At 69.4% G+C, this 114561-nt stretch carries 100 protein-coding genes, 1 tRNA gene and 2 pseudogenes; 75 read left to right on the top strand and 28 right to left on the bottom strand.

Features of this window, described 5'->3' with window-relative positions:
* Nucleotides 1–153: 153 nt before the first annotated feature.
* Nucleotides 154–1776, bottom strand: coding sequence for a sensor histidine kinase (locus tag ACW5EG_RS11160; protein WP_457021471.1), 1623 nt, complete (start codon nucleotides 1774–1776; stop codon nucleotides 154–156).
* A 176-nt stretch (nucleotides 1777–1952) separates the two neighbouring features.
* Between ACW5EG_RS11160 and sucC the strand changes: the two genes are divergently transcribed.
* The 6 genes from sucC to ACW5EG_RS11130 all read left to right on the top strand — a co-directional run bounded on the left by sucC (nucleotide 1953) and on the right by ACW5EG_RS11130 (nucleotide 7606).
* Complete coding sequence (sucC, locus tag ACW5EG_RS11155) at nucleotides 1953–3122, top strand: ADP-forming succinate--CoA ligase subunit beta (protein WP_457021469.1); 1170 nt, start codon at nucleotides 1953–1955, stop codon at nucleotides 3120–3122.
* A gap of 117 nt (nucleotides 3123–3239) precedes the next feature.
* Nucleotides 3240–4115 carry a succinate--CoA ligase subunit alpha gene (sucD, locus tag ACW5EG_RS11150; RefSeq protein WP_457019352.1) on the top strand — a complete coding sequence of 292 codons (876 nt, stop codon included), beginning with the start codon at nucleotides 3240–3242 and terminating at the stop codon, nucleotides 4113–4115.
* 134 nt (nucleotides 4116–4249) lie between these two features.
* On the top strand, nucleotides 4250–4498 hold the full coding sequence (locus ACW5EG_RS11145) for a type II toxin-antitoxin system CcdA family antitoxin (protein WP_457019353.1): 249 nt from the start codon (nucleotides 4250–4252) through the stop codon (nucleotides 4496–4498).
* On the top strand, nucleotides 4498–4815 hold the full coding sequence (locus ACW5EG_RS11140) for a CcdB family protein (protein ID WP_457021468.1): 318 nt from the start codon (nucleotides 4498–4500) through the stop codon (nucleotides 4813–4815). Before ACW5EG_RS11145 ends, ACW5EG_RS11140 begins: the two co-directional genes overlap by 1 nt.
* A 1-nt stretch (nucleotide 4816) precedes the next feature.
* Complete coding sequence (locus tag ACW5EG_RS11135) at nucleotides 4817–6454, top strand: NAD+ synthase (RefSeq protein ID WP_457021467.1); 1638 nt, start codon at nucleotides 4817–4819, stop codon at nucleotides 6452–6454.
* Between the two features lie 363 nt (nucleotides 6455–6817).
* A complete protein-coding gene (locus tag ACW5EG_RS11130) occupies nucleotides 6818–7606 on the top strand; it encodes a vitamin K epoxide reductase family protein (protein ID WP_457021465.1) in 789 nt (262 codons plus the stop codon).
* 261 nt (nucleotides 7607–7867) lie between these two features.
* Here ACW5EG_RS11130 and ACW5EG_RS11125 read toward each other — a convergent pair whose 3' ends face one another.
* Nucleotides 7868–8743 (bottom strand): outer membrane protein assembly factor BamD, encoded by an 876-nt coding sequence (locus ACW5EG_RS11125; protein WP_457021464.1) that lies wholly within the window; start codon nucleotides 8741–8743, stop codon nucleotides 7868–7870.
* Nucleotides 8744–8830: 87 nt separating this feature from the next.
* Here ACW5EG_RS11125 and rluD point away from each other — a divergent pair, with 87 nt between their 5' ends.
* From rluD to ACW5EG_RS11095, 6 genes are all read left to right on the top strand, one after another.
* On the top strand, nucleotides 8831–9829 hold the full coding sequence (gene rluD / locus ACW5EG_RS11120) for a 23S rRNA pseudouridine(1911/1915/1917) synthase RluD (RefSeq protein WP_457019361.1): 999 nt from the start codon (nucleotides 8831–8833) through the stop codon (nucleotides 9827–9829).
* On the top strand, nucleotides 9823–10587 hold the full coding sequence (gene pgeF / locus ACW5EG_RS11115; RefSeq protein WP_457021463.1) for a peptidoglycan editing factor PgeF: 765 nt from the start codon (nucleotides 9823–9825) through the stop codon (nucleotides 10585–10587). Before rluD ends, pgeF begins: the two co-directional genes overlap by 7 nt.
* A gap of 166 nt (nucleotides 10588–10753) precedes the next feature.
* On the top strand, nucleotides 10754–11284 hold the full coding sequence (locus tag ACW5EG_RS11110) for a DUF4166 domain-containing protein (RefSeq protein WP_457019364.1): 531 nt from the start codon (nucleotides 10754–10756) through the stop codon (nucleotides 11282–11284).
* A 50-nt stretch (nucleotides 11285–11334) separates the two neighbouring features.
* Nucleotides 11335–11751 (top strand): thiol-disulfide oxidoreductase DCC family protein, encoded by a 417-nt coding sequence (locus ACW5EG_RS11105; RefSeq protein ID WP_457019578.1) that lies wholly within the window; start codon nucleotides 11335–11337, stop codon nucleotides 11749–11751.
* Nucleotides 11752–11901: 150 nt separating this feature from the next.
* Complete coding sequence (gene clpB / locus ACW5EG_RS11100; RefSeq protein WP_457019365.1) at nucleotides 11902–14487, top strand: ATP-dependent chaperone ClpB; 2586 nt, start codon at nucleotides 11902–11904, stop codon at nucleotides 14485–14487.
* Between the two features lie 160 nt (nucleotides 14488–14647).
* Nucleotides 14648–15937, top strand: a complete 1290-nt coding sequence (locus ACW5EG_RS11095; protein WP_457019366.1) for an O-acetylhomoserine aminocarboxypropyltransferase/cysteine synthase family protein — start codon at nucleotides 14648–14650, stop codon at nucleotides 15935–15937.
* A gap of 192 nt (nucleotides 15938–16129) precedes the next feature.
* Here the strand turns inward: ACW5EG_RS11095 and ACW5EG_RS11090 are convergent, their stop codons facing one another.
* From ACW5EG_RS11090 to ACW5EG_RS11080, 3 genes are all read right to left on the bottom strand, one after another.
* Nucleotides 16130–16849: an SIR2 family NAD-dependent protein deacylase gene (locus tag ACW5EG_RS11090; protein ID WP_457019368.1), complete on the bottom strand. Its 720-nt coding sequence runs from the start codon at nucleotides 16847–16849 to the stop codon at nucleotides 16130–16132.
* An 89-nt stretch (nucleotides 16850–16938) separates the two neighbouring features.
* On the bottom strand, nucleotides 16939–18693 hold the full coding sequence (gene ybaL, locus ACW5EG_RS11085; RefSeq protein ID WP_457019370.1) for a YbaL family putative K(+) efflux transporter: 1755 nt from the start codon (nucleotides 18691–18693) through the stop codon (nucleotides 16939–16941).
* A gap of 147 nt (nucleotides 18694–18840) precedes the next feature.
* On the bottom strand, nucleotides 18841–21249 hold the full coding sequence (locus ACW5EG_RS11080; protein WP_457021462.1) for a TonB-dependent receptor plug domain-containing protein: 2409 nt from the start codon (nucleotides 21247–21249) through the stop codon (nucleotides 18841–18843).
* A 147-nt stretch (nucleotides 21250–21396) separates the two neighbouring features.
* Here ACW5EG_RS11080 and ACW5EG_RS11075 point away from each other — a divergent pair, with 147 nt between their 5' ends.
* The 3 genes from ACW5EG_RS11075 to ACW5EG_RS11065 all read left to right on the top strand — a co-directional run bounded on the left by ACW5EG_RS11075 (nucleotide 21397) and on the right by ACW5EG_RS11065 (nucleotide 24530).
* Nucleotides 21397–23265: an ABC-F family ATP-binding cassette domain-containing protein gene (locus ACW5EG_RS11075; RefSeq protein WP_457019373.1), complete on the top strand. Its 1869-nt coding sequence runs from the start codon at nucleotides 21397–21399 to the stop codon at nucleotides 23263–23265.
* A gap of 133 nt (nucleotides 23266–23398) precedes the next feature.
* Entirely contained in the window at nucleotides 23399–24109 is a 711-nt protein-coding gene (locus tag ACW5EG_RS11070) for a hypothetical protein (protein WP_457019374.1), read from the top strand.
* 82 nt (nucleotides 24110–24191) lie between these two features.
* Nucleotides 24192–24530 carry an FmdB family zinc ribbon protein gene (locus tag ACW5EG_RS11065; RefSeq protein WP_457019375.1) on the top strand — a complete coding sequence of 113 codons (339 nt, stop codon included), beginning with the start codon at nucleotides 24192–24194 and terminating at the stop codon, nucleotides 24528–24530.
* A gap of 69 nt (nucleotides 24531–24599) precedes the next feature.
* On the opposite strand, the gene ACW5EG_RS11060 is transcribed toward ACW5EG_RS11065, so the two are convergent.
* Nucleotides 24600–26711, bottom strand: a complete 2112-nt coding sequence (locus tag ACW5EG_RS11060) for a phosphoglycerol transferase I (protein ID WP_457021461.1) — start codon at nucleotides 26709–26711, stop codon at nucleotides 24600–24602.
* Between the two features lie 208 nt (nucleotides 26712–26919).
* Here ACW5EG_RS11060 and aspS point away from each other — a divergent pair, with 208 nt between their 5' ends.
* The 25 genes from aspS (at nucleotide 26920) to queC (ending at nucleotide 50291) form a co-directional block, all read left to right on the top strand.
* Nucleotides 26920–28680, top strand: a complete 1761-nt coding sequence (gene aspS / locus ACW5EG_RS11055; protein WP_457021460.1) for an aspartate--tRNA ligase — start codon at nucleotides 26920–26922, stop codon at nucleotides 28678–28680.
* A gap of 246 nt (nucleotides 28681–28926) precedes the next feature.
* On the top strand, nucleotides 28927–29460 hold the full coding sequence (locus tag ACW5EG_RS11050) for an N-acetyltransferase family protein (RefSeq protein ID WP_457019380.1): 534 nt from the start codon (nucleotides 28927–28929) through the stop codon (nucleotides 29458–29460).
* Between the two features lie 169 nt (nucleotides 29461–29629).
* Nucleotides 29630–30304, top strand: coding sequence for an esterase/lipase family protein (locus tag ACW5EG_RS11045; protein ID WP_457019381.1), 675 nt, complete (start codon nucleotides 29630–29632; stop codon nucleotides 30302–30304).
* Between the two features lie 32 nt (nucleotides 30305–30336).
* Nucleotides 30337–31068 carry a YebC/PmpR family DNA-binding transcriptional regulator gene (locus tag ACW5EG_RS11040; RefSeq protein ID WP_457019383.1) on the top strand — a complete coding sequence of 244 codons (732 nt, stop codon included), beginning with the start codon at nucleotides 30337–30339 and terminating at the stop codon, nucleotides 31066–31068.
* Nucleotides 31069–31176: 108 nt separating this feature from the next.
* Complete coding sequence (ruvC, locus tag ACW5EG_RS11035; protein ID WP_457019385.1) at nucleotides 31177–31698, top strand: crossover junction endodeoxyribonuclease RuvC; 522 nt, start codon at nucleotides 31177–31179, stop codon at nucleotides 31696–31698.
* Between the two features lie 108 nt (nucleotides 31699–31806).
* Nucleotides 31807–32397: a Holliday junction branch migration protein RuvA gene (ruvA, locus tag ACW5EG_RS11030; protein WP_457019387.1), complete on the top strand. Its 591-nt coding sequence runs from the start codon at nucleotides 31807–31809 to the stop codon at nucleotides 32395–32397.
* 26 nt (nucleotides 32398–32423) lie between these two features.
* Nucleotides 32424–34343 (top strand): potassium transporter Kup, encoded by a 1920-nt coding sequence (locus tag ACW5EG_RS11025; RefSeq protein WP_457019389.1) that lies wholly within the window; start codon nucleotides 32424–32426, stop codon nucleotides 34341–34343.
* 166 nt (nucleotides 34344–34509) lie between these two features.
* Complete coding sequence (locus ACW5EG_RS11020) at nucleotides 34510–35799, top strand: diguanylate cyclase (protein WP_457021458.1); 1290 nt, start codon at nucleotides 34510–34512, stop codon at nucleotides 35797–35799.
* 115 nt (nucleotides 35800–35914) lie between these two features.
* Complete coding sequence (locus ACW5EG_RS11015; protein ID WP_457021457.1) at nucleotides 35915–36925, top strand: LLM class flavin-dependent oxidoreductase; 1011 nt, start codon at nucleotides 35915–35917, stop codon at nucleotides 36923–36925.
* Between the two features lie 210 nt (nucleotides 36926–37135).
* Entirely contained in the window at nucleotides 37136–37303 is a 168-nt protein-coding gene (gene napE / locus ACW5EG_RS11010; RefSeq protein WP_457019394.1) for a periplasmic nitrate reductase, NapE protein, read from the top strand.
* Nucleotides 37304–37311: 8 nt separating this feature from the next.
* Entirely contained in the window at nucleotides 37312–37830 is a 519-nt protein-coding gene (gene napF, locus ACW5EG_RS11005; RefSeq protein ID WP_457019396.1) for a ferredoxin-type protein NapF, read from the top strand.
* The gene (locus ACW5EG_RS11000; RefSeq protein WP_457019397.1) at nucleotides 37823–38131 is read left to right on the top strand and encodes a chaperone NapD; all 309 of its coding nucleotides are present in this window, start codon (nucleotides 37823–37825) and stop codon (nucleotides 38129–38131) included. Before napF ends, ACW5EG_RS11000 begins: the two co-directional genes overlap by 8 nt.
* Nucleotides 38128–40629: a periplasmic nitrate reductase subunit alpha gene (gene napA / locus ACW5EG_RS10995; RefSeq protein ID WP_457019398.1), complete on the top strand. Its 2502-nt coding sequence runs from the start codon at nucleotides 38128–38130 to the stop codon at nucleotides 40627–40629. Before ACW5EG_RS11000 ends, napA begins: the two co-directional genes overlap by 4 nt.
* 1 nt (nucleotide 40630) lies before the next feature.
* A complete protein-coding gene (locus tag ACW5EG_RS10990; protein ID WP_457019400.1) occupies nucleotides 40631–41149 on the top strand; it encodes a nitrate reductase cytochrome c-type subunit in 519 nt (172 codons plus the stop codon).
* Nucleotides 41146–41784 carry a cytochrome c3 family protein gene (locus tag ACW5EG_RS10985; protein WP_457019402.1) on the top strand — a complete coding sequence of 213 codons (639 nt, stop codon included), beginning with the start codon at nucleotides 41146–41148 and terminating at the stop codon, nucleotides 41782–41784. Before ACW5EG_RS10990 ends, ACW5EG_RS10985 begins: the two co-directional genes overlap by 4 nt.
* Before the next feature lie 190 nt (nucleotides 41785–41974).
* Nucleotides 41975–43018 (top strand): Holliday junction branch migration DNA helicase RuvB, encoded by a 1044-nt coding sequence (ruvB, locus tag ACW5EG_RS10980; protein ID WP_457019403.1) that lies wholly within the window; start codon nucleotides 41975–41977, stop codon nucleotides 43016–43018.
* A 43-nt stretch (nucleotides 43019–43061) separates the two neighbouring features.
* Nucleotides 43062–43520, top strand: a complete 459-nt coding sequence (ybgC, locus tag ACW5EG_RS10975; protein ID WP_457019404.1) for a tol-pal system-associated acyl-CoA thioesterase — start codon at nucleotides 43062–43064, stop codon at nucleotides 43518–43520.
* Nucleotides 43517–44311 (top strand): protein TolQ, encoded by a 795-nt coding sequence (gene tolQ / locus ACW5EG_RS10970; protein ID WP_457021456.1) that lies wholly within the window; start codon nucleotides 43517–43519, stop codon nucleotides 44309–44311. The genes ybgC and tolQ overlap by 4 nt, the downstream gene beginning before the upstream one ends.
* A 12-nt stretch (nucleotides 44312–44323) precedes the next feature.
* Nucleotides 44324–44767, top strand: coding sequence for an ExbD/TolR family protein (locus tag ACW5EG_RS10965; protein ID WP_457019408.1), 444 nt, complete (start codon nucleotides 44324–44326; stop codon nucleotides 44765–44767).
* The gene (locus tag ACW5EG_RS10960; RefSeq protein ID WP_457019410.1) at nucleotides 44757–45746 is read left to right on the top strand and encodes a TonB C-terminal domain-containing protein; all 990 of its coding nucleotides are present in this window, start codon (nucleotides 44757–44759) and stop codon (nucleotides 45744–45746) included. The genes ACW5EG_RS10965 and ACW5EG_RS10960 overlap by 11 nt, the downstream gene beginning before the upstream one ends.
* Nucleotides 45747–45999: 253 nt before the next feature.
* Nucleotides 46000–47319 carry a Tol-Pal system beta propeller repeat protein TolB gene (gene tolB / locus ACW5EG_RS10955; protein ID WP_457019412.1) on the top strand — a complete coding sequence of 440 codons (1320 nt, stop codon included), beginning with the start codon at nucleotides 46000–46002 and terminating at the stop codon, nucleotides 47317–47319.
* Between the two features lie 111 nt (nucleotides 47320–47430).
* Entirely contained in the window at nucleotides 47431–47907 is a 477-nt protein-coding gene (gene pal, locus ACW5EG_RS10950; protein WP_457019580.1) for a peptidoglycan-associated lipoprotein Pal, read from the top strand.
* A 9-nt stretch (nucleotides 47908–47916) separates the two neighbouring features.
* A complete protein-coding gene (gene ybgF, locus ACW5EG_RS10945) occupies nucleotides 47917–48708 on the top strand; it encodes a tol-pal system protein YbgF (RefSeq protein WP_457019414.1) in 792 nt (263 codons plus the stop codon).
* Between the two features lie 3 nt (nucleotides 48709–48711).
* Nucleotides 48712–49392, top strand: a complete 681-nt coding sequence (gene queE, locus ACW5EG_RS10940; protein WP_457021455.1) for a 7-carboxy-7-deazaguanine synthase QueE — start codon at nucleotides 48712–48714, stop codon at nucleotides 49390–49392.
* Between the two features lie 230 nt (nucleotides 49393–49622).
* Nucleotides 49623–50291, top strand: a complete 669-nt coding sequence (queC, locus tag ACW5EG_RS10935) for a 7-cyano-7-deazaguanine synthase QueC (RefSeq protein ID WP_457019417.1) — start codon at nucleotides 49623–49625, stop codon at nucleotides 50289–50291.
* Here queC and ACW5EG_RS10930 read toward each other — a convergent pair.
* Complete coding sequence (locus ACW5EG_RS10930) at nucleotides 50279–50767, bottom strand: group III truncated hemoglobin (RefSeq protein WP_457019419.1); 489 nt, start codon at nucleotides 50765–50767, stop codon at nucleotides 50279–50281. The genes queC and ACW5EG_RS10930 overlap by 13 nt on opposite strands.
* 92 nt (nucleotides 50768–50859) lie before the next feature.
* Between ACW5EG_RS10930 and ACW5EG_RS10925 the strand changes: the two genes are divergently transcribed.
* Both ACW5EG_RS10925 and ACW5EG_RS10920 read left to right on the top strand, forming a co-directional pair.
* Nucleotides 50860–50935: transfer RNA gene (locus tag ACW5EG_RS10925), tRNA-Lys, on the top strand.
* Between the two features lie 80 nt (nucleotides 50936–51015).
* Nucleotides 51016–51729 (top strand): response regulator transcription factor, encoded by a 714-nt coding sequence (locus ACW5EG_RS10920; RefSeq protein ID WP_457019420.1) that lies wholly within the window; start codon nucleotides 51016–51018, stop codon nucleotides 51727–51729.
* Here ACW5EG_RS10920 and ACW5EG_RS10915 read toward each other — a convergent pair.
* The 3 genes from ACW5EG_RS10915 to ACW5EG_RS10905 form a co-directional block, all read right to left on the bottom strand.
* Nucleotides 51711–53105, bottom strand: a complete 1395-nt coding sequence (locus tag ACW5EG_RS10915) for a sensor histidine kinase (protein ID WP_457019422.1) — start codon at nucleotides 53103–53105, stop codon at nucleotides 51711–51713. The two genes, ACW5EG_RS10920 and ACW5EG_RS10915, sit on opposite strands and share 19 nt — an antisense overlap.
* 114 nt (nucleotides 53106–53219) lie before the next feature.
* Complete coding sequence (recQ, locus tag ACW5EG_RS10910; RefSeq protein ID WP_457021454.1) at nucleotides 53220–55028, bottom strand: DNA helicase RecQ; 1809 nt, start codon at nucleotides 55026–55028, stop codon at nucleotides 53220–53222.
* Between the two features lie 127 nt (nucleotides 55029–55155).
* Nucleotides 55156–55818: a Dps family protein gene (locus ACW5EG_RS10905; protein ID WP_457019425.1), complete on the bottom strand. Its 663-nt coding sequence runs from the start codon at nucleotides 55816–55818 to the stop codon at nucleotides 55156–55158.
* 86 nt (nucleotides 55819–55904) lie between these two features.
* Here ACW5EG_RS10905 and hrpA point away from each other — a divergent pair, with 86 nt between their 5' ends.
* Complete coding sequence (gene hrpA / locus ACW5EG_RS10900; RefSeq protein WP_457021800.1) at nucleotides 55905–60014, top strand: ATP-dependent RNA helicase HrpA; 4110 nt, start codon at nucleotides 55905–55907, stop codon at nucleotides 60012–60014.
* A 236-nt stretch (nucleotides 60015–60250) separates the two neighbouring features.
* Here hrpA and ACW5EG_RS10895 read toward each other — a convergent pair whose 3' ends face one another.
* Complete coding sequence (locus ACW5EG_RS10895) at nucleotides 60251–60760, bottom strand: hypothetical protein (RefSeq protein ID WP_457021453.1); 510 nt, start codon at nucleotides 60758–60760, stop codon at nucleotides 60251–60253.
* Nucleotides 60761–60804: 44 nt separating this feature from the next.
* Here ACW5EG_RS10895 and ACW5EG_RS10890 point away from each other — a divergent pair, with 44 nt between their 5' ends.
* Together ACW5EG_RS10890 and ACW5EG_RS10885 are read left to right on the top strand one after the other, a co-directional pair.
* The gene (locus ACW5EG_RS10890) at nucleotides 60805–62976 is read left to right on the top strand and encodes a RelA/SpoT family protein (protein ID WP_457021452.1); all 2172 of its coding nucleotides are present in this window, start codon (nucleotides 60805–60807) and stop codon (nucleotides 62974–62976) included.
* 48 nt (nucleotides 62977–63024) lie between these two features.
* On the top strand, nucleotides 63025–64614 hold the full coding sequence (locus tag ACW5EG_RS10885; protein ID WP_457019431.1) for a hypothetical protein: 1590 nt from the start codon (nucleotides 63025–63027) through the stop codon (nucleotides 64612–64614).
* Here ACW5EG_RS10885 and ACW5EG_RS10880 read toward each other — a convergent pair.
* Together ACW5EG_RS10880 and ACW5EG_RS10875 are read right to left on the bottom strand one after the other, a co-directional pair.
* Nucleotides 64603–65937 carry a glycosyltransferase gene (locus tag ACW5EG_RS10880; protein ID WP_457019432.1) on the bottom strand — a complete coding sequence of 445 codons (1335 nt, stop codon included), beginning with the start codon at nucleotides 65935–65937 and terminating at the stop codon, nucleotides 64603–64605. The two genes, ACW5EG_RS10885 and ACW5EG_RS10880, sit on opposite strands and share 12 nt — an antisense overlap.
* Entirely contained in the window at nucleotides 65937–67226 is a 1290-nt protein-coding gene (locus ACW5EG_RS10875) for a glycosyltransferase (RefSeq protein ID WP_457019434.1), read from the bottom strand. Before ACW5EG_RS10875 ends, ACW5EG_RS10880 begins: the two co-directional genes overlap by 1 nt.
* 135 nt (nucleotides 67227–67361) lie before the next feature.
* Between ACW5EG_RS10875 and mrcB the strand changes: the two genes are divergently transcribed.
* The 7 genes from mrcB (at nucleotide 67362) to lepB (ending at nucleotide 75560) form a co-directional block, all read left to right on the top strand.
* Complete coding sequence (gene mrcB, locus ACW5EG_RS10870; protein ID WP_457019435.1) at nucleotides 67362–69830, top strand: penicillin-binding protein 1B; 2469 nt, start codon at nucleotides 67362–67364, stop codon at nucleotides 69828–69830.
* Between the two features lie 5 nt (nucleotides 69831–69835).
* Nucleotides 69836–70354: a hypothetical protein gene (locus tag ACW5EG_RS10865; protein ID WP_457019436.1), complete on the top strand. Its 519-nt coding sequence runs from the start codon at nucleotides 69836–69838 to the stop codon at nucleotides 70352–70354.
* Between the two features lies 1 nt (nucleotide 70355).
* Complete coding sequence (locus ACW5EG_RS10860) at nucleotides 70356–72404, top strand: ATP-dependent DNA helicase (protein ID WP_457021451.1); 2049 nt, start codon at nucleotides 70356–70358, stop codon at nucleotides 72402–72404.
* 65 nt (nucleotides 72405–72469) lie between these two features.
* On the top strand, nucleotides 72470–73546 hold the full coding sequence (locus ACW5EG_RS10855; RefSeq protein WP_457019439.1) for an alpha/beta hydrolase: 1077 nt from the start codon (nucleotides 72470–72472) through the stop codon (nucleotides 73544–73546).
* A gap of 28 nt (nucleotides 73547–73574) precedes the next feature.
* Nucleotides 73575–74120 (top strand): hypothetical protein, encoded by a 546-nt coding sequence (locus tag ACW5EG_RS10850; protein ID WP_457019441.1) that lies wholly within the window; start codon nucleotides 73575–73577, stop codon nucleotides 74118–74120.
* 58 nt (nucleotides 74121–74178) lie between these two features.
* The gene (gene tsaB, locus ACW5EG_RS10845; protein WP_457019442.1) at nucleotides 74179–74874 is read left to right on the top strand and encodes a tRNA (adenosine(37)-N6)-threonylcarbamoyltransferase complex dimerization subunit type 1 TsaB; all 696 of its coding nucleotides are present in this window, start codon (nucleotides 74179–74181) and stop codon (nucleotides 74872–74874) included.
* Between the two features lie 56 nt (nucleotides 74875–74930).
* Entirely contained in the window at nucleotides 74931–75560 is a 630-nt protein-coding gene (gene lepB / locus ACW5EG_RS10840) for a signal peptidase I (protein ID WP_457021450.1), read from the top strand.
* Nucleotides 75561–75584: 24 nt separating this feature from the next.
* Here lepB and ACW5EG_RS10835 read toward each other — a convergent pair whose 3' ends face one another.
* Nucleotides 75585–76463, bottom strand: coding sequence for an energy transducer TonB (locus ACW5EG_RS10835; protein WP_457019444.1), 879 nt, complete (start codon nucleotides 76461–76463; stop codon nucleotides 75585–75587).
* A 33-nt stretch (nucleotides 76464–76496) separates the two neighbouring features.
* Nucleotides 76497–77438, bottom strand: a complete 942-nt coding sequence (gene gshB, locus ACW5EG_RS10830) for a glutathione synthase (protein ID WP_457019445.1) — start codon at nucleotides 77436–77438, stop codon at nucleotides 76497–76499.
* Between the two features lie 183 nt (nucleotides 77439–77621).
* On the opposite strand from gshB, the gene pilG reads away from it, so the two are divergent.
* From pilG to ACW5EG_RS10805, 5 genes and pseudogenes are all read left to right on the top strand, one after another.
* Nucleotides 77622–78023 (top strand): twitching motility response regulator PilG, encoded by a 402-nt coding sequence (pilG, locus tag ACW5EG_RS10825; protein ID WP_457019447.1) that lies wholly within the window; start codon nucleotides 77622–77624, stop codon nucleotides 78021–78023.
* Between the two features lie 14 nt (nucleotides 78024–78037).
* The gene (locus tag ACW5EG_RS10820) at nucleotides 78038–78409 is read left to right on the top strand and encodes a response regulator (RefSeq protein ID WP_457019448.1); all 372 of its coding nucleotides are present in this window, start codon (nucleotides 78038–78040) and stop codon (nucleotides 78407–78409) included.
* Nucleotides 78406–78945, top strand: coding sequence for a chemotaxis protein CheW (locus ACW5EG_RS10815; RefSeq protein WP_457019450.1), 540 nt, complete (start codon nucleotides 78406–78408; stop codon nucleotides 78943–78945). Before ACW5EG_RS10820 ends, ACW5EG_RS10815 begins: the two co-directional genes overlap by 4 nt.
* 43 nt (nucleotides 78946–78988) lie before the next feature.
* Nucleotides 78989–81010, top strand: a complete 2022-nt coding sequence (locus tag ACW5EG_RS10810; RefSeq protein WP_457019451.1) for a methyl-accepting chemotaxis protein — start codon at nucleotides 78989–78991, stop codon at nucleotides 81008–81010.
* Nucleotides 81011–81092: 82 nt separating this feature from the next.
* Nucleotides 81093–83273, top strand: a pseudogene (locus tag ACW5EG_RS10805) (Hpt domain-containing protein); the annotation flags it as partial.
* A gap of 745 nt (nucleotides 83274–84018) precedes the next feature.
* Here ACW5EG_RS10805 and ACW5EG_RS10800 read toward each other — a convergent pair.
* On the bottom strand, nucleotides 84019–85224 hold the full coding sequence (locus tag ACW5EG_RS10800) for a pentapeptide repeat-containing protein (RefSeq protein WP_457021798.1): 1206 nt from the start codon (nucleotides 85222–85224) through the stop codon (nucleotides 84019–84021).
* On the opposite strand from ACW5EG_RS10800, the gene ACW5EG_RS10795 reads away from it, so the two are divergent.
* From ACW5EG_RS10795 to ACW5EG_RS10785, 3 genes are read left to right on the top strand one after another with little or no spacing between them, the layout of a single operon-like run.
* Nucleotides 85185–87536, top strand: coding sequence for a response regulator (locus tag ACW5EG_RS10795; protein WP_457021796.1), 2352 nt, complete (start codon nucleotides 85185–85187; stop codon nucleotides 87534–87536). The two genes, ACW5EG_RS10800 and ACW5EG_RS10795, sit on opposite strands and share 40 nt — an antisense overlap.
* Complete coding sequence (locus tag ACW5EG_RS10790) at nucleotides 87523–89220, top strand: chemotaxis protein CheB (protein ID WP_457019452.1); 1698 nt, start codon at nucleotides 87523–87525, stop codon at nucleotides 89218–89220. Before ACW5EG_RS10795 ends, ACW5EG_RS10790 begins: the two co-directional genes overlap by 14 nt.
* A complete protein-coding gene (locus ACW5EG_RS10785) occupies nucleotides 89220–89684 on the top strand; it encodes a chemotaxis protein CheW (RefSeq protein ID WP_457019453.1) in 465 nt (154 codons plus the stop codon). The genes ACW5EG_RS10790 and ACW5EG_RS10785 overlap by 1 nt, the downstream gene beginning before the upstream one ends.
* Nucleotides 89685–89691: 7 nt before the next feature.
* On the opposite strand, the gene ACW5EG_RS10780 is transcribed toward ACW5EG_RS10785, so the two are convergent.
* Nucleotides 89692–90444: a 16S rRNA (uracil(1498)-N(3))-methyltransferase gene (locus ACW5EG_RS10780; protein ID WP_457019455.1), complete on the bottom strand. Its 753-nt coding sequence runs from the start codon at nucleotides 90442–90444 to the stop codon at nucleotides 89692–89694.
* A gap of 144 nt (nucleotides 90445–90588) precedes the next feature.
* On the bottom strand, nucleotides 90589–91980 hold the full coding sequence (gene bioA / locus ACW5EG_RS10775) for an adenosylmethionine--8-amino-7-oxononanoate transaminase (RefSeq protein ID WP_457021449.1): 1392 nt from the start codon (nucleotides 91978–91980) through the stop codon (nucleotides 90589–90591).
* A gap of 38 nt (nucleotides 91981–92018) precedes the next feature.
* Here bioA and nudE point away from each other — a divergent pair, with 38 nt between their 5' ends.
* From nudE to ACW5EG_RS10750, 5 genes are all read left to right on the top strand, one after another.
* Nucleotides 92019–92573: an ADP compounds hydrolase NudE gene (gene nudE, locus ACW5EG_RS10770; RefSeq protein WP_457019457.1), complete on the top strand. Its 555-nt coding sequence runs from the start codon at nucleotides 92019–92021 to the stop codon at nucleotides 92571–92573.
* 25 nt (nucleotides 92574–92598) lie between these two features.
* On the top strand, nucleotides 92599–93381 hold the full coding sequence (gene cysQ / locus ACW5EG_RS10765) for a 3'(2'),5'-bisphosphate nucleotidase CysQ (RefSeq protein WP_457019583.1): 783 nt from the start codon (nucleotides 92599–92601) through the stop codon (nucleotides 93379–93381).
* Between the two features lie 149 nt (nucleotides 93382–93530).
* Nucleotides 93531–94349 carry a nucleoside triphosphate pyrophosphohydrolase gene (gene mazG, locus ACW5EG_RS10760; RefSeq protein WP_457019458.1) on the top strand — a complete coding sequence of 273 codons (819 nt, stop codon included), beginning with the start codon at nucleotides 93531–93533 and terminating at the stop codon, nucleotides 94347–94349.
* A gap of 67 nt (nucleotides 94350–94416) precedes the next feature.
* Nucleotides 94417–94740 carry a YnfA family protein gene (locus ACW5EG_RS10755; protein ID WP_457019460.1) on the top strand — a complete coding sequence of 108 codons (324 nt, stop codon included), beginning with the start codon at nucleotides 94417–94419 and terminating at the stop codon, nucleotides 94738–94740.
* 11 nt (nucleotides 94741–94751) lie between these two features.
* Nucleotides 94752–95054: an Mpo1-like protein gene (locus tag ACW5EG_RS10750; protein WP_457019461.1), complete on the top strand. Its 303-nt coding sequence runs from the start codon at nucleotides 94752–94754 to the stop codon at nucleotides 95052–95054.
* Nucleotides 95055–95217: 163 nt separating this feature from the next.
* On the opposite strand, the gene ACW5EG_RS10745 is transcribed toward ACW5EG_RS10750, so the two are convergent.
* Nucleotides 95218–95601, bottom strand: coding sequence for a DMT family protein (locus tag ACW5EG_RS10745; RefSeq protein WP_457019462.1), 384 nt, complete (start codon nucleotides 95599–95601; stop codon nucleotides 95218–95220).
* Nucleotides 95602–95673: 72 nt separating this feature from the next.
* On the opposite strand from ACW5EG_RS10745, the gene ACW5EG_RS10740 reads away from it, so the two are divergent.
* The 10 genes from ACW5EG_RS10740 (at nucleotide 95674) to ACW5EG_RS10695 (ending at nucleotide 105254) form a co-directional block, all read left to right on the top strand.
* Entirely contained in the window at nucleotides 95674–96387 is a 714-nt protein-coding gene (locus tag ACW5EG_RS10740) for a response regulator transcription factor (protein ID WP_457019464.1), read from the top strand.
* A 28-nt stretch (nucleotides 96388–96415) separates the two neighbouring features.
* Nucleotides 96416–97693, top strand: coding sequence for a sensor histidine kinase (locus ACW5EG_RS10735; RefSeq protein WP_457021448.1), 1278 nt, complete (start codon nucleotides 96416–96418; stop codon nucleotides 97691–97693).
* 91 nt (nucleotides 97694–97784) lie between these two features.
* On the top strand, nucleotides 97785–99290 hold the full coding sequence (locus ACW5EG_RS10730; protein ID WP_457019468.1) for an efflux RND transporter periplasmic adaptor subunit: 1506 nt from the start codon (nucleotides 97785–97787) through the stop codon (nucleotides 99288–99290).
* Complete coding sequence (locus ACW5EG_RS10725) at nucleotides 99287–100060, top strand: ABC transporter ATP-binding protein (protein WP_457021447.1); 774 nt, start codon at nucleotides 99287–99289, stop codon at nucleotides 100058–100060. Before ACW5EG_RS10730 ends, ACW5EG_RS10725 begins: the two co-directional genes overlap by 4 nt.
* A gap of 52 nt (nucleotides 100061–100112) precedes the next feature.
* Nucleotides 100113–101342 carry an ABC transporter permease gene (locus tag ACW5EG_RS10720; protein WP_457019472.1) on the top strand — a complete coding sequence of 410 codons (1230 nt, stop codon included), beginning with the start codon at nucleotides 100113–100115 and terminating at the stop codon, nucleotides 101340–101342.
* 405 nt (nucleotides 101343–101747) lie between these two features.
* Nucleotides 101748–102128 (top strand): diacylglycerol kinase, encoded by a 381-nt coding sequence (locus ACW5EG_RS10715; protein WP_457019474.1) that lies wholly within the window; start codon nucleotides 101748–101750, stop codon nucleotides 102126–102128.
* 25 nt (nucleotides 102129–102153) lie between these two features.
* Entirely contained in the window at nucleotides 102154–102915 is a 762-nt protein-coding gene (locus ACW5EG_RS10710) for a TerC family protein (RefSeq protein ID WP_457019476.1), read from the top strand.
* A 79-nt stretch (nucleotides 102916–102994) separates the two neighbouring features.
* On the top strand, nucleotides 102995–103867 hold the full coding sequence (gene lgt / locus ACW5EG_RS10705; protein WP_457019477.1) for a prolipoprotein diacylglyceryl transferase: 873 nt from the start codon (nucleotides 102995–102997) through the stop codon (nucleotides 103865–103867).
* Entirely contained in the window at nucleotides 103864–104658 is a 795-nt protein-coding gene (locus ACW5EG_RS10700) for a thymidylate synthase (RefSeq protein ID WP_457021446.1), read from the top strand. The genes lgt and ACW5EG_RS10700 overlap by 4 nt, the downstream gene beginning before the upstream one ends.
* A gap of 71 nt (nucleotides 104659–104729) precedes the next feature.
* On the top strand, nucleotides 104730–105254 hold the full coding sequence (locus ACW5EG_RS10695; protein WP_457021794.1) for a dihydrofolate reductase: 525 nt from the start codon (nucleotides 104730–104732) through the stop codon (nucleotides 105252–105254).
* A 93-nt stretch (nucleotides 105255–105347) separates the two neighbouring features.
* Here the strand turns inward: ACW5EG_RS10695 and ACW5EG_RS10690 are convergent.
* The 9 genes and pseudogenes from ACW5EG_RS10690 to ACW5EG_RS10650 all read right to left on the bottom strand — a co-directional run.
* Nucleotides 105348–106169 (bottom strand): annotated as a pseudogene (locus tag ACW5EG_RS10690) (symmetrical bis(5'-nucleosyl)-tetraphosphatase); the annotation flags it as partial.
* A 7-nt stretch (nucleotides 106170–106176) separates the two neighbouring features.
* Entirely contained in the window at nucleotides 106177–106560 is a 384-nt protein-coding gene (gene apaG, locus ACW5EG_RS10685) for a Co2+/Mg2+ efflux protein ApaG (RefSeq protein ID WP_457019482.1), read from the bottom strand.
* Between the two features lie 95 nt (nucleotides 106561–106655).
* Entirely contained in the window at nucleotides 106656–107444 is a 789-nt protein-coding gene (rsmA, locus tag ACW5EG_RS10680; protein ID WP_457019483.1) for a 16S rRNA (adenine(1518)-N(6)/adenine(1519)-N(6))-dimethyltransferase RsmA, read from the bottom strand.
* Between the two features lie 211 nt (nucleotides 107445–107655).
* A complete protein-coding gene (gene pdxA / locus ACW5EG_RS10675) occupies nucleotides 107656–108627 on the bottom strand; it encodes a 4-hydroxythreonine-4-phosphate dehydrogenase PdxA (protein WP_457021445.1) in 972 nt (323 codons plus the stop codon).
* Between the two features lies 1 nt (nucleotide 108628).
* The gene (locus ACW5EG_RS10670) at nucleotides 108629–109945 is read right to left on the bottom strand and encodes a peptidylprolyl isomerase (RefSeq protein WP_457021444.1); all 1317 of its coding nucleotides are present in this window, start codon (nucleotides 109943–109945) and stop codon (nucleotides 108629–108631) included.
* Nucleotides 109942–112308: an LPS assembly protein LptD gene (lptD, locus tag ACW5EG_RS10665; protein WP_457021443.1), complete on the bottom strand. Its 2367-nt coding sequence runs from the start codon at nucleotides 112306–112308 to the stop codon at nucleotides 109942–109944. The genes ACW5EG_RS10670 and lptD overlap by 4 nt, the downstream gene beginning before the upstream one ends.
* Before the next feature lie 79 nt (nucleotides 112309–112387).
* Nucleotides 112388–113317 (bottom strand): histone deacetylase family protein, encoded by a 930-nt coding sequence (locus ACW5EG_RS10660; RefSeq protein WP_457019586.1) that lies wholly within the window; start codon nucleotides 113315–113317, stop codon nucleotides 112388–112390.
* Between the two features lie 19 nt (nucleotides 113318–113336).
* Entirely contained in the window at nucleotides 113337–113885 is a 549-nt protein-coding gene (locus tag ACW5EG_RS10655; RefSeq protein WP_457019491.1) for a cob(I)yrinic acid a,c-diamide adenosyltransferase, read from the bottom strand.
* Between the two features lie 15 nt (nucleotides 113886–113900).
* Nucleotides 113901–114497, bottom strand: a complete 597-nt coding sequence (locus ACW5EG_RS10650; protein ID WP_457019492.1) for a DUF6580 family putative transport protein — start codon at nucleotides 114495–114497, stop codon at nucleotides 113901–113903.
* Nucleotides 114498–114561: the final 64 nt, after the last annotated feature.

Below are 114561 nucleotides of genomic sequence, written 5' to 3'. Positions count from 1 at the left end.
GAGAAGAGCGGGAAGGCTGGAGCGGCCCCCACCCCGGCGCTCCCCCGCAAGCGGGGGAGGGAGATGAGCGGGGCGGCGGTTCGAGGCTTTTGAGCCCTTCCTCCGCTTGCGGGGGAAGGGTTGGGATGGGGGCGCCCGCAGGTCGCGACGCGCTCAGCTCTTCCGCAGCGCGTGCTGCGACGACAGGGCGACCCGGAAGCAGGCGCCGCCGCCCGGGACGGGCACGTATTCGAGCGTGGCCTCGTTGGCGCGGCACAGCTCGTGGGCAATGTAGAGGCCGAGGCCGGTGCCGTTTTCGGAGGTGGTGAAGAACGGCCGGAACAACTGGCTGAGGACGGTGTCGGGAATGCCCGGCCCCCGGTCGAGCACGCTGATCACGGGCGCGCGCTGGTCGCCTTCGATGTGGATGGCGATGCGCGGCATCTCGCCGGGCATGTGCCCGTAGCGCACCGAGTTGTTGACCAGCGAGGAGATGATCTGCTGCAGGTGGCGCGGGTCGAACATCACCGGCAGCCGGGGCGGGCCGTCGGTCAGGCGCAGCTGCGCGTTCTCCTCCGGCACGATCATGCGGTAGTCGTCGATGAAGCTGCGCATGAAGCCCACCAGCTCGATGTGCTCGGGTTTGGCGCGCTCGCGGCGGGCCAGGCCCAGCACGCTTTCGACGATGCCGTTGGTGCGCATGCACTGCTGGTGGATGATCTGCAGCAGGCGGCGGTCGCTGGTGGTGAGGTCGTGCGATTCCTCGAGCAGCTGGGTCGCGTAGCTGATCGCGGCCAGCGGGTTGCGGATTTCGTGGGCAAGGCTGGCCGAGAAACGGCCCATCGCCGCCAGGGTGATGGATTCGGCCCGGCGCGAAACCAGCGAGGTGTCGTCGAGGAAGATCAGGGTGGAATCGCTGGTGGCGAGCAGGCGGGCGAAGCGGGGCAGGACGTCGGGACGGTCCGGGCCGCAGGCCATGGGCGAGTCGTCCTGCTTGCCGTCCTGCAGCCAGTGCGCCAGGCGCATGGCCAGCTCCGGCGCCATCTTGGCGAGCACCTGGCCGTGCATGCCCGGGTGGTCGGCGTCGCTGTCGTCGCGCAGCAGCAGTTGCGCGGCCTCGTTGGCCATGCGCACGCGGCCGGGGCCGTCGACCAGGATCACGCCGGTGCGCATGCGCCGGATCACCAGCTCGTTGATTTCGGCGAGGTTGGCCGCCTCGGCGCCGCGCCGGTCTGCAAGCTGACGCACCTCGCGCATCTGCCGGCCGAGGTGGCGCATGAGCCCGGCCACGGCGAAATAGGCCACCGCGAACATCAGCACTTCGGCCAGCGGGCGGTAGGCGTGGACCTGTTCGATCCGGTCCCAGACGTACTCGGCCAGCAGCGCCAGGGTGGCCGCCGAGGCGAACGCCATGCTCCAGGCCAGCGACACGAACAGCGAGCCGGCGGCCAGGTTGAACGCCAGCATCAGGGCGATGCCAGGGCCGGCGCCGGGCATGGCATGGGTCGCCAGCAGGGCCACGGTGATGTCGATCGACAGGCCGGCCACGACGTGCGGCGTGAATCCGTCTTCGGTCCGGCGCGCATGCACCAGCAGCAGGACCGACATCGCCAGGTAGGTGACCGAAACGGTCCGTGCCAACTGCGGCAGGTGCATCTCGCCGATCAGCGACCCGGCGGGGCTGAACACCACCAGCGCCAGCAGCGCGGCGACCAGGACCCGATACAGCGCGAACAGGTACAGCTCGCGGGCGGGCGACAGGGTCTGGTCTGGAGGAGCTGCGTCGGGGGCGGGCAAGGGCGGCGTCGCGCGGGAGCAGCCCGGAGTATAGGGTCGGAGCGGCCCGGGGCGGGCCGGGGGACCCGGGGTTTTGCCCGCTGGCGGCGCATGGGCGAGAATAGGCGGCCGCGTGCAGCCTGCTGGCCTCCGGGTCCCGGGACGCGCGATGCGATCCTCCCCAGCACGGACCCCACATGAACTTCCACGAATACCAGGCCAAGCAGTTGTTCGCCGATTACGGCATCTCGGTGCCGGCCGGCCGCGTTGCGCGCTCTCCCGAAGAAGCGGTCGACGCCGCCAAGGCCATCCCTGGCGACCTCTGGGTGGTGAAGGCCCAGATCCACGCCGGTGGCCGCGGCAAGGCCGGCGGCGTCAAGCTCGCCCGCACCCTCGACGAGGTGCGCGAGTACGCCAAGGGCATGCTCGGCACGAAGATGGAGACCTACCAGTCGGCCGGCGTGGCGCTGCCGATCGACTCGGTGCTGATCTCCGAGGGCACCGACATCGACAAGGAGCTGTACCTGTCGGTGCTGGTCGACCGCAGCACGCAGTCGATCACCTTCATCGCCTCCAGCGAAGGCGGCGTGGACATCGAACAGGTGGCCGCCGAGACGCCCGAGAAGATCCAGACCCTCAACGTCAACTACGTGCAGGGCCTGCAGCCTTACCAGTGCCGCGACATGGGCTTCGGCCTGGGCCTGACGGCCAAGCAGGTCAACCAGCTGTCGAAGATCATGCTGGGCCTGTACAAGCTGTTCAACGAGAAGGACCTGGCGCTGGTTGAGCTCAACCCGCTGGCGATCCTCACCGACGGCAACCTCGCCGTGCTCGACGGCAAGGTCAACTCCGACGACAACGCCTCGTTCCGCCACGCCGACCTGGTCGCGATGCGCGACGTCCGCCAGGAGGACGAGACCGAGGTGGCCGCCAGCCAGCACGACCTCAACTACGTGACCATGGACGGCAACATCGGCTGCATGGTCAACGGCGCCGGGCTTGCGATGGCGACGATGGACGTGATCAAGCTCGAGGGCGGCGAACCGGCCAACTTCCTCGACGTGGGCGGCGGCGCCAACAAGGAGCGCGTGACCGAAGCGTTCAAGCTGATCCTGTCGGACGATGACGTGAAGGCGATCTTCGTCAACATCTTCGGCGGCATCGTGCGCTGCGACATGATCGCCGAGGGCATCATCGCCGCGGTCAAGGAAGTGGACGTCAAGGTGCCGGTGATCGTGCGCCTGGAAGGCACCAACGTCGAGGAAGGCAAGAAGCTGCTGCGCGAGAGCGGGCTGGCGATCACGCCTGCCGATGACATCAACGACGGCGCCCGGAAGGCCGTCGCGGCCGTGAAGCAGGCTGCCTGACACCCACACTTTCATCTTGTCGTCTCGAGTGCAGCGAGAGACCTGCTTTGCCCGGTAGCGGGCGTTTGGAAGCAGATTCCTCCCTCCGGTCGGAATGACAGACCACAGGAAAATTACATGAGCGTTTTGGTCAACAAGAACACCAAGGTGATCGTGCAGGGCTTCACCGGCCAGCAGGGCACCTTCCACGCCGAGCAGATGCTCGACTACGGCACCAAGGTCGTCGGCGGCGTGACCCCCGGCAAGGGCGGCAGCGAGCACCTGGGCCTGCCGGTCTTCAACACCGTGCGCCAGGCGGTCAACGAAACCGGCGCCAACGCGTCGGTGATCTACGTGCCGCCGCCGTTCGCGGCCGACGCGATCCTCGAAGCGGCCGATGCCGGCATCGAAGTGATCGTGTGCATCACCGAGGGCATCCCGGTGCTGGACATGCTGCGCGTCAAGAACACCCTCAAGGGCTATCCCGACGCGGTGCTGATCGGCCCCAACTGCCCCGGCGTGATCAGCCCCGGCGAGTGCAAGATCGGCATCATGCCGGGCCACATCCACAAGCAGGGCAAGGTGGGCATCGTCTCGCGCTCGGGCACGCTGACCTATGAAGCGGTCAAGCAGACCACGGATGCCGGCCTCGGCCAGTCGACCTGCATCGGCATCGGCGGCGACCCGATCAACGGCACCAGCTTCATCGACGCGCTGAAGCTGTTCCAGGACGATCCGCAGACCGAAGGCATCATCCTGGTCGGCGAGATCGGCGGCAGCGCGGAAGAAGAAGCGGCCGAGTACATCAGCCAGTACGTGACCAAGCCGGTGGTCGGCTTCATCGCCGGCGCTTCGGCCCCGAAGGGCAAGCGCATGGGCCATGCAGGCGCGATCGCGTCGGGTGGTTCGGGCACGGCCGAGGGCAAGTTCGCCGCGCTGGAGAAGGCGGGGGTGACCACGGTGAAGTCGCCTGGCGATCTGGGTGCGGCGATTGCGAAGCGGCTCAACGGCTGATTCGCGCGTTGACCTGATGTGTGTGGGAGGCCGCCTTCGGGCGGCCTTCTGCGTTTTGGGGCCTTGAATCCGTGATCTGTTGACATCGATCTGCAGGATGCGCATGATCAATGCGCATCGTATGGAGGGTGATCATGCGCATCCGTGAAGACTATGCCGGCTACGGCAAGCGGGCCACGAACGTCAGCGTCAACCAGGGCTTGCTGGAGGAAGCCAGGGTGCTCGGGATCAACCTGTCGGCGACGCTCGAGAAGGCGCTGGAATCGGAAGTGCGTGCGCGCAGGCGCGAGAAATGGTTGGCGGAGAACCGTGAAGCGATCGCTGCCTACAACGCGCATATCGAGGAGCACGGCGTCTTCGGCGATCACGTGCGGTCGTTCTGATGCGCCAGTTCTGCGTCTATCCGAATCCAAATGCCGCCACCAAGACCGCTTACCCCTATCTGCTGAACGTGCAGAGTGACCTGATTGAAGGAATCGGCTCGCGGATCATGGTGCCCTTGGCGCCCGCGGACGCGTTCAAGGGCAAGCGCCCCGGTAGCCTGATGCCGATGCTCCGGATCGAGGGTGCCGATTGCGTCATGCTGACGGCCCAGGCGTCTGGCATGTCGGTCAGGCGATTCGGAAGCGAAGTCGCTGATCTTTCGCACGAGCGTGCCGCCATCATGGCGGCACTCGACATGCTCATCTTTGGAATCTGACATGACCGACACGCTCCGCATCGCGATGGCCCAGTTCGACTTCCCGGTCGGGGACGTCGCCGGCAACACCGAGCGCATCGCGACGATGATCGCCGACGCGCGCGACGAGTACGGCGCCGACATCGTGCTGTTTCCCGAGCTGGCCATCAGCGGCTATCCGCCGGAAGACCTGCTGCTGCGGCCCTCGTTCCTGATCGACTGCGAGCAGGCGCTGCGCGAGGTGGCGAAGGCGGCCACCGGTATCGTCGCGGTGGTGGGCTGGCCCGAAAGCGTGGGCAGCATCCTCTACAACTCGGCCAGCGTGCTGCGCGGCGGCAAGATCGAGGCGACCTATCGCAAGCGCGAACTGCCCAACAACGACGTCTTCGACGAGCGCCGCTACTTCCACGTGGATCCGGATGGCGGTAGCTGCGTGGTCGAGGTCAAGGGCGTGCCGGTGGGCCTGCTGGTCTGCGAGGACGCGTGGTTCCCGGAACCGCTGGCTGACACCGCAAGGGCCGGGGCGGAGCTGGTACTGATCGCCAATGCCTCGCCGTTCGAGCGCGGCAAGCACGCCCGGCGCGACGCGATGCTGGCCGAGCGCACGCGCGAGAGCGGCGTGGCGCTGGCCTATCTCAACGTCGTGGGCGGGCAGGATTCGCTGGTGTTTGATGGATCGTCGCTGGTGGCCGATGCCGACGGCACCGTGCATCCGGCGGCCGCCGCCTTCACCGACCAGTGGCTGGTGGTGGACTACGACGTGGCCGCGCGCCGGTTCGCGCCGGTGGTGTGGATGGATGACGGCGACGAGAGCATGGACGCGCTGGCCTGGCGCGCGGTGGTGCGCGGGATCCGCGACTACTGCGGCAAGAACGGGTTCTCGAAGGTATGGCTGGGGCTGTCGGGCGGGATCGATTCGTCGATCGTGCTGGCGCTGGCGGTTGATGCACTGGGTGCGGGCAACGTCACCGCGGTGCGGATGCCCTCGCGCTACACCGCGCGTCTGTCGAACGACCTGGCGCAGGAGCAGTGCGATGCGCTGGGCGTGGAGCTGCTGACGATCCCCATCGAGCAGCCGTTCCAGGGTTTCATCGATGCGCTGTCGGAGAAGTTCGAAGGCCAGGCGCCCGACGTCACCGAAGAGAACCTGCAGTCGCGTGCACGCGGCGCGCTGCTGATGGCGCTGTCCAACAAGTTCGGCGGGCTGCTGCTGACCACCGGCAACAAGAGCGAGTACGCGGTCGGCTACGCCACGATCTACGGCGACATGTGCGGCGGTTACGCGCCGATCAAGGACCTGTACAAGACCGAGGTCTATGGCCTGTCCCGCTGGCGCAACACGGTGGGTGGCGCGCCGGTGATCCCGCCGGACGTGATCGCACGTGCGCCCTCGGCAGAGCTGCGCGACAACCAGCTTGACCAGGATTCGCTGCCGCCCTACGACGTGCTCGATGCGATCCTGCGGCGCTACGTCGATCTGGAGCAGTCGCGCGACGACATCGTCGGCGCGGGCTTCGACGCCGCCACGGTCGACCGGGTGCTGCGCCTGGTGCGCGGCAGCGAGTGGAAGCGCCACCAGGCCGCGCCCGGGCCGAAAGTGTCGCGACGGGCCTTCGGCCGCGAGCGACGGTATCCGATCAGCAACCGCTATCCGGCGTAGCGCGGAACAGATCGCATCGTCGGCAAGGCAGATCTCTCCCTGCGGTCGAGATGACAGGCTGATAGTCCCGCAGATGACTGATGCTCCCCCAGGATTTCAGGCTGACGCCTCTCTCCCGTTCGGTCGGGAGGCCTGCGAAGTGCGGACCGGTCCGCAGCACGCTGATTTCCCCACAAAACCCCGCCACTATCGCGCGCCGGCATAATGCCCGGTGGCCAGAGGCAGAGGACGACGCAACGCATGAGCAGGAAGTCCGGCGGCAAACGCCGCAGATCCGCGATAGCCAGGCGCGAAGCCGGAACGTCGCAGCCAGCTGTAACACCCTCCGCAGGTGCGCTGACACGCACGGACCTCGCGCTGCGCGTGCTGACCATCGTCGGCCTGCTGCTGACCGCTTATCTGACCTGGATTGCCTGGGGCAGCGGCAGCGCGGCCCTGTGCATCGAAGGTTCTGGCTGCGAACTGGTGCAGGGCAGCCGCTGGTCGCGCTTCCTCGGGTTGCCGATCGCGGCCTGGGGCCTGCTGCTGTATGCGGCCCTGGCATGGACGGCGTGGCGGCCGGCGCCGCGGCTGGTGCGCTGGCGGCGGTTGTGGCGGCTGGCCTTCATCGGGTTGGCGGTCAGCGTCTACCTCACGGTGGCCGGCCTGGTGGCGCTGCAGGCGGTGTGCGTCTGGTGCCTGGCCTCGCTGGCGATCATGGCGACGGTATTCGGGCTGGTCCACGCCGGGCGCCCGGACGCCGCCCCCGGCACGCCTTGGTCGACGTGGTGGCTGGGCAACGGCCTGCTTGCGCTGGGCCTGCTGGCCGCGCTGCAGCTGTCGGCGATGGGCTTGCTGGAACGGCGCGAAGACCCGCACCTGCGCGCGTTGGCCGAGCACCTGGCGCAGTCGCAGGTGAAGTTCTACGGCGCGTCCTGGTGTCCGGCTTGCAACGAGCAGAAGAACGCGTTTGGCGCGGCAGCCAGGCATCTGCCCTATGTCGAGTGTTCGCCCAACGGCCGTAACGGTGGCGTCGCGTTCGAGTGCATCAGCGCCGGGGTCGGCGGCTACCCGACCTGGGTGATCGATCGCCAGCACTACGGCGAGGTGCTGGCGCCGGAGCGCCTGGCGCGCCTCAGCGGATTCGACTGGGACGGAGCGGTGGGCGACTGATCGCCGGCGCCTGCCTCCTTCCCCCGCATGCGGGGGAGGGCTCCACGACGCGGTGCCTGCTTCCTTCCCCCGCATGCGGGGGAGGGTGCCGAAGGCGGATGGGGGCGCGCCGAAGGCGCGGGCGGTGGCGTCGCGACCGGTTTGCCCCCACCCCAACCCTCCCCCGCAAGCGGGGGAGGGAGCCGTTCGCAGGCGCAGCCGCGCGCCCCAAACGAAAGACGCCGCCCGGAGGCGGCGTCTGCACGTTCCACAACCCCGCGCTCAGTCCCGGTCGCGGCCGTCGTTGTCGAGCGCCGACTTCTCACCCGCGAACGGATTGAGCTTGCGGACGTTCCAGGGATAGTTGGGCCAGTCGCCAGCCAGGTACGGGTGACCGGGCTCGTTCTGCTGCAGCACGCGGCGTGCGTCGGCGGCCAGGGTTTCGTTGCCCAGTTCGGTGTAGGCGGCGGCGAGCACGGCCACGGCATCGTTCTGGAACTCGCTCTGCGGGTAGGTTTCCAGCAGGTAGGTGGCGCGTTCGGCGGCGGCGATCCAGGCGTCGCGGCGCATGTAGTACAGCGCGATCTCGATCTCGTGGCGGGCGAACATGTTGCGCAGCGCGACCATGCGCTGGCGCGCATCGGGGGCGTAGCGGCTGGAGGGATAACGGTCGACCAGGGTGTTGAAGTCGGCATAGGCCTGGCTGGGCGTGGCCAGGTCGCGACGGCTGGCGTCGAGCTTCCACACGCGCTGCAGGAACACCGTGTCGCGGTTGGAGTTCACCAGCCCGCGCAGGTAATACATGTACGGCGTGTTGGCGTGGGTGGGATAGGTGCGCAGGAAGCGGTCGATCGTGGAGATCGCCTCTTCGTTGTTGCCCATCTTGAAGTGGGCGTAGGCGCTTTCCATCAGCGCCTGCTCCGTGTAGGGCCCGTAGGGATACTGGGCGAGCAGGCGGCGGTAGGTGACGGCCGCGCCGGACCAGTTGCCGTTGTGCATCTGCGACAGGCCCTTGTCGTAGAGCTCCTCGACCGGGACCCCCTCGTGCTCGTCCTTGTCCTTGAAGACGCCCTTGAGGCGCGCGCAGCCGGAAGCGGTGATGGCGATCACGAGCAGCAGCAGCACGGTGCGGAGAAACGGGGACAGGCGGACGGTCATGGGCACCGGAGGCAGGCTAGGCACGAAGCGCGGATAATACCAGCCCGTCCCGGTCGCCCGGGTCCATCGCCTGAATCGCAGCCGTCCATGTCCGATCCCGGTCCCGACACCACCCCTCCGCGCGTGGCCCGCGTCCCCGCAACCGCCGCCGGGCGCCGCTTCGATGCGGTGCTGGCCGAGCTGTTCCCCGAGTTTTCGCGCTCGCGCCTGGCCGGATGGATCCGCTCCGGCGACGTCCGCCTGGACGACCGCGAGGTGCGGCCGCGCGATCCGGTGCGCGGCGGCGAGCAGGTCAGCCTGCATGTGCGCCTGGAGGCGGAAACCCGGGCCGAGCCCCAGGACATCCCGCTGCAGGTCCTGTACGAGGACGACGAGGTGCTGGTGATCGACAAGCCCGCCGGCCTGGTGGTGCATCCGGGCGCGGGCAATCCCGACGGCACCCTGGTCAACGCCCTGTTGTATCGCCATCCGGCGCTGGCTTCGGTGCCGCGTGCGGGCGTCGTCCACCGGCTGGACAAGGACACCTCCGGCGTCATGGTGGTCGCGCGCACCCTGCAGGCGCAGACCGCGCTGGTGGCGCAGCTGTCGGCGCGCGGCGTGCACCGGCAGTACCTGGCGGTGGCGACCGGCGCGCTGGTGGCCGGCGGCACGGTCAATGCGCCGATCGACCGCCATCCGCGCGACCGCGTGCGCATGGCCGTGCGCGAGGACGGCCGCGAGGCGTTGACCCATTACCGCCTGCGCGAACGTTTCCGGGCGCATACCGCGGTCGAGTGCCGGCTAGAGACCGGCCGCACCCACCAGATCCGCGTGCACATGACCCACGTGCGCCATCCCATCGTCGGCGATCCGCTGTACGGCGGGCCGCTCAAGCTGCCCAAGGGCGCGTCGGAGGAACTGGTGGCGGCGCTGCGCGGCTTCCGCCGACAGGCGCTGCATGCCGAGACGCTGGAGTTCGCGCATCCGGCCAGCGGCGAGCCGGTGCGCTTCAGCGCGCCGGTGCCCGAGGACATGCTGGCGCTGATGGCGGCCCTGCGCGCGGATGCGGCCGCGCATGCCGAAGCCGAGCGCGGGCGGCGGTGGTAGGCGACCGCATCGAAGCGGCCGGGCTGCCGGCGAACGTGCGTGCGTTCACCACGCTGCGGTCTGGCGCGGGGGGCTCCGCGGCGCCGTTCGATACGTTCAACCTCGGCAATTTCCGCGACGCGCAGGGGGATGATCCGGAGGTGGTCGCGCGCAACCGGGCGGAGCTGGTGGAGAGGTTCGGGCTGCCGTCGTGGCCGCACTGGCTGTGGCAGGTGCACGGGACGCAGGTGGTGGGGTTCGATGCGCCGGCCGGGGGCGAGCCCGAGCCGCAGGCCGATGCCGCCACCACCTCCACGCCCGGTGTCGTGCTGGCCATCCTCACCGCCGACTGTCTGCCGGTGGTCTTCGCGGCGAAGGACGGCAGCGAGATCGCCGCGGCGCATGCCGGCTGGCCGGGCCTGTCGCAGGGCATGCTCGAAGCCACGCTCGCGGCGATGTGTACGCCGCCCGCCGATGTTGTCGCCTGGATCGGTCCTTGTGCGGGCCCGTTGCGCTATGAAGTCGGGCGCAATGTGTTCGATGCCTTTGTCGGGCTGGACGCCGGCGCGGCGGGCGCGTTCGTGCCCACCCGCGAGGGACACTGGCTGGCAGACCTGCCCGCGCTGGCGCGCCGCCGCCTCGCGGCAGCGCGCATGGACGCGGGGGACATCCACGGCGGCAGCCTGTGCACCATGTCCGAACCCGATCGCTTCTTCTCGCACCGCCGCGATGGCCGCAGCGGACGCATCGCGACCCTGGCGTGGATCCAAGCCGGTTGAGCCCAGGGCGGCCGCCTCGCCCGTAGCGGACGAGCGTCATTGCAGGCCGGTCCCGCCCGCCCGCACCCGCGACCGCTCCCATCCGCGTCCGCAGCGTGGCTGCAACCCGGCGCGAGTCCGCGCATCGCAACCGCTATCCTTGCCACCCGTTCCGCCGATCCAGTGCATGCAGCCCACCGTGTTCCAGCTGGCGCTTGGCGCCGCGTTCTTCCGCTTGCCGGAGAGCCTGCGCCGGCTCCATGCGAGCCGCGGCCGCGTCCGCTACGCCGGCATGGCGACGATCGAACGCGGCAGGAACCCGCTGGCGCGGCTGTGCGCGTGGATCGCCGGCCTGCCGGCCGCCGGCGAGGAGGTGGCGACCGTGATCGAGTTCGACTGCGGGCCACGCCGCGAAACCTGGCGCCGCGAGTTCGGCGGCGCGCGCATGACCTCGACCCTGACCCTCCGCGACGGCCTGCTGCGCGAACGGCTCGGGCCGCTGCAGTTCCGCTTCGCCCTGTATGCGAACGCAGGCGTGATCTGGTGGACCGTGGCGGGCGCGCGCCTGTTCGGCATCCTGCCCCTGCCGGCGTCGATGTTCGACGGCGTGCGCTGCCGCGAGTACGAACAGGACGAACGCTACCGGTTCGAGGTCGACGCGGCGCTGCCGCTGGCCGGGCGCATCATCCGCTACGCGGGCTGGCTGGAACCGGCATGAGCGGCAAGGCCGACGGCCGCGGCCCTGGCGATCCGGCGCAGGCGGCCGCGATGGGCAAGTCCGAGGCCGGCGTCGGCATCATCGTCTTCGACGGCGTCTGCGCGCTGTGCAACGGCTGGGTGGACTTCCTGCTGGCGCGCGACCGGCGCCACCGCTACCGCTTCGCCGCGATGCAAAGCCCCGCCGGCCGGCGCCTGCTGGCCACGCACGGCCTGGATCCCGATGACCCGGCTTCGTTCCTGCTGCTGGACGGGCAGGGCGCGCATACCGATACCGACGCGATCGCGCGCGTGCTGTCCGGGCTGGGCGGGGCGTGGCGGCTCGCCGCGCTGGGCCGGCTGCTGCCGCTTGCGGTGCGCGACCGGCTGTACCGCGTCGTCGCGCGCAACCGCTATCGGCTGTTCGGACGCCGCGATGCGTGCCGGCTGCCGGACCCGGCGCACCGGCACCGGTTCATCGTCGACTGAGCATCCGGCGGCGTCGCGGACGCGCGTGGGTCAGCCGATCCAGGTGGGTGGAGTGGCCACTACAGCCACGCAGTCTTGTATCCGCCGCCACCCACCCGCATCTGGAAACCATTGCCGGCACGTCCGGCCACCCTTCCCGAGGCGATTCCCATGCGGATGGACAAGCTGACGTCGCGCTTCACCGCGGCCCTGCAGGACGCACAGTCGCTGGCCGTGGGCCGCGACCACAATTTCATCGAACCGGCCCACCTGCTGGTGGCACTGATCGACCAGCAGGGCGGCGGCACGCGGCCGCTGCTGTCGCAGGCCGGCGTCAACGTGCCGCTGCTGCGCGAGCGCCTGGGCGAGGCGCTCGAACGCCTGCCCAAGGTGACCGGCCAGGCCGGGCAGCTGTCGGTCGGCAACGACCTGATGCGCCTGCTCAACGTCACCGACAAGCTGGCGCAGCAGCGCGGAGATGCCTTCATCGCCAGCGAGCTGTTCCTGCTCGCGGCGATCGAGGACGGCGGTGAGGCCGGCAAGGCGCTCAAGGCCGCCGGTGCCACCAAACAGATGCTGGAAGCGGCGATCGACAAGGTGCGCGGCGGCGAAAGCGTGCGCGACGCGAACGCCGAGGAATCGCGGCAGGCGCTGGAGAAGTACACCATCGACCTGACCGCGCGCGCGGAGAGCGGCAAGCTCGACCCGGTCATCGGCCGCGACGAGGAGATCCGCCGCACCATCCAGGTGCTGCAGCGCCGCACCAAGAACAACCCGGTGCTGATCGGCGAGCCGGGCGTGGGCAAGACCGCGATCGCCGAAGGCCTGGCCCAGCGCATCGTCAACAACGAGGTGCCCGAAGGCCTGCGCGGCAAGCGCGTGCTCTCGCTCGACATGGGCGCGCTGATCGCCGGCGCCAAGTTCCGCGGCGAGTTCGAGGAGCGGCTGAAGGCCGTGCTCAACGACCTTGCCAAGAACGAGGGCCAGATCATCCTGTTCATCGACGAGCTGCACACCATGGTCGGCGCCGGCAAGGCCGAAGGCTCGATGGACGCGGGCAACATGCTCAAGCCGGCGCTGGCGCGCGGCGAGCTGCACTGCATCGGCGCGACCACGCTCGACGAGTACCGCAAGTACGTGGAGAAGGACGCGGCGCTGGAGCGGCGCTTCCAGAAGGTGTTCGTCGGCGAGCCCAGCGTCGAGGACACCATCGCGATCCTGCGCGGGCTCAAGGAGCGCTACGCGGTGCACCACGGCGTGGAGATCACCGACCCGGCGATCGTCGCCGCGGCCACGCTCTCGCACCGCTACATCGCCGACCGCAAGCTGCCCGACAAGGCCATCGACCTGATGGACGAGGCGGCTTCGCGCATCCGCATGGAGATCGACTCCAAGCCGGAGGAGCTCGACCGCAAGGAGCGCCGACTGATCCAGCTCAAGATCCAGCGCGAGGCGCTGAAGAAGGAGAAGGACGCCGAATCGAAGCAGCGCCTTGCCGACCTGCAGACCGAGATCGACGGCCTGGAGCGCGAGTACAACGACCTCGAGGAAATCTGGAAGGCCGAGAAGGCCATGGTGCAGGGTGCGACCAGGATCAAGGAGCAGATCGAGCAGGCGCGCCTGCAGCTCGAGGCCGCGCAGCGCCAGCAGGACTACGCGAAGATGAGCGAAATCCAGTACGGCACGCTGCCGGAACTGGAGAAGCAGCTCAAGGCCGCGCAGGAGGTCGAGACGACCGGATTCCAGCTGCTGCAGGATCGCGTGACCGCCGAGGAGATCGCGGAAGTCGTGGCGCGCTGGACCGGCATCCCGGTCAGCAAGATGCTCGAGGGCGAGCGCGAGAAGCTGTTGAACATGGAGCAGGCGCTGCACGGCCGCGTGGTCGGGCAGGACGAGGCGATCAAGGTCGTGTCCGATGCGGTGCGCCGTTCGCGCGCCGGGCTGTCCGATCCCGATCGTCCCAGCGGCTCGTTCCTGTTCCTGGGCCCGACCGGCGTGGGCAAGACCGAGCTGTGCAAGGCGCTGGCCGAGTTCCTGTTCGATTCGACCGACGCCATGGTGCGCATCGACATGAGCGAGTTCATGGAGAAGCACGCGGTCTCGCGCCTGGTCGGCGCGCCCCCGGGCTACGTCGGCTACGAGGAGGGCGGCTACCTCACCGAGGCGGTTCGGCGCCGGCCCTACAGCGTGATCCTGCTCGACGAGGTCGAGAAGGCGCATCCGGACGTGTTCAACATCCTGCTGCAGGTGCTCGACGACGGGCGCCTGACCGATGGCCAGGGGCGCACCGTGGACTTCCGCAACACGGTCATCGTGATGACCTCCAACCTGGGATCGCACCAGATCCAGGAGCTGTCGGCGGACGATTCGCCCGAGGCCTACGTGCAGATCAAGGCGGCGGTGATGGGCGTGGTGCAGGCCCACTTCCGGCCGGAGTTCATCAACCGGCTCGACGACATCGTGGTGTTCCATCCGCTGGACAAGGCGCAGATCCGCTCGATCGCGCGCATCCAGCTGCGCGGTCTGGAGCGGCGGCTGGGAGAGCGCGGCATCCGCATCGAGATTTCCGAGAAGGCGTTCGACCTGCTGGGCAACGTCGGCTTCGATCCGGTGTACGGCGCGCGGCCGCTGAAGCGCGCGATCCAGCAGCAGCTGGAGAACCCGCTGGCGCAGCAGATCCTGTCGGGCGCGTTCGGCAATGGCGATACGGTGCGCGTGGACGCCGAGGGCGGGAAGCTGGTGTTCGACAAGGAGTGATTGGTCCGCGGGGCCGCCGAAGCAACATCGCCTCGCCAGCCTCAAAGCCCCCGCAGCCCAACCCCCGCAGCCAACCCCATGGTTGCCCCTGCAACCTGACACCCCCGCGCGATCCCTTTGGCGTATGGTCGACAGCCCTTGTCCCAACCGCGCAGCGCCAATGTCCAACGCCAACTGGAAGCCCGAAACCATCGCCGTCCACGCCGGCTATTCGCCCGATCCCACCACGCGCGCGGTCGCGGTGCCGATCTACCAGACCGTGGCCTACGCCTTCGACAGCGCCCAGCACGCCGCCGACCTGTTCGACCTCAAGGTGCCGGGCAACATCTACACCCGCATCATGAACCCGACCACCGACGTGCTGGAGCAGCGCGTCGCGGCGCTGGAGGGCGGGATCGGCGCGCTGGCGCTGGCCTCGGGCCAGGCGGCGATCACCTACGCGATCCAGACGATTTCCGAGGCCGGCGACAACATCGTCTCCTCGGCCGCGCTGTACGGCGGCACCTACAACCTGTTCGCGCACACGCTGCCGCAGTTCGGCATCGAGACCCGCTTCGCCGATCATCGCGATCCGGAGTCGTTCGCCAAGCTGATCGACGAGCGCACCAAGGCCGTGTTCGTCGAATCGATCGGCAACCCGCTGGGCAACATCACCGACATCGAGGCGGTGGCGAAGGTCGCGCACGCCCACGGCGTGCCGCTGATCGTCGACAACACCGTGCCCAGCCCGTACCTGCTGCGGCCGATCGATTTCGGCGCCGACATCGTGGTGCATTCGCTGACCAAGTACCTGGGCGGCCACGGCAACAGCATCGGCGGTGCCATCGTCGACTCGGGCAAGTTCCCCTGGGCCGAGCACAAGGCGCGCTTCCGCCGCCTCAACGAGCCGGACGTGAGCTACCACGGCGTGGTCTACACCGAGGCGCTGGGCCCGGCCGCCTACATCGGCCGTGCGCGCGTGGTGCCGTTGCGCAATACCGGCGCGGCGCTGTCACCGTTCAACGCGTTCCTGATCCTGCAGGGCATCGAGACGCTGCCGCTGCGCATGGACCGGATCAATGCCAACACCCTGGCCGTCGCGCGGCACCTGCAGGCGCACCCCAAGGTCGAGTGGGTGAACTACGCCAGCCTCGAGGGCCACCCGGACCATGCACTCGCGCAGAAGTACCTGCGCGATGGCGGCGCGTCGGGCCTGTTCACCTTCGGACTGGCGGGTGGCCGCGAGGCGGGCGCGCGCTTCCTCGACGCACTGCAGCTGTTCACCAGGCTGGTGAACATCGGCGACACGCGTTCGCTGGCCACGCATCCGGCGTCGACCACCCATCGCCAGCTCTCGCCGGCGGAACTCGAGCAGGCCGGAGTGACCGAGGACACGGTGCGCCTGTGCGTCGGCATCGAACACGTCGACGACCTGCTTGCCGATCTGGAGCAGGCGCTGGCCCAGGCCTGATCCGGAAGCTGGCAGCCCCGGCCAGAGCTGCGCTGCGCCCCAGGCTTGGCTTGCCTGACGCGGCGCGGCTTCCCGCCTGTCATCCCGAGCGCAGCGAGGGATCTCCGGCACGACGCCTGACCCGGCATGATGCGACTTGCCCGCAGCCGCGATGTGCTCGCACGCCTTCCGACATGCGCCGCGTGTGCCCCATCAGCCCAGGCGTTCCAGCAACTTCTGCACACCCGCGCTCGCCGTCATCCGCAGCCGCTCGTCCGCGTAGGCCGACACCGCGCTCTCGACCGGATTGATCTCGACCACGCGCACGCCGCGGCGGCGCGCAAGCTGCGGCAGCGACGCTGCCGGATGCACCAGTCCCGAGGTGCCGACCACGACCAGCAGTTCGCACGCATCCAGTGCCGCGCAGGCTTGCTGCCAGGCCTCGTCCGGAAGCGCCTCACCGAACCAGACCACGCCCGGCCGGAACGGGCCGCCGCAGGCAGGGCAGGACGGCGGTGACTCGCGTGCGCCTTCGGTCAGCGCATCCAGGCCGTCGAGGATCGGATCAGGCGCGAGCGTGTGGCCACAGTCCAGGCAGCGCGAAGCGAACAGACTGCCGTGCAGGTGCACCACGTCGTCGGAGCCGGCACGTTCGTGCAGGTCATCGACGTTCTGCGTGATCACCGACACCGCATGTCCGCGCTGCGCAAACCCGGCGATGCCCAGGTGTCCGGCGTTGGGACGGGCGCGACGCACCATCGCCGCCCGCCACCGGTACCAGCCCCAGCACAGCGCCGGATCGCGGCGGAAGGCCTGCGGCGTCGCCAACTGTTCGGCGTCGTAGCGCGACCACAGTCCGGTCAAGGCGTCGCGGAAGGTGGGGATGCCGCTTTCGGCGGACATGCCCGCGCCGGTGAGGAAGGCGATGCGCATGGGTCAGCTCCTGCGGTCAGGGATCCCTCACTGCGTTCGGGATGACAGCCGTCGGGACCGGATCACGATTGCTAGCGGCCGACGTGGATTCACGCCGCCGCTGGCGCCGGATCGCTGGGCGGGGCGGCATCGTCGCCGGCCACCTTGCGCGCGGGTCGGTAGGGTGGGGTCGACATCACCATCTCGGCCAGCGAGAACGCCAGTTCGCGCTCGGCCAGCACCGCGCCGTCGGCGCCGTGCTGCAGCAGGTGGCGCACCTCTGCTTCGCTGTGCGCGCGGGCCAGCACGGTGAGCGCAGGGTTGACCTTCTTCATGCGCTCGATCGTCTCGCCGGCCTCGAGCGCGCGCGGAATCGCGAACACCGCAAGCTTGGCGCGCTTGGGCAGCGCCTCGTGCATCACCGGCTCGGACGCGACGTTGCCGCGTACGGTCAACATGCCTTCCTCGCGTGCGCGATGGGCGAGGTCGGCGTCCTCCTCGACGACCACCACCGGCACGCCGCGATCGCGCAGCAGCAGCGCAAGCTGCCGGCCCACACGGCCATAGCCCACCACGATGGTGTGGTCGTCGACGTCGAGCGCGGGGTGCTCCAGCGGATCCTCCTCGGGCTCGCCCGCCAGCGCGGCGGCTACCGCGGCTTCGGCCGCGGCCTTCTTCGCCAGGCGCCGGTCGAGCAGGCGGAAGATCATCGGGTTGAGCATGATCGAGATCAGCGCGCCAGCCAGCACCAGCGACTGCTCGTCCACCGACAGCATGCGCAGCGCCACGCCGAGGCCGGCGATGATGAAGGCGAACTCCCCAATCTGCGCCAGGCTCGCCGAGATGGTCAGGGCGGTGGAGGTCGGATGGCCGAAGGCGCGCACGATGAAGAAGGCGACCGCCGACTTGCCGAAGATGATGATGAAGGCCGTGGCCAGCACCTCGAGCGGGCGGTGCACCAGGATCATCGGGTCGAACAGCATGCCCACCGAGACGAAGAACAGCACCGCGAAGGCATCGCGTAGCGGCAGCGAATCACTGGCCGCCTTGTGGCTGAGCTCGGACTCGTTGAGCAGCATGCCGGCGAAGAACGCGCCCAGCGCGAACGACACGCCGAACAGCAACGCGGAGCCGAACGCGATGCCAAGCGCGATCGCCAGCACCGATAGGGTGAACAGCTCGCGCGAGCCGGTGCCGGCAACGCGCTCGAGCACCAACGGGATCAGGCGCCGACCGACCACCATCATCACCGCGACGAAGGCGGCGACCTTGAGCAGGGTCCACAGCACGGTCAGCGAGACCGCGCGGAACGTCGGCGGCGGCGCGCCATCGGTGCCGACGAAGATGTCGGCCATCACCGGCATCATCACCAGCGCGATCACGCAAGCCAGGTCTTCGACGATCAGCCAGCCCACCGCGATCCTGCCGCGCGTGGTGTCGAGCAGGCGCCGCTCCTCCATCGCCCGCAGCAGGACGACCGTACTCGCGGTGGCCAGGGCGAAGCCGAAGATGATGCCGTGCAGGGTGGGCCAGCCGAGGATCGCCGCAAGGCCCCAGCCGAGCAGGGTGGCCACGACAATCTGGGCGACCGCGCCCGGGATCGCGATCGCCTTGACCTCCATGAGGTCCTTGAGCGAGAAGTGCAGGCCGACGCCGAACATCAGCAGCATCACGCCGATCTCGGCGAGCTGGTTGGCCAGCTCCTGGTCGGCGACGAAGCCAGGTGTGAACGGCCCGACGATGATGCCGGCGACGAGATACCCGACCAGTGGAGACATGCGCAGCCGGTTGGCCAGCGCACCGAGCACGAACGCCACGGCAAGGCCGACTGCGATGATACTGATCAGGTCGGTGTCATGGGGCATCGAATATGCGGCGATCGTCGCTTCCGGGAACGCAGTTTCGCCGAATGCGCCCGTTCCGGGCAAATCGCGCGTTTGTACGCGCTTGCGTGCGCCCTGAAACGCGAAAGCCCGGCAATGCCGGGCCTTCGGATCAAGCGCGGGCGTCGCCTACCAGCGGTAGCCGACACGCCCGTACACATAGGCGCCGTTGAAGCCGAACGGCGACTGGCTGTTGTACGGGAACTGGCCGGTGGTCGAGTTGAGGTAAAGGTTCTCGTCCGGATACTCGTTGAGGATGTTGTCCGCGCCCAGGGTCAGGGTCCAGCGATCCGCCGGGCGGTAGCTGACGGATGCGTCGAGCAGCCATTTGGCATCGAAGGTCTGATCGCGCGCGGCCAGCGCCGCGCTGGACTGGCGCGTGGTGTAGTCGCCGTGCCGGGTCGCACCCAGGTTCAGGTCCCACTGCTGCAGGTTCCACGACGCGCCGATCATGGTCTTGGTGCGCGGATAGCCTTCCTCGATGCGGCCCTGCTCGTCGCGGCCGATGCGTTCGAGCTCGACGCCCAGCGTCTCGAGTTCCACCGGGTTCTCGGCGATGCGGGTGATCTCGGTCTTGTTGTAGTTGTGGCCGGCGGTGAGGTTGAGCGCGCCGCGTTGCAGCGGGATCGAGTAGCTGCCCACGATGTCGATGCCGCGCGTGCGCGTGTCAACCGCGTTGGTGAAGTAGCGCGCACTGGTGACGTTGGTGATCCCGAGGCCGGCCAGCAGATCGGTCACGGCCTGGTTGGCGATCAGGTTGGACGACAGCACGACGCGGTCGTCGATGTCGATGCTGTAGGCGTCGATGGTCACGTACAGGCGCTCGACCGGCTGCAGCACCAGGCCGAGGCCATACGACAGCGAGGTTTCGGCCTGCAGCGGTTCCGCGCCGAGGGCGAGCGCCGCCGCGCTGGTGGTGCGGAAGGTGCCGGATTCGTAGAACACGCCGCTGATGCTGTTGCTGGTGACCGCCTGGTAGTACTGCTGGCCCAGCGCCGGCGCGCGGAAGCCGCTGGCCACGGTGCCACGCAGGGCGACCGCATCGTTGAACGCGAAGCGTGCGGACAGCTTGCCAGACAGTTCGCTGCCGAAATCGTCGTAGTCCTCGTAGCGGGCGGCGACACCGGCCGAGAAGCGGTCGCTCACGTCCGCTTCCAGCCCGGCGTAGACCGAATAGCTGGAGCGGTCGAAGCTGCCCGCGTTGAGCGCGGTGAATCCGCCGAAGCCCTGTGCGCCCGAGCCGCTGTACGAGGCTGGCTCGCCGGCCGACTGGCTCCACTCTTCCTGGCGGTACTCGGCGCCGAGCGACAGCGTGGCCGGGTAGGGCAGGCCGAGTTCAAGCGCCCGGGTCACGTCGAGGTTCGCCACCTGCTGGTTGTATTCGAGGGTGCCGTCGTAGAAGCGGCGCGGGCTGTCGGCGCCGAGCGAATAGTTGATCGAGTTCTGGGTGTAGAACTCGAGATCGTTGCTGCCGTAGTTGTAGCTCAGGTCCCAGTTCCAGCCGCTGTCGGTCCACCCCTTGAGGCCCGCGGCCAGCGAGCGGTCGCGCGAAACCTGGTTGATCTCCGGCACGAAGCCGTCGGGATAGGCGAGGGCCAGCAGTGCGCCCTGGCCGCTGTGGTTGCGCGAGCGGTAGAAGGCGAAGGACACGATGTCGCGGTTGCTGGCGATGGTGCTGGCGTAGCCGGTGAGGTGTTCGCTGAAGCTGAACTCGGTGGTCGCCGAGACGCTGGCCGCCTGCACCGCGGGGTCGCCGTAGACAAAACCGACCTCGCCGACGCCCGGGTTGTTGCCGGTGTGCGGCGCCGGCGTCACGCCCTGGGACGGATCGGGGTGGTAGGGGCGCGCGCGGTTGGTGGAGTCCTGGTCGCTGAGCTGGGCTGCCACGTGCAGGTTGCCGCGGTCGCCGGCATAGGTGATCCCGGCATCGCCGGAGATCTGGCCGTTCTTGCCGTCGCCGGCCGAATACTGGCCAAGGTCGACCTGCAGGCTGCCGCCCCGTTCGGCACCCTTGAGCACGACGTTGACCACGCCGGCGATGGCATCGGAGCCGTACTGCGCGGACGCGCCGTCGCGCAGCACTTCCACCCGCGCGATGGCCGCGATCGGAATGGCGTTGAGGTCGACCGCCGAGGAGCCGCGGCCGATGCTGCCGTTGACGTTGACCAGGGCGGAGATGTGGCGGCGCTTGCCGTTCACCAGCACCAGCACCTGGTCCGGCGAGAGGCCGCGCAGCTGCGCCGGGCGCACGCCGCTGGTGCCGTCGGTGACGGCGGGGCGCGGGAAATTCAGCGAGGGCAGGGCGCGCGACAGCGCGGTCGCCAGCTCCACGGTGCCCGTGGCCTGCAGGGCTTCAGGGGTCAGGATGTCGATCGGCGACTGGGACTCGGCGACGGTGCGGTCGGCGACGCGGGTGCCGGTCACGATGACCGTATCCAGGGTCCTGCCGGCGTCGGCCGGAGCGTCCTGCGACTGCGCGTGGGCTGCGGAAGCAGTCAAGGTCAGCAACAGGGCGGCGGTGAGGGGGTGGCGGATCATGTCGGCTCCTAGGGGGGAGAGGGGTGGGTGTGAAATTAACCCCTACGTAACAAATCGCCAAAGGGGCAATCCCGATCGCCTTATTCCTTTCGGGCATGAGCGACTGCTTTGGCGGCGTCCCGGCCTACTCCTTTAGAATGGTCGGTCATGATCGCTTTCCGCAATTTCGCCCTCCGCCGCGGCGAACGCCTCCTGCTGTCCAACGTCGACCTCACCCTGCACGCCGGTTACCGGGCGGGCGTGGTCGGGCGCAACGGCACCGGCAAGTCCTCCCTGTTCGCCGCCGTGCGCGGCGAACTCGAACCCGACAAGGGCGACCTGGACGTGCCCAACCGGGTGCGCATCGCCAGCGTGGCGCAGGAAACCCCGTCGCTGCCCGACCCGGCGATCGAGTTCGTGCTTGGCGGCGACGACGTGGTCGCCGCGGTGATCCGCGCCGAGGCCGAAGCCGCCGCGCGCGAGGACTGGGAGTCCGTGGCCGTCGCGCACCAGCGCCTGGCGGAGCTGGACGGCTACGACGCCGAGGCCCGCGCCGGGCGCCTGCTGCACGGTCTGGGCTTCCCCGCCGAGACCCATCGCCGCGCGGTGAGTTCGTTCTCGGGCGGCTGGCGGGTGCGCCTGAACCTGGCGCGCGCGTTGATGATGCCCAGCGACCTGCTGCTGCTCGACGAGCCCACCAACCACCTCGACCTCGACGCGGTGCTGTGGCTGGAGCAGTGGCTGCTCAAGTACCCGGGCACGCTGCTGCTGATCAGCCACGATCGCGAATTCCTCGATGGCGTGAGCACCCATACGCTGCACCTCAACGACGGCAAGGCCAAGCTGTACGTCGGCGACTACACCGCCTTCGAGCGTCAGCGCGCCGAGCACCTGCGCCAGCAGCAGGTCGTGCACGAGAAGGAACAGGCCGAGCGCGCCCACCTGCAGAAGTTCATCGACCGCTTCAAGGCCCAGGCCAGCAAGGCGCGCCAGGCGCAGAGCCGGATGAAGCGACTGGCCAAGCTGGCCGGCACCGAGGCGGTGCGCGCCGAGCGCGAGTTCCGCATCGAGTTTCCTGCGCCTGCGAAGCTGCCGCATGCGCTGCTGCGGATCAACGATGGCGTGTGCGGTTACGTCCCAAAGCCCCTTGAAGGGAAGGGCGCAATACGCATTCTGGAAAACGTCGGTTTCGGCCTCGAGGCCGGCGACCGCATCGGTCTGCTCGGTCCCAACGGCGCCGGCAAGTCGACCCTGGTCAAGTCGCTGGTCGGGGAGCTGCCGCTGCTGGCCGGCGAGCGCTATGCCCATCCGGACCTGCGCATCGGCTACTTCGCCCAGCACACGGTGGAATCACTGGTTGCCGGCACTTCGGCGATCGACCACCTGCGCGAGCTGTCACCGGACACGTCGACGCAGGCCTTCCGCGATTTCCTGGGCAAGTGGTATTTCCCCGGCGAGCGCGCGTTCGAAAGCATCGATGGCTTCTCCGGCGGCGAGCGCGCGCGGCTGGCGCTGGCGTTGATCGCCTGGCGCCAGCCGAACGTGCTGCTGCTCGACGAACCGACCAACCATCTGGACCTCGACATGCGCGAGGCACTTGCCGAAGCGCTGAGCGATTTCGAGGGCGCGATCGTGCTGGTGTCGCACGACCGGCACCTGATCGGACTGGTGAGCGACACCTTCTGGCGCGTGTCCGATGGCGTGGTCAAGCCGTTCGACGGAGACCTGGACGAATACGCGGCGTGGCTGCGTTCGCGACCCTCCGGCGAACAGGCGCGTGCGCCCGCGATGCCCAAGGTTGCGGAGCCGCCGCCCGAGCCAGCCAGGCCGGCGGCGAAGGTCAACCCGCACAGGCTGGGCAAGGTCGAAGCGCGCGTGGCCGAACTCGAGCAGGCGCTGGCGGACCTGGAAGCCGAACTGGCCGAGCCCGCGATCTACGCCGATGGTGCCCGGGTGGTCGACATCGGCCAGAAGCAGGCGGCACTGCGCGCGCAGCTGGACGATGCGGAAGGCGAACTGCTGTCGCTGTACGGCTGAGTGCAATCGCGGCCTCGCCGCGAGGACAATGGATTTCGTGCGGCGCCTCCGTCGCAATCGAGTATCTGCAGAAGGGGCTTCGGCCGCTATCCGGCAACTTGCGATGCCACACCTGCGCGGTTACGGTGCAGCGATGAATAAAACACATCGCTACATCACGCACCGCATCCTTCCCCTCGCCGCGCTTGCACTCGCGCTGTCCGCCTGCAGCGGAACCAGCACCGATGCCGGCGACAACAATGCGGCAGCGCAGGCCGATGCCGCGGCCGAAGGCATCGACCCGTCGCAGGCGTCCGACGCGCAGGCACCCGCCGACCAGTTCCTGGCAGCGCTCGCGCGCCACTGCGGGCAGGCGTTCGAAGGGCGCGTCGTCGCCAACCAGCCTGCCTCGGCCGAGCCGGACGCGTTCGAGGGCAAGCGCCTGGTGATGCACGTGCGCGGCTGTGAGGCGCCCGCGCGCGAACTGCGCGTGCCGTTCCACGTGGGCGATGACCACTCGCGCACCTGGGTGCTGACCCGCACCGGCGACGGCCTGCGACTCAAGCACGACCACCGCCACGAGGACGGCAGCGACGACGCGGTCACCATGTACGGCGGCGATACCGCCAGCGCCGGCACCGCCGTGCGCCAGGAGTTCCCGGTCGATGCCGAATCGATCGCGGTGTTCGAGCGCGAGGGTCTCGACGTCTCGGTGACCAACACCTGGGCGATGGAAGTCGAGCCCGGGCAGCGCTTCCTCTACGAGCTCACCCGTCCGGGCGGCCGCGAGTTCAAGGTCGAGTTCGACCTGTCGCAGGCCGTGGACCTGCCGCCCGCACCGTGGGGCAGCGCGCCGCAGGAATAAGTGGCGGCGGCGCTGCCGGCTTGCTTTCCGCGGCGCCGCCCCCACACTGCGCGCTCGAGACGAACCACCAACCGATATCGCCATGCCCATCTATGCGTACCGCTGCGAGCAGTGCGGTCACAGCTTCGACCGCCTGCAGAAGCTTTCAGACCCGGACCCGGACGCTTGCCCGTCCTGCAGCGCCGCGTCGGTCAAGCGCACGCTGACCGCGCCTTCGTTCCGCCTGGCCGGTGGCGGCTGGTACGAGACCGACTTCAAGAAGGACGGCGACCGCAAGCGCAACATCGCCGATGGCGGCGATGGCGGGTCGAAAGAATCCAAGGGCGATTCGAAGGGCGACACCGGCGGCTCATCGCCCGATGCGGCCAAGCCCGCGGCCACGCCGGCCGCCGCGCCTGCGACCAAGGCTGCCGACGCCTGATCCCGTCGCGTGCCGCGCGGCAACTCGCGCGCGGCCCCGTTTACCCCAACCGATACTGCGGACCTCCCCTCAGGACCGCGAGCGTTCGGCCGTGCGCACCATCGCCAGGCTGGTGAGCTCCATGTACTCGGCCCAGTCCAGCCAGGCGCGGAATTCCAGGTCGTTGGTTGTGTCGTCCAGCCCGATCTGCAGCCGGATCGAACCGGTGGGATGGCGTGCGGGCTGGATCCACTCGCGCGCCACCACGCGTCCGTCCGAGGCGACCGCCTCCAGCCAGAACGGGTGGCTCGGCCACTCGCGCGTGCGCAGCCGCAGCTGATACTGGCCGGCGACCAGCTCGGTTTCGTGGCCCAGCCAGATCGAGCGCCGCGGCCTCGGTCGCGGGCCGGTCGCGGCTTCCAGCGGCGCATCCACGCGCACGCCGCGCTGCAGGTCGGCGTCGGCGAAAAGCTTGCGGTTGTCGTGTGCGTCGACCAGCAGCGCACACCATTCGCCGCTCAGCGCGTCGTCGTCGAAGGCCGTGCAGCGGTCGACGTAGGCGCGCACGTTGGCCGGATCGTCGATGCCGAACTGGCGTGGCGCATCCTCCATCGTGATCGCGCCCAGTGCCCAGTCCTCGTCGTACTCGATCATCACCGGCGGGCGTACGTGCTGCAGGCCGATCCGGATCTGGTCGCCGTCGATGCGCAGGGTGCGCGTGTCGCCGCCGGTCCACAGCGCGCGCGCATAGGCCAGGTAGGGCGCGTAGCCGGTGTCGGCCTCGTCCAGCGCGGCCAGACTTGCGCTCGACGCCGCACCGGGCACCAGCAGCGAGCGGCCGAAGCCGAGCGCATCGCGGGCCGGGTCGATCAGCGACAGCAGCGTCGCGCCGGAGTCGAGCGTGGTGCCGGGGACCGCCAGCTGCTGGCCTTCGAGCCCCGGCGCCAGGAACAGCAGCAGGTTCTCGCGGCGCATGCCGGCCAGGACGTCGCTGAGGTCGTTCGGCATCGCCAGATGGTCGGAGGCGAGCACGATCAGGGTGTCGTCGGCGTAGGGGCTGCTGCGGATGCGCTCGATCAACCCGGCAATCAGCATGTCGCTGCACTTGATCGCGTGCAGCAGGTCGATGTCGCCCAACTCGCTGCGGTAGCGCACGTCGCTGCAGGCGACCGGGAGATGGCCGGCCGGATGGTGGGTGTCCATGGTCAGCGCGTTGAGCATGAACGGCGTGCCGGCGGCCGAGAGCTGCATGAAGGTCTCGAACGCATCGTCCAGCAGCACGTCGTCGTGCAGGCCCCAGTTGGAGAAGTGGGCGCGGTCGATGCCGGCGTCTCGGTAATGGGCGAGGTCGCGCACCTCATCGAAACCGTGCTGGTGCAGGAAGCGTCCCTTGGCGGCGAACCCCGAATCGGCGCCACCCAGGAACAGGTTGCGATAGCCCTGGCCCTTGAGGAAATCGCCCAGGCAGTGCGCGCCGGGCAGGAACTCGCGCATCCGCCCCAGGCTGTTCTCGTCGCCGCGCGCGGCGGTGAGCGGGATGCCGCACTGCGAGGTGACCAGGCCGGCGATCGTCCAGCCGCCGCCTTCGGGCGAGGCGATGTCGCGGAAGTCCAGGCCCTGCTTCACCAGTCGCGAGAGCTGCGGCATCAGGCCCGGGAAGACCGACGGGTCGAGGTAGGTGCGCTCCAGGCTCTCGGCGTAGATCCAGACGATGTTGGGGCGCCGGGGCAGTTCGCCGCCCGGCACCTGATACTGCGCCGCCACGCCAGTGGCATCGACTGGCGCCAGATGGCGCTGCAGGCGTTGGGCATCCGCATACATCGGGCTGGCCAGGACGGCGGCGACGAAGGCGGTGGCAAAGCCCACGGACACGATCGGCGCCGGGTGCTGACGCCGGAAGCGCTGCAGGCGCCCGCGCAGCAGCGGGACCAGCGCCAGTGGCAGCGACGAAAGCAGCGCCAGCCCCAGGAAGCGGGCGATGTCGCCGCTGAAATCACCGATGCCGGCGCCCTGCATGCCGGCCTGCAGGTGATAGAGCGTGGCCGGGTCGATGCCGTTGCCGCTGAGGCGGTCGACCAGCCACCAGGCGCTGAGCGCCAGCAGCAGGGAAGACAGCAGGGCGGCCTTGAGCCAGGCACGCCGCTCGGCGGCCAGCAGCAGATAGGCGAGCAGGAACAGCGACAGCAGGAGGATCGTCGGCATGCAGCGAGGCTTCCTGTGGGACGGGGCCGGTGCCCGCGCGACGGGACCTGGCTGACACAATGCCGTCATATGGCTGAATCGCACTTCCATGTGGGCTGCTGGCGTCTCGCGGCGCCCGCCGCTGTGCACGCGCGGGGCGCGTCCCCGGGCAAAGCGCTTTAAACTTCGCGGTTTGCCGGCTCGGCCGGCACGAGCCGGAGTTCCGTTCATGCGTACCCACTTCTGCGGCCTGGTCGACGAGACGTTGATCGGGCAGAGCGTGACCCTGTGCGGCTGGGCCGACGTCGCGCGCAACCTCGGCGGGGTCTGCTTCATCGACCTGCGCGACCACGAGGGCATCGTCCAGGTGGTGGCCGAGCCGTCCGATGCGGCTGGCAACGCCGGCGTCGTCGCCGCAGCGGAGAAGGTGGGCTACGAGGACTGCCTGCGCATCACCGGCACGGTGCGCCGCCGGCATTCGGTCAATGCGAAGATTGTCACCGGCCAGGTGGAAGTGGTGGCCGAGGTCATCGAGGTGATGAACAAGGCCGAGCCGCTGCCGTTCCATCACCACGAGAACCCGGGCGAGGAGACGCGGCTCAGGTACCGCTACCTGGACCTGCGCCATCCGGAGATGCAGCGCCGCATGCGCACGCGCACGAAGCTGGTGAGCGCGCTGCGCCACTGGCTGGATGCGCGCAGCTTCCAGGACATCGAGACGCCGATCCTGACCAAGGCCACGCCCGAGGGCGCGCGCGACTTCCTGGTGCCCGCGCGCATGCATCCGGGCGAGTTCTATGCGCTGCCGCAGAGCCCGCAGCTGTTCAAGCAGATCCTGATGATGGCCGGCTTCGACCGCTACTACCAGATCGCGCGCTGCTTCCGCGACGAGGCCCTGCGCGCCGACCGCCAGCTGGAATTCACCCAGCTCGACATGGAGTTCGCCTGGGTGTCCGAGCGCGATGTGCAGGACACGGTCGAGGCCATGATCCGCGACGTGTTCCGCGAAGTGGTCGACGTCGAGTTGGCCGCCGAGTTCCCGCGCCTGACCTGGGCCGAAGCCATGCGCCGCTTCGGTTCGGACAAGCCCGACCTGCGCATCGCGCTCGAGTTGGTGGACGTGGCGGAACTGGTCAGGGACAGCGGCTTTGCCGTGTTCACCGGCCCGGCCAACGAGGCGGGCGGTCGCGTTGCGGCGCTGCGCATCCCGGGTGGCGCCTCGCTGAGCCGCAAGCAGATCGACGACTACGGCGCGCACGCGGCCAAGTACGGCGCCAAGGGCCTGGCCTACATCAAGATCGCCGAGTCGGGCGAGATCAGCTCGCCGATCCAGAAGTTCTTCGACGAGGCCGCGTTTGCCGCGCTGATCGCGCACGTGGGCGCGGGCAATGGCGACATCGTGTTCTTCGGTGCCGGCACGTATTCGACGGTCAGCGGCTTCATGGGCGCGGTGCGGCTCAAGGCAGGCAAGGACTTCGCCCTGGTCGAGGACGGCTGGCGTCCGCTGTGGGTCACCGACTTCCCGATGTTCGAATGGGACGAGGAGGCGCAGCGTTACGTGGCCCTGCACCATCCGTTCACCGCGCCGGCCGTGGACGACGAGGCCGACCTGCGCGCCAATGCCGCCACCGCAGTGTCGCGCGGCTACGACATGGTGCTCAACGGCAACGAGATCGGCGGCGGATCGATCCGCATCCATCGCGCCTCTTTGCAGAGCGCGGTGTTCGAGCTGCTGGGCATCGGCCGGGAAGAGGCGGAGCTGAAGTTCGGCTTCCTGCTCGACGCGCTCAAGTACGGCGCGCCGCCGCATGGCGGCATCGCCTTCGGCATCGACCGCATCGCCGCGCTGATGGCGGGCACCGAGTCGATCCGCGACGTGATTGCTTTCCCGAAGACCACCTCCGCGCAGTGCCTGATGACCGGCGCCCCGTCGCCGATCCCGGACGCACAGCTGGCCGAAGTGCACGTCCAGGTGCGGCCGAAAGCGTAAGGGCGATGGGCGCGCGGCGACCTGCAGGCCCCCACCCCAACCCTCCCCCGCAGGCGGGGGAGGGAGGAGATGCCGCCCGTCGCGGAAGGGCACGTCCGGAGCCCTCCCCCGCAAGCGGGGGAGGGAGCCAGGGCGCGAGGTCTTCTGCCCCTTCTGCCAAGCGCGTGGGCCGGGAAGGCGGACGTCGCGCGACATCTTTTGCTCCCTCCTCCGCCTGCGGGGGAGGGTTGGGGTGGGGGCCGCCGGATGCGCGTTGAGATCCGCCGCGCCAGCGTCGAAGACGCCACGACCCTGTCGGCGCTCGCTGCGCATACGTTCACCGAAACCTTCGGTCACCTCTATCCGCCGCAGGACCTCGCCGGCTTCATCGGCGAGGCCTATTGCGTCGAGCGCCAGCACACCATCCTGTCCCATCCGGATTACGCGGTCTGGCTGCTGGAGGAAGACGGCGTCGCGGTCGGCCATGCCGCCGCCGGCCCCTGCGGCCTGCCGCATCCGGATGTCGCGCCCGGCGACGGCGAGCTCAAGCGCCTGTACCTGTTGCACAGCCACCAAGCCGGCGGCCACGGCGGGCGGGTCATGGACGCCGTGATGGACTGGCTGCTGCGCGATGGCCCGCGCACGCTGTGGATCGGCGTCTGGTCCGGCAACGCCGGCGCGCAGCGCTTCTACGCACGACGCGGTTTCGACAAGGTTGGCGAGTACCTGTTCGCGGTCGGTGCCACCCAGGACCTCGAGTTCATCCTGCGGCGGCCCGCGGACGCGCTGCCGGCCGGCTGACCGCGCTATCGAGGGTAGACGGCTGCCGGCGCCTGGCGTCGGGGCACTTTGTCCGGTTCGGGTTTCCGCTTCCGGCAGCCCGGCGACGGCCCCCTTTTTCCCTGGTGCGATCGAGGGCATTCCCTCGGCTGGACTTGCAAGCGCCGTCGCGCCGTTGCCCAATCAGGCGATGTCCTCCTCGCCGTCCCCTCGCCTCCACGATGTGGCTGCCACGCGCCCGGTCCTGCTGATCCACGGCATCTGGAACACGCGCCTGTGGCTGCTGCCGCTCGCCCGGCGCCTGCGCGCGGAAGGATTCGATGCGCGGATCTGGGGCTACCCGAGCGTGCTGGGCGACCCCGCGCGGGCGTCGCAGGCCCTGGTCGACAGGCTGGCTGGCGGTCCGCCTGTCGATCTGGTGGGCTACAGCCTCGGCGGCCTGGTGGCGCTGGACGCACTGCGCATCGCGCCGGACCTGCCCGTGCAGCGGGTGGTCTGCCTGGGTTCGCCGCTGTGCGGCAGCTGCACCGCCCGCGCGCTGTGTGCGCGCCACTGGTCGTCGCTGGCGCTGGGCCGCAGCGCGAACCTGCTGCGACGCGGGCTCGACGGCTGGGCCGGAAAGGCCGAGGTCGGCGTGGTGGCGGGCTGCGTGCCGCGCGGCGTCGGCCGCCTGCTGTCGTCCGTGGATGCCGCGTCCGACGGCACGGTGGCCGTCGAGGAAACGCGGATGCCCGGCCTGCGCGACCATTGCCTGGTCCCGGCCAGCCATTCTGGCCTGCTGCTCTCGGCCGCCGCGGCGCGGCAGACGGCCGCATTCCTGCGCGAGGGCCGCTTCGAACATGGAGACAGGCCGCAAAACGTATAATCGGCGGGTCTTCCCGAACCGGTCATCGATCCATGGGGCGCGGTCCTTCCATCGAAGCACGCAAGAACGCCGTCGACGCGAGGCGCGGCAAGATTTTCACCAAGATCATCCGCGAGATCGGCGTGGCCGCACGCGCCGGCGGGGGTGATCCTGGTGGCAATCCGCGCCTGCGTGCCGCGATCGACAAGGGCCTGTCGCTGAACATGACCAAGGACGTGATCGAGCGCGCGATCAAGAAGGCCACCGGCGAGCTGGAAGGCATCGAGTACGAGGAGATCCGCTACGAGGGCTATGCGCCCGGCGGGGTGGCGGTGATCGTCGACTGCCTCACCGACAACCGCGTGCGCACCGTCGCCGACGTGCGCCACGCATTCGGCAAGTTCGGCGGCAACATGGGCACAGAAGGCTCGGTGGCCTTCATGTTCCGCAAACTGGGCGTGCTGTCGTACGGCGCCGGCGCGGACGAGGAAAAGGTCACCGATGCCGCGATCGAAGGCGGCGCCGACGACGTGGTCGTCTATCCGGAGGATGGTGCGATCGACGTGGTCACCACGCCCGAAACCTTCGTCGGGGTGAAGCACGCCATGGAAGCCGCCGGCCTGCCGCCGGACTTGGCCGAAGTGACCATGCGCGCCGACAACGACGTCGCCGTCGACGGCGACACCGCGCAGCAGGTCGTCAAGCTGCTGCGCTGGCTGGAGGACATGGACGACGTGCAGAGCGTCCATTCAAATGCCGAGCTGGGCGATGCCGTGTATGGCTGAGGGCCGGGAAGTGTGCGTGGGGAATCGGGAACAGCCGCGCGGCTGTTCGCGGATTGTCCACGCGTGCGCGATGGCGACGCCGTGTCGCCTGTTGCCGACGCCCGTTCGATGACCCGCATCCTCGGTATCGACCCGGGCTCGCAGCGCACCGGCATCGGCATCATCGACGTCGATGCGGCGGGGCGGACGACGCATGTTCACAACTGCGCGCTGGTGCTGCTGGGCGATGGCGACTTTTCGCTGCGCCTCAAGCGACTTCTGCTCGGGCTGGCCGAGGTGATCGAACAGTGGCAGCCGCAGGAGGTGGCGATCGAGCGCGTGTTCATGGCGCGCAACCCCGATTCGGCGCTCAAGCTCGGCCAGGCGCGCGGCGCGGCGATCAGCGCGGTGGTGCTGCGCGACCTGCCTGTGCATGAGTACGCGGCCACGGAAGTAAAGCTCGCCGTGGTCGGCAAGGGCGGTGCGGAGAAGACGCAGGTCCAGCACATGGTCGGGATCATGCTCAACCTGCATGGCAAGCTGCAGTCCGACGCTGCCGATGCCCTGGCCATCGCCATCACCCACGCGCATGTGCGTGCCACCGCGAAGCGGCTTGGCGTCAGCACGCAGCAGGCATGGAGCAGGAAGTGAATTCGAGTGCGTCTTCATTCCTGCTTTCGCAGGAATGACGGGCACGGGCAGTAACGAAGGGCACGGGGATGCAGGAATGACGGCAAGTCGTGCGACGAGGGACAGCGAATGATCGGACGATTGAAAGGCATCATCGTGCACAAGCAGCCGCCATGGCTGGTGGTCGACGTGCAAGGCGTCGGCTACGAGCTCGAAGCGCCGATGAGCACCTTCTACGACCTGCCAGAGGTCGGGCGCGAAGTGGTGCTGTGCACGCACTACGCGCAGAAGGAGGACAGCGTGTCGCTGTACGGCTTCCTCACCGAGGCCGAGCGGCGCCTGTTCCGCGACGTGCAGAAGGTGACCGGCATCGGCGCGAAGATCGCGCTGGCGATCCTGTCGGGGTCGTCGGTCAACCAGTTCGCTCTGCTGGTGCAGGCGGGCGATGTCACCGCGCTGACCCGGATTCCCGGCATCGGCAAGAAGACCGCCGAGCGGATCGTCGTCGAACTGCGTGATCGCGCCGCGAGCCTGGCCGTCGGCACCGTGCCCGGCGCGGGCGGTCCGCTGCCGACCGATCCGCTGTCGGAGGCGACCATCGCCCTGCAGCAGCTGGGCTACAAGCCGGTCGAGGCGCTGAGGATGGCCAAGGCTGCCGCCGCGGATGGCGATGCTGCTGAAACCATCATCCGCAAGGCGCTACAGTCCGCGCTTCGCTGACCCGCCACACCCGGCCCCCAACACACATGTCGCAGCCAGCCGCCCAACCTGCAGCGCCCGGGGCGCCGTCGCACGGCCATGGCCACATCGGCCTGGCCGGGCTGGTCGTCGGCGCCATCGGCGTGGTGTTCGGCGACATCGGCACCAGCCCGCTCTACACCATCCGCGAGGCCTTTTCACCGCACTACGGCCTGATCGCCGACCACGACACCGTGCTCGGCGTGCTGTCGATGATCTTCTGGGCGCTGAGCCTGGTGGTCACGACCAAGTACGTGACCATCATCATGCGCGCCGACAATGACGGCGAGGGCGGGATCATGGCGCTGATGGCGCTGGCCCAGCGCTGCTTTCCCAAGGGCTCGCGCTCGTCGTACACGGTGGGCATCCTCGGCGTCCTCGGTGCCTCGCTGTTTTTCGGCGACGGCGTGATCACGCCGGCCATCTCGGTGCTGTCGGCGGTGGAGGGCCTGGAAGTGGTCGCGCCGGGCATGCACGACTGGATCGTGCCGATCACCCTGGTGGTACTGGTCGCACTGTTCGCCACGCAGCGTTTCGGGACAGAGAAAGTGGGGCGGATCTTCGGCCCGATCACGGTGCTGTGGTTTCTCGCGCTCGCCGCGTTGGGCGTGATGAACATCCTGCACCAGCCCGAGGTGCTGCATGCGATCAATCCCTGGTGGGCGGCGCGCTTCTTCATCGACCACACCTGGGGCGGCATCTTCATCCTTGGCGCGGTGGTGCTGGCGGTCACCGGCGGCGAGGCGATCTACACCGACATGGGGCATTTCGGCCCGCGGCCGATCCGCCATGCCTGGTACTTCTTCGTGCTGCCGGCGCTGATGCTCAACTACCTGGGGCAGGGCGCCCTGGTGCTGGAGGATCCCGCCGCCGTGCGCAACCCGTTCTACATCGGCGTGCCGGGCTGGGCGCAGTGGCCGATGATCGTGCTGGCGACGATGGCCACGGTGATCGCCTCGCAGGCGGTGATCACCGGCGGCTATTCGATCGCGCGCCAGGCGATGCAGCTGGGCTACATGCCGCGCATGCGGATCAAGCACACCTCCAGCGAGACCATCGGCCAGATCTACATCCCGGCGATCAACTGGACGATGATGGTGATCGTGGTCGGGCTGGTGCTGGCGTTCGGCAACTCCTCGTCGCTGGCCGCCGCCTACGGCATCTCGGTGTCGGCGACGATGCTGATCGACACGCTCCTGCTGGCCCTGGTGGCGCACGTGCTGTGGCCGGAATGGCGGCGCTGGGTGCTGCCGCTGTGTGCGCTGTTCCTGGTCATCGACATCGCGTTCCTGGTGGCCAATGCCGCCAAGGTGCTGCAGGGTGCGTGGTTCCCGGTGGTGCTGGGCATCGTCCTGTTCACCCTGCTGCGCACCTGGCGCCGCGGCCGCGAGACCCTGCGCGAGGAGATGCAGAAGGAAGGCATCCGCCTCGACGCCTTCCTCCCCGGCCTGATGCTGGCCCCGCCGGTGCGGGTGGAGGGCACCGCGGTGTTCATGACCAGCGACAAGGGCGTGGTGCCGCACGCGCTGCTGCACAACCTCAAGCACAACAAGGTGCTGCACGAGATCAACGTGTTCCTCACCGTGGAGACGTTGACCGTGCCTTATGCCGCGTCCGGCAAGCGCCTGTCGATCGAGTCGATCGGCGATGGCTTCTACCGGGTGACCGTGCGCTTCGGTTTCATGGAAACCCCCGACGTACCGCAGGCGTTGATGCAGGCGGCCGACCACAGCACGCTCGGCTTCGACCCGATGGAGACGACCTATTTCGTCAGCCGCGAGACCATCGTCTCCAGCGCCAAGCGCGGCATGCCGGTCTGGCGCGACCGGCTGTTCGCGGTGATGCACCGCAATGCCGCGCCGGCCAACCAGTTCTTCCGGATACCCGGAAACCGCCTGGTGGAGCTGGGCGCGCAGGTCGAGATCTGACCGGCAGCGTCCGTTTGCTCCGCTGAAAATGCATTGAATTCCAGGCCGGGTCGGGCCGCCACGCGCCAGCGCGCGTGATGCGTTGAAACCTGTGGTGCGCGCGCCGCGCGCCTCAAGTCCGGTGCGCGGTGGCCGTTATTTCCCGCGACGCAACCGGAGGTACGGGATGACCGTGCTCCAGCCAATCGTGCCTAGTTCGCCACTGCCGCAGCGCGTGCTGCTGCTGGAGAACTCGCGTGCCTACATGCAGGCGGTCGCCGGTGCGATCGAGCAGCAGCTGAAGCTTCCGGTCATGGTCGCCTCCACGTTGGCCGAGGCGCGCGCGCTGCTCGACCAGTACGACGACTGGTTTCTCGCGCTGACCGGACTGGTTCTGGCGGACGGCGACCGCGACGAGGTGGTCGGTTGCCTGCAGGAGCGCGGCCTGTCGACCGTGGTGGTCACCGGCGTGTACGACGAGGAGCTGCGCAAGCGGTTGCTGCGGCGGCGTGTCATCGATTTCGTGCTCAAGAACACCCCCGGCAGCCTTGACTACATCGTCTGGCTGGTGAAGCGCCTGGAGCGCAACCGGCGCATCTCCGCGCTGGTGGTCGACGACTCGGCCTCCGCGCGGATGCATACCGCGAGCCTGCTGGAAACCTACGGCTACCGCGTGGTCCAGGCGGCAGATGGCGACGCGGCGCTGCACCTGCTCGAACGCGATCCGACCATCCGTCTGGCGATGGTCGACCAGGAGATGCCCGGGATGCAGGGTGTCGAACTCACCCGCCGCCTGCGCGCGCTGCGCGCCCGCGACCGCGTGGCGGTGATCGGCGTGTCCGCACGCAACGATCCCGACCTCGTCGCCCGGTTCCTCAAGAGCGGCGCCAACGACTTCCTGCGCAAGCCTTTTTCGCGCGAGGAATTCTTCTGCCGCGTCTCGCAGAACGTCGACCAGCTGGAGCTGATCGGCAGCCTGCAGGACCTGGCCACCCGCGACTTCCTCACCGGCCTGCCCAACCGGCGCCACTTCCTCGAGCAGGCCGAGCGCCTGGTGCCCGAGATGCGGACCGCGTGCCGGCCGCTGACCATGGCCATCCTGGACGTCGACCACTTCAAGCACATCAACGACGGCTGGGGCCACGAGGCCGGCGACCACGCGCTGCGCGCCCTGGCCGCGGTGCTGTCGCAGCATGCACGCCCCGGGGACCAGGTGGCGCGCTTCGGCGGCGAGGAGTTCTGCATGTTGGTCCCCGATCTCGACGCCAGCGCCCTCGAGGTCTACTTCGATGCACTGCGCCAGCGGGTCGAGGATCTCGACGTGCAGACCCCTGGCGGTGAGGTGCGCATGACCGTGAGCATCGGCGTGCGCACCGCCGTACCCGGCGACGACCTGCACGGGCTGCTGGCCGACGCCGACCGGCGTCTCTACCTGGCAAAGGCCGGCGGGCGCAACTGCGTGGTGGCGTCGGGGTAGGCGCGTTCCCAGCCGGTCCTTTGCTGGCCGGCCCCCAGGGACGCCGTGTCTGCGGAGCGTTGCCGCCAACCGGTGTCGATGTGGATAACGGCGGACCCGCCCCCATGTCTGGGCCATGTCGAAGAATCCCGCCCCCGCCATCCCGTATTCCCTCCTTGATCTGGCGCCGGTGTGCGAGGGCAGCACGCCCGCGCAGGCCTTTGCCAATTCGCTGGACCTGGCGCGCCATGCCGAGGCGCTGGGTTACAGCCGGTTCTGGCTGGCCGAGCACCACAACATGCCGGGGATCGCCAGTGCGGCGACGGCAGTGCTGATCGGACACATCGCCGGTGGCACCTCGACCATCCGCGTCGGCGCGGGCGGGGTGATGCTGCCCAACCACGCGCCGCTGCAGGTGGCCGAGCAGTTCGGCACGCTGGCTTCGCTGTATCCGGGCCGCATCGACCTGGGCCTGGGCCGTGCGCCGGGCACCGATCAGCCCACGACGAAGGCGCTGCGCCGCTACTACAGCGGCGCCGAGGCCTTCCCTTCGGACGTGATGGAACTGTTGCGCTACTTCGAGCCGGTCCAGCCCGGGCAGCCGGTGCAGGCTGTGCCGGGTGCGGGCGTCGAGGTGCCGGTGTGGATCCTGGGCTCGAGCCTGTTCGGCGCGCAGCTGGCGGCGGCACTGGGGCTTCCGTATTCGTTTGCTTCGCATTTCGCGCCAGCCGCGATGACCGAGGCGCTGGCGCTGTACCACCGCGATTTCAAGCCGTCCAAGCGGCTGCGCGCGCCGTACGCGATGCTCGCCCTCAACGTGGTCGCGGCCGATACGCGCGCCGAGGCGCAGCGGCTGTTCACCACCCAGCAGCAGAGCTTCGTGCGCCTGCGCCGCAGCGGGCCACCGGGGCTGATTCCGCCGCCGATCGACGACATCGAAGCGTTCTGGACGCCACAGGAAAAAGCGATGGTGCAGCAGGCGCTGGCCTGTTCGGTGGTGGGCGACGCTGCCGACGTGCGCGAAGGCATCGCCGAGTTCGCCGCGCGCCATCGGCCGGACGAACTGATCCTCACCGCCAACGTGTTTGATCACCAGGCGCGGCGCCACTCGTTCGCGCTCGCCGCTGAGGCGTTCCAGCAACGCTGAAGCGGCTGCCCGGAACTGACACGGCGGGCCATGCTTCCGGCGCGCGTGTAGCGCGCATTGATGACGCATCGCACCTCGCCGCCGTTGGCGTGCATGCCACGCGCCTGAGCGTTGCCCGTCACGGCAATGATGCGATGGCCCTTGGACTTGTCGCGCAGCGGCGGTAGGCTACGCACAGCAAGCCGATGGTGCCAGCAGGAGTGACGCGCGTTGGAGACGAGTCCCGGCCAGCCAAGGAAACGACGGGAAATCCTCCTGTTCCTGTTCATCACCGTGGTCCTGTTCCCGGTGCTGTCGGTGATGATCGTGGGCGGCTACGGCTTTGCGGTCTGGATCTACCAGATGATCGCCGGCCCGCCCGGACCGCCGGTCGGCTGAGACCGGACGTGCCTGTCACCGCATCCGGACAGACCGGTTCCAGACGCAGATCGCTGCTCCGCGGACGGCTGCGGGACGCGCCGGTGCTGCGTCCACCATGGGCCTTTGACGAATCGCGTTTCGCCGATGCCTGCACTGGTTGCGGCGACTGCATCAGTGCCTGCCCCGAGCAGGTCCTGGTCCGCGGTGCGGGCGGGCTGCCGGTCTTCGAGCCTTCGCGTGGCGAGTGCAGCTTCTGCGGCGACTGCGCGGCGGCCTGCCGCGTCGGGCTGTTCGCACAGTCGGACCAGGCCCCCTGGACGCTGCGTGCGCTGGTCGGCGACAGCTGCCTGGCTGCAAATGGCGTGGTGTGCTTCAGCTGCCGCGACGCCTGCGGCGCATCGGCAATCCGTTTCGCACCGGCGCGTACCGTGCCGGTCCCCGAGATACTGGCCGACCGCTGCACCGGCTGCGGCGCCTGCGTATCCGGCTGCCCGACGGCCGCCATCTCGCTCACTGCGAAACGCGAAGAGTCGATCGATGCCTGAGCGCGCTCCCGAATGGCACCTCGCCAGCCTGGTGGTGCGCCACCGTCCCGATGCGATCCCCGCGCTGGCCGCCGCCATCGAAGGCGCAGACGGCCTGGAGCTCGCCCTGCAGGACGACACCCGCAGCGTGCTGCTGCAGGAGAGCGACGGCACCGCCGGCCTGATGGACAACATCGGCCTGATCGAATCGGTGCCTGGCGTATACGCCGTCAACCTCGTCTACCACCACATCGAAGCGCAGGCGCCGGCCGATGCCGTGCCGTCCGCGCCTGGCAACGCACTCCAGGAGTCCTTGCGATGAGTACCAGCCGCCGCGATTTCATCCGCAACAGCGCCATCGCCAGCGCCGCCGCCGCGGCGGGGATGCCGTTGCCCGCCCAGGTCGCCGAGCCGGTGGTGGAAGGCGGCAACGAGCTGAAGTGGAGCAAGGCGCCGTGCCGCTACTGCGGCACCGGATGCGGCATCAACGTCGCGGTCCACAAGGGCCGCGTGGTCGCCACCCACGGTGACGTGCACGCCGAGGTCAACCGCGGGCTCAACTGCGTCAAGGGCTACTTCCTGTCCAAGGTGATGTACGGCGTCGACCGGCTCACCACGCCGCTGCTGCGCAAGACGGACGGCGTGTACGACAAGGAAGGCGACTTCACCCCGGTCAGCTGGGACGAGGCCTTCGACGTGATGGAGGAGAAGTTCCGAGCAGTGCTCAAGGCCAAGGGTGGCGACGGCATCGGCATGTTCGGCTCGGGCCAGTGGACGGTGTGGGAAGGCTACGCGGCCAACAAGCTGATGAAGGCCGGGTTCCGCAGCAACCACATCGACCCCAACGCACGCCACTGCATGGCGTCCGCGGTCACCGGTTTCATGCGCACCTTCGGCATGGACGAGCCGATGGGTTGCTACGACGACATCGAGGCGGCCGACGCGTTCGTGCTGTGGGGCTCGAACATGGCGGAGATGCATCCGATCCTGTGGACGCGGGTGACCGATCGCCGGCTCTCGAATCCGCACGTCAAGGTGGCGGTGCTGTCGACCTACGAGCACCGCAGCTTCGACCTCGCCGACATCCCGATGATCTTCAAGCCGCAGACGGACCTGGTGATCCTCAACTACATCGCCAATCACATCATCAAGACGGGCAAGGTCAACCGCGAGTTCGTCGACAAACACACGACCTTCAAGCGCGGCAACGACGACATCGGCTATGGCCTGCGCCCGGAGCATCCGCTGCAGGTCGCCGCGAAGAACGCCGATGACGCCAACGGCGGTTCTCCGATCGACTTCGAGGAGTTCGCGCGATTCGTGGCGCCCTACACCCTGGAGCACACGATCGAAATGACCGGCAGCGAGCGCGGCTGGCTGGAGCAGCTGGCCGAGCTCTACGCCAACCCCGACGTCAAGGTGATGTCGTTCTGGACCATGGGCTTCAACCAGCACACGCGCGGCACGTGGGCCAACAACATGGTCTACAACATCCACCTGCTCACCGGGAAGATCGCCACGCCGGGCAACAGCCCGTTCTCGCTGACCGGCCAGCCCTCGGCCTGCGGCACTGCGCGCGAAGTCGGCACCTTCAGCCACCGGCTGCCGGCGGACATGGTGGTGACCAATCCCGAGCACCGCGCGATGGCCGAGGACATCTGGAAGATCCCGCGCGGCATCATCAAGGAAAAGGTCGGCTACCACGCCGTCGAGCACAACCGCGCGCTCAAGGACGGCAAGCTCAACGCCTACTGGGTGCAGGTCAACAACAACATGCAAGCCGCGGCCAACATGCTGGAGGAGGGCTATCCGGGCTACCGCAACCCGGATAATTTCATCGTGGTCTCCGACGCCTATCCCACGGTGACCTGCCAGGCGGCCGACCTGGTCCTGCCTTCGGCGATGTGGGTGGAGAAGGAGGGCGCCTACGGCAACGCCGAACGCCGCACCCATTTCTGGCACCAGCTGGTCGATGCACCCGGCGAATCGCGCTCGGACCTGTGGCAGCTGATGGAGTTCTCCAAGCGCTTCACCACCGACGAATGCTGGCCGGCCGAACTCCTGGCCGCGAACCCGGAGTTCAAGGGCAAGACCCTGTTCGACGTGCTCTACCGCAACGGCAAGGTCGACGCCTTCGGCGTGGACCAGATCGAGGCGGGCTACGCGAACGACGAGTCGGATGCATTTGGCTTCTACGTGCAGAAGGGGCTGTTCGAGGAGTACGCCGAGTTCGGACGCGGGCATGCGCACGACCTGGCGCCTTTCGATGTCTACCACCAGGTGCGCGGCCTGCGCTGGCCGGTGGTGGACGGCAAGGAAACCCGCTGGCGTTATCGCGAGGGCGAGGATCCGTACGTCAAGGAGGGGACGGGCTTCGAGTTCTACGGCAACCCCGACGGCCGCGCAGTGATCTGGGCGCTGCCCTATGAGCCGCCGGCAGAATCGCCGGACACCGAATACGACCTGTGGCTGGTCACCGGGCGCGTGCTCGAGCACTGGCATTCGGGCTCGATGACCATGCGCATCCCCGAGCTGTACCGGGCATTCCCGTCGGCGGTGGTGTTCATGCATCCAGATGATGCGCATGAACGCGGCTTCAAGCGCGGCGACGAGGTGGCGGTGACCTCGCGCCGCGGCGCGATGCGCACCCGGGTCGAGACGCGCGGGCGCAATCGAATGCCGCGCGGCGTGATCTACGTGCCGTGGTTCGATGCGGCGCAGCTGATCAACAAGGTCACGCTGGATGCGACCGATCCGATCTCCAAGCAGACCGACTTCAAGAAGTGCGCGGCCAAGGTGGTCGCGGTGGGAGGGGCCTGACATGCGCGCGATCCTCGTGATGCCCCTGCTGGCGCTGGCCCTGCTCATGCTGGTCGCCTGCGGTCGCGACGAACCCCGTCCGCAGGTGGTCGCGCCGGCGCCCGAGGTGGGCGCGCGCGGCAACCCCGGGCAGGACATCGACGGCCTGCGCCGCAACGTTCCGATCACCACCGAAATCACGCCCCTGCCGATGGCCCAGGTGGAGAACTTCGACGTGCGTCGCGGTCGCGCCTATCCGATGCAGCCGCCGACCATCCCGCACAACATCGACGGCTACCAGGTCGACCTCAACTCCAACCGATGCATGCTCTGCCATGCGCGCAGCACGGCCGCGCAGTTCCAGGCGCCGGAAGTGAGCGTGACCCACTATATGGACCGCAACGACCAGTTCCTGGCAGAGATCTCCCCGAGGCGCTACTTCTGCGTGCAGTGCCATGTGGTGCAGACCGACGCGCGGCCACTGGTCGAGAACGGCTTCCAGGACATCGACACCCTGCTGCGATCGGAGCGCATGCAATGAGGCTGCTGCGCCGCGCGGGCCGCACGGCCCTCGCGTTCTGGCGGCAATTCACTTCGCCGGCGCGCTACCTGAGCCTGGGTTTCCTGACCCTGGGTGGCTTCCTGGCCGGGGTGCTGTTCTGGGGCGGATTCAATACCGCGATGGACGCCACCAACACCGAGGCGTTCTGCACCAGCTGCCACGAGATGCGCGACAACGTGTTCGAGGAGCTCAAGACCACCATCCACTACAGCAACCGCTCCGGCGTGCGCGCCACCTGTCCGGACTGCCACGTGCCGCACGACTGGACCGACAAGATCGCGCGCAAGATGCAGGCCTCCAAGGAGGTGTGGGGCAAGATCTTCGGCACCATCAACACCCGCGAGAAGTTCCTCGACCAGCGCCTGGTGCTGGCCACCCATGAGTGGGTCCGGCTCAAGGCCAACGACTCGCTGGAATGCCGCAACTGCCACGACTATGACTCGATGGACCTGACCCGCCAGGCCAGCCGCGCCGCCCGCACCCACCGCACCTACCTGGCCACCGGCGAGGCCACCTGCATCGATTGCCACAAGGGCATCGCCCACAAGCTGCCCAACATGGCCGGCGTGCAGCAGGGCGTGCAGGCGCTGCCAGCCACCGAAGCGCCACTGTAGGAGCGGCTTCAGCCGCAATCGATCCGGACGCACGAGGCAAGGTCGTTTCCGTTCGCGGCTGAAGCCGCTCCTACACGGGCGGCGGAGGGGATCGACCTGCAGGGGTGATTCAACCGCGACCCGTCGCAAGCTCCGGCACCAGGCTGACGCAGCCGATACACCCGCCAATGCGCCGTGCGACCATAGCGCGATGGAAGAACAACGCATCATCGCCGCGGATTCCACCCGCGAGGACGAGGCCATCGAGGCCAGCATCCGCCCGAAGCGGTTGGCCGAATACCTCGGCCAGCAGCCGGTGCGCGAGCAGATGGGCCTGTTCATCGAGGCGGCCAAGCATCGCGGCGAGGCGCTCGACCATGTCCTGATCTTCGGCCCGCCCGGGCTGGGCAAGACCACGCTCAGCCACGTGATCGCCAACGAACTGGGGGTGAGCCTGCGGGGCACTTCCGGCCCGGTGATCGAGAAGGCCGGCGACCTGGCCGCGCTGCTGACCAACCTGCAGCCGCACGACGTGCTGTTCATCGACGAGATCCACCGGCTTTCGCCGGTGGTCGAAGAGGTGCTGTACCCGGCGATGGAGGATTTCCAGCTCGACATCATGATCGGCGAGGGCCCGGCCGCGCGCTCGATCAAGATCGACCTGCCGCCCTTCACCCTGATCGGCGCCACCACCCGCGCCGGCCTGCTGACCGCGCCGCTGCGCGATCGGTTCGGCATCGTCCAGCGGCTGGAGTTCTACAGCGCCGCGGAACTCACCCGCATCGTGCGCCGCGCGGCGACGATCCTGGGCGTGGACTGCGGCGAAGAGGGCGCGACCGAGATCGCGCGACGCTCGCGCGGCACGCCGCGTATCGCCAACCGCCTGCTGCGCCGCGTGCGTGACTACGCCCAGGTGCGTGCCGGCGGCCGCATCGACCGCGAGGTCGCAGACGCTGCCATGAAGATGCTCAAGGTCGATCCGGAAGGTTTCGACGAGCTCGACCGGCGCCTGCTGCGCCTGATCATCGAGAATTTCGACGGCGGCCCGGTCGGCGTGGATTCGCTCGCCGCCGCCCTGAGCGAAGAGCGCGGCACCCTGGAGGACGTGATCGAGCCTTACCTGATCCAGCAGGGCTTCCTGGTCCGCACCGCGCGGGGGCGCATGGCGAGCGCGAAGGCGTGGCGCCACCTGGGCCTGCAGCCGCCGCCGCGCGAGTCCGGGACCGGCGTTCCGGAAACGGAGGAACTGTTCTGATGCCACCCATCGTTATCGAATCGTGCGTGCCGGAGAACCGCGCTTGAGTCCCGGGTCCAGGGCACTGGGTCCCGATTCCCCCGCGTTCAGCATCCCGACAAGGGTCTACTGGGAAGATACCGACGCTGGTGGTGTGGTGTACCACGCGCAGTACGTCGCGTACCTCGAGCGGGCGCGCACCGAATGGGTGCGGGCGCTGGGGTACGGACAGGACGCGCTGCGCCTGACCCACGGGCTGGTGTTCGCGGTGCGGGCGATGCGGATCGATTTCCGCAGGCCGGCGCGGCTGGATGATGCGCTGCAGGTCACGGTGTCGCTGCGCCGGTGCCGGCACGCGAGCGTCGTGTTCGCGCAGTCGATCCTGCGCGACGGCGAGCTGCTGCTGGATGCGGAGGTGCGGTGCGCGGCGCTGGAAGCGTCGACGTTCCGACCACGTGCGATCCCCGAAATGCTGTACCAGGAACTGACCCGACTCGTTGAACCCGGAGCCCAGGACGAATGATTCCCCTCGCAATGCTGCTGCAGGCCACCCAGATCGAGCCCTTGCCGGATGAGGCGGCCGCGACTGCGACCCAACTGGCCGATACCGCCACTGCCGCCGCAGCCGTCACCGCGTACGAGGGCATCAACTACGTTGACCTGATGCTCACGGCAAGCCTGCCGGTGCAGCTGATCGTGCTGCTGCTGCTGGTTGGCTCGGTGGTCAGCTGGGTCATCATTTTCCGCAAGGCGCGCATCTTCAAGCTCGCCAACCGCGACGCCGACGAGTTCGAGAGCCGGTTCTGGTCCGGCGCCGACCTGGGCAAGCTGTATTCCGCCGCGACCGAGCGCAACCGCCAGTTCGGCGGGCTGGAGGCGATCTTCGAGGCAGGCTTCCGCGAGTTCGCCCGCCTGCGCGACAAGCGCGGCTTCGATGCGCGCGCACAGCTCGAGGGTGCCCAGCGCGCGATGCGGGTCAGCTACACCCGCGAGGTCGACCAGCTCGACCGCAACCTGGAGCTGCTGGCCAACATCGGTTCCACCGCGCCCTACGTCGGCCTGGTCGGCACCGTGTTCGGGATCATGGTGACCATGCACGACATGCTCAACAGCGGCGAGCAGACCGGCATCGCCGCGGTCGCGCCGGGCATCTCCGAGGCGCTGTTCGCCACCGCGATCGGCCTGTTCGTGGCGATCCCCGCGGTGTGGGCCTACAACCGGTTCACCACGCGGGTCGAACGCCTGGCGGTGCGCTACGAGAACTTCGCCGAGGAGTTCAGCACCATCCTGCAGCGCCAGAGCACGATCGAGTAGGTGGGGCAGGCCATGGCCGGAAACATCATCCACCGCAAGCGGCGCAAGCTGAAGTCCGAGATCAACGTCGTGCCCTACATCGACGTGATGCTCGTGCTGCTGATCATCTTCATGGTGACCGCGCCCCTGCTGACGTTGAGCGTGGACGTCAAGCTGCCCTCGTCCGAGGCGCGGGCGACGCAGGAGCGCACCGACCCGGTGATCGTGATCGCCTATCCCGACGGCAGCCTGGGCCTGCAGTTGCCCGGCGACGGCGGCCCCCGCATCGTCGATTCCACGCAGATGGAGGCCATGCTCGCGCCGATCCGCGAGCAGCAGGGCAACGAGCTGCGGGTGATGGTGGCCGCGCAGGGCAGCGCCCCCTACCAGACCGTGCTCGATGCGATGGACGTGCTGCGCCGTGCCAAGGTCAGCAATGTCAGCCTGATGACCAACGCGGGCGGTGATGCACGCTGACGCTTTCCAGCGTCCCGGCGGGGCGCAGCAAGAGGAAGGCCTGGGCCGAGCGATCGCCTGGGCCATCGTCGTGCACGTGCTGGTGCTGGCGATCCTGCTGCTGTCGCCGCTGCTGAACTGGGACCCGGACCGCATCAGCGTGGCCGGCGCGCCGTCGATGGAGGCGGTGCTGGACGTGTCCAGCACCGACCAGCGCGCCGTGGAGCGTGCGCTGGCGATCGAGCCCGAGCCGCTGCCCGAACCTGTCGTGCAGCCGTTGCCCGATCCGGTGCTGGAGGAGGTGGTGCCGCCGCCTCCGCAGCCGCTGCCCGCGCCGTTGCCGGAGGAGGCGCCGGTCGAACCGCAGCCCACCCCGCAGGCGCGCGTGCCGGAGCCCGCGCCCGTCGACCAGGAAGAGGTGCGCCGCGACGGCGAGCTCGAACGGGCGCGCGTGCTGCGCGAGCAGGAGGAGAAGCGCCGCCAGGAACAGATCGACCTGACCGAGCGCAAGCGCCAGGAAGAGGCCGAGCAGAAGCGCCGCCTGGCGTTGCAGCGGCTGGAGAAGATCCGCGCCGAGCAGAAGAAGCTGGAGCAAGAGCAGCGCCAGACGCAACAGCGGCTGCAGCAGATCGCCGACCGCGAGGCGCGGCAGGCCTCGCAGCAGTCCCAGCAGTCCGCTTCGGCGCCGCCGCCTCCCGGCAACCAGGGCGTGGATACCGGGCTGTCGGCGCGTTACGCGGCCGCGCTGCAGGAAGCGATCCTGCGCAACTGGACCAGGCCGGACACGGTCGCGATCGGACAGCGCTGCCGCATCGTCATTCGCCAGATTCCCGGCGGCGAAGTGGTGGAAGCCAGGGTGGATCCATCCTGTCCCTACGACGAACTCGGCCGTCGCTCGGTCGAAGCGGCGGTGCTCAAGGCGCAGCCACTGCCTTATGTCGGCTTCGAGTCGGTGTTCCAGCGCACGATCACGCTGAATTTCCAGGCGCAGGATCGCTGAGCTTCGCATCGCGCCTTCACGACCGTGCAGATATCGTGCGCCGAGTGCCTGTCGCGTGCTGTAGGAGCGGCTTCAGCCGCGAAGGATGCCGGATGCTCTGCGAGGCTGTCAGGGCGATCGCGGCTGAAGCCGCTCCTACAGAGCTCGACGGCCCGCCTCGCGGCTGCCGGAATCCATCCCCCGTTCATCTTCATGCGACGATTCGCGGCCAAGCTGTCGTCCGCCTACTGAAACGCTGCAAGGGACCTCCCCGATGACCTTCGCCAAACGCTGCCTGTTCGCCATGCTCACACTGTTGCTGCCGTTCGCCGCGGCCGCACAGCAGCAGGGACTGGAGATCGACATCATCGGCGGCAACGCCTCGGCCCTGCCGATCGCGATCGTGCCGATGCCCTACCAGGGCGGTGGAACCGCGCCGGAGACCGACGTCGCCGCAGTGGTGCGCGCCGACCTCGAGCGTTCGGGCCAGTTCCGTTCCCTGCCCGAACGCGACATGGCCAGCCGGCCGACGCGCGGCTCGGAGGTCGACTATCCCGCCTGGCGCGCGCTGCGCCAGGACTTCCTGGTGGTCGGTCGCGTGGCCGACGCGGCCGAAGGCAGCTACCGTGTCGAGTACGAGCTGTTCGACGTCGCCAGGCAGGAACGCCTGCTCGGCCTTGCGCTGACTGCGCGCGGCAGCGCCATGCGCGACGTCGCCCACCAGATCTCGGACGCCATCTACGAGAAGATCCTCGGCGTGCGTGGCGCGTTCTGGACGCGCATCGCCTACGTCACCGCTACCGGCGTGGGGCAGGGCTCGCGCTACGCGCTGATGGTTGCCGATGCGGACGGCTACAACCCGCAGACCGTGGTGCGCTCCAACGAGCCGCTGCTGTCGCCCGCCTGGAGCCCGGATGGACGCAAGCTGGCCTATGTGAGCTTCGAGCGCGGCAACTCCTCGATCTACATCCAGGACATCACCACCGGCAGCCGCGAGCTCGTGTCGAGCTTCCGCGGCATCAACAGTGGCCCGGCGTTCTCGCCCGACGGCCGCAAGCTGGCGCTGACCCTCTCGCGCAGCGGCAACCCCGAGATCTACGTGATGGACCTGGGCAGCAAGGCGCTGACCCAGATCACCAACCAGTTCGGCATCGACACCTCGCCGGCGTGGAGCCCGGACGGCAACAGCATCTACTTCACCTCCGACCGCGGTGGCCGGCCCCAGATCTACCAGGCGCCGGCCTCGGGCGGCGGCGCCAGCCGGGTGACGTTCGAGGGCAACTACAACGCCGATCCAAGCATCTCCTGGGATGGCCAGAAGATCGCAGTGGCACAGGGCGCAGGCAACTCCTACCGCGTCGCGGTGATGGACCGCAGCATGGGTTCGCCACGCTGGTCGACCATCTCCCCGGGCTCGCTCGACGAGTCCCCCAGCTTTGCGCCCAACGCCAGCATGATCCTCTATGCGGCGCGTGAAGGGCGGCGGGGTGTCCTGTATGCTGTGTCAGCCGATGGCCGCGTGCGACAGCGCCTGGTCCTGGCCGACGGAGATGTACGCGAGCCCGCATGGGGACCTTACCGGACCCCGCGCTGACACGTTCTGCACAGCCATTCAATCAACCTGAACGTCCGTTTCAACGCCCGAGGATCGACGAGAATGAACACCCATAAGTCTGCCGTGTTTGGCAAGGCCCTGCTCATCGCAATGATGTGCGTGGCCATGGCCGCTTGCTCCAAGAAGGTCAAGGAAGCCCCCCCGGTCGACACGGCGACGCCGCCAGCCCAGACGGATGGAACCACCGCTCCGGGTGCATATGGCCCCTCGGACCTCGACACCGACGCCTGCCTGCGTCAGCGCGTTGTGTACTTCGACCTGGATCGTGACGCCCTGCGTCCGGAGTTCCAGGCCGCCATGTCGTGCCACGCCAAGTACCTGCGTGATCGTCCGTCCTCGCGCGCCACGCTGGAAGGCCATGCCGACGAGCGCGGCAGCCGCGAGTACAACCTCGGCCTGGGTGAGCGTCGCGGCAATGCGGTGTCGTCGGCCCTGCAGGCCAACGGTGGCTCCGGTGGCCAGCTGACCGTGGTCAGCTATGGCGAAGAGCGTCCGAGCTGCACCGACTCCAACGAGGACTGCTGGGCGAAGAACCGTCGCGTCGAGATCGTCTACACGGCGAAGTAAGACGCGAAGATGCGTGCTTTCCTTGTTCCAATCGCGTTCGCGGCGGCCTTCATGGCCGCCGCGCCCGCGTCCGCCCAACGGCCAAGCCTGGCCGATCGCGTCGCCGTGCTCGAGCAGCGGGCTGCCGACAACCGCGGCAACGTCGACCTGCTCAACCAGCTGACCGAGCTGCGCAGCGAGGTCCAGTCCCTGCGCTCGCAGGTGGAAGAGCTGCAGCATCAGAACGAGCAGCTCAAGTCGACCGGCCGTAGCCAGTACCTCGACCTCGACGGCCGCCTCAACCGGCTTGAGGGCGCGGGCCTGCCGCCGCCTGCACTGGGCGAGCAACCCGTCGGAGCGGCGCCTGCCGCCGCCCCACGCGACACCCCGCCGGCGGTGCACGGTGATGCCGGCCTGCTGGTGAACACGGCCGGCGAACGCGGTGCCTACGAGACTGCGTTCGACGCGCTCAAGGCCGGCAACTATGCCGAGTCCGCCCAGCTGTTCCAGGATTTCCTGCGCACGCACGCTGAAGGTGTGTATGCGCCCAACGCCCGCTACTGGCTGGGCGAAAGCTACTACGTCACCCAGAACTACGAACTGGCGCGGGAGCAGTTCCAGGCGCTGGTGGCGCGGCACCCGACCCACGACAAGACGCCGGGCGCGCTGCTCAAGATCGGCCTGTCGCAATACGGGCTGCGCGACCTGGACGGCGCCGAGGCGACCCTGTCGCAGGTGCTGGCCCAGTATCCCGGCACCGACGCGGCGCGCACTGCCGAAGATCGCCTGCACGCGATCCAGCTCGCGCGCGCCAGCCGCTGAGCCATGGATGCCGTCGTGCCCGATGCGGCCGCCGCATCGACGGCTGACCGGCTGAAGATCACCGAGGTCTTCCTGTCACTGCAGGGCGAAGCCCGCGACGCAGGCTGGCCCACCGTGTTCGTGCGCCTGACCGGCTGCCCGCTGCGCTGCGTGTACTGCGACACCGCCTATGCCTTCCACGGCGGCGAGTGGCGCGAGATCGACTCGATCCTGTCCGAGGTGGCCGGCTTCGGCGTGCGCCACGTCTGCGTGACCGGCGGCGAGCCGCTGGCGCAGAAGCGCTGCCTGCCGTTGCTCTCGCGCCTGTGCGACGCCGGTTACGTGGTATCGCTGGAAACCAGCGGCGCGATCGACATCGGAGGGGTCGACCCGCGGGTATCGCGGGTGCTGGACATCAAGACGCCGGCATCGGGCGAGGTGGCGCGCAACCGCTGGGAAAACGTCCCGCTACTCACGCCGCACGACCAGGTGAAGTTCGTCATCTGCAGCCGTGCCGACTACGAGTGGGCGCGCGAGGCGCTGCACGCGCGTGCACTGCATGCCCGCTGCGACGTGCTGTTCTCGCCGAGCAAGTCCGAGCTCTCGCCGACCGACCTGGCCGACTGGATCGTCGCCGACCGCCTGCCGGTGAAATTCCAGATGCAACTGCACAAGCTGCTGTGGAATGACGAACCCGGGCGCTGAGGCGGCGTTCGCGGACGGTTGTCGTGCGGGTGCGCGAGGCGTGCCTGGAAGCGTCGTCACGGACCCGAGCGTTCCCGTGAAAGTTCCAGACACCGGAATGTCATCCCGAGCGCAGCGAGGGATCCCGGCAGTGCCGGGGAATGCAGGTCCCTCACTGCGCTCGGGATTACAACCGCGGCTCGCCAGCACCGCTGACCCAGACTGAATCCACGATCCGAAGTCAGAATCCCATGAAAAAAGCAGTCGTCCTCGTCTCTGGCGGCATGGATTCCGCCGTCGTCCTGGCCATCGCGCGCGAGCAGGGCTTTGCCGTGCACGCCCTGAGCCTGAGCTATGGCCAGCGCCACACCTCCGAGCTCGAGGCCGCCGGCCGCGTGTCCGCGATGCTGGGCGCCGTCGAACACAAGACCGTCAAGGTCGACTTGCGCGCCTTCGGCGGATCCGCCCTGACCGACGACATCGAGGTGCCGGAAGCCGGCGGGCCCGGCATCCCGGTGACCTACGTGCCGGCGCGCAACACCATCATGCTGTCGCTGGCCCTGGGCTGGGCCGAAGTGCTGGGCGCCAGCGATCTGTTCTGTGGCGTCAACGCGGTCGACTATTCCGGTTATCCGGACTGCCGTCCCGAATTCATCGAAGCCTTCGAGCGGCTGGCCAACGTGGCGACGAAGGCCGGGGTCGAGGGTGCCGGGATCCGCGTGCATGCGCCGCTGCTGCACCTGGGCAAGGCGGAGATCGTGCAGGAGGGCGCGCGCCTGGGCGTGGACTTCGGCGCAACCGTCTCCTGCTACCGCGCCGATGATGCCGGCCGCGCCTGCGCGCATTGCGATGCTTGTCGCCTGCGCGCCGAAGGCTTCGAGACTGCGGGCGTTGCCGATCCGACCCGTTACGCGGGCTGATCGCGCCCGCTGGCGTGGGCATGCGCGTGGGCGCAACCCGGGCCGCCCGCATCGCGCCGGTCGCGCCGCAGCGGATCGATGTCCAGCCCGATGCGCAGCGACCGGGCGATGCGTTGTGCGGTCTCGAACACGTGCCGGGCCTGGACCGGGGTGAGTACGTCGCGCGCGGTTGCGTCCCACAGCGCCAGCCAGCGCGCGAAATGCTGATCGCCCACGTCAAGCGGCCGGTGCGCGGCCATGGGGTTGCCGCGGTAACTGCCCGCGCGCAGCAGCACCGAGCACCAGAAACGCACCAGCGTGTCGAGGTGTTCGGACCAGTCGTCCACCGCGGTCTCGAACACCGGACCCAGCAGCCAGTCCGCACGTGCGCGGGCATAGAACGCGTGCACCAGACGCGCGATGGCGGCTTCGTCGGGAACGTGGTCGCCATCGCCGGGCGGCTGGGGCGACGGGGAGCGGGTGCCTGGAGTGAGCATGCACCCAGTGTGCCCACGTGTCGCTGCACGGGCCTTGACCCAGGTCAGCCGCGGGTCCGCACGACGCATGACATATAATTCCGTGACTGCAGGGGCCGTTAGCTCAGTCGGTAGAGCATCGGACTTTTAATCCGCTGGTCGATGGTTCGAATCCATCACGGCCCACCAGTCGGGACACGCGGCCAAGGGGCGTCCCTGGCCCGGAACCGGGAGCGATCGCGACGTTGGGCAGAACGAGCATTGCAGTTGTGGAGGACGATCCCGAATACCGGGATGCGATCCTGGCGCCGACGCTGGAGCGCTCGGAATTCGAGGTCACTGCGATGGGCAGTGCGCTGGAACTGTACCGGGCCTTGGCCTCGCGTTCCTTCGACCTGGTGCTGCTTGACGTCGGCCTGCCCGATGACTGCGGCTATGCCATCGCCCGGCACCTGCGCGAGGTGGCGCCAACGATGGGAATCGTGATGTTGACCGGCCACGTTGCGCCGGCCGACCGCGTGCGCGGGCTGGAGGCTGGTGCGGATACATATCTGGGCAAGCCGGTGGGCATGCCCGAACTGGTCGCCGTGCTGCGCAACCTGGCCACCCGGGTCGCTGCCACCAGGACGCTGGGCGACGTGCCGGCAATGCCGGGCAGAGAGGCCAACGACGAGGCGACCGCGGAGGACACCTCCGGCCGCTGGCGGCTGGATGCCGATGGCTGGCGCATTCTGGCGGCGGGCAAGGGGGAAGTGGAACTCAACATGGCCGAACGGCAGGTGCTCCTCGCGCTGGCCGCGGCACCTGGCGTGCCGGTATCGCGCAAGGCGCTGATGGGGCAGCTGACCGTGGACGCGCACGATTTCGACTCGCACAGGCTGGAGACGCTGGTCTACCGGCTGCGCCGCAAATGCCTGCAGCAGGCCGGTGTGGAACTGCCGCTGAGGGCGGTCCGCGGGCTGGGTTACGCGCTGGTCTGGTAACTGGCCTCCACTTCGTCCGCGGGGTCTTCGGCCTCGTCTTCGACCGCGGCGAGCGGCAGCCGGATCGTGATGCAGGTCCCTGTGTCGGGTGTACTGCGAAGGTGCATGTCGCCGGCTGATTCCTGCACCAGGCGTTGCACCAGGAACAGTCCCAGACCGGTCCCCTGTCCCGCAGGCTTGGTGGTGAAGAACGGCTCCAGGACCCTCGCCTGCAGTTCCCCGGGAATGCCCGGCCCGTCGTCGCGCACGAGGATCTCGAGCGAATCCTGCGCCGGCCGTGGCCGCAGTTGCACCTCGAACGTGCCTGCACCTTCGATCGCCTGGGCCGAGTTGCTGGCGAGGTTGAGGAGCATCAGGCCGAACTGCGCCTCGTCGAAGATGATGGGGCAGGGCTGGGGCGGCAGGATGAGCGCGAGCTGGATCCGGCGCCCCAACGTCTGCCGCAACATCGGCTCGAGTTCGGCCATCGCGTCGCGGGCATCGAAACGGACCGCGCGCGTGGCGTCGTAGCGGCTGAAGTTGAGCAACTGGTGGGTGAGAGCGCCGGCGCGACGCGCGGCAAGTTCGATGCCGGTCACCGCCTCGGTCGCGCGCCCCGGGTCTCCGGCATGGCGGGCCTGGTCGACATGGCCCAGGATCAGCGCAAGCAGGTGGTTGAAGTCGTGTGCGAGGCCACTGGCCATGCGCCCGATCGCCTCGACCTTCTGCGCATGCAGCAGTTGCTCCTGGGTGCGCTCGCGGGCCGCGATCTCCGCCTGCAGCTGCAGGTTCGCGAGCGTGAGCTCGCGGCCGCGGCGGGTGGCAGCCTCCAGGCTGTCACGCAGCGCGCTGGTGCTGCGGTCGACCACCACGGCGATCACCAGGAAGATCACAGAGCGGATGGCGGCATCGACCAGCAGGGCGGCGGCTGGGTTGCCTGCCTGCGTCGCCTCGGTCCATGCGCCCAGGAACATGGCCAGCGCGAGGACCAGGTACATCGCCCACAGTGCGCGGCGGCCGATCGCCATCCCGGCCACGAACATCCACATCACCTGGATCGGCTGCTCGTACACCTGGGCGCTGAGGCCGCCGGCGGCGTAGGTGAACAGCATGCTCGCGGCGACCACGGCCAGCAGTTGGCGGATCGCCCACTGGAACCGGCCCAGCCGCACGAGGTAGAGGCTCGACAGCGCGACTGCGACGATCACCAGGCTCGCCGCCAGGCTCGCGCTTTCGCCTGGCCGCCACGGAATGTCGGTGCCGAAGATGCGGTACAGCCAGGCCAGGACCGGCGTCGTTCCCAGCACGATCAACACGATCTGCAGCATCGGCGCGTTGCGCCGGTCGACTGGATCCTCGATCGGCGGGCGGCGGAACCAGGCCTCGAGCTGCCTCATCCAACGCATTCGTACTGGCACACTGGCTCCATCGACTTTGGTCCGGCCGCCAGCAGACCAGTTGCACGCGGGCTTGTACAGCCGCCGGCCCGGGGACGGCCGCTCGTCTTCGGCTCAGGCCGCCTCGCTCTCCGCCACCGTATCCAGCACCTCGTCGCCATAGCGCTCGATCTTGCCGGCGCCGATGCCGCCGATCAGGGCCAGGTCGCCCGGCGTGTGCGGCCGCAGGCGCGCGATCTCGCGCAGGGTGGCGTCGTGGAAGATCACGTAGGGCGGCACGCCCTGTTCGCGCGCCAGCCGGGTGCGCAGCGCGCGCAGCGCTTCAAACAGTGGCTGGTCCTGGGCCGCAACTTCGACCGCCGGGCGGGCCGCGCGCGACTCGCTGCGCCCGCGCTTTCGCAGCGAGTCCTTGCGCAGCAGCACGGGCTGCTCGCCGCGCAGCACCGGGCGGCTGGCCTCGGCCAGGCGCAGGCCGCCGTGGCCTTCGGCATCGACCTCGAGCAGTCCCAGCGCGACCAGCTGGCGGAACACGCCGCGCCAGGCGCGTGCGTCGATATCGCCGCCGATGCCGTACACGGGCAGGCGGTCGTGGCCGAACTGGTGGATGCGCTCGGTGTCGCCGCCGCGCAGCACGTCGATCAGGTGCGCCGCGCCGAAGCGCTGGCCCGTGCGGTAGACGCAGCTCAGTGCCTTGCGCGCGGCCTCGGTGCCGTCCCAGGATTCGGGCGGCGCGATGCAGTTGTCGCAGTTGCCGCAGGCCTGCGGCAGCACCTCGCCGAAATTGTCCAGCAGCACCTGGCGGCGGCAGCGCATGGTCTCGCAGTAGCCGACCAGCGAGTCGAGCTTGCGGTGCTCCAGTCGCTTGCGTTCCGGGCCGGACTCGGACTGCTCGATCATCTGCCGCAGCAGCACCAGGTCGCCCAGGCCGTAGCACATCCACGCCTCGGCGGGCTCGCCATCGCGGCCGGCGCGGCCGGTTTCCTGGTAGTAGCCTTCGATCGACTTGGGCAGGTCGGTGTGGGCCACGAAGCGTACGTCCGGCTTGTCGATGCCCATGCCGAAGGCGATGGTCGCGACCACCACCACGCCCTCGCCGCGCAGGAAGCGGCGCTGGTTGGCGGAGCGCCGCGCCGAATCCATGCCGGCGTGGTAGGGCACCGCGTCGATGCCGTTGCCGGCGAGGAACTCGGCGGTCTCCTCGACCTTGCGCCGCGACAGGCAGTAGACGATGCCGGCCGCGCCGCGGTGGGGCTCGAGGAAATCCAGCAGCTGGCGCTTCGCGTTCTCCTTTTGCACCACCGTGTAGCGGATGTTGGGGCGGTCGAAGGAACTGACGAAGCGGCGCGCGTCCTGCAGCTGCAGGCGCTCGGCGATCTCGCGCTGGGTGGGCGGGTCGGCGGTGGCGGTCAGGGCGATGCGTGGCACGTCGGGCCAGCGCTCGTGCAGGATCGTCAGCTCGCGGTATTCGGGGCGGAAATCGTGGCCCCATTGCGACACGCAGTGGGCCTCGTCGATGGCAAACAGGGCCAGCGGCGCACGTTCGAGCAGGGACAGGAACCGCGGCGTGAGCAGGCGCTCGGGGGCGACGTAGAGCAGGTCGAGTTCGCCGGCCTGCAGCTGCCGCTCGACTGCCTGCGCGGCGGCGGCATCCAGGCTGGAATTGAGAAAGGCGGCGCGCACGCCAAGCTGTTGCAGCGCGTCCACCTGGTCCTGCATCAGCGCGATCAGCGGCGAGACCACGATCGCCACGCCATCGCGCAGCAGCGCCGGTAGCTGGTAACACAGTGATTTGCCGCCGCCGGTGGGCATCAGCACCAGGGCGTCGTTGCCTTCGGCGACATGGCGGACGATTTCGCCCTGCTCGCCGCGGAATTCGCGGTGGCCGAAGATCTTTTCAAGCAGGTGGTGCGCGTTCGAACTCATGCGCACAGGATAGCCAGCCCGGGGCAGCATGGCTTGTAGGAAAAGCGCCTGATCCGTGATACGACGACGGCGCGTTGCCGCGCCGTCGTCGGAGTGCCGCGCCCTGCGGGCGCGATGGGCCGGATGCCTACTGCAGCAGCGAGCGCAGCATCCAGGCGTACTTCTCGTGGGTCTGCAGGCGCTGCACCAGCAGGTCCTCGGTGGGCGCGTCGTCGGCGTCATCGGCGACGTCGAGCGCCTTGCGTGCGCTGCGGCAGACCGCTTCGTTGCCGACGACCAGCTGGCGCACCATCTCGCGCCAGTCCGGTGCCTCGGTGGCGCCCGGCTCTTCCCTGATCGAGGAAAGCTTGATGAACTCGGCGTACGAACCCGGCGCGTTGTAGCCGAGCGCGCGGATCCGCTCCGCGATGTCGTCCAGCGCGTTCCACTGTTCGGTGTACTGGGCTTCGAACATGTTGTGCAGGGCGTTGAACATCGGCCCGGTCACGTTCCAGTGGAAGTTGTGGGTCTTCAGGTACAGGGTGTAGGCGTCGGCCAGGAAGCGAGCCAGCTCGGTGGCGATGGCCTGGCGGTCCTCGGTGGAAATGCCGATGTCGATCGCGGGGCCGCTGCTGCCCGCCGCGGGCGAGGCGGACGGTACGAGGGTGGCTGCACGGCCGCCGGACTTGCCGTTGTCCGCCGCCGCCGCTTCTAAGGGCTTGGCGGGGCTGGATGATTTTTCGGACTTCCCGGGCTTGCCGGTCTTCCCGCCCTTGGCGGACTTGGACTTGGTCGACGTGCTCTTGGACATGGTGGAACTCCGGTCAGGTGGTTTTGGCGACAATACCGACATGCACAACGAATATGCGAACGGTTGCCGCGCTTGCAAGGTTGCCGATGGAGTCTAGGCGCGGACCCGCGACGGCGGCGTTGACGCAGGCGCGGCGCGCGGTTGACGGCGCGCTGTCGCGCGACCGTGGCCGCCTGCTGGGGCTGTGGTCGCGCTGGAACGCGAAGCCCGCCCATGCCGATGCGGAGGCGGCGTTCGCCACGGCGCTGCAGGCATCGGTTGCGGCGCGCGAGGCACGCGCAGCGCGGCTGCCGGCCGCGCCGGTGGCCGAGGGCCTGCCGATCGCGACCCAGGCCGAGCGGATCGTCGAGCTGGTGCGCGCCAACCAGGTGGTGGTGGTCGCCGGCGAGACCGGCTCGGGCAAGACCACCCAGTTGCCCAAGCTGTGCCTGCAGGCCGGGCGCGGCGGCGCCGGCATGATCGGCTGCACCCAGCCGCGGCGGATCGCCGCGCGCGCGGTGGCCCGGCGTGTGGCTGAGGAGCTGCAGGTGCCGATGGGCGGCCTGGTCGGCTATCAGGTCCGCTTCAACGACAACATTTCCGAGGACACCGTGGTCAAGTTCATGACCGACGGCATCCTGTTGGCCGAGATCGCGTCCGACCGCTGGCTCTCGCGCTACGACACGATCATCATCGACGAGGCGCACGAGCGCAGCCTCAACATCGACTTCCTGCTGGGCTATCTCAAGCAGCTGCTGCGCAAGCGCCGCGACCTCAAGCTGATCGTGACCTCGGCCACGATCGACACCGAGCGCTTCTCGCAGCATTTCGACGATGCGCCGGTGGTGGACGTGGAGGGGCGCGGCTATCCGGTGGAGCTGCGCTGGCGGCCGCTGGACGGGCCTTCGGGGCCGGAATCACTTCCGCCCCAGGCGAACATCGACACGAAAAAGCGCGCCGGGGAAAGTGACTCCGACCCCATCTCCGTGCTCGACGGCATCGTTGCCGCCTGCGACGAAATCATGCGCGAGCGCGGCACCGGCGACACCCTGGTGTTCCTGCCGGGCGAGCGTGAGATCCGCGACGCGCACCAGGCGCTGGAGCGGCGCAAGTACCGCCATACCGAGGTTGTGCCGTTGTACGCGCGGCTGTCGGCGCGCGACCAGGACCGCGTCTTCAACCCCGGCCCGCAGCGGCGAATCGTGCTGGCGACCAACGTCGCCGAAACCTCGCTGACCGTGCCGCGCATCCATTACGTGGTCGACCCGGGCCTGGCGCGGATCAAGCGTTACAGCCCGCGGCAGAAGCTCGACCGCCTGCACATCGAGCCGGTGTCGCAGGCCAGCGCCGACCAGCGCAAGGGCCGCTGCGGGCGCATCGCGCCGGGCACCTGCATCCGGCTGTACGCCGAGGCCGATTTCCTGTCGCGGCCGCAGTACACCGATCCGGAGATCCGCCGCGCGGCGCTGGCCGGCGTGATCCTGCGCATGCTGTCGCTGGGCCTGGGCGACATCGATGCTTTTCCCTTCGTCGAGCCGCCCGATCCGCGTGCGGTGGCCGATGGCTGGCAGCAGCTGGCCGAACTTGGCGCCGTCGACGGCGAGCGCAGGCTCACCGACATCGGCCGGCAGATGGCCCGCCTGCCGGTGGACGTGAAGCTGGCACGCATGCTGATCGCAGCAAAGCACCACGGCTGCCTGCACGAGATGCTGGCGATCGCATCGTTCCTGGGCAACCAGGATCCGCGCGAACGCCCCGCCGACCAGCGCGCCGCGGCCGACAATGCGCATGCGCTGTTCGCGGATCCCAAAAGCGAGTTCGTCGGCATCCTGAAGCTGTGGGAGGCTTATCGAGAAGCGCACGAGGAGCTGACCCAGTCGCAGCTGCGCAAGTGGTGCGAGAAGCATTTCCTGGGCTTCCTGCGCATGCGCGAATGGCGCGAGCTGCATCGCCAGCTCAAGCTGCAGACCGGGGAGCTGTGGGCGGAGGAGGCGGCAGCGCCGTCGGGCCGCCGGCGGGGCAGGGCTGCGCGTGCCGACGAAAAGCCGGGGTCAGAGTCGACTTCCCCCGGAGATCCAGTCGATGGCGCCGCAAACGGAGGAAAAGTCGACTCTGGCCCCGGGTTTTCCGCGCCGGGCGAAGTTGCCAGGCGCTACGCGCTGCTCCATCGCGCGCTGATCGCAGGCCTGCCCACCCAGATCGGGCATCTGGGCGAACGCACGGTCTACGAAGGCCCGCGCGGACGCCGCTTCCAGCTGTTTCCGGGCTCGGTGCTTGCGCGCAAGCCGCCGCCGTGGGTGCTTTCGGCAACCCTGCTCGACACCGAAAAGGTCTGGGCGATCACCAATGCCGCGATCGAGCCGGACTGGGTGATCGCCGAGCTGCCGCACCTGCTGGCGCGTCGCCACCATGATCCGCGCTGGTCGCGCTCGCAGGGGCGGGTGCTGGGCAGCGAGCAGGTCAGCCTGTTCGGCCTGGTGCTGGCACCGAAGAAGCCGGTCGACTATGGACGCCTGTACCCGGCCGAGGCGCGCGAACTGTTCCTGCGCGACGCGCTGGTCACGGGCGAGATCAACCTGCGCAGTCCCTTCATCGGGCGCAACCTGAAGGCCCTGGAGGCCGCGCACGAGGAGGAGGCCAAGCAGCGCCGCGCCGGGCTGGTGGTCGACGAGGACTGGATGCACCAGTGGTATGCCGACCGGATCCCGGCGGAGATCGTCGATACGCGCTCGCTCGATGCCTGGTACGGCAAGCAGCCGGCCGAGCGCAAGCGCGCGCTGGAGTGGTCGCGCGACGACCTGCTGATGGGCGAGGGCGCCGACGCGGTGCGCTTTCCCGCATTCCTGGCGTTGGGCGAAGCGAGGCTGGCGGTGCGCTACCGCTTCGAACCCGGCGCGCCGGACGACGGCATGACGGTGTCGGTGCCGCTGCACCTGCTCAATGCGCTGGATCCGGTGCGCCTGTCGTGGCTCGCACCGGGCTTCGTCGCCGACAGGGCCGCGGCCCTGATCCGCGGCCTGCCCAAGGCGCTGCGCCGCAACTTCGTGCCGGTGCCGGACTTCGCCCGCGCGTTCGCGCAGGCGCACGGGTCGGACGAGGCCGATGCGTTCACCGGCACGCTGGCGCGCTTCCTGGCGCGCATGACCGGCGTGCAGCTGCTGGGCAGCGATTTCGACGAGGCCGCACTGGAGCCGCACCTGCGCGCGAACCTGCGGCTGGTGGACGCACGCGGCCGTGGCGGCGGCGTGGTACTGGCCGAATCGCGCGACCTGGACGAGTTGCGCGAACGCTTCGGCGCGCGTGCGGCCGATGCGTTTTCCGCGCACGCGGCCGAAGGACTCGCGCGCACCGGGCTGCGCGAGTTCCCGGAGTCGCCGATTCCCGTCTCGGTGCCCGGGGCAGGCGGCGTGCCGGCCTGGCCGGCGCTCGAGGACGCGGGCGACAGCGTGACGCTGGCCGTGCACGCCGATCCGGCGCGCGCGAAACGCCTGCACGCGGGCGGCGTTCGCCGGCTGCTCGTCATCGCCCTGCAGGATCGGGTGAAGCAGGCACGCAAGCAGCTGCCCGTGCCTCCGAAAACGGCGTTGCTGTATGCCGCGATCGAGTCCGCCGGCGACCTTCGTCGAGATGCACGCGGCGGCGACCGCCTGCGCGAGGACCTGGTCGACGGGGCGCTGGCCGCGCTGCTGGCAGAGGGTCTGGGCGAGATCCGCGATCCGGCCGCGTTCGCCGCGCGCCGCGACGCCGCCGGCCGTGCCCTGTTTGGCGAGGCAGGTGAGCGGTTGCGCCAGGCCGAAGCGATCCTGGCGCTGGTGGCGGAAGTGCGCGCCCGGCTGGAATCGAAGCTCATCGGCTGGGCGCGCGCCAACCTCGACGACATGCAGGCGCAGCTGTCCGCGCTCGCGCATCCGGGCTTCCTGCGTGACGCGCCGGCCGCCGCGCTGGAGTCGTATCCGCGCTACCTCAAGGCGCTGTCGGTCCGCGCCGAACGCGCCCAGCGCGATCCGCTGCGCGACCAGCAGCGCATGCTCGACCTCAAACCGCTGGTCGACGCGCTGGACGAAGCCGGGTCGGCCAGCCGTGGCAGCGCCGAAGCGCGTGCCGCCCTGCGCTGGGAGCTGGAGGAAGTGCGCGTGGCCACCTACGCGCAGGAACTGGCGGCCCGCGGCGGCACGACCGCGAAAAAGCTGGCGGCGCGGATCGCGGCGCTGGACTGAGCCGGCCGCGAAGCGGCGGGGCAACACACGTCGTCATTTCGATTGCGGCGCTGCAGCCCGTTGTCATTGCGACCGCGGGGGCGCTACAGCTCCCGTCATTCCCGCCGCGAAACCTCTTGTCATTTCGACCGCAGGGAGAAATCTCGACCTCGCGCCGTCGCGGGATTTCCCGCTCAAACCGCTTGACAAACTTAAAAAAGATGCTGGCTTGGCGTGACTGTCCAGGCGCCCGCGACCTATTCGATCCGCTGCACCTTCGCCTGCGTGTTGTAGCCGTCGATCCGCAGCCACCACACGCCCATTACGCCCGGCTTGATGCGCACCTTGGGGTTGGTCTTGCGCACGCCCGACAGCGTGGTCGAATCGGTCTGTTCCCAGACCTGGCCGTTGTCGAGCGTGTAGCGCCTGCCGCTGCCGAAGCCTGCGAACTCGCCGGCGATGCTGGCCTCGATCGGCTCCTGCGAGCCGAAGTGGAAGAAGCCGCGGTTCTCCGTCACGACCTCCTTGCGGCCTTCCTCGCGCGCCTGTTCGACGGCGGCCGCCACCGCGGCAGAGGTCTGCTGCTCGACGCGGCGGTCGAGCCAGGCGTTGAGCCGGGCCAGTTCCTCCGCGCTGAGCTTGTCCAGGCCGGCGGCCTTGAACTCGGTGCTGCTCATCGCCTGCTCCAGCGGCGGCGCCTGCTGGGCAGCGGCCAAGGTGGGCAGGGCGAGCAGCGTGGCCAGCAGCAGGGCGCGGATCGGTCGCATGGCTGTTCCTCGTGGCGGGAGGCAGATAGTGTAGACGTCCCCACATGGACGATGCGGCGCCCCTCGTGACCTCCGGCCTCAAGACCTGGCTTGCCGCGCCCGCGGCGGCGGCAATCGCGCCGGCGCTGCGCGAAGCGCTGTGCGCGGCGGACGACGGGTTGGACGAGGTCCCGGCTTCGGACGCCGTGCTGCGCGACACGCTTGCATCGCTCGCCCTGCTGGGCGCGGATGGTGATTCGACCGCTGCGGCGATCCTGTTTGAACTGCCGCAGCTGGCGGCGCGGGTGGAGGCGGCGCTGCCCGCGCGGCACGCGCCGGTTGCCGCCCTGCTGGACGGCCAGCGCGCAGCCAACCAGGTCTGGACCCTGCATGCCGAAGCGCCGGGGCGCGGCAACACCGAAGGCCTGCGCCGGCTGCTGCTGGCGATCGTGCGCGACCTGCGCGTGGTCCCGATCCTGCTGGCGCGCCAGCTCGCGCGCATGCGCCATGCCGAAGCGTTGCCGGAAGATGACCGGCAGGCGCTGGCCCGGCTCACCCGCGACATCCTCGCGCCGCTGGCCAACCGCCTGGGCATCTGGCAGCTCAAGTGGGAGCTGGAGGACCTCGCGTTCCGCCACCTGGAGTCGGACACCTATCGCCGCATCGCCGCCCTGCTCGACGACAAGCGCGAAGGGCGCGAGCGCTATATCGCCCAGGTGGCCGCCGAACTCGACCAGGCCCTGCGGGCCCAGGGTGTCGCCGCCGACATCGCCGGCCGTGCCAAGCACATCTACAGCATCTGGAAGAAGATGCGGAAGAAGGACGTGCCGATCGGCGAGCTCTACGACCTGCGCGCGGTGCGCGTGCTGGTCGACGACATCCCCGCCTGCTATGCGGCGCTGGGCGTGGCGCACGCGCTGTGGGCGCCGGTGCCGGGCGAATTCGACGACTACATCGCGCGGCCCAAGCACAACGACTACCGCTCGCTGCATACCGCGGTGGTCGGCCCCGAGGGCAAGACGCTTGAAGTGCAGATCCGCACCCGCGAGATGCACGAACAGGCCGAACTCGGCGTGGCCGCCCACTGGCGCTACAAGGAGACCGGCGGTTCGCAGCGGTCGGCCGCCGGCAATGCCGCGCTGGAGCGCAAGATCGAGTGGATGCGGCGTCTGCTCGAATCGCATGCCGAGGGCGAGGAGGGTGCCGGGCTGGCGCGCGGCTTCGATACCGAGCTGGTCGAGGACCGCATCTACGTGCTCACCCCGGCCGGCGAGGTGATCGACCTGCCCAGCGGCGCCACGCCGCTCGACTTCGCCTACCACGTGCACACCATGGTCGGGCACCGCTGCCGCGGCGCCAAGGTCGACGGCCGCATCGTGCCGCTCGATCACCGGCTGCACAGCGGCGACCGGGTCGAGATCATGACCGCGAAGGAGCCCGAGCCGCGCCGCGACTGGCTGGTCGCCGCCAACGGATTCCTCGCCAGCCCGCGCGCGCGGGAGAAGGTGCGCACCTGGTTCCACCGGCTCGACCGCGAGCGCAACCTGCAGGCCGGCCGCGAGATGCTGGACCGCGAGTTGCGGCGCATGGGCCTGCTGCATGCCGACCTGCAGCCAGTGCTGGCGAAGTTCAACGTGGCCGCGGTCGACGAGCTGCTGGTGCTGGTGGCGCTGGGCGACGTCGGCCCGCACCAGGTCGGTCGCGCGCTGCAGGACCACGAGCGCGCGCAGTCGCGCAGCGATGGCGAGTCCGAACCCGAGCAGCCGCAGCCGCGCAGGCGCGTGCCCAAGGCGGCGACCTCGGGCTTCACCGTGGTCGGCGTGGGCAACCTGCTGGTGCAGGTGGCGCGCTGCTGCCATCCGCTGCCCGGCGACGCGATCGCCGGCTACCTGACCCGCGCGCGCGGCCTGACCGTGCACCGCGCCGACTGCGCCGCATTCCTGCGCCTGGCGTCCACGCAGCCGCAGCGCGTGCTGCCGGTCGAATGGGGTCGGCAGGGGGGGGTGCACGAATCGACCGCGCTGGTGGATGCGGTCGACCGCAGGTACCTGCTGAAGGACGTCAGCAACGTGATCGCGCAGGAGGACGCGCACGTGGTCTCGATCCGAAGCGAGGCCGGGCGCCATGGCCGCGTGCGCCTGCGACTGCGCCTGCGCGTGGACGGCTACGAGCAGCTGTCGCGCGTGCTGGCGAAACTCGATGGCCTGCCGGGCGTGGAGCAGGCGCGCCGCGAGTAGGGTGGCCGGGTCACGCACGCGTTCAGTCGCAGTGCGTACTCTGGCGGCGTGCGCAGGAAACACATCTCCGGGGAAACAGACGCTGGCGGACGTCGCGAGCCGGTCGTGGGCGACCTGCGCGGCCTGCGCCTGGACCCGTCAGCGCACGGCCATCGTCGGGCGCCTGTCGCAGGCCACGGCGCACGACGCTGGTGGATTGCCGGCGCCGCGGCAGCTGCGGCCCTGCTGCTGATGCTGACCCTGGCGCACGGTCCTCTGGGCGACCGCCTCTGGCCCCAGGCGCGCGTGCACGAGCTTGCTGTGCAGGGCGCGCAGGCGCTGGCGCGCGGCCACCTGAGCGACGCCGACGGCAGCGGAGCGCGCGAACTCTACGAAGCGGCGCTGGCGATGGACCCCGACCGCATCGAGCCGCGCGCCGGCCTGGCGCGGGTTGCCGCGGCGGCGCTGGCGCAGGCGCGGGAAGACTTGGCCGCGGACCGGATCGCACCGGCCCACGCGCATCTGCGGCTGGCGCGCGAACTGTCCGTCCCGCGCGTGCAGGCCGACCTCCTGGCCGCGCAGCTGCGCGAACGCGAGGCCGCGCTGGCGGGCATCGACGGACTGCTCGTGCGCGCCGCGGCAGCGCATGCCGAGGGTCGCCTGCAGGGCGACGACGGCGCCGCCCTGCCGCTGTATGCGCGCGTGCTGCAGCTGCGGCCCTCCGACCCGCAGGCCCTGCGCGGGCGTGACGACGCGCTTGGCGCGTTGCTTGACCAGGCACGCGACGACCTGCGCAGCGGCGAATTCACCGCCGCCGCAGCCGCCATCGCGACGGCGCGCCGCTACGACGCGGGGCACGTCGACCTCCCGGACACCGAAGCACGCTTGACGGAGGAACTCGACGCACTGCGCCGCCGTGCCGACACCGACCTGCAGCGTGGCCGCATCGACGCGGCCGTCGCTGCCTGGCGGCGGCTGCAGGCGCTGGCGCCGGATGATCCCGCTGCCAGCGAAGGTCTCAGCCACGCGGCCGAGGCCTACGCCGCGACGGCGCGGCGGTTGGCGGCGGACTTCCGTTTCGCCGAGGCCCGGCGCGAACTGGACAAGGCCCGCGCGCTGGCCGCCGACGCGCCGGGCCTCGCCGTGGCGCAGGCCGCGCTGGAACGCGCCCAGCGCAGCCACGTCCGGCTGCAGGCCTCTGCTCCCGCCGCCGAGCGGGCGCGCCTGCTTCCGCAACTGCTGCGCCAGGCCGCCGAGGCCCAGGCCCGCGGCGACCTGCTGACGCCGCCGGGCGAGAGCGCCTACGACCGCCTGCGCGCGGCGCAGGCCCTGGCTCCGCGCGATGCGGAGGTGCGGCGGGCGATCGCGCGCCTGCTGCCTTCCGCGCGCGCATGCTTCGAGCGGTCGCTCAGCGCCAACAGCCTGGGCGACGCCAGGCGATGCCTGGAGGCGCGCGACGCACTCGGCGAGGAGCCGCGCGAGCTTGCCGCGGCGCAGCGCCGGCTGGCGCTGCGCTGGCTGGCGATCGGGGATGAACGTCTTGGCGCGGGCCAGGTCGACGCCGCGTCCGCGGCGTTGGCGTCGGCACGTGCGATCGATCCGCACGCCCCCGGCCTTGACGAGTTCCAGCAGCGCCTGCGAGTGGCCTCACGCGAGTGAGGAGCCGCTCCGTCGTGCTGCCTTGCCCCGGGCGACGACACCCTGCAGCAGCGTCGCCAGCTCCACGGCAAGCGCCTGCCAGCTGTGCCCCCGAACCTGTGCAGTGTCCAGCGACAGCCCTTCATCCAGGCGCCCCTGCATCTTCGCTTCGCACAGATGCAGCAGGCGCCCGCAGATGGCCGCCTCATCGTTCGGGCAAGTCCAGCCGCGACGCAGCGCGGTGATCCGCTCCGCCACCAGGTCCGGTTGGTCGGCCAGGTGCAGGACCGGCCGCCCGGCGCCCAGGTATTCGTAGAACTTGCCGGGGATCTGCGCCGGATCGTCGTTGGCGATGTTGACCAGCACGTCGGCCTGGCGCTGCAGCGCCAGCGCCTGTCGATGCGGCAGGAACCCGAGCAGGCGCAGCTGTTCGGGTGCGGCCCGGGCGGCGGCAAGGATGCTTTCGGGCACCGTCACCGCGGCGATGCTGAGCCGGATCCGCGGATCGCAGCGCAGCGCCGCGAGCAGGACGTCGATCCGCCGGAACGCGTACAGGCTGCCGGTGTAGAGCAGCTCGAGCCGGTCAGGCTCGAACAACCCTGCACCGATGTCCATCGGCGCAGGCGAAAGGTCGAAGCCCTGTGTCACCACGCTCATCGGAGTGGCGTTGCCGTGCCGCCGGCGCATCTGCTCCAGCGCCCTGGGGTTGGTGACGATGACGTGCGCGGCGTTCCGGAACACGGCGCGCTCCAGGCGCTGCGAACGCGCCCGCCAGCGCCGCGGCGTGTAGGGCGCGAACACCGGGTCGCCGAGGTCGGCGACCCACGGAATTCCCGCGCGGTGCACCGCCAGCCCGAGTTCCAGCGTGGTGGCCGGCTCGTGCGAGCTGATCACCAGGTCGGGCTGCAGCTCCGCGAGCAGGCGGCGCAGCGCGCGGCGGCCGTGGCGTCGCCACTCGCCGCGGATGTCCGGGAAATGAAGCACGCCGGCCAGCGCCTGCACAGTCTCGGACACGCGCTGCTTCCAGTTGCGCGGTGGCCGCAGTGCGGTGATCGGCGCGGCGGACGGCTCTGTCCGGGCCGGCGCTGGCGCCGTCTTGCGCGGGTTGCGTTGGCGGTAATCGCGGTGCAGAGCGAGGGCGCCGCGCAACGGTCCGGGGAAGGTGCGGTGGACATGGACGCTGTCGGGCAGCTCCGGCAAGCCCGGCGTCTCACCGCCCAGGTCGACGGTCAACACGTGCACTTCGTGGCCCAGCAGCGCCAGCTCGCGCACCAGATAGGTCCAGCGCAACGACTGCGGCGACGGGCTGGGCGGGAATTCGTAGGCGATCAGCAGCAGGCGCATCAGCGCAGCATCTCGAGGGTGTCGGCGACGGCAAGCCGCGCGGTGTCGAAAGAGAAGTGGCGGTGGACGTTGCGCAAGCCGTTGCCGGCCAGGTGTTCCCACAAGCCACGGTCGCGGCAGGCGTCGACCACGGCAGCGGCAAGGCCCGCCGCATCGTCGGCAAGCAGCACGTCGCGGCCGTGTTCGAGGAAGGTGCCCTCCGCCGCGCTGGCGGTCGCCACCACCGGCAGGCCGTGCGCCATGTACATGTTGACCTTGCCCTTGACCCCGGCGCCGTAGCGCAGCGGCGCGAGCCCGACCAGGCATGTGTCCAGCAGCGGCGCGAGGTCGGGCACATGGTCGTGGACGATCACGCCGGCCCCGGCACTCCGTGCCGCCGCCAGTCCGGCCAGGCCATCGCCCACCAGGTGCAGCGTGATCCCGGGAAGCTGTGCCCGGATGCGCGGGAAGATGTCGTCGACCAGCCATTGAACCGCATCGACGTTGGGCGGATGGCGGGCGCCGCCCACGAACAGCAGCCCGCTGCGCGTTGCACGGCCATGCGGCTGGTCGAGCGGCTCGAGGATGTTCGGCAGCAGCGCCACGCGCGCGGCGGGCAGGGCCTCGCGCAGGATTGCGGCCTCGACCGGGCTCACCACCCAGGCCATGTCCGCGGCCTGGATTGCGGCCAGCTCGCGCACGCGGGTGGTCTGTGCCAGCCGCTTCAGCCGCCGGTCACCGCGCAGTCCGGCTTCGCGCTGCTCGCGCAGGTGGTGCAGGTCGACCGTGTCCAGCACCACGCGCAGCCCGGGCGCGACGTGGCGCGCCAGCGGAACCAGGAATTCGGCGAGATGGTAGCGGCTGATCACCAGCACGTCGTAGTCCGGGAGATGGCGCGCGAACCACTGCCGGAGCGATGCGCGGCCAGGCCCGGCGTGCACGGCCACGCCAAGGGCGCGCAGTGCGGTGGTGTAGCCGCCAGCGTCGGCGCCGTCATCGGGCAGGAAGTCGACCGCGTGCCCGTCGGCGCGCAGCAGCCGCATCAGGTTCCAGCTTCGCAGCGAACCGGAATCGCGGTCCGGGCGTGGCGTGGTCACGTCGACCAGCAGCCAGCGGCGTGGCATCCCCTGCTGCTGCCGCGATGGCAGCGCGCCGGGTAGTGCCGATGGCGGGTCCGCGGCCGGCGCGGCAACGCGGCGGTCGAACACACGGGCCAGCAGGCCGCTCCATCCGCGCACCGCCAAGGCGATCCGCATCCGGTGCAGGCGCGACCGCAGGCGGCGCAGGTGGTACGACACGGGGAGACGCACGTTGCGGGATCCGCTTTCCTGGCAGCCTGAACGAACGGTCACGTCGCGCGGCGGTCCGCTGCGGGCGCTACGCTAGACTCGAAAGACACTATTCTCGCATCCCCGGCCGCCCGCAGGGGCAGGCACGAGGAGCCCATGGCCCGTATCGAATACGACGAAGACGAACAAGGCGACGCACGCCCGCCAGCAGGCGATTGGCGCCGCCGGCTGGTCACCTGGATGCTGGCCGCGATCGGCCTGGGAATCGGCTTCCTGGTCCCGTACACGTTCTATCTCAACCACCAGATCAGCGAGCGCTTCGGCGAGTTGCGCTGGCAGGTGCCTACGCGCGTGTATGCGCGGCCGCTGCGGTTGGCGCCGGGCCTGGCGATGGACGCGCAGACGCTCAAGACCGAGCTCGATGCGGCGTCCTATCGGGAAGGCGATGGCGTGCGCGCGGGGACCTATGTGCGCGATGGCGGCCGCTGGACGATTGCCAGCCGCGGCTTTCGCGACGTCGTCGGCGAGGTCGGCCCGAGCCGCATCGAGGCGACGGTCTCGGGCGGGCGCGTGGGTGCGCTGAAGGACGTGGCCGGCAAGCGCGCGATCAAGTCGGCGCGGCTGGACGCGGCGCGCATCGCGACCCTCTACGGCCAGAAGCAGGAGGAGCGGCGGCTGGTGCGGGTCGAGGACGTGCCCGGGCTGCTCACCGACACCCTGCAGGCGGTCGAGGACCGCGATTTCGCCCACCACATCGGCATCGACTTCAGCGGCATGGCGCGCGCGGCCTGGGTCAACCTGCGCTCGGGCCAGAAGCGCCAGGGCGCGAGCACCTTGACCCAGCAGCTGGCGCGCAGCGGCCTGCTCGGCATCGGCCGCGAGCAGACCTGGAGCCGCAAGTTCAACGAGATCCTGTACGCGCTGCTGATGGAGGCGCGCTACGACAAGGGCACGATCCTGGAGGCCTACCTCAACCAGGTCTACCTCGGCCAGCGCGGCGCGCAGGCGATCCACGGTATGGCCGCGGGCGCCGAGTTCTGGTTCGGCCGCCGGCTGGAAGACCTGGAGACCGAGCAGATCGCGTTGCTGGTGGGCATGGTGCGCGGACCGTCGCACTACGATCCGCGGCGCAATCCAGAGCGGGCGAAGGAGCGCCGCGACTTCGTGCTGGCCAACATGCTCGAGACCGGGCTGATCGACCAGCAGGCGCACGACCGCGCCGTGGCCGCGCCGCTGGGCATCACCAGCTCGCCCGGCAGCGTCGCGGCCAACCGCTTCCCCGCCTACGTCGACCTGGTGCGCCGGCAACTGGCGCGCGACTACCCGGCCGATGCGCTGCAGGGCGCGGGCCTGAGCGTGATGACCGGCATGTCGCCTTCGGCGCAGGCGTATGCCGAGGCTTCGGTGACGCGCACGCTCAAGGCCCTGCAGACGGGCAAGCGCCCGCCGCTCGAGGCCGGGCTAGTCCTCACCGACGTGCACGATGGCGAGGTGGTGGCGGTGGTCGGCAGCGGCACGCCGACCGTGCACGGCTTCAACCGTGCGATCGAGGCGCGGCGCCCGGTGGGTTCGCTGCTCAAGCCCTTCGTCTACCTGCTGGCGCTGGCCAGCCCGCGCAACTGGTCGCTGGCGACCTGGGTGGACGATTCGCCGGTCACCGTCACCCTCGACAACGGCAAACGCTGGACGCCGGGCAACTCCGACGGGCGCAGCCACGGCACGGTGCGCACGATCGACGCGCTGGCGCGCTCCTACAACCAGGCCACCGTGCGTATCGGCATGCAGGTCGATCCGCGCCGACTGGCCGATCTGCTGGCGACGCTGGCCGGGATCCAGGCCGACCCCAACCCGGCGCTGATCCTGGGCTCGGTCGACCAGAGCCCGTACGCGATGGCGCAGCTCTACCAGTTCCTGGCCTCGGGTGGCGAGATCCAGCCGCTGCACGCGGTGCGCGGCGTGCTCGATCCCGAAGGCAACGTGGTCAAGCGCTACGACAAGGACCCCGCACCGGCCACCGAGGGCGACGCCATCGCCGCGCGCCTGGTGACCCTGGCGCTGCAGCACGCGGTGAGTTCGGGCACGGGCCGCCAGCTGGTCAACGACGGCCTCGGCAGGCTCAACGCCGCCGGTAAGACGGGTACCAGCAACGACGGCCGCGACAGCTGGTTCGCTGGCTGGACCGGCGATCACCTCGCCGTGGCCTGGGTGGGCAACGACCAGAACGAACAGACTGGCCTGTACGGCGCCACCGGTGCGATGCGGATCTGGTCGGGCCTGTTCAAGCACCTGCCAAGCGCCGCGCTGCGCGTGGGCGGCGAAGGACTGGACTGGCAGTGGGTGCTGCAGTCCAATGCCACCGATGCCGAATGCCCCGGCGCGCGCCGCTTCGCCTTCGTGTCCGGATTCGCCCCGCCGTTCGAACCCTGCGCTTCGTTCATGCCAACCGACCCGTTTGCCGATCCAGCGCAGGAAGGCGAGGACGGTCAGTCTGAGCGACGCGGCTGGCGTGAGTGGTTCGGGATTGGCCGCCGCGAGCCGCAGCCCGAGCCCGCGCCGCAGGCGCAGGCGCCGCCTGCGCCTGCGCAGCCGGCCCCGCCACAGCCGATTCCCCCGCCCAGCGAGTAGCACGCATGAAACCCATCCACGCCCTCGCGGCGCTTGCCGCCGTCCTGGTCGCCGGCTGCGCGAGCACGCCGCCCGAGCCTGGCCCGGTGTCCCTGACCGCGGCCACGCCCGAGGAGATGGTGGCCGCCATCGATGCCGCCGCCGGCAGCGGCGAGGGTGAGCTGGCGGTGCAGCCGCTGCGCGATGCGACGGTCGAGGACTTGCGCGAGCAGGCGCAGCGCGCGCGCGCGCAGGGCCGCTACGACGAGGCCGCGGCCGAGCTCGACCGTGCGCTGGCCATCATCGCCGACGATCCGGCCCTGCTGCAGGAGCGCGCCGAAGCCGCGCTGTTGCAGCGCGATTTCGAACGCGCCGGCCAGCTCGCCGAACGCGCCTTCGCCTTGGGCGCGCAGGTCGGGCCGCTGTGCCGGCGCCACTGGGCCACGATCGGGCAGGTGCGGCTGGTGGACGGCGATGCGGAAGGCGCCGCCTCGGCCCGCGCCCAGGTCGAGGGCTGCAGGGTCGAGGGGCCGAATCGTTTCTGAGATGTCCGCGACGCAGAGCACCACCCCGGCGAGCGCGCTGGCCAGGCGCAGTGTCGCGGCCTTGGCCGAAGGTGGGCTGCTGGCCGAGCGCATCCCGGCGTTTGTCGTGCGCGATGCGCAGCAGCGCCTGGCCGCAGTCGTGGCCGGCGCGCTCGACCAGCGCGGCACCCTGCTGGCCGAGGCCGGCACAGGCACTGGCAAGACCTTCGCCTACCTGGTGCCGCTGTTGCTGTCGGGGCAGAAGGCGATCGTGTCCACCGGCACGCGCGCGCTGCAGGACCAGCTTTATCACCGCGACCTGCCGCGCGTGCGCGATGCGCTCGGCACCGGCCTGAAGACCGCGCTGCTCAAGGGCCGCGCCAACTACCTGTGCCACTACCGGCTGGAGCACGCGAAGGGCGAACCACGCTTCAGCACCCGCGAACAGATCGGCCAGTTCCAGCGCATCGTGGCCTGGAGCGGGCGCACGCGGATGGGCGACCTGGCCGAACTCGAGGCGCTGCCCGAGGACTCGCCGCTGCTGCCGATGGTCACCTCGACCGCCGACAACTGCCTGGGCAGCGAATGCCCGATGTGGAACGAATGCTTCGTGGTGCAGGCGCGCCAGCGCGCGCAGTCGGCCGACCTGGTGGTGGTCAACCACCACCTGCTGCTGGCCGACCTGGCGCTCAAGCAGGAAGGATTCGGCGAGATCCTGCCAGGCGCGCAGGCCTTCGTCGTGGACGAGGCGCACCAGCTGCCGGAGCTGGCCGCGCAGTTCTTTGGCGAAAGCCTGTCGGCGCGACCGCTGGTGGAACTGGCGCGTGATGCATTGGGCGAGTGCAAGGACCAGCCCGGCGCGCTCGCCGTGCTGCAGCAGCCGGTGCGCGAACTCGAACACGCCACGCGTGCGCTGCGCGCCACGATGGAAGGCCTGCCCAACCGCGGCACCCGCGATCGAGCGCTGCACTGGCCCGCGTTCGATAGCGGCCTGGAGGCGGTGTCCGCCGCCGTTTCGACGCTGCGCGATGCGCTTGCGCCGCTGCGCGAATCCTCGCCCGGTTTCGACGCCTGCCATGCGCGCGCGCAGGAAAACGCCTCAAGGCTGGCGCGCTGGGTGGGAAAACCGGGGTCAGAGTCGGCTTTTCCTCCTGATTCGGCGGCAACTGCCGGCATTGAGGGAAAAGTCGATTCTGACCCCGGTTCTTCCGACGACGTGCGCTGGTACGAACTCTCGCCGCGCGGCTTCCGCCTGCAGCGCACGCCGCTGGACGTGTCCGGCCCGCTGCGCACGCATCGCGAGCAGTCGCACGCGGCCTGGGTGTTCACTTCGGCCACGCTGGCGGTCGACGGCAACTTCGGCCACCTGGCCACGCGACTGGGCCTGGACGATCCCGAGACCCTGCTCGTGCCCAGCCCCTTCAATTGGCCGCAGCAGGCGCTGTGCTACCTGCCCACGCGCATGCCGCAGCCGGCCGATCGCGACTACACCTGGGCGGTGATCGAGGCCATCCGCCCCGTGCTGCAGGCCTCGGGCGGCCGCGCTTTCGTCCTGTTCGCCTCGCACCGCGCGCTGCGCGAAGCGGCCGAACTGCTGCGCGAGGAGGGCGAGTGGCCGCTGTTCGTGCAGGGCGATGCGCCGCGCCACGTGCTGCTGCAGCGCTTCCGCGAGTCCGGCAACGGCGTGCTGCTGGGCGCGGCCAGCTTCCGCGAGGGCGTGGACGTGGCCGGCGAGGCGCTGAGCGTGGTGGTGATCGACAAGCTGCCGTTCGCCGCGCCGGACGACCCCGTGTTCGAGGCCCGGCTGCAGGCGATCCGCCGCGCCGGCGGCAACCCGTTCCGGGATGAGCAGCTGCCGCAGGCGGTGATCGCGCTCAAGCAGGGCGTCGGCCGCCTGATCCGCACCGAGAGCGATCGCGGCGTGCTGGTGCTGTGCGATCCGCGGCTGACGCAGAAGTCCTACGGCGAAACCTTCCTCGATTCGCTGCCGCCGTTCGCCACGACCCGCAGCGTCGACGACGTGCAGGGCTTCTTCGCACCCGCCGCGGTGCCGGCCAAGGGTACGCCCTAGCTGTTTCGCGACCGTCGCATCGCGCAGGCTTGGCGCAGTTTCCCCGTTGACGTCCGGAGCGCCGCATGAGCCCGACCATAGGCCCGGTATCCACCCAGCTCGACCTGCCGCCGCCCAACGCCTGCCCGGCCGGCCTCCCGCCCGCCGGCAGCGCGCGCGAAAACGCGCAATGGTGGGGCGATCTTTCGGCGCAGGAGCAGGCCAACTACCTGTCCACTCATGGCGCGCTGGTCGGCAACCTCGACGGACTGCCCTCCGAGGTGCGGCACGAAGCCAACCTCGCCGCGCTGCGCCAGGACGCCGCCGGCGGCACGGACCGCCAGGCTTCGCAGGCGCTGCTCGACCGGGTCGAGACCTCGCAGTCCGGCCCGGCCAGCGACCGCCTGCTGCTGCTGGGCTTCCAGCCGGCCGCCGACGGCGCCGACGCGCAGGCGATCGTGGCGATCAGCAATCCCGACACCGCCGACAACGTGGCGATCTTCGTGCCCGGCACCAGCTCCGACGTGGCCGGCATCGGCGGCAACCTAGACCGCATGGCCGACCTGCAGGCGCAGGCCGAGATCATCCCGGGCTCCGGCGAAACCTCCACCATCGTCTGGCTCGGCTACGACGCGCCCGATTCGATCTTTCCCGACGCGCTCGGCGCCGGCTACGCGAAGGACGGCGCGGGCGACCTGCGCGATTTCAGCTTCGGCCTGCGCGAATCCCACCAGGGCCCCGATGCGCGGGTCACCATGATCGGCCATTCCTACGGCTCGACCGTCGTCGGTACCGCCGATGCGCTGGCGGGCGAGGGCCTGGCGGTCGACGACATCATCGCCATGGGCAGCCCCGGCATGGGCTACGAGGCCTCCGAGCGGCAGGGCTGGTTCGACGGCCCGCTGGTCGACGACGTCAGCGACATGCACATCGATTCGGACCATTTCTGGGCCGGCGCAGCCAGCGACGACGTGGTCACCTACACCGAAGTGCACGGCAACAGCCCGGTCGACTGGAGCTTTGGCGGCCAGCGCATCACCACCGAGGGCGCGTCCGGCCACAGCGACTACTGGAACACCGGCACCGAGTCGCTGCGCAACCAGGCCTACATCCTGACCGGCAACTACGACCAGGTGGATACGGTCGGTCGGCGGGTCGGCTGATCACGCGCCCGGCGCTATGCTCGGGACCATGGAGACCGGATCCGCACCTGCAAGGCGTCGTCTCCCCATCGCGGGCGCGCTGGCGTGCCTGCTGCTTGCCGGCTGCGCCGGCGCCAAGGACACCGACCGCATGCAGCACAAGACGCCGCAACAGGCCGCCGCCGGATTCCTGCCCGATGTCGAGCAAGCCCTGGCCGGGCTGACGATCCAGCGCGAATCGATGGAGGTTCGCGCCAACCGCTGCGAGGGCCAGCAAGGCGAAACCGCCGACGACCTGTTCTACATCTGGGTCGGCCTGCGCGGCCTGGCCCCCGGCAACGACATCGCCAGGCAGATCGAGGCCGCGCACGCGCGCTGGCAGGCGCAGGGTTGGGAGATCACGCGCTTCCGCCGTCTCGACAGCGGCGGCGTCAACCTCACTGCCATCGATCCGGCCAGCGGCAACACCTACACCCTGGATTCGGGCTTCCAGCCCGCGCCGGAGGCGTATCTCGCCGCGTTCTTCAACACCCCCTGCCTGCAGTCGCCCGAGGGCAAGGTCGCCTTTGGCGAGATCCAGGTGCCCGCGCCCTGAGCGATCGTCGCGAGCGGTCCCGCCTGCCGCAAGCACGGCGGCCCGCTACCATGTCGCGATGAAACTGCTCGCCTTCGAGACCGCCACCGAAGCCTGCTCCGTTGCCGTCTACGTCGACGGCGAGGTGCTTGAACGATTCGAACTCGCGCCCCGGCGCCACGCCGAACTGGCGCTGCCTTGGGCTGAGGTGCTGCTGGGCGAAGCCGGCGTGGCGAAATCGCAGCTTGACGCCATCGCCGTCGGGCGCGGCCCGGGCGCGTTCACCGGCGTGCGCCTGGCCGTCGCGCTGGCGCAGGGGATCGCGCTGGCGCTGGACCGGCCGGTGCTGCCCGTATCGACCCTGGCGGCGCTGGCCGCAGGCGCCATCGGCGACCGGGTCGTGGCCGCGATCGACGCGCGCATGGGCGAGGTCTACCTGGGCGTGTTCGAGCGCCGCGACGGCGAAGTGCTGTCGCTGGCCGAAGAACTGGTGGTGCGCCCGGATCTTGCCGACCTGCCCGCGGGCGAAGGCTGGCAGGGGGTGGGCACCGGTTTCGACGCCGCGGGCGGTGCGCTGCGCGAGCGGCTGGGCGGCACGCTTGCCGGCGTGGACGCGTCCGCACTGCCGCGCGCCGGCGATGTCGCCCGGCTGGCTGCGCTGGCGCTCGCGCGCGGCGAGGGCATCGCGCCGGAGCGACTCGAACCCGCCTACCTGCGCGACAACGTCGCTTTGACCACGCGCGAACAGCAGGCGCTGCGCGACGCGCGCAGCTGAGGGGAACCTGCGGCCCCGCCGGCGGTCAGGCTTCCGGACCAGGAGGGAGACACGCCATGCGCACCAGCACCCGGACCAGCGACGACACCGGCAGCCTGCGGCACTGGCTGCGCAGGGAACTGCCGCCGCTGCTGCTGATGATCGCCCTGCTGGTGCTGGCCCGTTCGTCCTTCGCCAACCACTACCAGGTGCCCAGCGGCTCGATGATGCCGACGCTGGTGCCGGGCGACCGCGTCGTCGTGGACATGAGCGCCTATGGCCTGCGCGTGCCTTTCACCGCGATCGAGCTGCTGGGTCGCGGCCGTCCCGCACCGGGCGAGGTGGTGGTGTTCAAGTCGCCGGTCGACGGCACCCGCCTGATCAAGCGCGTGGTCGCCGTGGGCGGGCAGACGGTGGCATTGGCGGACGGGCGGCTGTACGTCGACGGGCGCCCGCTCTCGCACGCTGACGACGTGCCCGTCGAACGGATTGGCCGGCGCATGGTCCGGCTCGATCTTGCTGACGGCGGCGGCCCGGACATCGCCCCGGACAAGATTCCCGAGGGAATGGTGCTGGTACTGGGCGATCACCGCGGTGCCAGCGCCGACGGACGCTACTTCGGCCTCGTGCCGGAGCAAACGTTCTACGGCAAGGCGCTGGGGGTGTACTGGCGACGCGGGCAGGGGCCGGTGTGGAAGCCGTTGTAGGGCCTGCGAACCCCTGATTGCCCCTCAATCGTCCAGCAGTTCGCCGCCCGGCAGGAACTGCCAGGTACGCGTCACGTGCAGGACGTCCACCGCCTCCTCGGTCTGCGGCAGCGGCGGATACGGTTCGGCAAGCCGGGCGATCCGCAGCGCGGCATCGTCGAGCAGCCTGATGCCGCTGGAGCGCAGGATGTCGGCGCGCTCGACTGAGCCGTCGCGGCGGATCGCCACGCTGATCACCAGTTCGCCCGACAGCTGCCGCCGGCGCGCCTCGTCCGGGTAGTTGAGGTTGCCCACGCGCTGCACCCGGTCCACCCAGTCGCGCAGGTAGCCGGCATAGGCCCACTCCTGGGTGCTGGCCGAGACGAACTTGCGTTTGGGCCGCTTGGCGTAGCGCTCCGAGCGCAGGTGGATTTCCGCGGCCAGCCGCGCCATCGACAGATCGCGCTCGATCCTTTCGCGACCGCGCGGCAGCGCGCTGTCGTCGGCCTGCGGGCGCGCATCCGCGGTCGGCGACGGCGCCTCACCGCGCTGGCTGGCGACCACGCGTGCCTGCGGCGGCGGCTGTGCTGAAGGCGATTGCGCGCGCATTTCGACCGGCGTCACCCCCGACTCGGCCTGCGCGACCAGGCCGGCCTGGTCATCGCGTGGCCGCGTGCTGCGCTCGTGCTCGCCACCGCCCTGGTTGCTGGCCTGGGCCAGGAAGTCGGCCTGCGCCTGGGTCAGCGGGCTGGTGGTCTCGGTGATGATCACGTCCAGCGTGGGCGGCAGCGGCGCGACGTCGTCAAGCGCGAAGCCCACGCCCAGCACCAGCATGCCGTGCAGCAGCAGCGACAGCACCAGCGTCGCGCTCAGGCGTTCGCGTTCGCCGATGACGGGAGGTGGTGGAAGGGCGAGGCTGGACATGGGTGGACGGCGAGGCGGGGGATGGGCGTGACCCTAGCCACGCTCCAGCGCGTCGAACAGCATCCCTGCGATGTTCAGCCCGAACTCCTTGTCCAGCTCGCGGATGCAGGTCGGGCTGGTGACGTTGACTTCGGTCAGCCAGTCGCCGATCACGTCCAGGCCGACAAAGCGCATGCCGCGACGCTTCACCTCCGGCCCGACCTGGGCGGCGATCCAGCGGTCGCGTTCGCCCAGCGGGCGGCCCTCGCCGCGACCGCCGGCGGCGAGGTTGCCGCGGAACTCGTCGCCCTGCGGAATGCGCGCCAGGCAGTAGTCGACCGGCACGCCATCGATCAGCAGGATGCGCTTGTCGCCATCCACGATCTCGGGCAGGTAGCGCTGCGCCATCGCCAGGTGGCGTCCATCCTCGGTGAGGGTTTCCAGGATCACGTTGAGATTGGTGTCGCCAGCACTTGCGCGGAAAATCGAGCGCCCGCCCATGCCGTCCAGCGGCTTGAGCACCGCCTCGCCGTGTTCGGCGACGAAGGCCTTGAGCCTGGCGGCCTCGCGGCTGACCAAGGTCGGCGGGCAGCACTGCGGGAACTCCAGCGCGGCCAGCTTCTCGTTCATGTCGCGCAGTCCGCGCGGATCATTCACCACCTGCGCGCCCTGGCGCTGGGCCGTGCTCAGGATCAGGGTGTCGTGGATGAAGTCCGCGTCCACCGGCGGATCCTTGCGCATCAGCACCAGGTCGCCTTCGCCCAGCGCACGATGTGACGCACGTCCCAGTTCATACCAGCCGGACGGATCATCGCGCACCGTCAACGGCGCGAGATTCGCGTGCGCTTCACCATGAACCATGCCAAGGCTGCCCGGCTGCACGTACAGCAGCGCGTGGCCGCGGCGCTGTGCTTCCAGCAGCATGGCGAAGGTCGAGTCCTTTGCGGTGTTGATCGATCCGATCGGATCCATCACCACGACGACGTTCAGTTGCATATGAACCACCAGTGGCACTTTCTGACAAATGTTAGCAGTCGCCGCGCGCCGGTTTCGTTCGTGGCGGCGCCAACTTGCGCAATCTTCTTCAACAAGGCTTGACAGTATCGTAGGAGGCTGGAATATACGGCGATCGCGGCAATGCGGGCAGTGGCCCGATATTGCACGCCGGGGGAAGGACGCATGACGGGACACGAAAGCCGCACCGGCAGCCTCGATGGCCTGCGGGTGATGGTCATCGACGATTCGAAGACGATCCGCCGCACGGCCGAGACGCTGCTCAAGCGCGAGGGCGCCGACGTGGTCACGGCCGTCGACGGTTTCGAGGCGCTGGCCAAGATCGCCGACCAGAAGCCGCAGATCATCTTCGTCGACATCATGATGCCGCGCCTGGACGGCTACCAGACCTGCGCGCTGATCAAGAACAACCAGCTGTTCAAGAACACACCGGTGATCATGCTGTCCTCCAAGGACGGCCTGTTCGACAAGGCGCGCGGCCGCATCGTCGGCTCCGAGCAGTACGTCACCAAGCCATTCACGCGCGAGGAACTCCTCGACGCGATCCGTACCCATGTCAAGGCGTGAGAGGGGGAACCGCCGTGGCTCGAATCCTGTTGATTGAAGACTCACCGACCGATACGGCGGTGCTCACCCAGTTGCTTGAACGCAACGGGCACGAGGTGCTGGCCGCGTCCAGCGCCGAGGACGGCATCGAAACCTGCAAGCGCGAGCAGCCCGACCTGGTCCTGATGGACGTGGTGCTGCCGGGCATGAACGGCTTCCAGGCCACCCGCGCGCTCGGTCGCGACGGCGGCACCAGCGAGATCCCGGTGCTGATCGTGAGCACCAAGGGCATGGAAACCGACCAGGCCTGGGGCATGCGCCAGGGCGCAAAGGGCTACCTGGTCAAGCCGGTGAAGGAAGACGTGCTGATCGGCGAAGTCAACCGCCTGCTGGGCTCGGCGGGATGAATCCGCATCGCGACCCGTTCGCGATGCTGCTCGACTACGAGCAGCGCAGCCTGACGCACGTCGCCGGCCTGCCGGAGCAGTTCGACGCGCCCGGCCTGTGGCGCGGCGTGGGTTACCGGGTCGGCGATCGCAGGCTCGCCTCGTCCTTCGACGAGGTGGTCGAGATCCTGCCGCTGCCGCAGATCACGCCGGTGCCCGGTGCGCAGGCATGGCTGCTGGGCGTGGGCAACGTGCGCGGCAGCCTGCTGCCGATCGTCGACCTGCGCCAGTTCCTCGAAGGCGAGCGCACCGTGCTGCATGAAGCGCAGCGCGTGCTGATCGTGCGCCAGCCCGACGGCGACGTCGCGGTCACCATCGACGAGCTGTACGGGCAGCGCAGCTTCCACGACGAGCAACTGGTCGAGGCCGAACCGGTCGCGCAGGGCCGCTACGTGAACTTCATCGAGCGCGCATACCGGCACGCGGAGCAGGACTGGGGCGTGTTCAGCCTGAGCAGGCTGACCCGCACGCCGGAATTCAGACAAGCCGCGGCCTGACGGTCGCGTCCAGCAAGACAGAGCTAGGGGCAGGGGTAGGACGATGAGCACAGTAGTCGATACGGTCGCCGGCAAGGGACGCGGGCTGGGAAGCAACTTCTGGATCGCGGCGCTGGTCGCCACGCTCGTGATCTTCGGCGCCAACACGGGCTATGCGGGCTGGAAGGCAGCACGGCTGGGCGGTGCCAGTACCGCGGCATCGAGCCTGCAGGTGAACTCGCAGCGCCTCGCCAACCAGGGCCGGGAGGCGGTGGCCGGGGATGCCGCCTCGTTCGCGGCGTTCAAGGACACGAAGGAGCGGATCGACCGCGACATCGCGCAGCTCAATGCCAACTTCGGTGCGACCACCGGTGTCGCCGGGCCGATCCAGACGGTGACGGCGACGTGGACCCCGCTGGCGGCGAGCGCCCAGCAGGTGGCCTCGAGCGAGCAGGCGGTGAGCGGTTTCGCCGCCAACGCCGACCGCTTCAGCCAGGCGGTGCCGCAGCTGCAGGCCCAGCTCGACGAGTTGGTGCGCGCGATGTCCTCGAGCGGTTCGCCCGCCTCGCAGGTCTACATCGCGCTGCGCCAGAACGTGCTGGCCGGCAACATGGCGCGCCGCGTCGCGGAGATCCAGGCGGGTGGCAGCGGCGCATCGATCGCCGGCGACGCGCTGGCGCGCGACGTGGGCGTGTTCGAGCAGGTGCTCGAAGGCCTGCGCCAGGGCGACCAGGGCATGAACGTGCAGGCGCTCGGCAACGCCGGTGCCGTCGCCGCGCTGGGGCTGGCGTCCGAGCGTTGGACGGCAATGAAGCAGGACCTGGACGCGATCATCGCCAACGCGCCGGCCCTGTTCCAGGCGCAGGCCGCCTCCACCGCGCTGACCGGCGGTTCCGACAAGTTGTTGTCGGACAGCCAGGACCTGTTCTCGGCATTCACCGCGTTCGGCTCGCTCAACGACAAGAGCGTGCTGGGCAACGTCTGGATCAGCATCATCAGCGGCCTGCTCGCGCTGCTGTCGCTGGTCGGCCTGCTCTGGTCGCTGAACCGCGCCCAGCGCAAGCGCTACGAAGACACGATGGAGCTCAACAACCGCAACCAGGAGGCGATCATGCGCCTGCTGGATGAAATCGGTGCGCTCGCCGAGAACGACCTCACGGTCAAGGCCACGGTCACCGAGGACATGACCGGCGCCATCGCCGACTCGATCAACTTCGCGGTGGAAAACCTTCGCGACCTGGTCGGCACGATCAACGACACCTCGGCGCAGGTGGCCTCCAGCGCGCAGGAAACGCAGGCAACCGCCATGCACCTGGCCGAAGCCGCCGAGCACCAGGCGCAGGAGATCAACTCCGCCTCCAGCCGCATCACCGAGATCGCCTCGAGCATTGACCAGGTCTCGCGCAACTCGGCCGAATCGGCCGACGTCGCGCAGCGCTCGGTGCAGATCGCGACCAAGGGCGCGGGCGTGGTGCGCCAAACGATCGCCGGCATGGACTCGATCCGAGACCAGATCCAGGAAACCTCCAAGCGCATCAAGCGCCTGGGCGAAAGCTCGCAGGAAATCGGCTCGATCGTCGAACTGATCAATGACATCTCCGAACAGACCAACATCCTGGCGCTGAACGCGGCCATCCAGGCAGCCTCCGCCGGTGAGGCGGGCCGCGGGTTCGCGGTGGTGGCCGACGAAGTGCAGCGACTGGCGGAACGCGCATCGAACGCGACCAAGCGCATCGAGACGCTGGTGCAGACCATCCAGAGCGACACCAACGAGGCGGTCAGCTCGATGGAGCAGACGACCTCGGAAGTGGTCGCGGGTGCGCGCCTGGCCGAGGACGCCGGCACCGCGCTGGGCGAGATCGAAAACGTCTCGAGCAACCTGGCCAGCCTGATTCTCGGGATCTCGACGGCCGCCAAGCAGCAGTCGGCGGCGGCGAGCAACATCACCGAGACCATGAACACGATCCAGTCGATCACCGCGCAGACCTCGCAGGGTGCGAACCAGACGGCGCAGTCGATCGGAAACCTCGCGCAGCTGGCCGCCAACCTGCGTCGCTCGGTTGCCGACTTCAAGCTGCCGGTCTGAGTACGGAGCCAGGACACGGGATGAACGCGTCGACGACCGGTCGCAGGCCGATGCATGCCGGGACCACGTGCGAGGTGCAGCGATGACTGCGCTGCGCGAAGCCCTCGAACACACCGCGCTGGGGTGGATCAAGCCCGAGCTCGACGAGACGCTGCGCCTTGCCAAGGCGGAACTCGAGGACTACGTCGAGGATCCTGCCGACGTCGGCCGCATGCGGCTGTGCGCGGGCTACCTGCACCAGGTGCAGGGCACGCTGCGCATGGTCGAGCTCTACGCGCCGTCGATGGTCGCCGAGGAAATGGAGCTGGTCGCGCAGGCGCTGCACGCCGGCACCGTCGGCGACCGCGACGCCGCCTGCGCCGCGCTGCTGCGCGGCATCGTGCTGCTGCCCGACTATCTCGAGCGCCTGCAGGGCGGTCACCGCGATATCCCGATCGTGCTGCTGCCGCTGCTCAACGAGCTGCGCACCACGCGCGGCGAGAGCGTGCTCAGCGAGAGCGTGCTGTTCTCGCCGGACCTGGAGCGTCCGTTGCCCGCGCCCATTGCATCGGGGCTGGAGAAGGCTTCCAACGACGACATGCAGCCGCTGCTGGATGCGCTGCAGCGCGAGATCGCGCAGTGGCAGGAGCACACGTCGGCGAATGCGCTGTCGACACTGGCGCCCGCGCTGGACGCGGTGCTGGCGAACGTGCGGCAGGTGCCGGTGCGGCGCATGCTGTGGGTGGCTTCGAACGTCGCGCGCGCGCTGGCAGACGGCGCGCTGCCGATCTCGACCGGCCTGCGCAAGGTGTTTTCGGGCGTGGAGCGTGAAGCGCGCCGTGCCCTGATCGACAGCGACGGTTTTGCCGCAGCCCGCGGCGAGGTGACCCAGGAGCCGACGCGACAGCTGCTCTATCACGTCGCCCACCATCCCGACGGCGCCCATCCGGCGCTGCAGGAGCTGAGGCAGGTCTTCGAACTGGAAGCCGCGCTGCCCACGCAGTCCGAGCTCGAACACGCACAGGGCAGCATCAGCGGACGCAACCGCGCGCTGCTCGACACCGTATCGGCCGCGGTCAAGGACGACCTGCTGCACGTCAAGGACGCGCTCGACCTCCACCTGCGCACCGGGTCCGACGACCTGGCCGCGCTGCAGCCGCACACCGAAACGCTGGGCCGTGTCGCCGACACCCTCGGCATGCTCGGCCTCGGCGTCGCGCGCAAGGTGGTGCAGCAGCAGCGTGACGCGATGCTGGCGATCCTCGACGGCACGGTTGCCGCAAACGAGGACGCATTGCTGGACGTGGCCGGTGCGCTGCTTTATGTCGATGCCACCCTGGACGACCAGGTGGCGCGCCTGGGTGCGGCCGACGCCGTCGATGGCGGCGCGGGCAACGAACTGTTTGCCGGCGAAGCCCGCCAGGTGGTCGACACCATCGTGCGCGAGGCGATCGCCAACTTCGTGCAGGCACGGCAGGCGCTGGTCGCCTTCGTCGAAACCAGTTGGCAGCACGAGCAGCTGTCGGACGTGCCGCGCCTGCTGGACGAGGTCGCGGGTGCGCTGCGCATGATGGAACTCGTGCAGCCGGCCGACTACCTCATCGCGGTCAGCCGCTATACCGAACATGAACTGATCGCGCGCCAGCGCGTGCCCAACGGCCGCCAGCTCGACACGCTGGCCGACGCGCTGGCGAGCCTGGAGTACTACCTCGAAGCATTGCGCGAACAGCGCGGCAACCGCGACGAGATCCTCGACATCGCCCGCGGCAGCCTCGAGGCGCTGGGCTACTGGCCGCTGCCCGAACCGGTGAAGTCGGTGGTCGAAGCGCCCGTCGTCGCCGCGCCGCAGGATGGCGCGGAAGCCCGGTTCGATGCGGCATCGACCGCGGCTGCGGCCGTGCCAGCGCAGCTGCCTGCTGTCGAAGTGCCGCCGCAATCGTCTTCGCCCGTCGTGCAAGCGCCGGCGGAACCCGAAGCGCCGATCATCGGCGGCTTCGAGATCGTGGGCGAAGAGATCGACGAGGAAATCCGCGAGGTCTTCCTCGAGGAGTTCGCCGAAGAAATCGACAACCTCGATGCGATGCTGCCGCAATGGCGCGCCGCGCCCGAAAACATGGAGAAGCTGCGCCCGATCCGGCGCGTGTTCCATACCCTCAAGGGCAGCGGACGGCTGGTCGGCGCGCGCGTGCTGGGCGAGTTCAGCTGGAAGATCGAGAACATGCTCAACCGGGTGCTCGACCGGTCGCGCCCGCCGAGTGCCGCGGTGATCGCGATGGTCGATCGCGCCTTCTATACGTTGCCCGAGCTGCAGGCGGCGCTGCGCCGCGAGCGCAGCCTCACCACCGACCTGGCGCCACTGCAGGACGCGGCCGACAGGATCGCGGCGGGCGACGACGCCATGCCGCCCGAAGCGACGCAGGTCGTTGCGACCGAAGCTGCCGCTGTTGCGCCGGTGCAGGAGCCGGAATCGGTCGATGTCGGCGCGGCGCAGGAGCCGGCGGCCGACCTGGTGCCGGCAAGCATCGAGGCGCTGTTGCTGGAAATCCTCGATGCCGAAATGCAGGGCCACCTGCAGACGGTTGGAGGCTGGATCACCCGTGCGCGGGCAGGTGAAGCCTACGGCAGCGATCCGCTGCTGCACGCGTTGCACACGATGAACGGTGCGTTCGCGATGACCGAAATTCCGGTCATCAACAGCGTGCTGGGCCCGGCCGAGCACTATGCGCGGCGCCTGCTCGCTTCACGTGCGATCGCCGTGCCCGAGGGCATCGATGCGATCGCGGACCTGGCCGAAACGGTTCGGGAAACCGTCGAAATCCTGAAGCGGCCGGCGCCCGCGCTTGCACGACAGGACGCACTCGCCGCGCGGCTGGTCGTGCTGCGCGACAGCCTGCCCGAGGCCGCCAGTGGCCTGGCCGCGCTGGTCGACGCCCAGGGCCTGGAGGAGGCTGCCGACGCCGATGCGCGCGCGGCCGCCGAGGCCGAGCACCGACTGACCACCGAGGACCTCAGCGCTTACGGCGGTTTCATCACTGCCGGCCTGCAGATCGGTCCGGAGTCGACGCAGTGGGCGCCGGACGAGCGCTCCGCCGACGCGGCGCCGATGGACGGCGCAAGCCTCGAAGCCGAGCGTCTAGAAGTCGAACGCGTCGAGGCCGAACGCGCCGAGGCCGAACGTCTCGAAGCCAAACGCGTCGAAGCTGAGCGCGTCGAAGCCGAACGTCTTGAAGCCGAACGCGTCGAAGCCGAGCGCATCGACGCCGAGCGCATCGAAGCCGAGCGCATCGAAGTCGAACGCGTCGAAGTCGAACGCGTCGAAGCCGAACGCGTCGAAGCCGAACGCGCCGAGGTCGAGCGCGTCGAAGCCGAACGCGCCGAGGTCGAGCGCGTCGAAGCCGAACGCGTCGAAGCCGAACGCGTCGAAGCCGAGCGCATCGAGGTCGAACGCGTCGAGGTCGAACGCGTCGAAGCCGAACGCGTCGAAGCCGAACGCGTCGAGGTCGAGCGCGTCGAAGCCGAATACATTGAAGCCGCACGCCTCGAAGCCGAACGTGTCGCAGCGGAAGGCATCGCAGCCGACGGTGTCGAAGCAGACAGTCCCGAAGCCGATCGTCTCGACGCCGAACGTCTCGAAACCGAGCGCCTCGAAGCAGAACGCCTCGAAGCAGAACGCCTCGAAGCAGAACGCCTCGAAGCAGAACGTCTCGAAGCCGAACGCCTCGAAGCCGAACGCCTCGAAGCCGAACGCCTCGAAGCCGAACGCCTCGAAGCCGAACGCCTCGAAGCCGAACGCCTCGAAGCCGAGCGCCTCGAAGCCGAGCGCCTCGAAGCAGAACGCCTCGAAGCAGAACGCCTCGAAGCAGAACGTCTCGAAGCCGAAGGTCTCGAAGCCGAACGCCTCGAAGCCGAACGCCTCGAAGCCGAACGCCTCGAAGCAGAACGCCTCGAAGCAGAACGCCTCGAAGCCGAACGCCTCGAAGCAGAACGCCTCGAAGCCGAACGCCTCGAAGCAGAACGCCTCGAAGCTGCGGCCGGTCCTTCGCTGGAAGACGAGTCCACGGCGCCCGAACCCCAAGCCGACACTGCGGCAGGGCAGCAAGCAGTCCTCGCCGACCCGGTCGAAGAGGCAGGACAGGTCCCGCGTTCGGCGCTCGCGTCTGGCGTCGACCCGGCCGTCGCTGCGCTGTTGGCGCGCGTGCTGGCCACCACGGACCCGGACGAAGAATTTGACACATCCAGGCTCGACACCGAGCTGCTCGACATCTTCCTGGAAGAAGCCGGGGACCTGCTCGACCACTCCGATGGCCTGCTCGCCGAGCTGCGCGAGGCGCCCGATTCACGCGAGCCGCTGATCGGCCTGCAGCGTGACCTGCACACGCTCAAGGGCGGTGCGCGCATGGCCGGCGTGTTCACCATCGGCGAGCTCGGCCACGGCATGGAGTCCATGCTCGAAGCCGTGGTGGAGCAGCGCTGCGAGCTCGACCGTACCGGCATCGGCCTGCTGGAGGGTGGCTTCGACCGCCTGCATGCGATGGTGACGCGGGTCGCCGAGCGACGCGCGATCGCGATGCCCGATGCGCTGATCGACGCGTTCAATGCGCTGGCCCGCGGTCGTCCCCTGCTCGACTTGGAAGCCGACTCCGGCGAGGCCGCGCCCGCCGCTCCAAAGCGCGTGCTGGCGCCGCTGTCGACACCCTTTGCCGACGCCGCGCCCGACGACGATGCCGCGATCCGCGCGCCGCAGGAGCAGGTGCGCATCCGCGCCGACCTGCTGGACCGCCTGGTCAACAACGCGGGCGAGGTTGCGATCTACCGCGCCCGCCTGGAACAGCAGCTGGGTGCGTTCCGCTCGGCGATGAACGAAATGGAGCAGACCAACACGCGTCTGCGCGACCAGTTGCGCCGCCTGGACATCGAGACCGAAGCCCAGATCATTGCCCGCTACCAGCGCGAAAGCGACGTCGACGACCCGACCTTCGATCCGCTCGAGCTCGACCGCTTCTCGAACCTGCAGCAGCTTTCGCGCGCGCTCGGCGAGTCCGCGGCCGACATGACCAGCCTGCAGCAGACCCTGGACGACCTGACCAGTCAGTACGAGACGCTGCTGCTGCAGCAGTCGCGGGTCAGCTCCGACCTGCAGGAAGGCCTCATGCGCACGCGCATGGTGCCCTTCGACGCGCTGGTGCCGCGCCTGCGCCGCGTGCTGCGCCAGGCCGCCTCGGAAACCGGTAAGCAGGTCCAGCTCAAGCTCGACGGCTCGCAGGGCGAGCTCGACCGCAACGTGCTCGAGCGCATGACCGCGCCGCTGGAACACATGCTGCGCAATGCAGTCGCGCACGGCATCGAAACACCGGAGCAGCGTCGCGAGGCGGGCAAGCGTGAGGAAGGCACGGTCCGGATCGCGGTACGTCGCGAAGGTTCGGAAGTCGTGCTGGAGATCGGTGACGACGGGTCCGGACTCGACCGCGCGGCGATCCGCCGCCGCGCCGAGGATCGTGGCCTGGTTCGCGCCGGCATCGCCCTGGGCGACGGCGACCTGGACGCGCTGATCTTCGAGCCGGGCTTCTCGACCGTCGACGAGGTCAGCCGCCTGGCCGGACGCGGCGTGGGCATGGACGTGGTGGCCAGCGAGGTGCGCCAGTTGGGCGGCTCGCTCGACATCGCCACGCGCCGCGGCGAAGGCACCGCCTTCACCCTGCGCCTGCCGCAGACGCTTGCCGTCACCCAGGCGGTGTTCGTGCGCATCGGCGAGGTCCAGTTCGCGGTGCCGATCGCATCGGTGCGCGGCGTTGGCCGGATCGAGCGCGACCTGCTCGCGGCCGGCGACGTGGCCTATCCGTACGGCGGCGAGGACTATGTCCTGCACGACCTGGGGCAGCTCGTCGGCCACGCGCCGGCGCGCGCCGAGGGCCACCTGCAGATGCCGCTGCTGCTGGTGCGTTCGGGCGAGTTGCGTGCCGCGGTGGCGGTGGACGAGATCATCGGCAGCCGCGAGATCGTGGTGAAGCCGGTGGGTCCGCAGGTCGCCTCGATCCCGGGCATCTTCGGCGCCACCATCATGGGCGACGGCAGCGTGGTGGTGATCCTGGACGTCGCGCCGCTGGCGCGCCGCCAGGTAGTGCTCCCGCGCGAGGCGGAGCCCGAGCCCCGGATCGAGCACCGCCGCGTGCCGCTGGTGATGGTGGTCGACGACTCGGTGACGATGCGCAAGGTCACCGGGCGCGTGCTGGAACGCCACAACCTCGAGGTGCTCACCGCGAAGGACGGCCTCGATGCGCTGGAGCGGATGGACGAGCGCGTGCCCGATCTGATGCTGCTCGACATCGAGATGCCGCGCATGGACGGGTACGAGCTGGCCAAGCACATGAAGGCCGACCCGCGACTGCGCGACGTGCTGATCATGATGATCACCTCGCGTACCGGCGAGAAGCACCGCCAGCGCGCGTTCGACCTGGGCGTGGACCGCTACCTCGGCAAGCCGTACCAGGAGCCGGAGCTGATGCGCAACGTGCAAGAGCTGCTGAAGGTCTCGCATGGCCGCGAGTGAGGGCGCGCCCCGCGTCGCGCTGCTGGCCAGGGCCGGCGACGCCTGCGAACGCATCGCCACCGCGCTGCGCGAGGCCGGCGCCGAATTGGTGCTCGTGGCCGATCCGATGCAGGCCGAGCCCGCCCAGGTGCGCGAGGCGCAGCCGCAGGCGGTGCTGGTCGCGCTGGAGCCGGCCATCGAGGACGCGATCGAGCGCTTCGAGGATGTGTTGGCCGACCCGGGCTACATGGTCATCTTCGAGGAGGCCGAGCAGGCCGCCCTGCGCACCGGCTGGGACGCGGCACGCTGGCTGCGCCACCTGTCGGCCAAGCTGCACCGGCACAACGACGTGCTGCCGGCCGGCGCCGAGGTCGACGACGACCTGCAGCTGACCGGGGAGCCGATGCAGGCGCCCCCGGTCAACGCCGATTTCAACGACGCCATCGTCGCGCTCACCGACGAGGCCCAGCAGCGCGCCGACGAGGTGCCGCAGGACGCGCTGGAAGGCCTGCTGGCCGCACCGCGCGACCGCGAGACCGATCCCGAGTCCGGCCTGGGGCAGGACCCGCAGCTCGCCGTCGAGGCGGCGCGCGAGCCGAAACCCGCGGACGACGCAGGCTTCGACCTGGACTTTACCGGCGCGCCGGATCTGGACATCGAGGCGGACGATGCGTCGGCGTCTGCCCTGGAGTTCGCGTCGGGAAGCGACGCGCAGACCGTGGACCCTGCGCAGCAGGAAGATGCGGATGCCGGCCTTGATTTCAGCACGCTGACCCTGTCGCTCGACGACGGCGATGGCATGGAGCTGGACGGACTGTCGTATGACCCCGAGCGCTTCAGCCGTGTTGGCCAGGCCGAGGACGCGCCCGCCGGGATCGAGGAGTTCCTGGCCGCGCACGCGCGGACGGCGGCGGACGACGCTGATGAAACCGGCGCGACCGTGCCCGCACCGGACGAGCGCGCCACGGAGACGCCGGCTGCATCGCCGGAGCGCGTGGATTTCTCGAGCCTGAGCCTGGTCGAAGACGGCCACGCCCCGGTCGCCCCGGCCGCGCACCGGATGCCGACGGAATCCTTCGACGTGGATGCACTGGCCGGCGGCCTGTCGCTGGTGGATCCGGACAGCTACGGCCATGGCAGGCCGCGGCATGGGCTGGTGCTGATCGAGGCTGGCCTGGGCGGACCCGATGCGGTCCGCCAGCTGCTGTCGGCGTTGCCCGGCGAATTCGCCAGGCCGATCCTGATCCGGCTGCCGCTGGACGGTGGTCGCTACGACCGGCTGGTCAAGCAGATGACGCGCGCGACCTCGGCGCCGGTGAGCGTGGCCGAGGCGGGTCAGATGGCCTCTCCTGGAAGCATTTACTTCGTTCCGCCAGGCCTGGGTATCCGCGCTGCTGCGTCGGGCTGGATCTTCGATGCCGGCCAGGCGCTCGACCCTGCCGCGCTCCTGCCCGCAGGCGACAGCGCGGTGCTGTTCCTGAGCGGCGCCGATGCAGCGCTGGTGCCGGCGGTGGCGGACGGCAGCTGGGGCGGACTGGTCCTGGGCCAGACGCCCGACGAGGGCTGCTACGAGCCGGCCGCCGCGCGCGCCGCGATCGATGCAGGGGCCGGACACGGCAGCCCGACGCAACTGGCCAACATCCTGCTCGACCGCTGGTCGGCGCCGGGCGAGCGCCCCAACCCTGATCCGAACGGGATGCAGTGATGAATTCAGTCCCCTCCGACATCCGCGCCGTACTGATCCAGACCGGAGCCGCGCGGCTGCTGCTGCCCAACGCCACGATTTCCGAGGTGCTGTCCTACGCCGAGCCCGATCCGGTCGATGCGGCCCCGGACTGGCTGCTGGGCACCATCCGGTGGCGTGGCTGGCGGCTTCCGCTGGTGGCGTTCGCGCCGTTCACCGGACAGGGCCCAGAAGAGGGTGGCCTGGGCCACAAGGTGGTCGTGCTCAAGACCCTCGGCGGACAGCCGACGATGCCGTACTTCGCCCTGTTGACCAAGGGCTTCCCGCGACTGGTGACGGTTTCGCGCGAGCGCCTTGAGGACGCCGATGACAGCGCGCCGCTGGCGCCAGGCGTGCGTGCGCGCGTGCGTTTCAACGACGAGGCCGCGCTGGTCCCGGACATCGACGGGATCGAACTGGCGCTGCGCGGGGCGTTGGCCGCCTGAGCCTGTCTCAGCCGCGCAGGTCGCCGTACAGCGCCTGCAGCGCGGCGATCGCCGCCAGGCCCGCGGTTTCGGTACGCAGGATCCGCGGGCCCAGACGCAGCCCTTCGTAGCCTGCCGCGTGCAGGTGGCCGCGATCACGCGGCGCCCAGCCGCCTTCGGGCCCGATCGCGAGCGCGATCGCTGGGGTCATGCCGACGGTCACTGCTGCGGCCAGCGTCGACAGCGTCTGCGTGCCGGCCGGATCCAGGGTCAGCCTGAGCGTCGACTCCGGCGCCTCGCCGGCGATGCGCGCGATGTCGACCGGGTCGGCCACCTCCGGCACGCGCGCACGGCCGCATTGCCCGCAGGCCGAGGCCACCACGCCGCGCCAGTGCGCGATGCGTTTGGCCAGGCGCGCACCTTCCAGCCGCACCTCGGTGCGCTCGGCGTCCACGGGAACGATCCGCGCCACGCCCAGTTCGGTGGCCTTCTGCAGGATCAGGTCCATCTTCTCGCCGCGTGCAATGCCCTGGACCAGGGTGAGGCGCAGCGGCGACTCGCTGTCGACGACGCGCCGGCCGACCACCTCGACCTCGCCACCGCGCTTGCCGGTGGCGACGATGCGCGCGTCGTAGTCATGCCCATCGCCGTTGAACAGCACGCAGGCATCGCCCTCGCGCAGGCGCAGCACACGCAGCAGGTGGGTGGCGGCGTCCTCGGGCAGGCTGATGCGCGCGCCGGGCGTGAGGGGCAGGTCGACGTGGGCTCGGGTCAGGCGCATGTGTTTGGCCACGGATTGCGCGGATCAACGCGGATGAAAGCGGTCACTGGTGAGCCCGGCCGGCGGATGGTGGCGGCACGAACCACACGCCTTTGCTCCTGATCCGCGTCCATCCGCGCAATCCGTGGCAAAACCCCCCGTGCCTCACGTCGTCGCCGCCTCGATCGCGGAACGTGTGACGGCGGCCAACAGGTCGAGCTGGTCGTCGTCGATGCAGTAGGGCGGCATCCAGTACAGCACGTCGCCCAGTGGGCGCAGCAGCACGCCGTGTTCGAGCGCATGCCGGTAGGCATGCAGGCCGATGCGGCGCGCGGAATCGAACGGGGTGGCCTTGCGGCCGTCCCGGGCCAGCTCGATGGCGACGATCATCCCGGTCTGCCGCACCTCGGCCACGTGCGGATGGTCGGTCAGCGGCGCCGCCAGCTCCGCCATGCGCGCGGCCGTGCGCCGGTTGCGGGCCAGCACGCCGTCGGATTCGAAGATGTCCAGCGACGCCAGTGCGGCGGCGCAGGCCAGCGGGTTGCCGGTGTAGCTGTGCGAATGCAGGAAAGCGCGCTCACGCGAGTCGTCGAGGAAACCCTCGTAGATCACGCCGGTGGCAAGCACCGCGGCCAGCGGCAGGAAGCCCCCGGTCAGGCCCTTGGACAGGCACAGCAGGTCTGGCTGGATGCCCGCCTGCTCGCAGGCGAACATCGTGCCGGTGCGGCCGAAGCCGACCGCGATCTCGTCGGCGATCAGGAAGATGCCGTGCACGTCGCACAGCTCGCGCGCACGCCGCAGGTACGCCGGATGGTGCATGCGCATGCCGCCGGCGCACTGCACCAGCGGCTCGAGCACCAGCGCGCAGATCTCGCCGGCGTGCTCGTCGAGCAGATGCGCCAGCGCATCGGCGGCATCCTCGGCGCAGGCTTCCGGGCTCTGTCCTTCGCGCGCGAGATACGCGTCGGGCGAGGGCGCGAACACCGATGCCATCAGCAGCGGTGCATAGATGCGCCGGTACAGCGGAATGTCGCCAACCGACAGCGCGCCGATGGTCTCGCCGTGGTAGCCGTTGTGCAGCGCGATGAACTTCGTGCGCCGCGGTTCGTCGCCGCGATTGCGGAACCAGTGGAAGGCCATCTTCAGCGCGACTTCGATCCCGGCCGAACCGTTGTCGGCGTAGAACACCTTCGACAGTGGCGCGCGACCGACCTGGCGCGGGGCGATCGCCAGCAGGCGCTCGGCCAGTTCGACTGCAGGCGGGTGCGAGCAGCCGGCAAGGATCACCTGCTCCAACGTGCCGGCCTGGCGCGCGATGGCCGCGGCGATGCGCGGCTCCGCGTGCCCATGCAGGTTGACCCACCAGCTGCTCACCGCATCGAGCGTGCGGCTGCCGTCGTGGCCTACCAGCCAGGCGCCGTCGCCTCGCGCTACGGTCAGCAGCGGCAGCACGTCCGGATGCTCGCGCATCTGCGTGCACGGGTGCCACAGCACGGCCAGATCGCGCGAACGCCAGCGGTCGGCCTCGTCTAGAATGGAGCCATCGTGAGTCGACATGCCCCCATTATTGCCCGTGACCCGTCCGGGGTGGCGCCTTGAGCCGCCGCCTGCCGACGATCCACGGCATCACCGAGCATGACGCCGGCCCCTACCGCCTGGAACGGCTGGACCTGGAGTTCAGCAACGGCGAACGCCGCCAGTTCGAACGCCTGCGCGGGCGCGGCCACGGCGCGGTTGCGGTAGTGCCGATGCTCGACGAGAACACCGTGCTGCTGGTGCGCGAATACGCCGCGGGCCTGCACCGCTATGAGCTCGGGCTGGTCAAGGGCCGGGTTGACGCCGGCGAGACGCCGCTACAGGCCGCGGACCGCGAACTCAAGGAAGAGGCCGGCTACGGTGCGCGCCGCCTCGATGTGGTGCGCACGCTGACCCTCGCGCCGGTCTACATGAGCCATGAAACCACGGTGGTACTGGCGCGCGACCTGTATCCCGAGCGCCTGCCCGGAGACGAGCCGGAAGAGCTGGAAGTGGTGCCCTGGCGTTTCGACGCGCTGGACGAGCTGGCCCTGCGCGAGGACTTCTCCGAAGGCCGCTCCATCGCGGCGCTGTTCGCCGCCCGCCAGTACCTGCAGCGCGAAGCCCGTGCCTGATTCCGCAGGCCTCGTGACCCCGGCCATGCGCGAGGGCGTGATCGCCATCGCGCGCGAGGCGGCCGCCGCGATCATCCGCATCTACGAGGGCGGCTTCGACGTCACCCACAAGGCCGACGCCAGCCCGCTCACCGAGGCCGACCTGGCCGCCCACCATTGCATCGTCGACGGACTGGCGCTGCTCACGCCCGACATCCCTGTGCTGTCGGAGGAATCGGCGCACCTGGTCGATACCGCGACGCGCCGCGGCTGGAGCCGGCTGTGGCTGGTCGACCCGCTCGACGGCACGCGCGAGTTCGTCAAGCGCAACGGCGAGTTCACCGTCAACATCGCCCTGATCGACGAGGGCGTGGCCGTGTTCGGCGTGATCCAGGCGCCGGTCACCGGCGTGCTCTGGCACGGCACGCCGGGGCAGGGCGCATTCCGCTGCGACAACGATGGCGAGCGTCCGGCGCGCGTGCGTGCGCCCGCCGCCGCGCCCTTGCGCGTGGCCGCCAGTCGCTCGCATCGCAGCGCTCGCACCGAGGCGCTGATGGCGCGGATGGGCGAGGTCGAGCCCGTCGGTCTCGGCTCTTCGCTCAAGTTCTGCCGCCTCGCCGAGGGCACGATGGACGTCTACCCGCGCTTCGGCCCGACCAGCGAATGGGACACCGGCGCCGGCCAGGCCATCCTCGAAGCCGCCGGTGGCGCGCTGCTCGATCCGCGGGGTCGGCCGTTCCGCTACAACCAGCGCGACACCGTGCTCAATGGCGATTTCATCGCGATGGGTGATCCCTCGCTGCCTTGGCGGTCGTGGCTGGAAGAATGATTTTGCCGCGGATCACGCGGATCACGCGGATAAGCGCGGATCAAGGCAGAAATACTTGTGAGAGATGAGCGCTGGTCCATCCTCTTGCGCTTTTCCATCCGCGTTAATCCGCGTCATCCGTGGCCAATTCTTGTACGCAGGAGACCGCATTGAACCGGCCGCAGCGCGACATCCAGGAACTGCTCGCGATCATGGCCCGGCTGCGCGATCCCGACGGCGGCTGTCCCTGGGACCTGGAGCAGGACTTCTCGACCATCGCCCCGTACACCATCGAGGAGGCCTACGAGGTCGCCGATGCGATCGATCGGGGGGACATGCCCGCGCTGAAGGACGAGCTGGGCGACCTGCTGCTGCAGGTGGTGTTCCATGCGCGCATGGCCGAGGAACAGGGCACGTTCGCTTTTGGCGACGTGGTCGCGGCAATCTCCGACAAGATGCTGCGACGGCATCCGCATGTGTTCGGCGATGCGGAGATCGGCGATGCGCAGGCGCAGACCGCGAGCTGGGAGCAGATCAAGCGCGCCGAGCGCGAGGCCGCCGGCCATGCGGACGCATCGGCGCTGGCGGGAATTTCGCGCGGTCTGCCAGAGTGGCAGCGCGCGCTGAAACTGCAGGGGCGCGCCGCACGCGTGGGCTTCGACTGGCCCGGCCCCGCGCCGGTCATCGACAAGCTGCACGAAGAGATCGATGAGGTACGCGCCGAATTCGCCGCGGTGGCCGCGGCACCTGCCGATACCGCTGCGCAGGCGCGGCTGCAGGAAGAGATCGGTGACCTGCTGTTTGTCGCAGCGAATCTTGCCCGCCACGCCCGCGTGGACGTGGGATCGGCGCTGCGTGGCGCCAACCTCAAGTTCGAACGCCGGTTCCGGCAGATGGAAGTGCTGGCGGCGGCCGATGGCGTGCGGCTGGAGGACATGACGCTGCAACAGCAGGAGGGATACTGGCAGCGGGTGAAAGCGGGCGAGTAATCCAGCCCACACGCGAGGCATCGGCCACGGCCCGGACAGTCCGCGCCATCCACCGCACAATCGCGACATGAAAACCTTCCTGCTCTTCACCGCCACAGCCCTCGCCGAGATCCTCGGCTGCTATCTGCCGTACCTGTGGCTGCGCAAGAGCGGCAGCAGCTGGCTGCTGCTGCCGGCCGCGGCCAGCCTGGCGCTCTTCGTCTGGCTGTTGACCCTGCATCCCACTGCAGCGGGGCGCGTGTATGCCGCCTATGGCGGCGTCTATGTCAGCGTGGCCCTGGTCTGGCTGTGGGCGGTGGACGCGGTCAAGCCGACCCGCTGGGACCTGCTGGGCGCGGCGTTGTGCCTGCTCGGCATGGCGGTCATCATGTTCTCGCCAAGGCCCGCCTGACCGGAGAGCAGATGCGCCGCTTCGCCAGCTTCCGCGAGTTCTACCCGTTCTACCTGGGCGAACATTCAAACCGCAGCTCGCGCCGGCTGCACTTCATCGGCAGCTGCGGCGCGCTGGTCCTGGTCGCATTGGCCGTCGTCGGGCGCAACCCATGGTGGCTGCTGGCGGCGCTGGCCTGCGGCTACGCCTTCGCCTGGATCGGGCACTTCTTCTTCGAGAAGAACCGGCCGGCAACCTTCCACCACCCGTTCTATTCCTTCGCCGGCGACTGGGTGATGTTCAAGGACATCCTCATCGGGAAGATCCGGTTCTGAGGGCGGGCTCGACAGATCACGGTGCGGCGTTCGTGGCCTTGCCTCCACTGCCTGATGCCATTCGCACCGATGCCATTCGCACAACCTGATGTCATTTCCACCGCAGGGAGAAATCCCGGCCGCAGATCTCTCCCTGCGGTCGAGATGACAGGCGAGGGCGCGGCTAATCCAGGAAGATCAGCCACGCGGCCACCACGATCAGGCCGAAGCCCGCCCAGTGGTTCCACTTCAGCGGCTGGTCGAGATACCAGGCCGAGAACCCGGCGAAGACCAGCAGGGTGATGACCTCCTGCATGCCCTTGAGCTGCGGCGCCGAATAGAACGCCGAGCCGAGCCGATTGGCCGGCACCATCAGGCAGTACTCGAAAAACGCGATGCCCCAGCTGATCAGGATCACCGGGAACAGCGCCGAGGACTTGTACTTCAGGTGCCCGTACCAGGCGAAGGTCATGAAGATGTTGGAGCCGATCAGCAGCAGGATCGGGACCAGGCGGTCGAACGGGGGGCATGGGGCAATCCGGAGGTGGCGGGACGCGCAGAAGAGCATCGATCTTCACGGCGCTTGTACAGTGCGGCTGGCACCTTTCACAAAGCTGAAGACCCCTTCGAGGAATCAAACATGCGTGCAGGGCAGGAAACCGGCGGGCTGGTCCTGATCGTCGAGGACAACCGCAACATCTCGGAAATGGTGGGTGAATATCTGGAAGGGCGCGGTTTCGAGGTCGACTACGCCTCCGATGGCCTGGACGGCTACCGGCTGGCCGTGGAGAACAGCTACGACGTGATCGTGCTGGACCTGATGCTGCCACGCCTGGACGGGGTGGAAGTGTGCAAGCGGCTCCGTTCCGAAGCGCGCAAGTCGACTCCGGTGCTGATGCTGACCGCGCGCGACACGCTGGACGAAAAGCTCAGCGGCCTGTCTTCGGGCGCCGACGACTACCTGACCAAGCCCTTCGCCATCCAGGAGCTGGAAGCCCGGCTGCGTGCCCTGATCCGGCGCGAGCGCCGCCAGGTCGGCTCGGAAGTGCTCAAGGTCGCCGACCTCGTGCTCGATCCGGCCAGCATGCGCGCCACCCGCGGCGGCACCGAGCTGCAGCTGTCGCCGATCGGCATGAAGCTGCTGACCATCCTCATGCGCGAGTCGCCGCGCGTGGTGAACCGCCAGGAGATCGAGCGCGAGATCTGGGGCAACGGGCTGCCCGATTCGGACACCCTGCGCAGCCATCTCTACAACCTGCGCAAGATCATCGACAAGCCGTTCGACAAGCCGCTGCTGCACACCGTGCAGAGCGCGGGCTACCGGATCGCCGACATCGACCAGTCACCGACCTGACCCTGCGGACCACGCAATGCCGCAGGGGTTGCCCCGCAAGATCCGCTATGCGTTCGTCACCCAGGGGCTGCTGCTGATCCTCGCGGTGGTGTTTGGGGTGAGCATGCTCACCCTGCTCACCCGTGACGCGCTGATCCGACAGCGACTGACCGTGGAAGCACAGGCGTTCTGGGAGCGCCAGGCGGACGGCCGCCTGGCCACGCCCCTTCCTTCGACGCGCACGATCCAGGGTTATTTCACCTCGGACCGGGACCGGGAGGCGATCCCTCCCTACGTGGAATCGCTGCCCGAGGGCGTGAACTTCATTTACCGCTCGCACAAGGCCGTGCTTGTGGAGCGGCGGCCAGAGGGGGTGCTTTATCTGGTCCTGCGCACGCACGCGGTGGACGAGTTGATGTGGACCTCGGCCGGGGTGATGACCCTGCTGGGACTGCTCACCGCGCTGGTGATCACCTCGCTGACCTACCGCAAGTCGCGCAGCATCGTGCTTCCCGTCAACCGCCTCGCAGAGGAAGTCTCGTGCTGGGATCCGATGCAGGGCGACCTGACCACGCCGCTGGCGGTGTCGAGCTTTTCCGGGGAGCCCAGCCACGAGGTCCAGGCCCTTTCGAACGCCCTGCACGGGCTGGCTGGACGCGTGGCGGAGTTCGTGCAGCGTGAGCGCGACTTCACCCGCGATGCCAGCCATGAGCTGCGCACGCCGCTGACCGTGATCCGGGTCGCAAGCGACATGCTGTATGCCGACCCTTCGCTGCCGCCGCACGGGCGCCGCTCGCTCGAGCGTATCCAGCGCGCCGCGCGCGACATGGAGGCGGTGATCGATGCCTTCCTCGTGCTCGCGCGCGAGAGCGGCGTCGCACCGGTGAGCGAGGACATCGATGTCCGCGAGATGGTGCTGGAGGAAGTGGAGCGGGCGCGTCCGTTGCTTGCCGGCAAGCCGGTCGAGCTGCACGTCTCGGCCGATGTCGCGCCGCAGCTTTTCGCGCCGCCGAGCGTGTTGGGAATGGTGGTGCGCAACCTGCTGCAGAACGCCTGCAACTTCACCCAGGAGGGCAGCGTCGAAGTGCGGGTGGAGGCGGACGCCGTGATCGTGCGCGACAGCGGGATTGGTATGTCGGCCGACACCCTGCAGCATGTCTACGATCCGTTCTTCCGCGCCGATGCCTTCAGCCCGCTGGGCAAGGGCTTCGGCCTGACCATCGCCAACCGCCTGGTGCGCAGGTTCGGCTGGCAGCTCAGGCTCGACAGCGTGCAGGAGCAGGGAACCGTCGCGACCCTGCGCTTCACGCCGCCCGCGTCTTCCTGAGCCGCGGATGGATCGCGTGCCGGCGCTGTCAACCGGCGCCGAGGCCGCGCGTTAGCCTCCAACGACGCCAGACTGTCTCCGGACCCTACGCATGAAGCAACCCACGACCCGCCGCCGGCGATCGTTCCCCCGTTCACTCGTGGTCGTGATCGCAGTCGTCGCGCTTGCGATCGTCGCGTGGCTGTGGTGGTCGGGTTCGCGCGAAGGTGGCGACGAATCGCCCTGGCGCACGGTGCAGGTGGAGCGCGGCGACATCCGTGTGGCGATCTCCGCCACCGGCACGCTCAGCGCCATCTCGACGGTGACCGTGGGCAGCCAGATCTCCGGGCAGGTCACCGACGTGCTGGTCGACTTCAACAGCCAGGTCAAGCAGGGTGACGTGCTTGCGCGCATCGATCCGCGCACCTACGAGGCGCAGATCGAGCAGGGCGCCGCGCAGATCGCCAGTGCGCGCGCCTCGCTGGCCCAGGCGCAGGCGACGCTGCGCAACGCCGAACTGGACTATCGCCGCAAGGCCGACCTCGGCACGCAGAAGCTGGTCGCGCAGTCCGACGTCGACCAGGCGCGCGCAGCGCTGGACCAGGCGCGTGCGCAGATCGCCTCGACCCAGGCGCAGATCCGCCAGCAGACCGCGTCCACCGAGACCACCCGGGTCAACCTCGAGCGCACGGTGATCACTTCACCGGTCGATGGCGTGGTGCTGACCCGCACCATCGAGCCAGGCCAGACCGTGGCGGCCAGCCTGCAGTCGCCGGAGCTGTTCACCATCGCCGAAGACCTGTCCAAGATGAAGATCGAGCTGGCGGTCGACGAGGCTGACATCGGCCAGGTCAAGGCAGGGCAGGCGGTGTCGTTCACAGCCGATGCGTTCCCGGACCGCCAGTTCCGCGGCGTGGTCGACCAGGTGCGCCTCGCCGCGACCACCACCAACAACGTGGTGACCTACCCGGTGGTGGTGAGCGTGGACAATTCCGACAACACCTTGCTGCCCGGACTCACCGTCAACGCCGAGATCGAGGTCAGCAATCGCCAGGACGTGCTGAAGGTGTCCAATGCGGCACTGCGCTACAAGCCGGTGGGCGAGGCCGAGCCTGGACAGGGCGGCGCGGCACGCGGTGGCGCTGGCATGCTCGAGGAACTCGAGCGCGTGGCGGCGGAGCTGGAGCTTGACGACAGCCAGCGCGCCGCCTTCGATGCGGCGCTGGCGGCACAACGCGAGCGCGCCGAGGCGCAGCGCCAGGCCGCGCCCCCCCAGGGGCAATCGCGCCCAGGCGCCGGCGGCCCGCCGGGCATGGCGAGGCCCGGGGGCGCACCCGATCCGGCCATGCGCGCGCAGATGCGCCAGCGCATGCTCGAGCGCATGCAGGAAAGCTTCGCCGGTTTCACCCGTACGCTCGACGAGGCGCAGCGCGCGCGCTGGAATGCGGCGCTGGCCTCGTCCCTCGGTGCCACCCGCGCCACCCTGTACCGGCTGGCCGATGGCCGGCGCGAGGCGGTGCAGGTGCGCGTGGGCGCGAGCGACGGCACCAGCACCGAGGTCCGCGGCGGCGTCGAAGCCGGCGACGAGATCATCACCGGCGAGCGCGCGCGCAGATGAGTACGCCCGCCATCCCGGTGATCGAAACCCGCGGCCTGCGCAAGGTCTATGCCGAAGGCAGCCAGGCCGAGGTCGTCGCGCTGGCGGGCGTGGACCTGCGCATCGCGCGCGGCGAGTTCATCGCCATCATGGGACCGTCCGGTTCCGGCAAATCGACCCTGATGAACCTGGTCGGCTGCCTCGACACGCCGACCTCGGGCCAGTACCTGTGCGACGGCATCGACGTGGCGACGCTGGACCGCGAGCAGCTGGCCGCGCTGCGCCGCGACAAGATCGGATTCGTGTTCCAGGGCTTCAACCTGCTGCCGCGCATGTCGGCCGAGGACAACGTGGCCATGCCGCTGGGGTATGCCCAGGTGCCCCCGGCCGAGCGCAGGCGACTGGCGCAGGAGGCGCTCGCGGCGGTGGGCCTGTCGGGCCGCAGCCACCACCGCCCCAGCGAGCTGTCGGGCGGCCAGCAGCAGCGCGTCGCGATCGCGCGTGCGCTGATCAACCGCCCGCCGATCCTGCTCGCCGACGAGCCCACCGGTGCGCTCGACTCGAAGACCGGCGAGGAGATCCTCACCCTGTTCAAGCGGCTGCGCGACGAGGATCACACCGTGGTCCTGATCACCCATGATCCCGAAGTCGCCGCCCACGCCGACCGCACCTGCGTGATGCACGACGGCCAACTGCACGAGGGCGAGGAGCCGCGCTTGGCCGATGCCCTATCGGCATCGGCCGCGGCTGCGAGCGCCCGGCCTGGGATGGCCGGGCCAGGCGATCCGTGAGCGGTCTGGCTTGCGCCATGGATGGCCGCGGGAAACAACCGGAGCATTCCGCATGAAGTTCAGCGACGTCCTGCGCACCGCCCTGTTCGCGCTGCGCGGCAACTGGATGCGCAGCGCGCTGACCTCGCTGGGCGTGATCATCGGCATCGCCTCGGTGATCGTGATGGTGTCGGTCGGGCAGGGCACGCAGGCGGAAATCGACAAGATGGTCGCGGGCCTGGGCTCGCAGCGCCTGGACATCTCGCCCAACGTCGCGCGCAGCAGCGGCGGTGTGCGCATGAGCGCGAGCAGCTTCTACACTCTGAACCAGGGCGACGTCGATGCGATCCGCAGCGAGATGCCCGAAGTGCAGTACATCTCCGGCTCGCTGCGCGGCAGCAGCCAGGTGGTCTATGCCGAGCGCAACTGGAACAGCAGCTGGCAAGGCGTCGAGCCGGACTACCTGGTGATCAACGGCTGGGCCCTCAGCGATGGCCAGGGCTTCGACGAAGCCGGCGGCGACAAGTCGGTGCTGATCGGCGAGACCGTGCGCCGCGAGCTGTTCGGCGAAGAGAGCGGTATCGGCGAGACCATCCGCATCGGCCGCGTGCCGCTGACGGTAGCCGGCACGCTTGCGCCCAAGGGCCAGAGCAGCTGGGGGCGCGACCAGGACGAGATCGTGATGGTGCCGCTGGAAACCGCGCGCCGTCGGCTGATGGGTTCGATGGGCATGCCGCCGGGCGCGGTGATGGAAATCTCGTTGGCGGTCACCAACCCCGACGACCTGGCCTGGGTGCAGGGCGAGATCGAATCGCTGCTGCGCCAGCGCCATCGCATCACGCCGGGTGCGGACGACGACTTCCGCGTGCGCAACATGTCCGAGATCGTGGCCACGCGCACCGCCACCACGCGCCTGATGTCGTGGCTGCTGGGTGCGGTGGCGACGATCTCGCTGATCGTCGGCGGCATCGGCATCATGAACATCATGCTGGTGTCGGTGACCGAACGCATCCGCGAGATCGGGCTGCGGATGGCGGTCGGCGCCGGGCCGACCGATATCCGCCGCCAGTTCCTGGCCGAGGCCATGCTGCTGTCGCTGGGCGGCGGCCTGCTCGGCATCCTGATCGGAATCGCCGGCGCGTTGCTGGTCGGGCAGTTCAACAGCGAGCTGCCGGTCGAACTCAACGGCCAGGTCATCGCGCTGGCGGCGGGATTCTCGATCGCCACCGGGCTGTTCTTCGGCTACTACCCGGCGCGCAAGGCCAGTCAGCTCGATCCGATCGAGGCGCTGCGGCAGCAGTAGCACTAGCCAAAGGCGCGCTTTCACGGCGCACGCAGGGTTGAATCGACCGGTCCCGGGCGTCGCTTGAGACGCGCTGCAGCTGTCGCCGTAGCGCGGGGCGGTGCGGGGGTCGGCTTTCCGGACAAACTTCGCGCGCGCCCGCTGGCGGGGTCACCAGTCGCGCTGAAGGCCTTTCCCGGCCCGTGGAATGGTGGTCGCAGTCGTCAGCCGCTTGCCGCGTGCTTCCAACGCTTTCCCGCGCTGGAAGACGTGGGAATCACGCGCCGCTGTGGCAAAATTGCGGGGTTGCGGCAGTGGCCGCGCTGCTGAATCCCGCATGCTGTCGATCCCGTGGCAGTCCTGTTCCGATGTCGCCGGTCACCTGATCGAAGGCTACGGTCCCGGGCGCGAAGCCGGCGCCGCGTGATGGCCGACGAAACCGGACACCTGCCCCGCCGTCCCGCCCGCATCCTGATGGCAGCCGTGTGGTCGCTGCAGGGGCTCAAGGCGGCGTGGCTCCATGAGTCGTCGTTCCGGCTCGAGGTGTACCTGCTGGTCGTCCTCGCTCCGCTGGCGCTGTGGCTGGGCGCCGACGGCGTGGAACGCGCGCTGCTGCTGGGCAGCTGCCTGCTGGTGCTGGTGGTCGAACTGCTCAATTCCGCCATCGAGGCGGTGATCGAGCGCTACGGCCCCGAGCACCACGAGCTGGCCGGACGCGCCAAGGACATGGGTTCGGCCGCTGTGTTCGTGAGCATGCTCAACGTTTTGCTGGTGTGGGGCCTGGTCCTGCTCCCGCGCTGGCTGTAGAAACCGAAAAAGAGGAAGTGCTTCGATGCTGGAATTGGTGACTGATCCACAGGTCTGGATCCTGCTGTTGACCTTGAGCACGATCGAGATCGTGCTGGGCATCGACAACCTGGTGTTCATCTCGATCGCGGTCAGCAAGCTGCCGCCGGAGCGGCGCGAGTTCGCGCGCAAGTTCGGCATCGCGGTGGCCTGCATCACCCGCATCGGGCTGCTGCTGACGCTGGCCTGGCTGGCGGGCCTGACCTCGGACCTGTTCGTGGTCCTGGGCCAGGGCATTTCGGTGCGCGACCTGGTGCTGGTCCTGGGCGGCCTGTTCCTGCTGGTGAAGGGCGCGATGGAAATCCGCGACCTCATCGTCGGCGAGCCTGAGTCGGAGGACGTGGATGCGAAACCCAAGGTGTCGTTCGCGGGCGTGATCGCGCAGATCGCCGTCATCGACATCGTGTTCTCGCTGGACTCGGTGATCGCGGCCGTCGGCATGGCCGGCGACTACATCCCGGTGATGGTCGCGGCGATCCTGATCGCGGTGGCGGTGATGCTGCTCGCGGCGCGTCCGCTGGGCCACTTCATCGACAACAACCCGACCATCAAGATGCTGGCGCTGGCCTTCATCCTGCTGATCGGCGCCTATCTGATCGCCGAAGGCCTGGAAGTGCATATCCCGCGCGGCTACATCTACGGCGCCATGGGCTTCTCGGCGCTGGTGGAATGCCTCAACCTCTGGGTCAAGCGCAATGCACGCGGGCGCGGCGAGCGGGCCACGACCGGCGTGGACGTGCGGCTCTGAGCAGTGCAGGCGCAGGTGGTGCCCGGCGCTTGGGCGTCGGGCACAATGACGGCAACCGGCCCGGAGTGACGCGCATCCCATGATCCATCTCCACCAGATCGATCCGGTTGCGTTCGCGCTCGGCCCGGTGCGCGTGCACTGGTACGGGCTGATGTACCTGCTGGCCTTCGCGAGCGCCTGGTGGCTGGGCAACCGGCGGATCCGCGACGGGCGCCTGCCGGTGGACGCCAACGCCTTCGGCGACCTGCTGTTCTACGGCATGATCGGCGTGGTGCTGGGCGGCCGGCTGGGCTCGATCCTGTTCTACGATCTCGGCGGCTACCTGGCCGATCCGGTGCGGATGCTCAAGATCTGGGAAGGCGGGATGAGCTTCCACGGTGGGCTGTTGGGCGTGCTCGTGGCCGCCTGGTACTGGGCACGGCGCCAGGGGCTGCACTTGGTCGATGTGCTCGACTTCATCGTCCCGTGGGTGCCACCGGGCCTGGGCCTGGGCCGCATCGGCAACTACATCGGCGCCGAGCTCTGGGGTAAGTACACGCAGGCCGGTTGGGGCGTGGTATTCCCGACCGATCCGCGCTTCGCCGGCTGGAGCGCCGAGCAGATGCAGGCGCAGTTCGCGTCCGGTGCGCTGGACGCATTCGCGCGTCACCCTTCGCAGCTTTACCAGGCCTTCCTGGAGGGGCTGGTGATGTTCGTGGTGCTGTGGTGGTATTCGTCGAAGCCGCGTCCGCGCTATGCGCTCACCGGACTGTTCGCACTGCTGTACGGGGTGTTTCGCTTCGTGGTCGAGTTCGTGCGCGTGCCCGATGCCGACATCGGCTATCTGGCCCTCGGCTGGCTGACGATGGGACAGCTGCTGTCGCTTCCGCTCATCGCGCTGGGCCTGTTCCTGTTGTGGAAGTCTCACAGCGCGCCGACCCTGCAGCCGTCGCCGGCAGGCGGCACGCCATGAAGCAATACCTCGATCTGCTGCGGCACGTGCTGGAGCACGGCGCGGAGAAGTCCGACCGCACCGGCACCGGCACGCGCAGCGTGTTCGGCTGGCAGATGCGCTTCGACCTGGGCGAAGGCTTCCCGCTGGTCACCACCAAGAAGCTGCACCTGCGCTCGATCATCCACGAGCTGCTGTGGTTCCTGAAGGGCGACACCAACATCGCCTACCTCAAGGACAACGGCGTCGGCATCTGGGACGAGTGGGCGGACGACCAGGGCGAACTCGGCCCGGTCTATGGCCGGCAGTGGCGCGCATGGCCCGACGGGAAGGGTGGCCACATCGACCAGATGCAGTGGCTGGTCGACGAGATCAGCCGCAATCCCGACTCGCGCCGGCTGGTGATCAGTGCATGGAACGTGGCCGAGCTGCCGCAGATGGCGCTGATGCCCTGCCACTCGCTGTTCCAGTTCTACGTGGTGGACGGGAAGCTGAGCTGCCAGCTCTACCAGCGCAGCGGCGACATCTTCCTCGGCGTCCCGTTCAACATCGCCAGCTACGCGCTGCTCACCCACATGGTGGCGCAGGCGACCGGGCTGGGCGTGGGCGATTTCGTGCACACGCTGGGTGATGCGCACCTGTATTCGAATCATTACGACCAGGCGCGCGAGCAACTGGCGCGCGCGCCGCGGCCGTTGCCGCGGCTGCGGCTCAATCCGGACGTCGGCGACCTGTTTGCGTTCGGCTTTGACGACATCGCGATCGAGGGCTACGACCCGCATCCGGCGATCAAGGCCCCGGTGGCGGTGTGAGCGTGGGCCGGCCGGTCGTGGTGGATGGCGGGCCGGCGGACAGTTCCGGATCCGGCATCGCCAGGCAGCCGCTGCGCGTGGTCCTGATCGTCGCGCTGGACCGCAACCGCGCGATCGGCAAAGGCAATGCGCTGCCCTGGCACCTGCCCGACGACCTGCGTCGCTTCAAGGCGCTCACGTTCGGCAAGCCGGTGCTGATGGGGCGCAGGACCGCCGACTCACTGGGGCGCGCGCTGCCGGGTCGACTGAACCTGGTGATGACGCGCAGTGGCCGGGTGCCGTTCGAGGGCATGCGTGCGGTGTCGTCGCTGGACGAGGCGCTGCGGATCGTGGCGGAGCAGGGCGCGCGGGAACTGTGCGTGATCGGCGGCGCGGAAATCTATGCGCAGGCGCTGCCGCGGGCAACGGATCTGCGGCTGACCCGCGTCGATACCGCGGTTGAAGACGCGGACACGTTCTTCCCCGCGTACGATGAAAACGCCTGGCAAGCGATCGCACGCGAACGTCATGGTGCCGACGCGAAGCACGCGTTCGATTTCGAGTTTGTCGATTACGTACGTTGCGAAGAGCGGACGAGCGAGGGTCGCGACGTGTAGGAGCGCCTTCAGGCGCGAACGGGTGGAAGTCCTCCCGCATGACCATCCTGCGGTGCTCGAGAGAACGATACGACCCCACGCCGCCTGTCAGGGCGAGGCGTCGCGGCCCGGCACCTGCACGATGTTCAGCCCTTCGGCGTCGAGTTGGAGCGCGGTGAGCGTGCCGCCCCAGACGGCGCCGGTATCGATCGCATGCACACCGTGGCCGATGAACAGCCCGAGCGACGACCAGTGCCCGCAGACGATCTTCAGGTCGCGCTCGACCCGCCCCGGCACTTCGTACCAGGGATACAGGCCCGGCTGCTGCGTTCCCGGCGCCCCTTTTTCCTCGAACGCGATGCGTCCGCGCGGCGAGCAGTAGCGCATGCGGGTGAACACGTTGATGATCGCGCGGTCGCGGTCGGAGCCACGCAGGTTCGGCGACCAGATGGGCTGGTCGCCATACATGTTCCTGAGCAGCTTGCGCGCTTCCTCGCCGCGCAGCTTGTGCTCGATCTCGCGCGCGTGCTGTTCGGCGATGGCGGTGGTCCACTTGGGTGCCAGGCCGGCGTGCACCATCATCCATCCCAGCCCGCGATCGACATGCACCAGCGGCTGCATGCGCAGCCAGTCGAGCAGTATGTCGCGGTCCTGCGCGAACAGCACCGACTGCAGGTCGGGCTTGACCTTGCGCTGCTCGGGAACGCTGCGCTCGGCGATCGAGAGCAGCGACAGATCGTGGTTGCCAAGCACGCTGACGACGTTGTCGCGCAGTGAATGCACCAGGCGCAGGGTTTCCAGCGACTCGCCGCCACGATTGACCAGGTCGCCACAGAACCACAGCCGGTCGCTGGTCGGATCGAAGCGGATCTTCTCCAGCAGCCGCTGCGTGGGGCCGTAGCAGCCCTGCAGGTCTCCGATCGCCCAGACGGCCATGCGCGCGTCAGTGCAGCGTGCGCGGCACGGCGAGCGTGAACGGCGGGATCGGTGCGTCGAAGCGGGTGCCGTCGTCACCGACCATGTCGTAGCGGCCCTCCATGGTACCGACCGCGGTGGGCAGGGTAGCGCCGGAGGTGTAGACGAACTGCTCGCCGGGCTCCAGCCGCGGCTGTTCACCGACCACGCCGTCGCCGCGCACTTCCTCGGTCCGGCCGTTGGCGTCGGTGATCACCCAATGGCGGGACACCAGCTGCGCGGGCAGGCGGCCGAGGTTGCGGATGCGGATGGTGTAGGCGAATACGTAACGGTCGTCCTCGGGCGCGGATTCCTCGTCGAGGAACTGCGTTGCGATCTGGATCTCGAGGCTATAGTCGGCGGTACGGCTCATGCGCCCAGTGTATGCGTTGGCCGTGAATGGTTCGACTACGTTTGCGGCATCGCCTGCGCGAATTGCGGCACGCGGCCGGTCCGCCGCACCCGCGCTCAGGTCTCGGCGGTGCGGTTTGCAAGGCGCACGAAGTCGGCCACCGCCAACTGTTCGGCGCGGGCCTGCGGATCGACGTCAGCTGCACGGATCACGCTTTCGTCACACAACCTGGACAGGGCGTTGCGCAGCGTCTTGCGGCGCTGGCCGAACGCGTCGCGGACGATCGCGGCAAAGCGTGCCGGATCGTCGATGCCGACGGTGTCGGGCGCTCGCGGCACCAGCCGCACCACTGCAGAATCGACCTTCGGGGGCGGCCGGAACGCGCCTGGTCCGACCGTGAACAGCGCCGTCACCCGGCACGAGGCCTGCAGCATCACGCTCAGCCGGCCGTAGACCTTGCTGCCCGGTGCGGCGGCCATGCGGTCGACCACTTCCTTCTGCAGCATGAAGTGCATGTCGCGGACCATCGCGGCGTGGTCGAGTGCGTGGAACAGGATCGGCGAGGACAGGTTGTAGGGCAAGTTGCCCACCAGGCGGATCGGCTCGCCCTGCGCGAGCGCGGTGAAGTCGACGTCCAGCACGTTGGCGTGCACCAGCGTGAGTTCGCCGTGCGGGCGTGCCGCTTCGGTGAGCGGCGCCAGCAGGTCGCGGTCGAACTCGATCGCGGTCAGGCTGCCGTGGCGCTGCAGCAGCGGGAAGGTCATGGCGCCCTGGCCGGGACCGATCTCGACGATGCGGTCGCCCGGCTTCGGATCGACCGCGAGGATGATCTTTGCGACCACGCCGCGCTCGTGCAGGAAGTGCTGCCCGAGGGACTTCTTGGCAGGTCCGCTGAAGCCGCTCACAGCGCGCGCGCCGCGGACGACACATCGCGATTGTCGAAATCGGCCCAGTCGATTGATTGCATGTTCGGGAATCGGCAGTCGCCTGAAGCTGTCATGGCGAGGATAGCGGGAACCCGGGTGTGGAAGCGGGATTTGTCGCCACGCGGGAACGAACGACTGCAAGGCGCTTCAAGCCCTGCAGGCGGTAGAACGAACCCGACGTCAGCGGACTTCAGCAATTGCGCCGCGCCAGCCGCGCGCAGGTTTCGATCGCGGCGAACAGGCTCGAAGGATCCGCCCGGCCGCTGCCCGCAAGATCGAAGGCGGTGCCGTGGTCGACGGCGACGCGCGGCCAGGGCAGGCCCAGGGTCAGGTTCACCGCGCGCTCGAAGCCGCTGTACTTGAGCACCGGCAGGCCCTGGTCGTGGTACATCGCCAGGACCGCGTCGAACCCGCGCAGCTTTGCCGGCAGGAAGGCGGTATCGGCCGGCAGCGGGCCGTGCAGGCACATGCCTTCGGCGCGCAGCCGTTCGAGCAGTGGTTCGATCACTTCGATCTCCTCGCGCCCCAGGTGTCCGGCCTCGCCCGCGTGCGGGTTGAGGCCGAGGACCGCGATGCGCGGCGCATCGATGCCGAAGTCGCGCTGCAGGGCGCCATGCAGGATGCGCAGCACGCGCTCAAGCGCTGCGGGCGTGATCGCGTCCGCGACTTCGCGCAGCGGCAGGTGGGTGGTGGCAAGCGCGACGCGCACGATGTCGTTGGCCAGCATCATCACCACGTCGCAGCCAGCGTGCGCAGCCAGCAGCTCGGTGGTACCCGAGTAGGCGATACCGCCGAGGTTGATCGTGGCCTTGTGCACCGGGCCGGTGACGATGCCGTGGCAAATGCCGTCCTGGCAGGCGGACGCCGCACGCGTCAGCGCCTCGATCACGAAGCTCGCATTGCGTGGATCGGCCTGGCCTGGCGCGCAGGAAACGGGCGCGGGGATCACGACCAGGCGCAGTTCACCCGGTGCAACGGCCTTGGCGTCCGGCGCGAGCAGCGTCAGCGGCAGGCCGAGACGCGCGGCGGCGTCCTGCAGCGTCGCAGGATCGCCAAAGCCAATGAGGTCCGCCTCCCAGTCGCGCTGCGCGGCGCGTACGCACAGCTCCGGTCCGACGCCGGCCGGTTCGCCCGGTACCAGCGCCAGCCGCGGACGGGACATCTCAGCCGCCGTCGCTGTCGGCCTGTGCGTTGCCCGCGCGGATGTCGACATAGGCTTCGCCGCGCATCTCGCGCACGTAGCGGTCCCACTCGTCTTCGAGCTTGCGCTGGCCGATGGACTCGCGGATCTGCGCACGCCTGTTGTCGTCGCCGGCGCTGGCCTGGCGCACGGCCACGCGCTGCATGATGTGCCAGCCGGCCTGGGTCCTGAACGCGGCGGAGACCTGGCCGTCTTCCAGCAACGAGACCTGGCCGCCGAACTCGGGGCCGAACTCGTCCTGCGTGAACCAGCCCAGATCGCCGCCTTCGGCCTTGCTGACCGTGTCATCGGAGCTTTCGCGCGCGACTTCCTGGAAATCGGCGCCGCCCGCGATACGCGCACGCAGGCCGTCGATCCGGGCCTTGGCCTCGCCATCGCCGCCGGCGCCTTCGGCCGGGCGGATCAGGATGTGGCGGGCGCTGTACTGGGTCACCGTACCGCCACCTGCAGCCTGTTCACCTTCGCGCGTGTCCACCAGCTGCAGCAGCTGGAAGCCGCTCGGCCCGCGGGTCGGGCCGATCACGTCGCCGGGCGACATGGTGCGGATCGCGTTGGCGAATGCCACGGGGATTTCATCGAGGCTGCGCCATCCCAGGCTGCCGCCTTCGAGGGCGTTTGGACTGTCGGAATAGCGCACCGCCGCAGCCGCGAACTCGATTTCACGGCGGTCGAGCAGGCTCTTGATGCCGTCGATCTTTTGCTGTCCCGTCGCGATCTGCTCGGGTGTCGCGCCTTCGGGCAGCGCCACCAGGATGTGGGCCAGCTGGTACTGCGCGCCGCTGGCCTGCGAGGCCATTGCCGCGTCCACCTCGGCGTCGCTGACGCTGACCCGGCTCTGCGCGAAGCGCTGTCGCATGCGCTGGATCACCATTTCATCGCGCAGCGAACTGCGGAAGTCCTCGATCGACATGCCGTCGCGCATCAACTGCTGGCGCAACTGGTCGGGCGAGAGGTTGTTCTGCTGCGCGATGTTGCCGACCGCGGTGTCGAGTTCGGCATCGCTCACGCGCACGCCGGTCTCTGCCGCGCGCGCGGTCTGCAGCTTGACCAGCACCAAGCGCTCCAGAACCTGGCGCTCCAGCACGGCGCGCGGCGGCAGCTGGCCTTGGCGGCTGGCGTACTGGGCCACGATATTGGCGACCGCGCGGTCCAGTTCGCTCTGCAGGATGACGTCCTCGTCGACCACGGCGGCGATGCGCTCGAGCGGCTGGACGGATTGCGCCTGGAGGGTGCCCACGAACAGCAGGGCGGCGCACAGGAATGCGAAGCGGGTCTTCATGGAGAGAGGTCTGTGGGAGATTCGTCGTCGTCCAGGCCGCTGCGCAGCTCCGACGGCGGGACGAGATAGAGGTCGTCGCGGTGATAGCCGAGGATAGCACGGCGCAACCGACCCCGATTGTCGGGTCCGGCCGAGCCCAGTCCCTTGAGTTCGATCTCGAGCTGGATCGAATCGTTCATCTCGCCGCGGGTATTACGCACGTAGCGGCGACCGACCAGGCGCGCGGCGATGCAGCAGCTTTCCCACTGCACGCCGGCGATGCCTTCGAGCACCTGCCGGTCCTTGATCGAGTAGTAATAGCGGCCGACCAGGCTCCAGGACGGGTTGATCGGATACAGGAAGGATAGGTCGACCTGCTCGAGCAGGTCGGTCTGGCGCAGCACGTCGCGGCGGTAGCGGTAGGCCAGGTTGATGATGCCGTCGTCGCCGACCAGGTAGCGGGTGCGGACGCTGGCCAGGTCCTCGCGCCGGCTGGTCTGGTTCCACTGGTAGGAGGCGCCGACGGTCCAGCGATCGTTGATCGCGTAGTTCGCATCAGCCACCCAGGACGAGCTGCCCTTCTGGACCGGAACCTCGTTGCCCAGGGTGACCCGCGCATCCTCGAAGTAGCGGATCTGGCCGACGCTGGCGGACAGCTTCTCGCGACCGTCGGCCTCGCGGATCAGGCGCGTGGTGAGGGCCGTCGTCAGCTGGTTGGCGTCGCCCTGGCGGTCAGCGCCGGAATAGCGGTTGTCGCGGAACAACTGGCCCCAGCTGAAGGTCATGGGCCGGGTGTCGAACAGCGGCATGTCGCCCTGCGCGCGGTAGGGCGAATTGAGATAGAACACGCGCGGCTCGAGCGTATGCAAGAAGGTCTCGCCGCGGAAGCGCGTGTCGCGGTCGAAGAAGAGGCCGGCGTCGACGGTGCCGATCGGCTGGCTGCGCGAAGGCGTGCGGTTGGCGAACGCATCGTCCAGCTGGTACCCGGTATACCGCCAGGCCATGGTCGGCGTCACATACCAGCTGGGGCCTTCCAGCGGCATGCTGAGCCAGGGCTTGAGGTCAAGGCGGCTGCCACCTGGCTTGGTCTCGGCATCGACGTGGGCGAACCGTACCGCCTCGGTGTCGGCGCCGGCGACGAACAGGCCGAACGGCTGCTCCCAGCGGAAATACGCGCGCGGCAGGCGGTTGTAGGGCAGCCGCGACTCGTCGATCGTGTAGTCGGTGAGGTGGCGGTACTCGCCCAGCAGGGCGGCATTCCAGAACCGGCCGCGTCCATAGACCCCGGCGCTGCTGAGAAGCGAGGACACGGCCAGTCCTTCCGCAGTGCTGCTCGAATCCTCGATCCAGCGCGGATCGCTGATCCAGTACATGTTGGCGCGCGCCTGCCAGGTGCGGTTGAGGTTCTGCGCACCCGTGTAGCGGAACATCCCGCGGTTGTCCTCGCGGTAGTTCTCGACCGGGATCCCGTCGGCGATTTCCTCGGCCCGCTCGCGCCAGGTCAGATCGTCCGAGGGCAATGCCTGCAGTTCGAAGGTGCCGCGGCCGCGATCGGTGAGGTAGCGGAACTCGGTGTCGAGCTGCAGGCCGCGGTTGCTCATCCAGCGCGGGGTCAGGGTGAGGTCGTAGTTGGGCGCGAGGTTGAAGTAGATCGGCTGGCGCCAGTCGAAGCCGTTGCGGCTGGACAGGCCGATGCTGGGATACAGCAGGCCGGTGCGGCGGCGGTCATCGATCGGGAACGCCACCCACGGCACGTACAGCACGGGCACCTTGCCCACGCGCAGGGTCGCGTTGCGGGCGACGCCGGTGCCTTCATCCGTATCGATGTCGATGCGCTGCGCACGCAGCTCCCACCAGCGCTGGCTGGGCGGGCAGGTCGAGTAGGTGGACTCGAACATCCGCCCCTGCGCTTGTTGCATCTCGATACGCTCTGCGCCGCCGTTGCCGCGGCGTTCTGTCAGCTGGTAGCGCACGTTGTCGATGCGGTGCGAGTCGGTGTTCTGGTCGCCCTCGAGGCGCTCGGCCACCACCCGCATGCCCGAGTCCTGGTAGCGCACGTTGCCGGTGGCGGTATAGGTGCCGGTGGCCTGCGAGAACGCGATGTCGTCGGTGCCCAGGAACTGGTCGCCGCGGCGCAGGGTGACGTTGCCGGTCACGTTGTAGATGCCACCGTCCACGCCCAGGGTCTCGTCACCCTGGATGTCGGTGGGCAGGTTCTCGCGATCGGCGACGCTGCCGACCGGTGCCTGGGCGTCGGGAAACAGCGGCACGGCATCCTCGACCGGGCACAGGGCCCAGTTCACCGGGATGTCGTCATCCGCGTGGGCTGCCAGCGACAGGGCGATGCAGAGCGGCAGGGGCAGCAGGCGGAACGCAGCTCGCACGCGACGAATCCCGGGGGCGGAAAGGTCGCTAGCTTGCCGCAAGCCTCGTGCAGCGGCAATGCAGGCCACCAGTACCGGTTCATGCAGCCGGGGCGGGGCCTGCCGCCAGCGCAGCCACGTGTGCCACCGCGCCTTCGCCCAGCGCCTGCAGGTGGTAGCCACCCTCGAGCATCGAGACGACGCGGCCCCCGCAGTGGCGGGCGGCCACCCGGCCCAGTTCACACGTGAGCCAGCCGAAGTCCTCCGGGCCGAGCGCCAGCTGCGCGTGGGGATCGCGGCGGTCGCCGTCGAAGCCGGCCGACACCAGCAGCAGCTGCGGCGCGAACGCGTCCAGCGCCGGCAGCAGAAGGTCCTGCCAGCTGCGCCGGAACGCCTCGCTGCCGCTGCCGACCGGCAGCGGCGCGTTGACGATGTTGCCGGCGCCGCGTTCGTTGCCGGCGCCGGTGCCTGGATACAGCGGCGACTGGTGCGAACTGAGGTAGAGCACGCGCGGATCCTGCTCGAAGATCGCCTGCGTGCCGTTGCCGTGGTGCACGTCGAAGTCGACGATCGCCACGCGCGCCAGGCCGAAGCGGTCGAGTGCATGCGCCGCGGCAACGGCGATGTTGTTGAACAGGCAGAAGCCCATCGCGGCGTCGACGGTGGCGTGGTGCCCCGGCGGACGCACGGCGCAGAAGGCGACGTCGGCTTCGCCCTGCATCACCGCCTCGGTGGCGGCGATGCCTGCGCCGACCGCGCGCAGTGCCGCCTCGGGCGAGCCGGGCGAGGCCACCGTATCGGGATCGAGCCGGGTCCTGCCCGGTGGATGTGGTGACAGGACCGTGGCCAGCAGGCGCGGGTCGTGCACGCGCAGCAGCTGTCCGCGGGTGGCCCGCGGGGCCTCGATCCATTCCAGCTGCGGCAATGCCTCGTGCAGGGCTTCGAGCACGGCGCCCAGGCGGTCGGCGCATTCGGGGTGGCCCGGCCCGGTGTCGTGCTCCAGGCACGCGGGATGGGTGTAGCCGAGGATGCGCGCCATGGCGGTATCCCTAGCGGCGTTCGTGGCGCCAGAGGACCTCGCCGTGGCCATCGGCACGCGCCAGCACCCGAGCCAGCACGAACAGCAGGTCCGAGAGCCGGTTGAGGTAACCGATCGCCTGCGGGCGCACGCGTTCCTTGCACGACAGCGTCACCGTTTCGCGCTCGGCGCGGCGCACCACGGTGCGGGCGACATGGCAGCGCGCCGCCGCCTCGCCGCCGCCCGGCAGGATGAAATCCTTGAGGGGGGGCAGGGCCTCGTTGTAGTGGTCGAGCCGTTCTTCCAGCCGCTCGATGTCCGCATCGGCGATGGCGGCGTGGCCGGGGATGCACAGCTCGCCGCCGAGGTCGAACAGCTGGTGCTGCACCGAGACCAGCAGGTCGCGCACGTCCTCGGGCAACTGCGCCGCCAGCAGCAGGCCGATTGCCGAGTTGGCCTCGTCCACGGTGCCGTAGGCGATTACACGCGCCGCATCCTTGGCGATCCGGGTGCCGTCCCCCAGCCCGGTGGTGCCGTCGTCGCCGGTGCGGGTGTAGATCTTGGAAAGACGGTTGCCCACGTCGCGGCCGATGGGCTAGACGGTTTGTGCGCGCAGCGCGGGCAGGCGGCCGCGCAACAGGGCGAAGCCGCCGAACAGCAGCGCAGAATAGGCCATGGTGCTGAGCAGGGTGGTCTTGAAGAACGGCACCGCGGCCACGTAGCAGGGCAGCAGGCCCGCGCTGCAGGCCGGGTAGCCAGGCACCATGAACGAGGTCAGCCAGACCGCGAAGTTGCTGACCAGGAAGAACAGCACCGAGCCGGCCAGCGAGTAACCCAGCACGCGGGCGCCATTGACCCGGCCGCGCAGCCCGAACGCCAGCGCCACCGTGGCGGCGATGCACAGGTAGTTGGCCAGCAGGCTGGGCAGGTAGGCGGTGGTGGTGAAATAGGCCAGGTAGGTGTCGCCGCGGAGCATGCCGAGCACCAGGTCCGCGACCAGCATGGCCAACACCGGCACGACGAACGCGAGGTGGCGGCTGGCGAAGTACGCGCCACCGAAGAGCGCGATCGCCTCGATCGGCGCGAAGTTCGGCGGCAGCGGCAGCAGGCGCGAGAACGCGGCCAGCAGGATCATCGCCGTCAGGACCAGGGGGCCGGGTGCGAGCGGGGTGTCGGAGGCGGGTCGGGTCATGGCGTGTGGTCGCGGGGCGGTGGAAACCCCGCCATTCTACCCGTTCGGGCAGACGCCGGCCGGG

The sequence above is a fragment of the Luteimonas sp. A611 genome (assembly GCF_054072715.1).
The sequence above is the reverse complement of the archived record's forward strand: the minus strand, read 5'-3'. Positions and strand labels throughout refer to the sequence as shown.

Coding starts and splice junctions, on each gene's coding strand:
- sucC (WP_457021469.1), top strand. CDS start 1,953: ATGAACTTCCACGAATACCAGGCCAAGCAGTTGTTCGCCGATTACGGC.
- sucD (WP_457019352.1), top strand. CDS start 3,240: ATGAGCGTTTTGGTCAACAAGAACACCAAGGTGATCGTGCAGGGCTTC.
- ACW5EG_RS11145 (WP_457019353.1), top strand. CDS start 4,250: ATGCGCATCCGTGAAGACTATGCCGGCTACGGCAAGCGGGCCACGAAC.
- ACW5EG_RS11140 (WP_457021468.1), top strand. CDS start 4,498: ATGCGCCAGTTCTGCGTCTATCCGAATCCAAATGCCGCCACCAAGACC.
- ACW5EG_RS11135 (WP_457021467.1), top strand. CDS start 4,817: ATGACCGACACGCTCCGCATCGCGATGGCCCAGTTCGACTTCCCGGTC.
- ACW5EG_RS11125 (WP_457021464.1), bottom strand. CDS start 8,743: ATGACCGTCCGCCTGTCCCCGTTTCTCCGCACCGTGCTGCTGCTGCTC.
- rluD (WP_457019361.1), top strand. CDS start 8,831: ATGTCCGATCCCGGTCCCGACACCACCCCTCCGCGCGTGGCCCGCGTC.
- ACW5EG_RS11110 (WP_457019364.1), top strand. CDS start 10,754: ATGCAGCCCACCGTGTTCCAGCTGGCGCTTGGCGCCGCGTTCTTCCGC.
- ACW5EG_RS11105 (WP_457019578.1), top strand. CDS start 11,335: ATGGGCAAGTCCGAGGCCGGCGTCGGCATCATCGTCTTCGACGGCGTC.
- clpB (WP_457019365.1), top strand. CDS start 11,902: ATGCGGATGGACAAGCTGACGTCGCGCTTCACCGCGGCCCTGCAGGAC.
- ACW5EG_RS11095 (WP_457019366.1), top strand. CDS start 14,648: ATGTCCAACGCCAACTGGAAGCCCGAAACCATCGCCGTCCACGCCGGC.
- ACW5EG_RS11090 (WP_457019368.1), bottom strand. CDS start 16,849: ATGCGCATCGCCTTCCTCACCGGCGCGGGCATGTCCGCCGAAAGCGGC.
- ybaL (WP_457019370.1), bottom strand. CDS start 18,693: ATGCCCCATGACACCGACCTGATCAGTATCATCGCAGTCGGCCTTGCC.
- ACW5EG_RS11080 (WP_457021462.1), bottom strand. CDS start 21,249: ATGATCCGCCACCCCCTCACCGCCGCCCTGTTGCTGACCTTGACTGCT.
- ACW5EG_RS11075 (WP_457019373.1), top strand. CDS start 21,397: ATGATCGCTTTCCGCAATTTCGCCCTCCGCCGCGGCGAACGCCTCCTG.
- ACW5EG_RS11070 (WP_457019374.1), top strand. CDS start 23,399: ATGAATAAAACACATCGCTACATCACGCACCGCATCCTTCCCCTCGCC.
- ACW5EG_RS11065 (WP_457019375.1), top strand. CDS start 24,192: ATGCCCATCTATGCGTACCGCTGCGAGCAGTGCGGTCACAGCTTCGAC.
- ACW5EG_RS11060 (WP_457021461.1), bottom strand. CDS start 26,711: ATGCCGACGATCCTCCTGCTGTCGCTGTTCCTGCTCGCCTATCTGCTG.
- aspS (WP_457021460.1), top strand. CDS start 26,920: ATGCGTACCCACTTCTGCGGCCTGGTCGACGAGACGTTGATCGGGCAG.
- ACW5EG_RS11050 (WP_457019380.1), top strand. CDS start 28,927: ATGCGCGTTGAGATCCGCCGCGCCAGCGTCGAAGACGCCACGACCCTG.
- ACW5EG_RS11045 (WP_457019381.1), top strand. CDS start 29,630: ATGTCCTCCTCGCCGTCCCCTCGCCTCCACGATGTGGCTGCCACGCGC.
- ACW5EG_RS11040 (WP_457019383.1), top strand. CDS start 30,337: ATGGGGCGCGGTCCTTCCATCGAAGCACGCAAGAACGCCGTCGACGCG.
- ruvC (WP_457019385.1), top strand. CDS start 31,177: ATGACCCGCATCCTCGGTATCGACCCGGGCTCGCAGCGCACCGGCATC.
- ruvA (WP_457019387.1), top strand. CDS start 31,807: ATGATCGGACGATTGAAAGGCATCATCGTGCACAAGCAGCCGCCATGG.
- ACW5EG_RS11025 (WP_457019389.1), top strand. CDS start 32,424: ATGTCGCAGCCAGCCGCCCAACCTGCAGCGCCCGGGGCGCCGTCGCAC.
- ACW5EG_RS11020 (WP_457021458.1), top strand. CDS start 34,510: ATGACCGTGCTCCAGCCAATCGTGCCTAGTTCGCCACTGCCGCAGCGC.
- ACW5EG_RS11015 (WP_457021457.1), top strand. CDS start 35,915: ATGTCGAAGAATCCCGCCCCCGCCATCCCGTATTCCCTCCTTGATCTG.
- ACW5EG_RS11000 (WP_457019397.1), top strand. CDS start 37,823: ATGCCTGAGCGCGCTCCCGAATGGCACCTCGCCAGCCTGGTGGTGCGC.
- napA (WP_457019398.1), top strand. CDS start 38,128: ATGAGTACCAGCCGCCGCGATTTCATCCGCAACAGCGCCATCGCCAGC.
- ACW5EG_RS10990 (WP_457019400.1), top strand. CDS start 40,631: ATGCGCGCGATCCTCGTGATGCCCCTGCTGGCGCTGGCCCTGCTCATG.
- ACW5EG_RS10985 (WP_457019402.1), top strand. CDS start 41,146: ATGAGGCTGCTGCGCCGCGCGGGCCGCACGGCCCTCGCGTTCTGGCGG.
- ruvB (WP_457019403.1), top strand. CDS start 41,975: ATGGAAGAACAACGCATCATCGCCGCGGATTCCACCCGCGAGGACGAG.
- tolQ (WP_457021456.1), top strand. CDS start 43,517: ATGATTCCCCTCGCAATGCTGCTGCAGGCCACCCAGATCGAGCCCTTG.
- ACW5EG_RS10965 (WP_457019408.1), top strand. CDS start 44,324: ATGGCCGGAAACATCATCCACCGCAAGCGGCGCAAGCTGAAGTCCGAG.
- ACW5EG_RS10960 (WP_457019410.1), top strand. CDS start 44,757: ATGCACGCTGACGCTTTCCAGCGTCCCGGCGGGGCGCAGCAAGAGGAA.
- tolB (WP_457019412.1), top strand. CDS start 46,000: ATGACCTTCGCCAAACGCTGCCTGTTCGCCATGCTCACACTGTTGCTG.
- pal (WP_457019580.1), top strand. CDS start 47,431: ATGATGTGCGTGGCCATGGCCGCTTGCTCCAAGAAGGTCAAGGAAGCC.
- ybgF (WP_457019414.1), top strand. CDS start 47,917: ATGCGTGCTTTCCTTGTTCCAATCGCGTTCGCGGCGGCCTTCATGGCC.
- queE (WP_457021455.1), top strand. CDS start 48,712: ATGGATGCCGTCGTGCCCGATGCGGCCGCCGCATCGACGGCTGACCGG.
- queC (WP_457019417.1), top strand. CDS start 49,623: ATGAAAAAAGCAGTCGTCCTCGTCTCTGGCGGCATGGATTCCGCCGTC.
- ACW5EG_RS10930 (WP_457019419.1), bottom strand. CDS start 50,767: ATGCTCACTCCAGGCACCCGCTCCCCGTCGCCCCAGCCGCCCGGCGAT.
- ACW5EG_RS10915 (WP_457019422.1), bottom strand. CDS start 53,105: ATGAGGCAGCTCGAGGCCTGGTTCCGCCGCCCGCCGATCGAGGATCCA.
- recQ (WP_457021454.1), bottom strand. CDS start 55,028: ATGAGTTCGAACGCGCACCACCTGCTTGAAAAGATCTTCGGCCACCGC.
- ACW5EG_RS10905 (WP_457019425.1), bottom strand. CDS start 55,818: ATGTCCAAGAGCACGTCGACCAAGTCCAAGTCCGCCAAGGGCGGGAAG.
- hrpA (WP_457021800.1), top strand. CDS start 55,905: ATGGAGTCTAGGCGCGGACCCGCGACGGCGGCGTTGACGCAGGCGCGG.
- ACW5EG_RS10895 (WP_457021453.1), bottom strand. CDS start 60,760: ATGCGACCGATCCGCGCCCTGCTGCTGGCCACGCTGCTCGCCCTGCCC.
- ACW5EG_RS10890 (WP_457021452.1), top strand. CDS start 60,805: ATGGACGATGCGGCGCCCCTCGTGACCTCCGGCCTCAAGACCTGGCTT.
- ACW5EG_RS10880 (WP_457019432.1), bottom strand. CDS start 65,937: ATGCGCCTGCTGCTGATCGCCTACGAATTCCCGCCCAGCCCGTCGCCG.
- mrcB (WP_457019435.1), top strand. CDS start 67,362: ATGGCCCGTATCGAATACGACGAAGACGAACAAGGCGACGCACGCCCG.
- ACW5EG_RS10865 (WP_457019436.1), top strand. CDS start 69,836: ATGAAACCCATCCACGCCCTCGCGGCGCTTGCCGCCGTCCTGGTCGCC.
- ACW5EG_RS10860 (WP_457021451.1), top strand. CDS start 70,356: ATGTCCGCGACGCAGAGCACCACCCCGGCGAGCGCGCTGGCCAGGCGC.
- ACW5EG_RS10855 (WP_457019439.1), top strand. CDS start 72,470: ATGAGCCCGACCATAGGCCCGGTATCCACCCAGCTCGACCTGCCGCCG.
- ACW5EG_RS10850 (WP_457019441.1), top strand. CDS start 73,575: ATGGAGACCGGATCCGCACCTGCAAGGCGTCGTCTCCCCATCGCGGGC.
- tsaB (WP_457019442.1), top strand. CDS start 74,179: ATGAAACTGCTCGCCTTCGAGACCGCCACCGAAGCCTGCTCCGTTGCC.
- lepB (WP_457021450.1), top strand. CDS start 74,931: ATGCGCACCAGCACCCGGACCAGCGACGACACCGGCAGCCTGCGGCAC.
- ACW5EG_RS10835 (WP_457019444.1), bottom strand. CDS start 76,463: ATGTCCAGCCTCGCCCTTCCACCACCTCCCGTCATCGGCGAACGCGAA.
- gshB (WP_457019445.1), bottom strand. CDS start 77,438: ATGCAACTGAACGTCGTCGTGGTGATGGATCCGATCGGATCGATCAAC.
- pilG (WP_457019447.1), top strand. CDS start 77,622: ATGACGGGACACGAAAGCCGCACCGGCAGCCTCGATGGCCTGCGGGTG.
- ACW5EG_RS10815 (WP_457019450.1), top strand. CDS start 78,406: ATGAATCCGCATCGCGACCCGTTCGCGATGCTGCTCGACTACGAGCAG.
- ACW5EG_RS10810 (WP_457019451.1), top strand. CDS start 78,989: ATGAGCACAGTAGTCGATACGGTCGCCGGCAAGGGACGCGGGCTGGGA.
- ACW5EG_RS10800 (WP_457021798.1), bottom strand. CDS start 85,224: ATGTGTCAAATTCTTCGTCCGGGTCCGTGGTGGCCAGCACGCGCGCCA.
- ACW5EG_RS10790 (WP_457019452.1), top strand. CDS start 87,523: ATGGCCGCGAGTGAGGGCGCGCCCCGCGTCGCGCTGCTGGCCAGGGCC.
- ACW5EG_RS10785 (WP_457019453.1), top strand. CDS start 89,220: ATGAATTCAGTCCCCTCCGACATCCGCGCCGTACTGATCCAGACCGGA.
- ACW5EG_RS10780 (WP_457019455.1), bottom strand. CDS start 90,444: ATGCGCCTGACCCGAGCCCACGTCGACCTGCCCCTCACGCCCGGCGCG.
- bioA (WP_457021449.1), bottom strand. CDS start 91,980: ATGTCGACTCACGATGGCTCCATTCTAGACGAGGCCGACCGCTGGCGT.
- cysQ (WP_457019583.1), top strand. CDS start 92,599: ATGCGCGAGGGCGTGATCGCCATCGCGCGCGAGGCGGCCGCCGCGATC.
- ACW5EG_RS10755 (WP_457019460.1), top strand. CDS start 94,417: ATGAAAACCTTCCTGCTCTTCACCGCCACAGCCCTCGCCGAGATCCTC.
- ACW5EG_RS10750 (WP_457019461.1), top strand. CDS start 94,752: ATGCGCCGCTTCGCCAGCTTCCGCGAGTTCTACCCGTTCTACCTGGGC.
- ACW5EG_RS10745 (WP_457019462.1), bottom strand. CDS start 95,601: ATGCTCTTCTGCGCGTCCCGCCACCTCCGGATTGCCCCATGCCCCCCG.
- ACW5EG_RS10740 (WP_457019464.1), top strand. CDS start 95,674: ATGCGTGCAGGGCAGGAAACCGGCGGGCTGGTCCTGATCGTCGAGGAC.
- ACW5EG_RS10730 (WP_457019468.1), top strand. CDS start 97,785: ATGAAGCAACCCACGACCCGCCGCCGGCGATCGTTCCCCCGTTCACTC.
- ACW5EG_RS10725 (WP_457021447.1), top strand. CDS start 99,287: ATGAGTACGCCCGCCATCCCGGTGATCGAAACCCGCGGCCTGCGCAAG.
- ACW5EG_RS10720 (WP_457019472.1), top strand. CDS start 100,113: ATGAAGTTCAGCGACGTCCTGCGCACCGCCCTGTTCGCGCTGCGCGGC.
- ACW5EG_RS10715 (WP_457019474.1), top strand. CDS start 101,748: ATGGCCGACGAAACCGGACACCTGCCCCGCCGTCCCGCCCGCATCCTG.
- ACW5EG_RS10710 (WP_457019476.1), top strand. CDS start 102,154: ATGCTGGAATTGGTGACTGATCCACAGGTCTGGATCCTGCTGTTGACC.
- lgt (WP_457019477.1), top strand. CDS start 102,995: ATGATCCATCTCCACCAGATCGATCCGGTTGCGTTCGCGCTCGGCCCG.
- ACW5EG_RS10700 (WP_457021446.1), top strand. CDS start 103,864: ATGAAGCAATACCTCGATCTGCTGCGGCACGTGCTGGAGCACGGCGCG.
- apaG (WP_457019482.1), bottom strand. CDS start 106,560: ATGAGCCGTACCGCCGACTATAGCCTCGAGATCCAGATCGCAACGCAG.
- pdxA (WP_457021445.1), bottom strand. CDS start 108,627: ATGTCCCGTCCGCGGCTGGCGCTGGTACCGGGCGAACCGGCCGGCGTC.
- ACW5EG_RS10670 (WP_457021444.1), bottom strand. CDS start 109,945: ATGAAGACCCGCTTCGCATTCCTGTGCGCCGCCCTGCTGTTCGTGGGC.
- ACW5EG_RS10650 (WP_457019492.1), bottom strand. CDS start 114,497: ATGACCCGACCCGCCTCCGACACCCCGCTCGCACCCGGCCCCCTGGTC.